Origin of the sequence: Treponema sp. OMZ 799, from assembly GCF_024181365.1 — a bacterium.
In the GTDB taxonomy this organism is placed as follows: Bacteria; Spirochaetota; Spirochaetia; order Treponematales; family Treponemataceae; genus Treponema_B.
In genome coordinates, this window is record NZ_CP051301.1 from 2,013,967 (window position 1) to 2,129,309 (window position 115,343).

Sequence of the window (115,343 nt, forward strand, 5' to 3'; positions counted from 1 at the left end):
TATTCCTATTTGGTCAGTTATTCCTTTAATTTCTGCAACTATCTCTGGAAACATATCATTTAGAATTATACCACTTTCCTTTCCAAATTTCTTTTGAAATGAATCGAGATTTATCGGAAATGAAACATTACTTTGCTTTAATATAGAACCTAGTTTTTGCCCCATTGCATAATGATTGCCTTTGAATCTTGGATGATACATATTTACTCCCTAATATATCCATAATTTTACAAAAACAAATTTTAATGTCAACTAACCAAATTTTTAATACGAATCGCGCCGACAGGCGTCAACCTAACATTCGCTTAACCTGCATTTGCGGCTCCGTCCGCAATGTCAGGTTGAAGCGGGTGTTAGGTTTATTTTTATAATTATCAAATAGTATAACTATATCTTTCAGCATATTTGCTTAATATTTCATTTATCATTGTTTGATATTTTACATTATTTTTCTTTGCTGAAGCTTTAAAAAATGCAATACTTTCACTATCCAGCGTTATCGTAATTTTTACTTTTTCAGATTTTCTTATTAATCTGTCCGGTGGTGGTAGAAAATCATCAATCCTTTCCGATAACGATATTGACTCAGCTACTTGTTTAGGAGCATCACTGTATTCTATTTTCTTCTTCATATCTTCTTTTTCCTTCTCGCCAATATCCGGCACCTATTATCCTAATATTCTCATTACGTAAGGTAAAACGCACCGTCAATATTTTGTCTTCAACTTTACCAAGACAAAAATATCTTTTCTCTTTATCCGAATGTCTTTCATCATATAATATAACTCTATTTTTATCAAAAAAAGCTTCCTGAGCTTCTTCAAATGAAACACCATGTTTTCTTATATTTATTTGATTTTTATTCTTATCCCATTCAAATGTCATAATATATTATACATACTTTTTGCAATATTTTCAATACATATATTTTTATTTTATATAAAAAAATATTTTATATAGTTATACTGCCACTTTTTGACTTTAATTTATCTTAAAATCAAAAAAGTGGCAGAAATAATTAAATTTTAAAAAATATTATAATCTTCTAAAATTAATCACGAAACTTAAAATAATTACTCAAATCTCTCCCATATTTTTCTCTAGTTGCTTTAGAAATATCAAAGACTGTTGGTCTTTGATCGCCACGGGTTGTAAATTCAATCTTTTCACCCTTATTCCGCCATTTTTTTCCATCATAAAAATCTTGATTTGCAAACATTTCCCAAAATGCCATACTTGGCCTCCTATAAATTTATTTTTAGATCGAAATAAATGTTATAGGCCGGTTCCGCACAAGTCTTTCCGCAAGCGGTTAGCTTGTCAACCTAACATCCGCTTAACCTGCATTTGCGGTTCCTCCGCAATGTCAGGTTGAAGCGGGTGTTAGACGTTCTTACTACAAAAAAATTCTCCATTTCCATTATATATTTTTTAAGCAATAACGTAACATACATTTTCTTTTTATTTTAGAAAAATTCATTTCATATTATTTTTAATAAATATAATTATATCTGCAATTGCATTATCATACATATTACTAATATCTACACCATAATTTTCTTTTGTTTTTTTAATTATAATTTCTTTAACATCTTCTGGAGTTTTTTTACACCATGGAAATAATATTAATTCTATTGTTACTTCATCAGCAAAAAATCCTTCGTAAAAATCTATCCCAAGAATCTTCTCAAAAAAATCAGCGGCGAATTCTTCATTTTCAAATAAAATATCATCACTTGCAAACTCAATCGGTTTTCTTTCCCAAGGTTTTGGTAAAATATTATTTTTTTTATAATCATAAAAAGTTTTTTCTATTTTGCTAAATGCCTCTGCAAAATTTGAACCGAATCCTACAAAACCGGCCCAATTTAATATTCTTACACAATATTTAAAATTTTCTTCTTGAGCATTTTTATTTATATAATAATAAAGTGGATAATCAATTACATTTAATTCTTTTCTTTTTAGGCGATTTAATATTGTAAAAGGAATAAATAAATTTTTATAATACATATTTTCTCCATTCAGTCATAATTATCATATATAATTTTATATATTAATAAACACTGAAGTTGCTTATTTTTTTCTAAAAATTTTCCAACGCTACGCGTTGTGCGTATAACATTCGCTTAACCTGCATTTGCGGCTACTCCGCAATGTCAGGTTGAAGCGGGTGTTAGAATATTTTTTAAGCTTTTTCTTCATTCAAAAAAAGTTCTATATCTTGTATATCATCTTTATCTTGCATTATTAGTATTTTTGGGCTGATAACTTCTTTTCGTATTTGGATATGAATTATTTTATTTTTATAAAGACTATATTCAATTGAATAATCTCCTGGTTTTGCATCAATTTTAATCGTGGAAATAATTGACCCAAGCTCAAAACCATTTTTGGTTTTTAACGGAACAATTATTTTTCGAATTATATCATTAATCTTTAAATTATCTTTTTCATTGATAAATATTTTAAACTCACCGTCTTCAATTGTATCAAATGAAACAGATCCTTTCCGGTATGCGAAACCTTGATTAAGGGATTTTGATGACCATTTATTATAAGGATTAGGCATATCGGCAACAAATATTGCAAGTTGCCTATAAAGTATATCCACTGTAACCATTTAACTATCTTAATCGCATGTTATAACGCTTTTTGTTTCAAGACAATCAAATAATATAACAACTGAAATAATTACATAGTCACCAATAATAAAATCATTATAAATACTATCTAATTGTCCATAGAATATCATTCTACTTTTACATATCATATAACGAAAAATCATTTTCTTATAAAATTGTCCATTTTGCCGCTAATTTTATCAGAAATTAAATATTTTCCCAGTCCATATGATTGTAATATTATTTTTTGCTCCGCGCGAAGCGTCATTCTAACATTCGCTTAACCTGCATTTGCGGTTCATCCGCAATGTCAGGTTGAAGCGGGTGTTAGATTAATTTATGTATAATTCTCGTAATTGATTAGATGACAGAGAAATACCTTCTTCAGCATATCCAAAAAAAACTATAATCCCCTTATTAAATTTCTCTGAATATCTACAGATAATTTCCAGATGCGCAAGTGTAACTGGAAATATTTTTTCATCCTTTTGCAAACATTTTGAGGCTTCCTTTTTTGAAAGAAAAAGCATAAAAGCATGTTTTTCTTGAGATTTTATCATTTTATAAGATCCTGTATTTTCACCATTTTTGATATACATTATTGTATAAAATGGTTTTGGTAAATCATATTCATCAGGTAATACAACTTTTAATGTCTGTTTTGATGATTCTATTATTATACTTAATTCACTAATAACTAATGTTGTTATCCCAAAATAATCAGCATATTCTTTAGCACCAGTTTGAAATCCCTTTGTTGTTACTATTATTCCAAATGAAGAATTAATATCATTTACTTTAGAATGTAGAATCATAATATCAGATTTTTCAACTTTTCTTTTTGAGAAATTTTTGCATTCAATTAACATTAATCTTTTTTTATTTAAGAGATCAAATGATATAACCACATCTATTTCATGCAATAAACCAGATTTGCCTTTAATTTTTTGATCTTTCTCTATTTTAAGGTTCGGATAACCTTTATTTATAAGTCTATTATAAAGAAAATAGATTCCAGATTCATATTCTTTCCAATTAATCATTTTTCCTCTTTGTGCCGCAAGGCATCAATCTAACATTCGCTTAACCTGCATTTGCGGCTACTCCGCAATGTCAGGTTGAAGCGAGTGTTAGGTTTATTTTTATAATTATCAAATAGTATAACTATATCTTTCAGCATATTTGCTTAATATTTCATTTATCATTGTTTGATATTTTACATTATTTTTCTTTGCTGAAGCTTTAAAAAATGCAATACTTTCACTATCCAGCGTTATCGTAATTTTTACTTTTTCAGATTTTCTTATTAATCTGTCCGGTGGTGGTAGAAAATCATCAATCCTTTCCGATAACGATATTGACTCAGCTACTTGTTTAGGAGCATCACTGTATTCTATTTTCTTCTTCATATCTTCTTTTTCCTTCTCGCCAATATCCGGCACCTATTATCCTAATATCCTCATTACGTAAGGTAAAACGCACCGTCAATATTTTGTCTCCAACTTTACCAAGACAAAAATATCTTTTCTCTTTATCCGAATGTCTTTCATCATATACTATAACTCTATTTTTATCAAAAAAAGCTTCCTGAGCTTCTTCAAATGAAACATTATGTTTCCTGATATTTATTTCATTTTTATTCTTATCCCATTCAAATGTCATAACATATTATACATACTTTTTGCAATATTTTCAATACATATATTTTTATTTTAGAGAAAAAACTGCCACTTTATAATTTTAATATATCTTAAAATCAAAAAAGTGGCAGAAATCATTAAATTTTAGAAAATATTATATCTTCTAAAATTAATCACGAAGTTTAAAATAACTACTCAAATCTCTCCCATATTTTTCTCTAGTTGCTTTAGAAATATCAAAGACTGTAGGTCTTTGATCGCCACGGGTTGTGAATTCAATCTTTTCACCCTTATTCCGCCATTTTTTTCCATCATAAAAATCTTGATTTGCAAACATTTCCCAAAATGCCATACTTGGCCTCCTATAAATTTATTTTTAGATCGAAATAAATGTTATAGGCCGGTTCCGCACAAGTCTTTCCGCAAGCGGTTAGCTTGTCAACCTAACATTCGCTTAACCTGCATTTGCGGCTTGTCCGCAATGTCAGGTTGAAGCGGGTGTTAGGATATCTTATGTTCTTAATAAAACTTCCTCTTTTACTTTTGAATTAGTTAATTTAGGATATATTTTTATTTCTAGCCCCATTCCAATACTATCAATATAGTCAATAAGTGTTGATAACTTTATATCCTTTCTTTTTTCTAATCTCGAAACAGATGACTGACTAAAATTTGCAATCTCGCTTTGACTCAGTTCCTGTAATTCTCTAATCCTAGCTAATTTGATTGAAAAATTTTCTCTTTCTGCTTTTAATTTTGCTTTCTTTACTTCTTCCTCACTCATATATCTTTCCATCATTTCAAACGCATCTTTCATATTAACCTCCTAAATATATCCATTTTTTTCAGCAATTTCCTCCGATCTTTTTATTAAATCTTTATAAAATTTCTTTTCATTTACACCTTTTTTATCCCCACCTATAAGCAAGATTGCTTTTCTCTCCCTATCAAAGAAAAAAGAAACTCTTAAAACTGTTTCAGAAGTTCGGCCTCTTAATTCTTTTAAATTTTTTATCTTCTTTGAACCATGGATAATATCCGCATATGGACGGCTTAACTCAGGGCCATTTAATCTCAAAAGCTCTGTCAAATAGTACAACTCTGACATACTATCCTTATCCAAAGATTTATACCATTCTTCGTATTCTTCTGTCACATTAACTTTCCACATGTTTATATTATATGCATTACAGTGCATATTTGTCAATAGATAAATAAAAATATTTTAATATATCAAATAATTGTCTTTTATTACCGAATACCCTCATATACCTAAATTTTTATAAATTAAAACTTATATTATTGCTATTGTTATAGAATCTGATAATTTATAAATAAATGTTAAGTTTATTTATTAGTAATATTATACTCCATTCTTTCCATTGCTTTTGCATGAATTCTATCATGCCAGATCAATCGCCTCAGCGCTTTTCTAATAGACCAATCTTCTTCATTCTTAAATACTCTATTTCCATCTTTTTTGTATTTTTTTATTAATTCATCAATACAATTTTTTCTTCCTCCTATGATATCAAGATCAATATCTGCTTCCAAATCTACTTGTCCTAAGTAATATTTTTGTACATTACATATATGTTTATATTGTTCAAATATTGTAGAATATACATTTCCATAAAATGTTTTTCTTACTTTACTATCATCGATTACATTTTTGTTCTTACATTTGTTATATACAGCATCAACTTTTTTTGCGGATAAAAATGCTAACTCACATTCATGATAAAAATCATTCTCATTCTCATACTCTTTCTTCTCTATCTCAAGAATAATATCACTATCAGCGTCTTCAATCATTAAATCACTATGTACAATTACTTCCTCAATTTTATCAATCTCACTAACTTCTATATCCAACCATTGTTCATATTCTTTAATTTCTCTTTTGTATTTATTTCGTGCTTCTTCTATTGTTTTTCCTCGAACATAGGCACCGGACAGATTTTCTATCCAACCAAGAAATCCTTTTCCATTAGTTTCATATACTACTTTCATATAAATATTCCTTTGCATTTAATATTTTTCTTTTTGCGCGCTTTAGCACGTCGTCCTAACATTCGCTTAACCTGCATTTGCGGTTCATCCGCAATGTCAGGTTGAAGCGAGTGTTAGATTTTATTTTTCCAACAAAAACTAACACATTTTTTCGATTTCCTTTATATACTTTGACTATATTAAACTTCCATTAAAAACAGTTTTGCATATTTTACGGAACTTTTTATATGCAAAACTGTAAAGTTATAACTATAACTTATATCCAACACTAAAACCAAGGTTAAACATAAAACCGCTCTCTTTCGTTGCTGCTGAACCCATATTTTTATTCATCTGAAATCCAAGTAATAAACTAGGCTTTAAAAATAATCTTTCTTTTACATAAACATCTGATCCAACACCAAATGCAACATAATGTCGATGAAAATTATAACTTGAATCAAGATTCTCTTTATAATTTTCTCCATCTTTTTTACAAGAAATATTAAAATTTAAATCAAATCCAAACAGGGGATAAATCTTTGCAATACCAACTGTAAATGGATATTTTCCAAAAAAAGCCATATTAAAGTAACTCATATTAATTCCAGATACCAAAGGAGTAACTTCACTACTACCAAAGCTAAAACCGAGAGTACCCAAAACATATTGTGCATCAAAAAAACATTTTACACCAAAAAAATTACCAGTTGCTTTAGGGCTAACCTTAAACCACCCTGTATCAATCTCTGCTTTTTTTGTGGCATGTGTAAAATCAATACCACCACCAACACTCAGATCAATTGCAAACAATGATGTAGTACATAATGCTGCAACTAATAACATTGAAACTAACCTCTTTTGTTTCATCTTTCAACCATCCTTTCGCAATGTTTTTTTTCATTGCAATTATTTTTATTTTTCGTCGAAAGAATGCTTTGATTGGTTCCGCACCTGCCTGCCGTAGGCAGGTCAATCTAACATTCGCTTGACCTGCATTGCGGCTCCTCCGCAATGTCAGGTTGAAGCGAGTGTTAGATGCTTTTATCTTACCTATCCCTCTTATATTAACAATTATCCTCTTAATCTTACACTATTTCGCTTTTTATTACTACACATTCAATAAAAAAAGCTTAAAATTTTACTGTAAGGCTAAAATTTTATTGTTACTTAACAAATAACTATAATAATTACCATGACCGTCCGAAGGACTTTTATTTTGTTGATTTCCTTAACGAGTTTTAAAATCCTTAGATAAAAGTTTCATTTTACTTAACAAGTTAATTATTATAATTACCGTGACCGTCCGAAGGACTTTTATTTGTCGATTTACTTAAAAAGTTTAAAAACACTCAGATAAAAGTTTTATTTTACTTATCCAAGTAAATATTATAATAAAACATAACCTTACTCAAAAAACCTAAGCTTTTAATTTGGGTTTTCAAGCTTTAAATTTACAAAAAATACACCCTACTTTTTCAAAGTTGCAGTTCATTGTGCCGTTAGGCATCCATCTAACATTCGCTTAACCTGCATTGCCGTGCCCGTGTAGGGCTTGGCGTGGAAATTGCATAAAAGAAGCGCAGCCGTGTAAGCGGCGGAGCGACATACGCAATTTCCATGACAAAGGCAATGTCAGGTTGAAGCGGGTGTTAGACGTTTTTATTTTAACTATACAACTTATATTAATAATTACGCTTTAAATATTACACTACTTTGCTTTTTAATACTATACATTCGATAAAAAAAAGCTTAAAATTTTAATAACTTGACCACTTTATCTATAAATAAACTTTATTTTAAAATTACATAATAATTAAAAAAAATAAAAACTAAAGTTCAAATTTTCTTAACAAGTTAATTATTATAATTACCATGACCGTCCGAAGGAGTTTAATCTCGTTGATATCCGTAATGAGTTTAAAAATCCTCAGATAAAAGTTTTGTTTTTTTAATATTTTCTTATCTCAAAAGTTTTATCAATTAGTTTTTAATTTTACCTTCAATTTCCCCATCAGTTGCCTATCATATTTTTCTATTCGCATATCATATTTAAACCATTTACACAATTTATTTCACAGGAGCATTCTTTCTTTTTCTTATCATTAAAATCCATCTTGAGTATCCATAGTCAACCAACGCACGTTAGAACACTCATTATATTCGGATAATAGCAATAAAGTTTGTTCTTTTAGCTCATGTAACTGAGACTCTAATTCATTAGGAAGCAGTGTTTCAAAATCTTCTATATAATGACACTCTATTAATAAATCATTTATTTTTTTATTAAATTTATATTTTCTACGCATACCAACCGGAAGGATAGAATTAATTTCATTCATGGTTATCTTTTTGTTAATAACAGCCTCAAGCGTTCCTAGTATAATAACTAAAAACATTTTCTCATCATACTTTTCATTAGTTATTTCTGTTATTTTCATTTTTATTATTTTCCTTAACAAGTTAATTATTATAATTACCAGACCGCCCGAAGGACTTTCACTCGTCAATTTCCTAAACGAGTTTTAAACCCTTAGATAAAAGTTTTATTCGTCATAATCAAGTAGATATTATAATAAAATAATGTTTTACTTAAAGAACCTAAGATTTGAATTTGGGGTTTACGCTTTAATTTACAAAAAAAATACACACTCAATTTTCAAAGTTGCAGTTTATCGTGCCGTAAGGCATCGGTCTAACATTCGCTTGACCTGCATTTGCGGCTCCGTCCGCAATGTCAGGTTGAAGCGGGTGTTATACGCTCTTATTTTAACTCAACCGCTTATATTAACAATTAAGCTTTTAATCTTGCCTTATTTTGCTTTTTATTACTACATTCAATAAATAAAAACTTAAAATTTTACTATAAAGCTTTATAATTTGCATATTCAACTTTTACATTACTTAAAGCATATATTATAAACTATATAATTTAACTATAATTCTATATTATTTACAAAACTAATCTTTTATAAATAGTATTTATCTTAAAATCATAAACTTATTCTTAACAATAAGACTTTATTTTTTTTACTACCCCGCTTTTAATTACTAAATTTAAAAAAATAAAAATTTAACTATAATACTAAAATTTTATACAACTTAACCGCTTTATATTATAAATAAACTTTATTTTTAATATTTTCATATAATTTTAAAATACAAAAAATAAAATTCTATTTTCCTCACTAAGTTAATTATTATAATTACCATGACCGTCCGAAGGACTTTTAACTCGTTGATTTTCTAAACAAGTTCTACAATCCTAAGATAAAAGCTCATTTTTCTTAGCAAGTTAATTATAATAATCACCATGACCGTCCGAAGGACTTTTATTTCGTTGATTTCCTTAATGAGGTTTAAATACTTAGATAAAAGCTTATTTTTACTTATCCAAGTAGATAATATAACAAAACAAAACTTTATTTAAAAGAACCTAAGCTTTTAATTTGGCTATTACGCTTTAATTTACAAAAAACACACACCATTTTTTCAAAGTTACAGTTTATAGTGCCGCAGGCATCCGTATAACATTCGCTTAACCTGCATTTGTGCCTTTGCCGACGCGAAGCGTTAAGGCAAAGTTGGCGCGAAAGTTGCAGTGCCGTATAGGCACTTTAAGCAACTTTCGTGACAAAACAAATGTCAGCGTTGAAGCGGGTGTTAGACGCTTTTACCTTTGTAATTATCAAAATCCAGCATTTCATTCCAAAGTATATTTTCTTTCCCGTTAAAATATGTTGCAACGCCAACTTCCAGTCTCTTACTGATTTCACTTTCAAAATAATGTTTTAGTATATATTCACATGTCATTGGCATTTCAAGAGTCATTACTTTACTTTTATCAATCCATTCCAGTTTACCTTCCGAGAATTCATAAAATAAAGGATTCTTGTCCGTTTTTCCAAAATAAACATACTGCTCTCTTAATATCTCATCTTTTACGTTCCGTATAATTAAGTATTTAAGGTCTATATATATTAAATCATTTACTATGAGACCGGTTTCTTCTTTCAATTCTCTTAGACATGCTTTCATTGGAGTTTTATATTCTTCTTTCTCAATATGTCCGCCAATTCCAGCCCACTTATTAGGGGCGATCTTCTTTGTTGGAGCCCGTTTCAACATCAAAATTTTATCCTCCTTTTCAATAAAAATGGTTACCATTGGAACAATATCAACTGTGTTGTTTAATGAATTATTGTTTTTATATATCATAAAATAGTATAGGAACCCTCCATTTTTCATAGTATACAATATTTTATAAAAAAAATCATCTATTAATAATTTAAACTAATTTTTTATAAATAAGATTTTATCTTTTCATATAGTTTTTGAGTTTAAGAGAATGAAAAAGTGTCATATTTTATTTTGTTGATTTCCTTAATAAGTTTTAAAATTATTAGATGAAAATTTATTTTTTTTCTCATCCTCAAATAGCCATTATAATAAAAGACACTCTTGCTCAAAGTAACCTAACCCATTAATTGGGGCTTTAAACTTTAATTTATAAAAATATATCCTATTTTTCAAAGTTACAGTTTATCGTGTCGTAAGGCATCCGTCTAACATTCCTTCGACCCTTCCTCACTATATCATAAAACCCAATAATTTTCAATCTAAACTGCCGCAAAACAAAAATAAGCTTTTTCTACCATAATAACCAAGCGTATAAAACTCCATCGGCAGATTAGGCCTATCCTCACTAAACAGAGCAAAAAAAATCACATCCTGTCTATAGGGCTTTGAATGCCTAGACCGCCTCGGTTTAGGACGTGAGTGTAAACCATAGTTGTTTTAACATCGCTGTGGCCGAGAAGCTCTTGGATTGTGCGGATGTCATAACCGGCTTCCAAAAGATGCGTTGCAAACGAGTGGCGGAAGGTGTGACAGCCGATTGGTTTCGGGATGCCTGACTTTAAAACAGCTTCATGCAGGGTTCGTTGAATAACGGAAGGGTCGATGTGATGCCTTCCCTGCTCGCCTGTTTCCTTATTCCGCCATCGGCGCGCTTGGGGAAACACCCACTGCCAGGCCCAATTTTTACCGGCATTGGGATATTTTTTTGCAAGAGAAAACGGAAGAGATACCGAACCGAAGCCTTCTTTGCAATCTGCCTCATGTATAAGTCGGACCTTTTCCAAATGTTTTTGAAGCGGAAATTTAAGGGAAACCGGCAGAACCGTTTTGCGGTCTTTCGCCCCCTTTCCGTCATGTACGGTAATTTCGTTTTTATCAAAATCAAGATCCTGAACCCTTAGCCGCAGGGCTTCCATAAGCCGCATTCCGGTTCCATAAAGCAGGCGGATACAAAGACTATAATCATTGTCAGGCAAAATAGAAAATATCTTTGCAGTTTCCTCCCGGCTCATCACAGTGGGAAGCTTTTTAGGCTTTTTTGCACGGACTATATTTTCAGGAGTATTTATAGTTAAGCCCAATATATTTTTGTATAGAAACAAAATAGCGGCAAGAGCCTGATTTTGGCTTGAAGCAGCGGTCTTTTCTTTTACTGCAAGACGGCTAACAAAAGAATTTATTTCATCATCGGAAAGAGCTTTAAGATTTTTATCCTTATTTTCGCTAATAAAGCGGCTTATCCAATAGCTATAAGCCTCTTCTGTGCGCTTGCTGTAATGTTTGGCAGCAATAACTTCATCCAGCTTTTGTAGAATAGATTTAAGATAAGTTGAGGCCGGACTATCATTTTCCCCAATAGTTTCAGTATTCAAAGCATCAGCATAGTTAGAAGTATGATTTTTACCGGTAAACCTTGAATCTGCCATACAGATTCCGTTATAATAAAGATTATTTAACAAAATGTCACAAGAATTACGATCGGCAGGGATAATCCAAAACCGTTGTTCCGGCAACCAAGCCCTTCCCGGCACTTTTTTTATTGCTTGGAGCACCTTAGAAAAATCCTCTCCTTGAGCTTTAAAATTTACCGACAAAGCCTTATTTTCATAAGGCCGTATTTCAACAAACATACACTCCTCCTTAAAACTGCACAATACACAGTTTTACCGCACACCTTTCCCATGGTATATTATGACGATTGATAAACCGCTAAATAACCCTAAGCAAAAAATTTATGCATGACTGTTCAATTTCTATAAGTTTAACAGCCTGAACATAAACCATTGTAAGAAAAAGCCTACATCATGCAGCCGAAACATACTATAAGCAGCTATTTTCTCATATGCGGGTTAATTATCGCACATTTCTATGGATTATGCAAGTATTTCGATGAAAAATGTGCATCCATGCATATTTTTCATCTCAGAGTTTGCGGCAAGCGCAAACTCTCGAAGTTTGGAACCTCCAGCCATCCATGGCGGATAATACACAGCCAAGCCGTAAATAGAGGGAGCAGATACTTGATGAACAATGTACATCCGTGTACATTGTTCATCTTAGAGTTTTAGACTTACGTCTAAAACTCTCAAAGCAAGGAACCACCCGCCATCCGTGGCGGTTGTTCGGCTTAATCCGGCAAGAGGCGAGTCGAGGACGCGAAGCGAATAAAAATTAACCGGAGGCGTATCTTTGATACGTCGAGGATTAATTTTTATGAAGCGACAAAGTCATCGGCCGCATATTGCCGGATTAGAAGGTGCCGCCGCCTAGGCGGAATGATAAGGTATACCCTATTCCACCCTTTGTCTTTGACTTAGAACTCAAGGGATAGCTAAAAGAAGGGCCTGTGCTCATACTTGCAAATTTATATATTTTCCAATTGAGAGTGAGCTTTGAAAAACCTTCAAGTTCGGACACGGCAAATTGCTGAAAAAGGTTTAGGCTCAACTTATCGGTACCGAGTTTATTTTGGTTTATGGTAAATGCAATGTAGTGTTGACCGATATTTCCCATAGCTAAAACATTTTGTACCTTTTCCCTAAATGCAGCATTAAACAGCAAAGCAGGATTTTTTGCTTGATCCAAAATATTTACAGCTGCATCCGTATTCCGATATCCGAAACCGTTATAAAAATATTGCAAGGCTATGCTTGTGTGTGTGTCATCATTTGAGTAAGAACCGCCGAGGGTAGCCTGAAAAAAGGGCTTACTTTTTTCAGGAGCAGGAGTCATATCTGTCTCATAATATGTATAGTCGCTTCCCCATGCAAAAACTCCCTCACCGAAGACAGCGACCTTGCCTGCTATGCTGCCTGAAAGGGTTGTAACAAGCCGGGGAGCTTTTTCGTATTTATACCAGCCGCCCAGGCCCAACTCCCAGTTTCCGATAACAAACTCGCCCTTTGCAGCTCCTGCCGTGTATTTGGGATCAAAACCGTTTTTGCCGTCTTCCTTTCCGGGAGGCAATAGGTAGAGCCAGATATTGTGCTGGGTTTTAGGAATTATTATGTGGGTTCTTAAAGAAAGCCCCCCTTCCCTATCCGCTGTAGGATCTTCAGGATCGATTCTTGAAATATTTATAACGTCGGCAGGGCTGTAAAAATAACCTGTTCCCCATTTTACTGCATGTTTTCCGAAACGGAAAAAGGCAATATCCTTGGCGGAAAAATCCGTGTAAAGCTCTTGGATTTTGATATTCGGCACTCCATTTACTTCAACAAATGCTGGCAACTCAATACCGTTTGGAGGAACAATCGACTTAGGTACAAAAGCAGCCCCTTGTCCCGATAAGCTCTTCTCAAAGGGAAAGCCGAAAATAAATTTTCCGTAAAGCTTTAAGTCTTCGACAGGGCGGGCATCAAAAAAGAGACTTCCGTTTAAGTTTGTATTAAAAGTACCTTTTCCGTCTTTAAAAGATTTCATGTAATCGTCTTTCTTTGAATAAGGATCTTCCCAAGCATAATTTATACCCATCGAAGAACCCAAACTTCCGCCTATTCTCAATTTTTTTGCTTCAAGAGTAAGGCTCGCTTTTTCAAGATCGGCCTTAAACTTTAAATTGCTCTTACTGTCGGAACGGGCTTCCTCAGCAGAAATAATCGTATCTTCCTCCCCTCCAAAAAGTTCATCTTCCAAATTGGAAGAGCTTTCTTGTGAAAATACAAAAAAAGGAAGAAAGGCAAAAATAAAAATCGCAAGCTTTTTCATATTAGTTTATCTTCTCCAAATATGCCTTTGTAAAAACAACATCCGGAATTTTTGAGGTATTAAAATCTTGGAATATCTGTGTTGTTTTTTCTCCCTTTATAAGCTCATTTATATATACCTGCTGCACGGGAAGAGGGAGACCTTCAACCGTTGCGTATTTAGCTATATACATAGTTCTCATGTGCTTTCCGCTTGCACCGTAACTTTCCGTTTTTAAAACAAGATGCTTATCTTTTCTTAAAAAGAATTTTTCTTGGGCATAAGTTGCATCTTTTTGCAAGGCCTTAGCCGTTACCGCATAAACTTCATACTTACCGACCTTTGCTTCTTCAATTTTAAGAATTTCCCAAGCCTGCCTAAACTCGGACTTTTTATTTACATCGGATAACTTTGTATCGCTGTTTGCCAAATTCTTTTTAAGCGAAGAGTGAGTAAACTGGTGAGCAATCGGGTCATAAAACCAAAGGTTATCTTTTTCTTGCAGATAACCGTTTCCCTTGTCGGCCTCAGGTGCAAGCTGAATAAGGGTTGTTTGGTCTTTCTTATCACGCCTGAAAAGTTTAAACTGAACAACCTCCTTAGGTTGATTAGGTTTTTCGACAATCAGCGTGAGAGTGCTGGTAAAATCTTTTTCAAAATTCCCCCTGTCGAAAACCTTGTCCATAATCTTATACATTTCCTCCGTCGAAGGAACCTCAGCAAATGCCGCCATGCTTACAAAAAAAGCAATGAGCACAATCAAAAATTTCTTGTTCATAAAAACTCCTTAAATTATTTTCCTGACCTAAGCGCTTCGGCAGGAATCATATTAGCGGCTCTTGAAGCTGAGCCCCTTACCGTGAGCAGGGTTAAGCCCAACATTATCGCAAACTTTAATAAAACCAAAAGTACCGATAAGTTCCATGTAAAGTATCCGTTTTTGGTGAAGACCGAAAAGGGAGAATCCGAGGCAATCGGAATAAAGGATATAACCTGCATTACGATAACCGCAAGGACAAAGCCGCATACGGCTCCAAACAAGGACAAAAATGAAGCTTCTGCAAGGAAAAGATGCCTTACATGTCTTCTCATAATACCGCAAGAGCGCATGGTTCCGACTTCACCCCTTCTTTCATGTACGATGATTTTAAAGGTGTTTGAAATACCTATCATCGTAATAACCAAAAGCACAACCAAAACTCCGAAGCTTATACCGTTTAAGGTATTCATCAGTGTAACCATCTGAGGAGCAAAATCATAAAAAGTCGCTACACCGAATTTTGTTCCTTTCCACTTTCCTTCTTCAAGCTGTTTAAGTACATTGCTTGCCGGCTGTGAAGGACTTATCTGTCTTGCAAGAGCTCTGCTTGCAGTCGGTCCTATTTCTCCGAACTTTTTTTCGAGCATCTGAGCATAAGCTTCCTGCATGTCGGAATTTTTTAAGAAAAGGGAATATACTTCTATGCTTCCTTTTTCAAGCTCCGTAACTTTTTGTAAATAATCAAAATTGATGTAATTTGTGATTCCGCCGAACGGAGAGCGGTTTACTGCAATTCCTTCTACTTGAAGTTCAATAACGGTAAGCTGTCCTTTCGAGGTCTTGGTTTCAAGTAAAACTATGTCGTGTAAACCTACATTTAAGCTTTGAGCTACCGATTCGGAAAGAAGAATCGCATTTTCTTTTTTCATGGCTTCCCAGCTTCCTTCTTTAAAAAGAATACTGTCATGTAAAATTTTTTCTTCATCAAATTTGCAGCCGTCAATTTTAGAGGTAACTTCTTTTCCTTCAAAGATGAGTTTACCCGATGAGCGGCTTCTTTTTATGATGTACACGGTATCGATACCCAATTCTTTTACGGTTTTTTCTACTAAAGCGATATCTTCGGCATTCATATAAACTTGAGCAGAGTCATCGGCATTTTTATCTGCAGCCTTTTTTGAACCGATTATATAGACATGACCGCCTACAATTTTTGAAATTTCGCCAGCCATGCTGTTTAAGGCCCCGGAAGTCATGCCGTCCATAAAGATAACGACAAAGAAAGCAAAGGCTATTGCAAAAACCAAAAGAATACTTCGCCTTTTTTGTCTGTTTAAATTCCTAAACGCTATTTTTAATATATTCATAATCTATTCTTCCTTAATTTAACGGTTGATTGCTTCAAGAGGGCTTATCTTTAAGGCAAGCCTTACAGGATACCAGTTTGCGGCAAGGCCTGCTAAAAGCATTGCAGCCATTGTCCAAAGAGCAGAAACGGCAGAAATACTTACCCTTATTTGCTTTCCGCCGAACATAGCCGCAAGGATCTCGCCGACTCTGATATTAAAAGCATTAACTACGGCAGCTCCGATAAGAGCAAGAATCAAGCCTATAAGCACTCCTACGCATGACATAAAAAACGATTCCGCAAAAAATATCTTTCTTACAAAGCCTTTTTTAGCACCTATAGCCCTCATTGTTCCGATTTCGGAACTTCTTTGCATAACGGCAACAACAAGTGTATTCATTATAACGATTAAAACTACCACGGAAAGAATAACAAGCATTGTGATAAAAAGAGTTCTTGTGCCTTCTATTGCTCCGTAATACATAGCCATTCCGAGCTTCCAGTCCAAGGCCTGAGCATTTATTCCTTCTTCCTTAAACCAATCATTTAATGTTTTAATTACACTCTGTGTCTTTGAAGAATCCTTAAGCTTTATTACTATGTGATGCCAAGCCTCATTATCTGCAAGGTTGAGTTGATCGCGCAGCTCGGTACTTCCCAAAAGATTTTCATAATCAATCTTTGTGTTTGAGCTCGCAGCGGTGTCTATAATATCCGAATCGAAATCATCCGAAAAAAGCTCATCTTCCGATTTTTCTGAAAGGCTTAGATCGACAGAATCGGGAATTGCCGCTGCAGTCCTCGCTCCCAGTGTCATATCTGCAAGAATGCGGGTTGTGTCTACATCAAAGTAAGCTATTCCGTCTATCGCCGTATCGGGATGAGCATAATCGAAAAAGCCTGTTATAATAACTTTTTGCTGCCTTGCCTTTCCTGCAAAGGCAGAAATCAATATTTCGTCTCCGAGCTTTAAAGTTCTGCCATAGTAATCTTCAAATCTCTTTTTTCTATCGCGGGGAAGCATGGCAAATTTTCCGTTTGAAGATTTGGGGAATTCGCCTTCATAAATTTTAATCGTATCGAAAAGATTTTTATAGCTTTTAGGCTCAATGCCCAGAATCTGTACATACGGAAAAGAGCTTCTATTCTTGTCCTCAGGCTCCCATGAATCGGGAAGATCAACAGGCTTAAGCATTCCGCTTGCAAAAACCGAATTGGTAAGGCCTTTTACTTCAGGAAGGCTTTCAACCTTGGACTTAACCTTTTCAAAAGGAACCAGATAAGGCATCTTAGGTCTATCCATGCTGACACTTACCGTCTGAAAAACACCTAAAAGCTGAACCATTATACTGTCTTTTTCAGGTTTACCGGTAATTAAAACATCGCCTGAAAAATCGCTTATACATACATCCTGAGTTTGCTGTAATGAAAAATTTAGGATACCGAAACCTAAGATAACCAAAAAGGTTCCTATTCCTATAAGCGATAAGGTAATAATCATCTTTGCCTTATTTGCAAAAAGATTTTTTACCGCCATTTTAAAAATCGTCTTATTCATAATACTTTCCTAAGTTTAAGCCGAAGCCTTTACATCTTCGAGAATTTGGCCGTCCAAAATCTTAATACGGTGGTCCGTCATATCTACAATCTTTGAATCATGTGTCGAAAAGATAAAAGTTGTTTTAAGTTCTCTGTTTACCTCTTTCATAAGTTCCAAAATTTGAATACCCGTTTTTGAATCAAGGTTTGCAGTAGGCTCATCTGCCAAAACGATTTGAGGTTTTGTAGCCAAGGCTCTTGCGATTGCAACCCTCTGTCTTTGACCTCCTGAAAGCTCGTTCGATTTATGGTGCTTCCATTCGCTTAAACCAACTTTGTCTATTAAATAGTTAATCCATTCTGTTTGCTTTGCTTTACTTTCTTTTGCTCTTCCAAACAAAAGCGGGAACTCTATATTTTCGTATACGTTTAAAACAGGTACAAGGTTAAATGATTGAAAGATAAAACCCAAATACTCGTGCCGGAGCACCGTCATCTTTTTATCCAATTTGTTAGGAACCTTAACTTTTTTATTTTGTTTTTTTAAAAGAGAAGCAAAATCCGATTCCTTATAAATACTTTCATTATTTATGATAAGCTCTCCGCCTGAGGGTGTATCTATCAAACCTATCATATTGAGAATAGTAGATTTCCCCGAACCGGAAGGCCCTGATATAGAAACGAATTCTCCTTGCTCAATAGCAAAATCTACGCCTTTTACGGCTTCAACTAAAACCTTCCCCAACGGATAAGTCTTTTTTAAGTTTTTAACTTGTACAATATTCATACAAACCTCCATTACAAGTTCTACATAATTATATTTATAAAAATTAAAACGAGCATTTACGGGAGCTTACATTTTAATTTTTTGCCTTACATTTTTGTAAGTTTACATATTTTACGGTCACTTTACCAGTGACAAAAGTCATTTTTTAAGTAAACAATCGTCATATCATTTACCTATTAAATTAACCTTTGCGTTCTTTGAGCCCTTTGCGGTTTATTTTCGGTAATTGACTTATCCGCAAAGGATATAATGAGTTATCTAGCTAGATAGTATACATAAATTTTAATTTTTGTCAATACAGTATAAATATTTATTCGACGGAATTTTACATCTTTACTCACATCAAGACAAAAAATTGTAAAAATTCTCTAATTTTTTTAAGTTTTTGCTTGACAAACACTACATATAGTGTTAGAATAGCCGATATAAGGGATAGAACGCTAAATAAGGGTTTATTCCGAAAACCGGGAGGAAACAAAAATGCGGAACATTGAAGAAATCAATGCAGAAATTGAAAATGTAAAAAAGGAACTTGAAAACGTTCACGGTACAGGAACTGAAGTTTATGCCAGAATCGTAGGCTATTACCGATCAGTCCGAAACTGGAACAAGGGAAAACGAGAAGAATATAATCACAGAATTATGTTCTCGTCCGAAAACGAAAGGATTGAAAAAACTCTGTCCGATTGTAACTGCGATTGCCCGCCCATCAGCGGTTCCTTAGACTTTTCAGTTTCTAACAATTTTTCAGAAAAAAAAGAACAAATAGCCTAATGCTTGCAGGTTTACAAAAAACCAGCTTAGTTAATTTTCCCCGCCGCGTCGCTGCGGCGGTTTTTTTGCCCGGCTGTAATATGCGCTGCCCTTACTGCCATAATGCCGAGTTAGCCCTAGCCTCTCCTTCTTCCTTTAGCGGAACTCCTGAAAGTCAAAACTATTATTATGAACTCTCGGAAATTTACGGCTTTTTGGAAAAAAGAAAAAAACTTATCTCAGGCCTTGTAATATCAGGAGGAGAACCTCTTATGTCCCCGGCCTTGGTTGAGCTAATTGAAAAAGCTAAAGCCTTAAATCTTGAAGTTAAAATAGATACAAACGGTCTTTTTCCGGAACGGCTGGAAGAGATTTTGAGCTCCCAAAATCTTAAACCCGACATGATAGCCCTAGATGTAAAAACCTCGCCCGAAAGATACGGAGAGCTTTTAGCCTCAAAAACGAGAGAAACTGCCGGAAAAGCAAAGGACTTACTCTTAGCAACTATTGATATTTTAAAATCACACAGCGAAAAAATTGAAACAGAATACAGAACAGTCTTGGCCCCGGCCCTGGTATCTGAAGACGAAATAAAAAAAATAGCCTCCCTCCTGCCTAAAAATGCAAGATGGAGGCTGACCCAATTTGTACCGGGCGTCTGCTTAAACCCTGAATGGAACTCGATAGAACCTTATCCGCTTTCTACCGCTAAAGGCCTTACAGCCCTTGCAAAAAGCATAATTAACGATACGGAACTGCGTTAGGATGCGGCCTAAATTTTACTCGGCAGCCATCTCCTTATCCTTATTTTCATCATCTATGACATTATTTTTAATAAGATCATCAGTTTCTTCTTTATCGGTTCTAAGCCAATACTGGCTGCGGCCTATGCCTAAACCGATTTCTCCGCGCATTTCAAGGGTGTCGGTCTTATATTTTTTTCCGTCAGCCTTGTGAAACCTTATTTTACAATAATAATACTTGCCGTCACCCGGATCGATGATATAACCCTTATGCCAAGAGCCTTCTTCTTTTTTTACAAGATTGTAAATAAAGGGAGTTCCTACAAGAGCCATCTTATTTACCTTACCCTTTTTTGGGAAATCCTTATAGGACTCTTTACAAGAACTTGCGGCTTCTTGCGGATGATGCCCTATGGTAACAAGCATCTCACCAAAAAGTTTCCCGTCTTTTTCATAGATTTTCCAGACTCCCGTAACCTTATTCGTTTTTTCATCCACGCTTTTCCATAAACCGATAACAGGGTCTTGAGAAAAACAAAAAGTTGCAACAAACATAAAAAAAATTGCCGTAAAAATAATTTTTTTCATTTTATAATCTCCCAAGCTAAGAATGATAACATAAAATCATAAACTTGTCAAATTTTTTTATAAAAATTTATAGGTATACTTGACATAATATTATATTTTATATAATATATAAATACAAATAATATGATAAAAGATATTATATAATATCAAATATACTAAGGAGGTTAATTGAATGATTTTTTCGATAAACACCGGCTTGCTTGAAGCCTGCGTTTTGGCTCTTTTAAAAGATTCGGATTCTTACGGCTACAAGTTGACACAGGACGTTAAAAGCCTTCTTCCCATATCGGAATCTACCTTATACCCGGTCTTAAAAAGGCTTCAAACAAGCGGGTATCTGGAAACCTATGACCGGCCGATTGACGGAAGAAACCGCAAATACTACAAAATAACGCCTGCGGGCTTAAGGCAGCATGAGCTTTACATTGAAGAATGGAAATCCTACAAGGATTTAATAGACAAAATTTTTAAGGGCACAGCCCTTTAGGAGGTAAAAGGATGACAAAGGATCAATTTTTAACGGAACTTAACTCTTATCTTTCGGTTTTAAAACCTGAGGACAGAAAAAATACAATAGAATTTTATGAAGAATATTTTGAAGATGCCGAAAACGAAGAAGCCGCAATTGAAGATCTCGGCTCTCCAAAAAAACTGGCTGAAGAAATAATAGATTTTCATAAGGCTTCATACAAGGGTGAAAATACCGAAATTTCAAAACAATTTTCTCGGGATGAAAACATTTCGGAAATTGTCTTAAACATAACGGCTGCAAAAGTTTTAATAAATACTTCACAAGGTGAAAAGCTTGAGTACACTACTCAAAATATTGCTGATGAGGATTTTTCGGCTAAAATTGAAAACGGAAAACTTATAATAAAGGAAAAACCGGTTTTCTTTTTCAGCAAAAAAGGTTTTGCCTCCTTTTTGGAAAACTTTAATATCAACACCTCTTTGAATGCAGCCAAAAGAGAAATCGCTATAAACATTCCCAAAGGTACAAAGCTTGTAAAACTCGAATTTAATTCCCAGATGGGTTCTTTAAAAATAGAAGATGTAAATATCGAAATTATTGAAGGTTATACAACTTGCGGGAATTTTTCGGTCAAGAGTGGACTCCACAAAAAAATAGATTTTAATACTTCTGCCGGAGCTATAAAGATGAGCGATTTGGATATTGAAAGCATGAAGCTTTCTTCTTCGGCAGGTTCCATTAAATTCGAAAACATAAAGTCTGACAATATCTCTGCTTCGACAGGAGCCGGAACAATCGATTTTACAAAAACCGAAAGCTCAACCATAAAAGCAAATTCGGGAGCCGGAAATATAACGGCGAACGAGTTAAAAGCAGATAAAGGAAACTTCAATACCGGAGCCGGAACAAATAAATTCCAAAAGTGTAATTTTAATGCAGAAACAATTTTGAACACGGGAGCAGGAAGCATAATTTTCCAAGGAAATTTACACGGCTATGCCAAAATAAATTCCGGCATAGGGCCGGTAGATCTTAATTTACCGAAAGAAATAGAAAATTACGATATAAGTATTTCTTCCAACCAAGGCAGCATAAAACTAAACGGAGAAAATGTAGAAAGAAGAGGCGACAGAATAAATCTTGGAAGTAAATCCGCAAACACAAATATAAAAATCAACACAAGTTTCGGAGCAATTAAACTAACAACCAAGGAAGGAGAGTAAAATGACAAGACGGGAATTTATAGAAGAACTTGAAGACAGGCTCAGACACCTGCCCTACAAGGACAGGAAAGAAGCCGTCAAATTCTATGAAGAATATTTTGATGAGGCCGGAATCGAAAATGAGCAAAGCGTAATCAACGAGCTTAGAAGCCCGGCCCACATTGCTTCAAAAATTCTTTCGGACTATGCCGTAAAAGAAGCCGAAGGAGCAAAAAAATCTGCACGAGGCGGCTTTAGAGCCCTTTGGTTTACAATCCTCGGAATCTTTGCAGCTCCCATCGCCATACCTCTGGCCGTCGGGCTAACAATAGTAATAGTCCTATTATGCGTAGGGCTTTGCGTTGCCTCTATTGCCCTTGTTTTCGGCGGCGGTATATTGGCAGTATTCGCTTTCGGTATGCTTTTTGTAGACTTCGGTACAGGCATTCTTTTAATAGGAGCTATTTTAATAGCCATAGGTTTTACCAGACTTTTATACCTTTTTGTTACTGCGATTATAAGAAAAATATCGCAGCTGGTAAAAAAAATTTAATTTATGGAGGGGCGATAAATAGCTCGGCAGAAATTCTGCCTCACTATTTATCTTCGAGTTTTGTGCTTCGCACAAAACATACTTTATGGAGGGAAAAATGTTAATTGCTTTTTTAATTATTGTTTTTGTTTTCGGAATTATTGCTGCAGTCTTCGGGATTGTAGGAGGAATTTTAGTTCTTGCATTTAAACTGGTATTTTGGCTGATACCGGTTTTATTTGCAGGTGCAATCGTTCTGGGTATTCCGGCTTTAATAATACTTGCTATTATTAAATTATTAAGATAATCGATAAACAGTTTAAACAAAACATCGTTAAGGGGATTTATATGAAAAAAATAGGAAAGACAATTTTAATTATTCTTTTGGGACTTATGCTTGTCGGCATAGGTTATAGTTTAGGCGGAAGATTTTTTTATAGATCTAAGCGTAGAATTCATGGACGGAATTTTGTTGACAGAACGTATAATAAAATTATGTCGACGGCCGAGAGTATGGAAAACGACCTAGAAGATATGAAAAACGATATAAAATCTTGGGGGGATGATATGGACGAGTATTTTGGAGATGAGTACAAAAAGGCTGGAACAATCAGTTTGGATGGAATTAAGAATTTTTTTCTTAAATCGGAAATTGCAGAAGTCATAATAGAAATAAACAATAAAGATGATGAACTCTATTATAACATTGAGCGCATTAATCCCAAGTATTTTGATGTAGAAAAAAAAAGGGACACAATCAGTTTTGAAGACAACATTCCTTCAAAGTTTTTTAATAATCTTGGTCTTAATTTTAAAAACAATTCTCCTAAAATATATATCAGTCTGCCTCGGAATATTGTATTTAATAATTTTGAAATAAAAAGCGGAGTCGGAGGATTCTATATCCGTGATATAAATGTAGAAAAATTTAACCTTGCAGCAGGAGTCGGGAAAGTAAATATTTATGATGTAAAGGTTTTAAAAGATGTCAATATCAGAGCCGGAGTCGGAGCAGTAAACCTTAAGGATTCAAAAGTAAACAATATGGATATAAAATCCGGTGTCGGCTCATTTAGCTTTTCAGGTACGGCCCTGGGTAAGACCTCAATCAAGGGAGGAATAGGTTCAGTAGATATTAAAATAGATGGAGCCGAAAAGGATTATGATTTTGATGTAAGCGCAGGTTTAGGAGAGGTAAGAATAAACGGTAAAAAATCAAAAACCTTTTTAGCCGACAGACAAAAGGAAACAGGCGCCGAAAATACAATCACCGTCAAAGGCGGAATAGGTTCGGTAAGAATCAGGTTTAAGGATTAAACAAAAATTGGAGAAAAAAGTGAAAAGATTTGAAGATTTAACATTTACGGACGATTTTATGTTTTGTAAAACTATGCAAAATCCGAAGCTATGTAAAAAACTTATTGAAATGATATTATTTGATACGATAGGCAAAATTGCATATACCTCTGTACAGCATAGTATTAACACCTATGAACAGGCAAAATCCATAAGGTTTGATGTTTTGGTGCAGACAGAAAACGGTAAATTTTATGATGTGGAAATGCAGATAAGCAACGAAAGGAATATCCCTAAAAGAATGAGATTTTACCAAGCGGCTCTTGATATTTCTTTTTTGGATAAGGGTAATTCCTATAATGCTTTAAACGACAGCTTTATAATTTTTATCTGTTTATTTGATGTTATAGGCAAAAACAGGCCTGTTTATACCTTTGAAAATCTTTGTATAGAAGACAAAAATACACCTTTACATGACGGCACACAAAAGGTTATAATAAATGCAGAGGCTTTTGAAAAAACTGAGGACAAAGAATTAAAGGAATTTTTAGAATATCTTAAAACAGGTAAGGTAAATAGTGAATTTACAAGGGAGATAGAAAAAATGATACAAACAGTAAAACAAAACGAACAGGCAAGACAAGAATACAGATTATTATCTACTTTTGAAATGGATATTAAAGACAATGCAAAGAGAGAAACAGCTAAAATTTTAAAACAGTTAGGGGATTCGATACAAAAAATTATGCAGGTTACGGGGCTTTCCGAAGCAGAAATTGAAAAACTATAATCATAATGGATCCGCCAAAACTATTTTCTCTTTCAGCTTAAAGCAACGATTGAACGCCTAAAAAGCTCTTCTTCGTTTTTAAGGGGATCGGAACCTGCGGTCTTCATTTCTTCGGCGATTTTTTCGACTTGGGCAATGACGGATTTTCTTTCAAAGCCCATATCGGTTAAGGCCCTTACAATGTCTTCGTATTCGGAAGAAACTAAAAGCAGCCCCTTTGAGGAAGTCTCGTTTAAATTGGTGAGTTTTCCTTTTAAGGCAAGAATCATTTTTTGAGCCGTCTTTTTACCTACGCCGGGGGCCTTTTGAAGGGTGTCAAGGTCTCCTTCTTCCAAGGCTTTTTCAAGAGAAGAAGCATTTAAGCCCGACATTATTTTTAAGGCTTGACGCGGTCCTACCCCCTCAACCTTTGTAAGATCCAAAAATAGAGAGCGCTCGGCCTGGTTGGGAAAACCGAAAAGCCTCATCTGATCTTCCCTGTGATAAAGCCATGTATAAACCTTCACTTCCCTTCCCACAGGTCCGAAAGCATCGAGGGCCAGGGCCGAAACAAAGATTTCCCACTCAATGCCCGAATTTTCAACATAGACCGAATCGGTAGTCTTACCGCTTAAAAGTCCCGAAATACTGTTAAACATAGGCTTGCACCTCCCCTACATCTCCCAAATTTATTTTTGTAATGGCTGCGGCCAAGGCATCGGCTGCATGGTCTGGCTTAGGAATTTCCTTTAAACCTAAAATCAATTTTACCGCTTCCTGTACCTGTTTTTTTTCGGCTTGAGCAATTCCCGTTACAGCCTTCTTTATCGAGTTGGGTGCATACTCTCCTACCCTCACCCCCCCCTTAGCCAGCGCCAAAAGAACCACACCGCGGGCCTCCGAAACGGACATAGCGCTCGTCGCATTTTTTGCAAAATAGAGGGTTTCAATCCCTGCCTCCTTAGGTCTGTATTTTGCAATGAGCTCGGAGACCTTATCGAAAATTTTTAAAAGCCTTTCGCCTTGAGGCAGATGAGAGTCTGTACATATAGCACCGTATTCTATACACTCAAAGCGGTTATTCGAAAAGCTTATAATTCCATAACCCGTATTTGCCAATCCAGGATCAATCCCTATCACGCAGGGTTTGAGAATTTTTTTATTTGAAGCTGCTTTTAAAATACCCATCTATTCTATAAAATTCCTTAAAGCCATTCCATACTTCTTAAACCTTCTCTGAAAGAATGGGAGAAGGATAAAATTCTTTGACAGCCTCTTTTTGAGAAAGAGCCGTATCCGAAGCCAAAACTACCGAAGAAAGCGAATCCCTTTGAGCCGATAGTTTTTTTGCACAAGACCTCAAGTCATCAGCCGTAGTCTCAAGCATCTTTTCAACCATTTCTTTTTTTTCGGAATAAGAAATCCCTGAAAGAAGATCTCTAAAGGCTGCAGCTCCTTTTGCCGCAGGCGTAAGCGGAACTATCTCCCTGCTGTATCTTCCCGTAATGAGCTTTTCGATTGTCTCTTCCGAAAAGTCTTCGCTCAATGTTTGGTCGATAGAGTTTAAGAATTCCAAAAGGGAGTTTATCGGGTTAGGATCCCTATAGGAGACAAAGGCTAAAAGCTCTTCCAAGGACATAGGAACGGTAAAAGCTCCGTAGGCCCCTCCTATGCTTCTTATCTTTTCCCACATCGGGCCGCTTGAAAGCCACTTACACAAGATAGACTCTGAAGCTTGCTCCTTTGAGCCGAACTGAGCCGATTTAAAAACCGAAACAGCAAAGCCTACTTGGAGGGAAGCCGGAATAAGCTCAAGCCTCGTTTTTTCGGTCCGCTTAAATTTAAAAGGATTTTCAAAGACAATCTTATCCGCCTCATCCGGAGCCTTAAAATCTTTTAAGTTTTTTTCAAGGGCGGTTTTTAAAGAGGCAAGATTTTCTTTTGTGCCCGTAAGCTCGATAATCAAACCCGAGCTCATAATCGATTTATATATTGAAGACAGTTTTTTTGACAGTTTATTCAGTTCGGAATTCCCCTTTTTGGATACAGCATTTTCGGAATTATCTCCCTTTACTTTTGCATATAGATTTCTTAAAAAGTTAAGCTGGGTTAATCCTGAAAGCATCTCCCTCCGTGCATTTTTTTCGGATAGAGGAGCATTAGCCCTAAGAAGGGCGAGGCTGTTTCCGTCAAGGGCAAGGAGGCTTTCAAAATCGTTTTTGCGCTGGGTTACTAAATCGTTTAATCGTTTTGTATCGTCAAAAGAAATTTCGTTTAAAAAGTGCAAAACAAAGGAGACAGCTTCTGGAATCAATTCGCCGAGAATCTTCCCCGAAAGAAAAAGCCAATCCCTTCCCGCTACATCGGAGAGCCTTAACTTATCCGTATTTTTAAGAAGAGAAAGATTTTTGTTCGCGGTAAAAACGGCTGCACTTGCCGAAAAGCCTCCCATTAAATTTGCAAGCGTAGAAGAAACCTCGCTCCATGAAAGGCTGTCAGTTCCCATCCCCGTGATGCAGCTTGAAAGAAGGGGCAGGTATTTATAATCTTCTTCGTTTAAAGTGTCTACGGGAAAGGCTAATTGAAAATAACCTATTCCGTTTGTAGGCTGCTCGTGCATAACAAGGGGAACCTTTCCTATAAGGGTAAGTTCTTCAGGGCTTGGAGGCGGAAGAGGGGGCAGATCTTTTTTTGACAAGTGGGGAATAAGGGCGAGCATTTCGGGAGAGTCGCTTTTTTGCTTAAACTCATTCATCTTCTCCTGCTCTTTGAGCATTGCCCTTCGATCCTCATCCGTTAAACCTGCATTAAAATTTTCGGCTCTTTTTTCGAGACTTTCGTCCAAGCGTTTACAAAAATCTGCATCAGGGTAAACTCTTACAAGGGCATGATGCTTATTCTTTATCAAATACTTTTCAATCAGCTTTTCGATATACCGCTTATCGGAGGCAAGATCTTTTTTTACCTTCTCGAATACAGGCGTGTATTGGAGAGTTTTTTCGGGACTTACACCGTAGGCCCAGCCGGCCATAGCCCGCTCCATAAGGTTGATACCGAAGGGGCCGTAGTTTCTTCTGATTTCCCTATTGCTAAAATCTATTGAGTGGACAGCCGTTTCAATTTCTTTAGGATCGATACCTTTTTTGACAAGATCTTCAAGGGCTTCAAAGACAAGCTTTTTAAAATCTTCATGCTTTCCCTTTTCAATCCCCTTCATTCCGATTGTGAGGGTTATGTTCCTAAGACTCTTTCCGATTCCGTTATACGGGTAAAGGTCTTCCCCTATTCCGGACTCAAGGAGAACCTTATTTAAGTATGCCCCGCTGTGCCCTATTAAAACCTCTCCTATAAGATAGGCCTGCATAAGTTTTTCGGTATCCGAAGTTTCGGGGAGGAGCCAGTTAAGCATTACGGAATCCTTAGTCATCTCCTCGGCGGAAGCCGGACCACCAGCTGGGGCCGGCACCGAAAAGAAGCGGGGTTCAGCATAAGGCTCGATCGGAGGTACAAAAGGAGGTTTTTCGGCAGCTTCAAATTTACAAAGGAATTTATCTTCTAAAAATTTCATCTGCTTTTCGGTCGGAATATTTCCCATCAAAAAAATTCGGCAGTTTACGGGATGATAGTATTTTTTGTGAAAGGCCTTATATTCTTCATAGGTTAAATCGGGAATCTCCAAGGGAGAGCCGCCCGAATCTTTAGCATAGATGCTGCCCTGACAAATGGAAGAAGCAGCCCAATCATACATCACTCCGTCAAAGTCGGAATAATTAGCCCTCATCTCGTTTAAGACAACTCCCTGTACGCTCATCTTTCCGTTTTCGTCAAGCTCGAAGCGGTGGCCTTCCTGTTTAAAGGCCCATTCGTCAAGATTGGGAAAAAAGACGGCATCCCCATAAACCGACATAAGGTTAAAATAATCGGCTTCAACCACGGAGCTTGCAGGATATACAGTCTTATCGGGATAGGTCATGGCATTTAAAAAGGTATTGACGCTCTGCTTTGCCAAAACCATAAAGGGGTCTTTAAGCGGATAGTTTTTAGAACCGCATAAAACCGTGTGCTCGATAATGTGGGCAACTCCCGTCGAATTGGGAGAGCTCGTCATAAAATTATATGAAAAAAGATTTTCATCGTCATCGTTTAAAACATGATAAAGTTCTAAGCCCGTCTTTTTATGCCTTGCATAAACGCCTACAGCATTAAATTCGGGTAAGGGATTTTTGCTTATAATTTCAAAGCCGTGAATAAGATTGCTCATAAGATCTTCCTAAAATTATATTAAGGTAAACCTTCCAAAAAGTTTTATTTTGTATAAGGTTTACCTTATTTTAAGGAAAAGAGGGAAAATTGTAAAGTATACCGGAATTTTATCCTTGTACTGCAACAGGATAACCGTTTTCATATGACGTTATTTCTGCAATGCGTTCAGCCGTCAATATTTTTTCTTTTTTCATAATACACCTCTTTTTGCTATTTTAAACACCCCGTCGGCTATGCTGTCATAGGATGAGCAGTGCGTTATCATTAAAATAAGTTTTTGCGTTTTCAGCTCGGATAAAAGAGAGTGTAATGCGAGGCTTGTTTCCGAATCGAGGGCATTTTCAACCTCATCGAATAAGATAACCTCGCCGGTTTGTAAGAGACAGCGGCTTAGGGCAAGACGCTGAATTTGCCCTTGCGAAAGTATATGTTCTTTTCCGCCCAATTGTGTATCAAGCCCCTTATCCAAAGAATCGATAACCTTATTTAATTTTGTTTTTGCCAACACATCGTTTATTGTAAGCGTATCGGCTTTTTTACCGAATAATAGATTTTCTTTTATGGTCCCTGAAAAAATAAAAGGATTTTGACTTATATACGAAAGCCTTGAAGCAAGATTACAAAAAATAATCTTACCTTCTAATACCGATTCATTTTTAAGACTAATATTTCCCGAAATAATATTAAAAAGGCTTGTTTTACCTGAACCGTTCTCTCCCTTAATAAGATAAAGACCGGGGAATTTAAACTCGGTATTTAGATTTTTAAAAAGGAATGTATGTTTTTTATACGCAAAATGTATATTTTCTATTTTAATTTTTTTTATGTTTGAAGTATCTTTTTCTTCTTTTATGAGCGAAAAAAAATTTTGTCTTTCATCAAAAATACTTTTTAAACGCTCTACCGAAACAAAGGAAACTATAATGCCCTTATAAGTTTCGGCACATGAAGAAACAAGGCTTCTAAATTTTTGAGAATACATAAGGGCTGCGGTAATAGTGCCGACGGTGTTTTTTCCTTCGAGAACGGTTAAACCGATGATGGCAAACAAAGAAATATTTATGGTAAAATTAGTAAAAAAAGAAGCAGAGGAAGACTGCATTCCGATAATCGTAGATTCTTTTACGTGAATAAAAATATATTTTAAAATATTTTTAAACTTATAAATAAAAAACTTTTGCGAAGAATGATTTTTTATTTCTTGTAAACCCCGTATTGTTTCGCTAATATAGGCAGTATACTCATCCTGCCGTGTGCGCTGCGCTTCATTTACGGCAGCCTGCTTTGTTCCAAAATATTTTGCCAAAAAAACAGGAATAACCGAAACTATGAGCGTAAGACAAAAAATAAAAATATCTATTTTAAAGAGCCTAAAACCTATTATACCCATCATAATAATGGATGTAATTATAGAAGGAATTTGAGAAGTATAGATACCCGTCATTATGCCTAAATCGGATAAAAAAAGATTTAAAAGTTTACCCGAATCCTGCTCGGAACTTCCCTTAGGCGGTAAATGTAAGAGGTTTAAATAAAGACGGCTTTCGGTATAAACGGTCATTTTACGCTGAAGCAAAAACCGGAACCAAGAACTTAAAAGTGAAAAGGCAAGACCTGCAATTTGAAAAATAATAATGATTTTTAAAAAAGCGAAAAAAGCATCCCTGTCCTTCAAGGTTAAAGCATCGATTATCTTCCCTGTAAAAAGAGGTTCAAAGGTGGATGCATAATTACCGATAAGAGAAAAACAAAGGAGAAAAAACAAGGCCGAAAAAAACGGCTTTATAAATGAGGCAGCCCAACGGTTTAAATTTTTTTTATTTAACATATGAACACTCCTTATGAATTTATGGAAAAGGAATATAGGTGCATCGTTTATCCAAAGTTTTACCTGTAACCGATTCTATAAAATCATAAGTTTTTTTATCAAAAGTCTTAGGTAAAAGAGATGGAAACCAATTTAAATCAAAAATTTTACACACCTTAATATTGTTTATTTTTGTTTCATTAAGAGGCAAAAAAGAGACAAGAGGATTCATTTTGTATTTTTGATTTAATAGTTTTACCTCATTATTTATAGAAATATATTGTTTCTCAGTGCGGTCAATATAATTGACGGCATTTTCATTTATAAACTCAAAAGCTTTTTTTATTCTTTCAGGTGCTATTGATAAATATGTTTCGGAATAATCCTTGGGTTTACTATCATCTATTTTTATACCGTTGAGGAGACTTAAGTACATTTGATGTAATTCATTTAAGGCTGAAATAATCGCCGTATTTATATTTTTACCTGAACCTAAAGAAACCGCTATTTTGTCTTTTAATTCTCCGATAAAAAAGACAACATAACAGGATTCAAGTAAACTTATTTCATAACATTCAAAATTGTTAAAATAAATATTATAGCTGTTATATTTGTGCAAAATATTTTTATCTATCTTATAACTTTTGCCCTTTGAAAGATACCAAAAAATAAAACTTTGACGCTCCAAAAACTCAAAAAAAGCATTTTCAATACAGTTATACGAACTTACATGGGCTGCACATCCGCAAGAATCAAAAAAAACATTCTTTTGTTTTAGCTCATCAAGTGAAAAAATATGAATAGTATTATCAAGCAAAGAAAAAGAATAAATATTCTTATTTGAAATATTATTATATTCTATTAGTCCGTTTCTTTCATAGGCTTCGCCGATTGCACAAAGAGCAGCTTCATACTTAGTATTTCTTACGGCACCGCCTACGGCAGCTGCATAATAAAGATTTTTATTACAAGCTATAGTTTTTAAATCATTTTTAAATGCTGTTGCACCTATATTAAATGAAAAGCCGTACATATTGAACTCCCTATATTACAGCACATTCTACGGCATTTTTTAACTCTTTTTCAATACCGTAAAGAACGGAAAAAACCCTTGTTTTATTTTTCCTTATATTTGAAATTGTAGGAATACAATTAAACATAGTTTTTGATATAGCTTTTATGGTAATTTCTCTTCTACAGCCTGCAATATTTAATAAACCTATTTCAATATCGTCAAAGGGTGTATTTATTACTATTTTTTGTACAGGTTTTAAATTCTCAATACTTATTTGTTTTACATTCCAAAGAGCAAAAAAATACTTATCAAATTTTTTATTGTTTTTAAGATACATAGGTTTAGGTGATAGCTCATCCATCCATTTTTGCATTAAAGCTTCTTCAATGGCAGAAACAAGGGTGTGCATAACGTCTTTATCGCCTGAAATACCCGAACCGATTATCTGTAAATTATCATTTAAAATAAAAACAATTATAGTATGAATATTGCTTATATTTTGAGCATAAAATATTTTTATATTTTTTTCATTGATTCCGTATTGCAGTAAAACGGCTTTTACGGCAGGAGTAATTTTTACAAGGCTGCATAATTTTTTATACCACATAAGCATGAGTTCATTTTTTTCTAAGAGTTCGCAAATTGCTTTTTCTATTAAAATAGCAGAGTTCAAACCCGATGCCGTTCCTGTGGTGTCCTTATGACCGTATTTTGAATCATAACCGTAAGTAAGCACATTGCGTTTTACAAGAGTTTTCTTTAATCCGTTAATTAAAATAATTTCAGTTTTTTTATTACTCCTATAATTATTTACCATTTTAAAGCGTTCTAAAAATTCATTATGCAGTTTTCCGAAAATTTCGATTTTATTTTTACCTGATGAGGTGTTAGAATATGGGAAAATTTTCTTTTTATTTTTTGTTTTTTCAACTTTAAAAACGCCTAAACCAATTATAGGATCATCATTAAAAACCGTTTTATTCATAAAAAAAGATTTTTGATAATAATCAAACATACGGCATACCCTTTATATTGATTGTAGTGATATAAAGCTGTTTTAATGAATCAATATTAAGATCAAAAGAAGTTTTATTAAAATTCTCTATATTCTCCGTGAATACAAAATCATATTTGCTGCAAAATGATTTTATCTTTCCGGCCGCTTCACCTATTGAAAGGATAGATTTTATAAAAGATGAAACTCCGTATTTATATAAGGAGTTATACAAAGAAGCAAAAAACGAAACGGATATTTGGTATTCGGCATTAAGATTTTTTATTTCGGAATATTTTATAAACTTTTTAAAACTACTGTCATAAGCATAATTTCCCGCTTCTACAAAATCGGTATTATAAAAAGAAACAACGGGGAAATATGAACAATCTTTATTTTGCATATTATTTATAAAGGAGTCTAATTCAATAATTAGTTTAGGTAATTTTTCAATGGAATACTCTTTTAAATTAATTTTAGAATAATTTTCGGAATTATTTTTTAATAAATTTATATCGATTTCCGTATCGTCTGATAAGGGGCTTAAAGGATTACTTAATTGATAAAATTTTAATATGGAATTTAATATAAAATTATTATTCATGGCAAGGACAAACCTCCCAAGGGATTGCAATATCATAATCGGTTTTGCCTGTTTTCATATTCAGTTGTTTTATAAGTTTTACGGTATAATCATTTAAATCCGTTATATCGTCGATAATCTCATTTATCAGCCGGATAATTTTAAAATTATCGAGAATGCTTTCGGTATTAAAATATACAGTTTTTGTGTATATGAGGTCGATAATTGTTTGAAATGAAACATTGCCCGTAAGTTTTGATTGGGAGCGTAAAGAGCCTTCCAAATGACTGAAATAACACAAGGGACAAGGGTTATGCCAATCGGCTTTATGATAATTTGTAAAATAAAAGCTATAATTATAATAAAAAGCTAATTTGTGGATAACATTATTTTCTTTTAAGCAGTTTGCAAGTTCTGTATATAGTTTATAATTAAAGGGATTTAAAACAATATAATATACGGCATCCTTATCAAGGTTTAAAAATAATTCGGCACTTACCAGATTTATATCGAAGGTGATAACATCATAGGGAATATTTAATCCCGATAAATTGAATTTTAATGAAGAAGCAATTTCTTTTGAATTGGTAAAAAAATAAAGCCGATTTATCGGATGAGACGTAAATTCATCTTTAATCGCCAATAAATTTTTTAATAAAAAATCCAAACAGAACTCACCTTCTTCGCCGTATCGTTCTTTAAGGTCTTCAAGGGTAAAGGTAAGATTATAATCATCGTCATTACTTGTAAAAAAATCAATTAAATTTGTATCGGTTATAATGCAGGTAGTTTTTTCATTTTGAATGACGGTAATCTCATCATTCTTGTACATGAGGTAAGGTATCAGTTTATACTTCACTTAAAATTTGTCTCCTTTTTAAGTATTTTTTTATTTCTTGTATAGCTATTATTATACCAATAATAAAAATTATAAAATAAATAATTATTAAAAAATAAAAATATACATAGTTAAATAAAAATATAAAAAAATTATTAATTGAATGAACAAGAATAGGAACATAAATATTATTAGTTTTTTCATAACAATAAGTCAATAAAATTCCATCAAGCACAAGAGAAAACATTTTTATATTAAATCCATAACCGGGAATATGTAAAAGAGCAAAAAGTATTGAAGAAATAAGTATAGCAATAAAGGCATTACTTATTTGTTTTAATTTATTATACATAAGCCCTCTATATAGTATTTCTTCAAAAATAGGGCCAATGATTACGGTACTTATAAGCATAAAAGGTTCAAAACGAGGTCTTTGTAATTTTTCTAAAACCAAAATATCATATACAGTAATATTTTTTTTACCCGTTAAAATATCATTAAAATATTTAAAAAAATTAAAAAGAAAAGAATTATCAAAAATAAATGATATTATATAATATATCATCGTGATTGATGACAGATAAATCATCCCTTTTATAATAACAGAGAAATTTAATTTTTTATAAGTAAATATTATCTTTAAATCTTTTGAATAAAATAAATAGAAAATAATTATAAACAGTAAAAATAATAAAATACCGAAAATTCCATTATATTTAACGAATAAGGTATAATAGTAATTATAAAAATTTTTGAAAAGAAATTTACTGGTGTAAGAAATTATCAAAAAAACAAGAATATACAATACAAAAAGAATGCACAGTTCTTTTATTACTTTTTTATTCATACATTTATACCCTATAATAAGAACATCGAAGGAAAAATATTATAGTTATAAAATAATTTCCTTAAGTTTATATTTTCCTTCGATGTCTAACTTAAGCCTATCATATAAAATTTCACCCGTCAAGCGTAAATTTACGAAATTTATAAAAATTTCAATTTTATTTAACAAATTTTAATGTTTTTTGAATTTAAACTTGCCGATTCCTAGGTTTCAGTCTCCAATCTTCGATTTTAACTTTTCAAGTTCTTTTTCTTTTATTTCAGTTTCTGCATCAAGGTTTTTATTACTGTCTTCAAGTCCCAAGCGTTTTGCTCTTATTTCTTTTAATTCACCTTCAATATAATCTTCCAACGACATAGTAAGTCCATCCAAGCCGGAATCAAATCTGATTTCTTTTTTTAGAGGGCTTAAAATAAGTTTTATAAAATTTTCGGCCAGCTTTGAAACGGCGGCATTCATAAAATTCGTTTCAAGGCCTTGACTTAAACGGGTTTGATACTCTTGTTCACATAGATCCGCATATTGATTTGCCCTTTTCACCTCGGCTTGTCCGTTTAGGATGCTATAGGTTTTAATATTATTTTTTATATCGACCCGCCTTATTTCGGCAACTTCTTTTATGTGCTTGTTTTTACTTGCACCCAAAAATTTAGGCTGAATGTCTTTTATCCAAAGAATATTCGGAAAATCTTTTGATACGGTAATTTTAATTTTTTTTAAATCCACACCGAATTTTGCGTCGATATCGTGGGTTAATACTACAAGGCCCTCATCATAATATTGATCGGCTTTTAAGCCCATTCCGGTTGTAATACCGCTTAACCGGTTTCGATATAAATTGGTTTGTTTTAAATTTGCTTCCAGTAATCCCAGCTCCAATATTTCCTTAAAACTCTGCATGTTCAGTTGAGTATTTTGTAAAACCCTCAAGCTGTCTTCTAAGCCGCTTATTTCGATGGATTGCTTTTGCATATTTATTTTATTGTCAAGGATTTCTTTTTCCTTTTCTTTTAACTCTTGATTTGCAGCAAGAAGTTTTATTTTAGCCTTGCGGGCTTCTATTTCTGCAAGCTGACTGTTAGTTACCTCATTGACTATTTTTTTGCTTACAAAAGAATTAAAAGCCGTCATTAAAGGAATCATTAAAATACAGGATATGACGGTTGATAATATTATTGCAAACACAGAGTTTATTTTTCTAACCTTTGTACTTGCAATAAATAGGACAAGAAAAATGCCGATTAGACATCCTGCAATCACAAAAAGGGACACAGTCATACTAACCTTATCCTGCATCTTATAAAAGAACATCGATACACTCATCAAAAAGTTTTCCATAAATTTACCTATTCATCTTTTCTAAACAACCTATAAAACAACAATAAAATATTGTACCAAAGATAGCCGAAAAAAGTAAAAATTCTAAAAGGATTTTTGATAACGGGAATTATAAAATCCCATCCTGAATCAAAAAGTTTTTCGGAAGGGCGTTTTTTAAATTTGGAAAAAATATCTATCAGGTTTGCATATCTTATAAAAAGTCCCGAATTAAAATGCTCCTTATTGCGGTAAATCCACTTTCTTCCTCCGGGAACACCCTTGCCTATAATTACTACAGAGGGGGCAGCCTTTGAAATAGCCGAAATAATATGGGGTTCCATCGACTTATGATAGAAGCCTGCAAAGCGGCCCACCAAGCGCAGACCGGGAAATGTGCTTCTTACATTTTTTTCGGCAATGACAAGGCTTTCCTGCCGTCCTCCGAAAAGATAGAGGCTCTTATAGTGAGAATCTATAACGTTTAGAAAATCTATAACTACAGAAAACTGCTGCCGTCTTACAGGCACATCTTTTTTTAAAAAACGGGCGCCTCTTATCAAGCTCTTTGAAACAGGCAAGCAAAGAGCGGCTTGTTCAACCATGTTTCTAAACTCTCCGTTACGGCGGGCTTTAAGTACATCCCAAATCGTCATAAATATAACCTGCTGAGGCCCTTCTTTATTTAAAAGACTCATCACGGTTTCTTCTATATCTTCTTCATGCAAAACATCAAGAGGAACATTTAAAAAATTAATTCTTTTTACAGCCACCTTTTTCCTCCATTACAACCTGAGCCGCCGCAATCGAATAAATTGCAGCCGTTTCGGCACGGAGCACATTTGTATTAAAATGCACATCTTTAAATTTATGTTCTTTTAAAAACTCAGCCTCTTTAGGACTTATGCCGCCCTCACAGCCTACAGCAAGAACTATTACCTCGGTATTTTCTGATAGGCAGTCAAAAAAACTCAAGGAGTCAGTCTTTTTTTCGCTCAGCATTATAAAGGCTGTTTCCTTGTTTGCCGTGTAGTCCAAAACCTCATCCAAGGCGGTTTTGAGCTCTTGCGCAGGAAGAATCTTGGTATTCACAAGGGAGCCTGACTGCTGCCTTGCCTCCCTGATAAGCCGCTCCCGTCTTTCGGTTTGATTTATATTTTCCTTTTTTATAAGAGAGAATTCTCCCAGCACAGGAACAATGAGAGCACAGCCCGCTTCCGAAGCCTGCCTTACAGCGATATCCATGTGATTCCCCTTTATAAGCCACTGCATTAAAATAATTTCTACACAGGATGTAAAAGGGGCGGACGCTAAGGCATCTTCTTCCTTTAAAAGTTTAAGCTCTATATATTTTTTTTCGATATTAATCTTTAAAATTTCGGCAAAGGCAGGTCTGATTCCGTTTAAAGAAATTTTTAAAACCTGCCCTTCTTTAATTCTCCGCACGGAAACAAGGTAGTTATAATCTTTTTTATCCAGCCGGATAAGATCCTTATCCGGCTCTGCGGAAACAATCAGCTGCTTCATTAGTTTTTATCTTCAGTTATAGCTTTATCTTTATTTTCAGCTTTTGCTTTTTCTTCTTCCTGCATCTCAAAAAGAGTCTTTGTGGTCTTACAAAGATCATTTACATCCTGTGTGTTTAATAGATTTACAGCGGCTTTAAGCTGTTCATCATCTTCATCTATAACAGGGCTTTCATGGGAGCGGTAATATTCAACCTTTATAAGGCGCAAAATAAGCTCATGTCTTACATTGTATTCTCTGCCAAGTTTTTTAGCAAAGTCTATCATTTCGGCTTTTGAAAGAGAGGCCTTGCTCCTGGTAAAATCTGCAATCTTAGAAGTCTTTAAAAGCTCAAGCACGTTTTTTTCTTCATCCGGTGTAAAATTAAGCCTTACAACCTCTAAGTCTGGAAGGATTCCGAGCTTATCTATGTTTGCCCCGCTTGGAGAATAGTAGCGGGCTATTGTTAACTTCACGAGTTCTTTTTCGCTAAGCTGAACTACACTTTGTACCAGTCCCTTGCCGTAGGAGCGGGTACCTACAAGATAGGCCCGTTTATGATCCTTTAAAGCTCCTGAAACAATTTCGGAAGCACTTGCAGAACCCTCATTTATAAGAACAACTATGGGCATTTCCTTAGGTATTTTTTTTGTAAACCTGCGGACCTTATGAGTTTCGCTGGTTCCTCTGGCTCTTCCCTTTGTAGAAACTACAACTCCGGAATCCAAAAAAATACTTGCAACATCTATAGAACTCGAAATCAAACCTCCCGGATTATTTTTTAAATCCAAGATGAGCTTTGTGCAGCCTTCTTCTTGAAGTTTTTCTATTGCCTCGGTTATTCTTTTTGCAGAATTCGGGTTAAATTCTATTAAGCGGATGTAAGCAATATCCTTTCCGATTTTTGTATATTTTATTGTAGGCACTTCGATTAAGGCCCTCGTTATGGTAAGGTCAAATTTTAGGTTTTTACCTCGAAGAATTTTTATCGTAACCTGAGTACCTTCTTTTCCCCTAAGCATATTCAAAACATCTTCTTGGGTAATATCTTCGGTTTTAACACCGTCTATTTCGATAATATAATCTCCGGGCTGTAAACCGGCTCTCCATCCGGGGGTGCCTTCAATCGGGCTTGCTATTTCTACATAGGCAGGTCTTTCAGGGGTGGATATATTCGACTTTGTAATGTGAACACCTATACCGCAAAAAACACCGGTTGTAGTATCCTCCAAATCATGGCCTACAGTTGTATCCTTAAAAATATATGAAGTATAGGGATCTTCAAGGGAATTAAGCATTCCCTCCATAGCTCCTTTGTATAAAACGGCAGGGTCTATCTCATCCACATAATTTTCTTGGAGCAGCTTGTAAACGGATTCAAGATATCGTAAATTAGTATCAACCTCTCCGGAACCAGAATTGTTATTAGATGTAGCCGGAGCCTTTTGCGGCATAAAAAAAATAGCCGCTAACAGAAGAGTTAAAAAGATAATAGTATTTATCCAAGTTATTCTTTTATTCATCTTTCTATTTTGAACTATATTGTGAATTTGTCAATAGGGTGCGGTACCAATTTGTAGAGCTTAAAATAACCCTTCCATTAAATGTATAAGCTCATTCCAATCGCTGACACTGGTAAATTCAAAATCGGGAGAAATATGGGTTTCGTTATCGTAAGGACAGGCCAAGCTGCTTGTAAACAAAACAGGCTTTATGCCCAGAGCGGCCGGCCCTATAATATCGGCCCGAGGATTATCCCCGCAATACCAAACCTCATCTGCGGAAAGATTAGCCTTTTTTAAGGCTGCTTCAAAAAGGAGGGAATCGGGCTTTCTAAAGCCGTACTCGCTTGAAGCTATTATAAATTCGAATTTGTTGTAAGGGAGATATTTATTGATTCTGGCAGTGAGAGCTTCTCCTGAAAAGGCAATATTGCTTATGACGGCAGTCCTTATATTTTTGCTTTCCAAAAAGGATAAAAAACTTTCGATATTGGGCATTGCCATGCAGGGAGCCAGAGCTTCCCAAAAAAGAAGCTCCAGTTCCGTGTAAGAAAGTTTAAATTCTATATTAAGACTTTGAAAAAGACAGTTATAAAAACTATGGGTGTGTATTTCCAAATCGTTTTGCAAAGCCCTGGATCTTACCTTTTCAAAAATAGCCATACCTTTTTCGTAAAAAGAGGTAAAGCTTATTTTATTGGGATTTTTATGAATTTGAGCATAGAGGGCCTTATAAGCCCTGTGTAAATCAAGCTCTCTTTCATAAATAAGGGTATTTCCGTAATCGAAGATAATCATCTTAGGGCTTTTCATAATCTACCTTTCAAGTTTTCTGTAAACGCCCCTGTGAGGGGTATCGGCATCCTTACCGTATTTTTCGCGTCTCCATTCGGCGTATTCGGTCCAGTTACCGTCAAACCATACGACTTCGCCGTCAGCCTCGAAGGCGAGAATATGAGAGCAAACCCTGTCCAAGAACCAGCGGTCGTGGCTTATGACGAGGACTGAGCCAGCAAAGCTTTCTAAGGCCTCTTCCAAGGCTCTAAGGGTGGTAACGTCCAAATCGTTTGTAGGCTCGTCGAGCATTAAAACGTTTCCGCCCTCTTTTAGCATCATAGCCAAATTAAGCCTGTTCCTCTCCCCGCCAGAAAGTACGCCTACCTTGCGGGACTGATCCTGCCCCGAAAAGTTAAACCAAGAGCAATAGGCCCTTGAATTTACCTCGCGTACACCTGAAGAACCGTCTGCGGCTCCGAGCTTTATGATATCGAGCCCGTCTGAAAGCTGTTCCCAAACGGTTTTATTGGGATCAAGCTTTTCCCTTGTCTGGTCTACATAGCAAAGTTTTACGGACTCCCCTATCTTGATTTCACCCTCATCGGGTTTTACAATCTGCTTTTTTTGATCAGTGCCTTCAGGAGTTTCAAAACCGGCAGCCCCGACTATCATCTTAAAGAGGGTCGTCTTACCTGCACCGTTAGGTCCTATGATGCCGACTATGGCTCCCGCAGGAACCGAAAAATTAAGCTTATCGAAGAGGATTCTGTCGCCGTAATGCTTTGCCGCATTTTTAACGTCTATAACCAAATTACCCAGTCTCGGCCCCGGCGGAATGGTAATTTGAGAATCCTTTATTTTTTCCTTTGAGCCTTGGGCTAAAAGTTTTTCGTACTCGTTGATACGGGCCTTGCTCTTGGCATGTCTTCCCTTGGGGCTCATGCCTATCCATTCCAGCTCCCGTTTTAAAGCCTTTTGGCGTTCGGTTTCTCCCTTTTCTTCAAGGGCAAGCCTTTTTTGCTTTTGGTCGAGCCAGCTCGAATAGTTTCCCTTCCACGGGATACCCTCTCCGCGGTCAAGCTCCAAGATCCAGCCTGCAACATTATCCAAAAAGTAGCGGTCGTGGGTTACACAGATAATTGTTCCTGCATATTGATGAAGATGGCGCTCAAGCCAGGCTACCGTTTCGGCATCCAGATGGTTGGTCGGTTCGTCCAATAAAAGAATATCGGGCTTTTGAAGAAGGAGCCTGCAAAGGGCAACGCGTCTTTTTTCTCCACCGGAAAGAACATCTATTACCTGATCGGCGGGCGGGCAGCGCAGGGCTTCCATTGCAAGGTCGAGGCGGCTGTCCAAATTCCATGCATCGGTCGCATCGAGCTTTTCCTGCACCTTTGCCTGTTTTTCCATGAGCTTATCCATATCGGCATCGGGGTCTCCGAAGGCCTCGTTTATCTTGTCGAATTCCGCAAGGAGGTCTACCAATTCCTGAACACCCTCGGAAACAACCTCTCGCACCGTCTTACCGCTTTGAAGCTGGGGCTCCTGTTCAAGATAGCCTATTGTATAGCCGGGGGCCGAAGAAACCTCGCCCGTATAATCCCCGTCAATCCCTGCCATAATGCGCAAGAGGCTTGACTTACCTGAGCCGTTAGAACCTATAACGCCTATTTTTGCACCGTAAAAATAAGAAAGGCTTATGTCCTTTAAAACCTGTTTTGTTCCATGGGTTCTTGAAACCCTGTCCATCGTGTAAATAATCTTTTTATCGTCTACTGTCTTTGCCATGAGCTTAAGTCTATCAAAGAATGCCTAAAAAAGCAAGGGGAAGGGGAAAGTGAGAAGGACGAAGTGAGAAGGGCGAATGACAAAGTTCGAAATGCGAAGTACGAAGGACGAAGTGGGAATTAGTGAATAGGCGGGAGAAAAAACAGGCTGTTTACAGGATGATTTATCAAAAATACTATTGTTTTTTATCAAAAAATGTGTATAATTATATTAAAACATACACATAGGAGTTGTTATGAGAACAAATATTGTTATTGATGATAAATTAATGATTGAGGCTTTACATGTTTCCGGTTATAAAACAAAAAAAGAAACAGTTGAAGAAGCTTTAAAACTTTTAATAACATTAAAAAAACAAGCAAGCATAAGAAATTTCCGCGGGAAACTATTTTGGGATGGTGATTTGGAAAAAATGAGGCTTGATAAATGATTGTTGCAGATACATCGGTTTGGATTGATTATGTAAATGGGATTGATGCACCTCATACCAATATGTTAGATAACGAATTAATCTGTAACAGAGTCGTAACCGGTGATATAATAATAACCGAATTTTTACAAGGATTTAAAAACGATAGAGAATACCTCATCGCAAAACAAATTATGGATAGTCTGGAATACAGAGATTTTCTAGGAAAAGAAATTGCAATACAAGCTGCAAACAATTATAGAAAATTGAGAAAGCATGGCATCACAGTAAGAAAAACAATAGATGTTATAATCGCAACATTTTGTATAGAAAACGGATTTCCATTAATACACAATGATAGAGATTTTGATCCAATGGAAGAAATTTTAGGATTGATTGTTAAGTAGAAAGTGCGAAGTTATGAAGGACGAATGACGAAGGACAAAGTTCGAAATACGAATGTTGAAGTGGAAAGTGCAGAATCACAGTTTTTCAAAACTTACTATCCGTTACAAAAAAACTATATAATAATTATGAAGGGGAAACTATTTTCTCTTTTTAAATAATTTGTAATGGAGATTGATATGAACCAATCATTTAAAATTACCCTCCGCAACGATTACGCCTTTAAACGAGTGTTCGGAATAGAGGATGGTTCAATACAAGCTCCTAAAATGAGCGTCGCTTGTATTGAACTTAAAGTTTTGCGGAGGCAAAACTTTTGATATTTTAGGCACTTTTTCATTTCATTACAAAAGTGCCTAAAAAATAAAGATGTCCTACAGGACTTACTTGAATGTATCTTAGACATTCCCTCTGAAAATATTACAGGATTGGAACTTTTGGATAAGGAGTTTATGTAAGAATTTTTAAGTATTGAAAAATGTTTAACCAAATGTTATTATTATACAAAGGATAATACACTTTAATATATCAAAAATAAGAAGGGGTTTCCAAAGGGAGCGCCCTTTGGCAGACGGAAAAGATAGGAGGGGTTATAGGGGAGGTACGAAAGATGTTAGCAGAAACTTCTAAAGTAATGGCAAAAGCAAATGATAAAATTATAGTAATGGAAATGAGTCCTAGAGATAAATGGCTGTATGAATCCCGCATGAAATATGAACATGACAGGGCTTCTTGTATAAGTGAGGGTTATCGAGAAGGGTTTGAACAAGGTATTGATGAAGGCGCCCACCAAAAAGCTATTGAAACGGCAAAGCTTATGAAACAAGCCAAGTGCGAACTTGACTTTATTATGCATATGACAGGGCTTTCAAAAACAGAAGTAGAAAATTTATAAACTCAACATGAAGATATTCATAATTACGAATTAAATTAAAGCCATTTTTTTATCTTCCGAAAATAAAATAGAACCGAAGTTTTTTAATCTTATAGAGAACCTCTAAAAACTTCAGTTTTTTAGAGGTTTTCCTTAGATTTGATTTGCGATGTTTTTTATAAGTCCTTCATAACTAAAGACTTATAAAAAACTCGACGGTCATCTCTAAAAATCCAACAAGGTTTTAGAGATGACCTATATTTAAGAGGGGAAAAAAGATGCTTCATAAGATTGTTTTTCAGGATAATTTATTTCAAATAACCAGAATGTTGGACGTAATAAAGGACGGCCTTAGCTTAGACCTTTCCGAAAGTATTTTTGCAGATAAGATGATGAGGGATATTTTATTTTTTGATGCAGCCCTGCAAAAACTTTTTACCCAGATAGAACCTCAATCCCACCTGCCCGATTATATAGATACTATGAACTGTCTTTACTTTTGTATAAAAAAATATATGGGTGTTTTAAAACTCATCCTCACGGAAAAGCTGGAAAGCGAATCTATTTTTAGCACGGAAAAAGTCCGTATTGAAGGTATTTATAAAAAGCATCAGGACTTTCTCGGTAAAATAAATATAGATATTTCAGACACGAATGTTGAAAACGAAACATACAACATAGTTTCTCAAAATGAACTTTCAGAGTTATTGAACTTAGGATAGGTCTATGTTATAATTATTCCTATGAGAATAACCGGAGGCAGTTTAAAAAACAGGCAGGTCGAATGCCCTAAGGGAATAATCCGTCCTGCAATGGACAGAATGAGGGAGTCTATTTTTTCAATACTTGGAGATCTTTCAGGTCTTTCTTTTTTAGATCTTTTTACGGGCTCAGGGATCTGCGGCCTGGAAGCCTACTCGCGCGGGGCCTACCCCGTCTACCTTGTTGAAAAAGATGCAGATAAATTTCCGGTCTTATTAAAAAACGTTTCAATGGCCGATAAAAAACTGGAATGTAAGAGGATGCCTGCAGAAACCTTTATAAAACGTGCAAAGGAATCCTTTGACATTATCTACCTTGATCCGCCCTTCCCTTATAAATTTCACATAGAACTTCTCGAAAAAATAGAAGAATCAAAAATATTAAAAGAAGGAGGCCTTGTGATGATGCATAGGCCATCCGAAAAGGCAATGCCTGAAAAAATAGGCTCTTTGATAAAGAGAGATGAAAGGATATACGGAAGGTCCATTGTGGACTTTTATCGTAAAGAAGTTCTAGATTTATAATCCTTACAAAAAGTTTTTATGGAGGAAATATGTTTAAGTTAAAAGAAAAGTTTTTACTTGGAGTTGCTACGGCTTCTACACAGATTGAGGGAGGAAGGGTAAATTCCAACTGGAACGATTTTTGTGACCGCAAGATGACCAATGACGGCTCAGATGTTGCCCGTGCAAATATGCACTACGAAAAGTTTGAAGAAGACACCAAGCTTTTAAAAAAGATGGGTGTTCAAACTTACCGAATGTCCCTTGAATGGGCCCGCATTGAACCTGAAAAGGGTAAATTCGATATGGAAGCCCTTGAACACTATAAGGAAGAATTAAGTCTTTTACAAAAAGCAGGTATCAAGCCTCTTATAAGCTTATATCACTTCAGCCATCCGATGTGGTTTGAAAATTCGGGAGGCTTTACAAAAAAAGAAAACGTTGAAGTGTTCTTAAACTATGTAGAAATCTGCATAAGAGAACTCGCCGGCCTTTGCAGAGATTATGTTACAATAAACGAACCCAATGTCTATGCCGTGCAGTCCTTTTTTTTAGGCCTTTGGCCGCCCGAAAAAAAATCGATTGCCAAAACACTAAAGGTAATGAACGTCTTAATAGCCGCACACTGCAAGGCCTATGATTTAATCCATGCAATACGCAAAGAAAGAGGCCTTACGGACACAAGGGTAAGCTTTGCCCACCACATGCAGGCCTTCCATCCCAAGGATAAAAATAAAAAAGCCGACCAAAGGGCGGCTAAAAGAATAAGCAAAATTTTCCAAGACGGAATCATGGAAGCATGTTTTAAGGGCGAGTTTTCATTCCCCTTTAAAAATCTTTTAAATATAAAAAAGAAAAACTATGTTGACTTTATAGCCATCAACTATTATTCGAGGCAGGCTGTAAGAGGCTTTTCTTACAAGGCCTTTGAAAACACTCCTAAAAACGATCTGGGCTGGGATATTTATCCCTTGGGTCTAATCGAGTGCGCTCAAACCTGTTATAACTGTCTCTCACTTCCGATAGTAATAAGCGAAAACGGAACCTGCGACAACAACGACGAGTTTAGAAGCCGTTATATTTACGATCACCTGAAACTAATAAGCGAATCTCCCCTCCCCTTTGAGGCCTATTACCATTGGTGCTTTATTGACAACTTCGAATGGAAGGAAGGAGAATCGGCCCGTTTCGGCCTTGTCCACTGCAATTACGAAACTCAAGAGCGTACCATCAAAAAAAGCGGGCACTTTTACAGCGAACTGATCAAAAAGAGAGCTGTCGATAAATCCATGATGGAAAAATATGTCGAACCTTGTAAGTATAATGTCAAGTAATAAGTCGATTTCTCCTCAAAAACGCAAGCTTTGTTTCGGAGATTATAATTGCAATAAAGATGCAGGAACAGCCCAGGGCTAAGGCCGGCGTGAATTTTTCGCCGGTGAGCATTATCGAAAGGAAGATGCTGAATACCGATTCAAGAGAAAAAATAAGGGCAGCAGTCGTCGGAGGCGTGTTCTTTTGTCCCACGGCTTGAAGCAAAACGCAGAGGGCCGTACAAAGAACAGTCAGATAAACCAGAGTGAAGACGGATTGATAGTTCCAAATTGTGCCGGAATTATCTTCAAACAAAAGAGAAAAAATAAGAGCATAACTTCCTGCAAAGGCAAATTGAGCTATCGTAATAAGGGGTGCATCAAGTTCTTCCATAAATTTAGGAAGGAGAACTATGTAGACTGCAAAAATAAAGCTGCTTATAAGTGAAAGAACATCTCCCCAGTTTACGCCCTTTTGACTTTCGGAAATCAAATCGGGCATTGAAATTGCAAGGATGCCTGCAAAGCAAAGAAAGGCTGCAAAAACATTGAACTTATCGGGCATCTTTTTTAAAACCACGGCATTTACAAAGGGAACAAGAACACAATAGGTAGCCACCAAAAAAGAACTTCGGCCGGGAAGACCTCCTGCTGTAGTAATTGCAATAGCCTGCAAAGAATAACCTACAAACATAATAAGCCCCAAAAACATTCCGGCTCTTAAATAGCGCTTGTCAAGCTGTTTTAAGCGTTTAAAAAACACGGCACAAAGAATCAGACAGGCAGGCAAAAAGCGGCAAGCCAATAAGAAGTTGGGTTTAAAAAAATCGTTTGTGCTGCTTACTGCAACAAAGGTACTTCCCCATAAGAGGGTTGCTGAAAGAAGGGCAAGCCGTGAAAGAATTTTAGTACGGCTCCCTGATTTTAATTCAAAAGACATAAGGATTCCTAAAAAATAAATTACGTTAAAATCAATATTCAAATGATAGAGCAAAATCCAAACCCATTTTTTGTTTTTCCCAGGGTTTATTACCAAGCTCCTTTAAAAATGCAGAGAAATCCAGTTGAAAATAGGTAAAATCAAGGCCGCATCCAAAATGAGGGTAAAGCTCATTCATACCTAATCTGAAGCTCAAAACCTTGTGAAAAACTATTTCGGTTCCAAAGGCGAGGTTCAGCAAGGGGTTTCTTTTTTTGTTAAAAATCGGCTCGAGGATATTTTGATAGTCAAGATAAAAGGACCATGAAGAAACGGTAGTCCACATATAGTCAAAAACAGGTATTGAACCTATTCCCGCACTCAAATTAGGCAAAAGAGTTTTATATTGTGTTTTACCTGCTGTGACTGCTTTTTTATAATCGGAAAAATTATTATAGGGGGTCAAAAAGACGGGAGTATAAGCATCCCTGCATGTAAGTCCTAAAAAAAAGTAGTTATCATACTTATATAAAAAACCGGCATCCAAACCGATACCGCTTGCTAAAACAATATTTAAGTCCTTTAATCCGGAATTTACAACTGAAGCCATGTCTGCCTGAGTCTTATTCAAAGCATAAGAAAAGGTTTGAAAAAAGCCCTTCATCTGAAAACCTAGGGAGACCTTATTCACCTCATCGTCATAAACACAGATACCGTAACCGCCCGTGACCAAAAGCTCTTCTCCTATTAAAAGTTTTTTCATGACGGTATTTTGTACATCAGCATGCAGAACAGTTCTATTAAAAAGGCCTACCGCAAAATTCCTATCGGCTAAGCTGAGAGCTAAAGGGCCTGTGGAGGAAAGGTCAAGATATTTGCTATCGCCTGAGTAAAGATATTCTGCAAGAGATTTTAATTTTTCAGGGGCAAAGATGGAGCTCAAACCTCCAAAACTATCTTCATTTGCATGGAGAGCAAGTTTTCCGGCCGACCAGCGTTTGGTCAAAAAAGGAAATATAGCCGGGTTTGTAAACAAGGTATCCGTCCCTGCCTGATATGTCGTAAAAGGAACGCCCAATCCGCTTATGCGGGGAGAAACATATGAGGGCACTACAGGCTCCGGCATGGAAATCTGTGCAAAACAAAAAAAAGCTGCCGCATTACACAAGAACAAAAACACAATTATTTTCTTCATTTTTACCTCCGCTCAAGCTCCATACATTAGGCTTCAAATAATTTTACCATAAAAAATACTAATCCGCAAGATATGCAATTCCATCCTTTATGATAACAAAAAGCCCCTCACCGCCCTTATAGTTTTCGGTCTTATTGTTCATTTTTAAAGGAAGAGTTAAATAATTTTCGGTTACAATTCTCAAATCTTCATTTTTTTGAGGTTTTTCGGTAACTCCAAAAAAAACTTTCCCGTTACAGGAAGCCAAATAGCTTTGATAATTTTTTTCACTCAAGGCCGAAAGAAGACCGGCCCTTCTTCCGGCTTCCCTTTCAGGAACCTTAGGTTTCATCAAAAAAGCCCTTGTTCCCGGGCGGGCCGAAAAAGGAAAAACATGAATGCCGGGAATCTGTAAATCCTCGCACATCTTAAAGGTTTGCAAAAAATCTTCTTCCGTCTCGGATGGAAAACCCGTAATAATATCGCAGCCTATAAAAGGATTATCCTTTACCTTGCGTAAATTATCTACGGCCCTTCTTATATCGATCTCCCTATAGGGTCTATTCATAGCCTTTAAAATTTTATCGCTTCCCGACTGAACCGAAAGATGAAAATGAGGACAAATCCTTTTATCCTCTACAATTTTTAAGATATCTTCATCGATACATTCGGGATACATGCTCGAAATACGGAGTCTTATTTTTTTTGTATTTTCTAAAAGCATGGCCAAGAGGTTTGCAAAGCCCCCATAGGCTTCGTCCCTATATTGGGAGAGATTTACACCCGACAAAACAACCTCTGAAGCTCCGTTTTTTTCTATTTTGATTATCCTCCGCACGGCTTCCTCTGCAGGCAGGGAAACGGAAGTGCCGCGGGCAAGCCTTATTCTGCAATAGGCACAAGCATTATTGCATCCGTCTTGAACCTTTAAACTGGCCCTGGAATGAAAAAAGAAAACGGGAGAGCTCAGCTTAAACATTGCCTTTCTTCTTTCCGTTTCCTTTATCAAAAAAGATTTATCCGATTTGACTTCTTTTGAATATATTTTATTTCTAAAGATAAGAAGATTTTCTTTAAGCTCAAAGGTCCCTTCTTTTAGATTTTTATTTTTAAGACAGATCTCTTTTAAAAATTGAGGTAAACTGTCCAGCTCATCTTTTTTTTTGCCCGAAAAGGCTATAATTCTTTCATTTATTTTTTCGATGGAATCGGCTTCAAGCTCTGCATAGCAGCCTGTAACAAGGATGACAGCCTCGCCGTGCTCCTTTAATAAAAGACGGATAAGGCGCCTCGCTTTTTGCTCAGCCTTTCCCGTAACCGTACATGTATTTACTATACAAAGCCTTACGGGCAAAACCGAAAGATCCGTTTCTTTTGAAAACACATCAAAACCGAACTCGGCAAAGCGGACGGCAAGGGCTTCCGATTCTACCTGATTTAAGCGGCAGCCCAGCGTTTCGATTCTAACCGAAAAAAAATTACTCATAGATTAAAAACGCTGCAACACCCTTTCACGCCCTTTTTGAGCGTCAACGAGGTTTTTGTTTAAACTCAAGGCCTTGTTGTAGGCTTCAAGCGAATATCGGTATTCTTTTATCTGCTCTCGGGCATAGCCTAAACGAACCCACCAAAGGCTGTTAAAGGAATCAAGGGTAACGGCTACGGAAAAAGAAATATCGGCATGTCTGTACTTTGCCATCCGTAAATATATTTCTCCCATAAAGTAATAGGAAGAAGAAATGTGAACCCCGTTTGGAGCATAAGAAATATAATCTTGAAAAAGTTTAAGGGCTTCGGAATTTTTACCCAAATGATAACAGGCCTCGGCTTGAGTAGCTATAAGGCGGGGATCGGTTTGTGCAATTTTACGTCCGGCTAAGGCCATATCATAGGTTTTTTGATATTTACCGTCTGCCAATAGAGCCCATGTCATTACAATATAGCTGTCCAAATTATTGGGAGTCTGCTTAATTTCGGCCTCACATACGGCGACAGCCTCGGCATAGCGGCCGTTTTTATACAAAACAAGAGCATCCGGCTTATTTTGAGAAAAAACGGGTGCCGCAAAAATCAGAAAAAAAATCAGAGTAAATTTAAAGATAAAATTAATTTTTGTTTTTTTATCTTCCAAATTGATTATCCTTTGTCATGGTACAAATACCGTTAAATACACAGCCGCTTTCAAGAACGACTTCGGGAGCCGTAACGTCGCCTATAAGTTTTCCGCAAGAAAAAACATGAACCATAGTATCGGCTAGAACATTGCCTTCAACAGCCCCCTTGATTACAACCCTGTCGGCCCTGATATTGGCCTTTACAGTAGAATTTTCATCAACAGTTACATCGCTTGTAGAAACCAAAAAGCCTTCCACATGTCCCTTAATCATAAACGGTTTTTTACATTCTATCTTACCGCTAAACCGGATATCCGGAGCTAAAACCGTATCGTAATCTTCTTCATCCAAATCCAATAAATTAACTTTTTCTATATCAGCCATTACTCATCCTTTTTTTGAGAGTCTCCCTTCATTGAAGGAGCTTTTTCGGTTTTTTGCATGATAATATAACCGAAGCCTAATAAAAGAGAAAAACCTAGAGCCGGAAGAAGCCACGGGAATCCTATGCCCTCAAAGGGAAGAGTCTTTAGCACGTTAATTGTAGTATTAAAACTCATCCCTACTTGATCCATTGCAGGGAAGGCTTCAAGTTTAATAAGCAAATTATTGATAAGATCTTGAGCTGCGACCCAGCCTTGGAGAACACTTATCGAAAGAGTTCCTATTACTGCTCCATGAAAAAAATACTTGTTCGGTATAAATTCTGCAAAGAGATTTAAGACTATCAAAACAATTGCTACAGGATAAATAACTTCAAGAATCGGGCCTGCAATAGAGATAATATTATCGACGCCGAAGTTTGAAAGGAAAAAGCTTACAACACAGATAATAATAACCGTAGCACGGTAGCTTATATCGTCCTTAAATCTTTTAGAAAAGTAATCTCCCGCAGTTGCAGTAAGACCGATTGAGGTTGTCAAACAGGCCAGGCCTATTGCCAAGCCTAGTACTATTCGGCCTCCCCTTCCCCATAAAAGCTCGCTGGACCGGACTACAATTTCGGTTCGTGAAAGATTATCCGGTAAGACGGTACTTCCGGTTGCACCTACATATACGAGACCCCCATAAACAAGTCCCAAACCTATACAGGCAATAAGCCCCGTCCATATAGTCATCCTTAAAAGGGATTTTTTATCCGTGTAGCCTTTTGAACTGATACTCGAAATAACTATGGTGGCCAATATCATGGAACCCAAAGCGTCCATAGTTTGATATCCTTCTTTAAAACCTCTTAAAAATATCTTATCGACTGAAGGATCGGATGGTTTACCTATGGGAGTAACAAAGCCCTTTATAACCAAAAGACCTAATACGGCTATCAATGCAGGCGTTAAAAACTTTCCTACCCTATCGATAACATCATTAGGTGTTAGAACAAAGAAAAGGGTTATTGCAAAGAATATAAACGAAGATAAAACTGAGCTTATCCCGAAGTTGGGCCTAATCGCTATTTCATAAGTAGTAGCAGCAGTTCTCGGAATAGCAAAAAGAGGTCCTATTATGAGCATAACAAAGATTATAAAAAAAGTTCCGAATAATTGATTTATGTTTTTGGTAAAATTCGAAAGATGCCCGTCACATTTTCCCATAGATATGATACCCAAAACAGGCATACCTACTCCCGTTACCAAAAAACCTAAAAGAGAAAAGAACCAATCTTTTCCCGATAAGTGACCCAAGGTAGGCGGAAATATCAGGTTTCCGGCTCCTAAAAACATAGCAAATAAAGCAAAACCTATAACAATAATATCGTTGGTCTTTTTGCTCATAAATTAATCCCATCCTTATAAAATTATTTATTAAAACAATGGGCGATTATATCATTCTTTGAAGAAAAGAAAAAGGGGGTCCGCTGAAAATCGGACATCCTTGTCCGATTTTCAGCTTAGAGTTTTAGACTTGCGTCTAAAACTCTCGAAGCGTGGAACCACCGCCATCCGTGGCGGAACTTTTAATAATGTCTTCACTTTCCTCAACCTTAGCCAACCATTAAATTTGCTCAAATCCTTTGTTTTAATCTTCACAAAAAATAAACTAAAAACTTTGTAATCATGCGGGTTCTTAGGGGTGCACCCCTAAGCGGTTCTTTTGAAGATTGGAGGGGTTATAGGGGAGGTACAACCAACGAAGTTTCGAGGTGAAGAAACTTTTATCCGAAAAAAAGTAACATTTCTCGACCCTATACCGATAGTGTAATTATTGTCCATTTTAATAAAACAACACTATGATAAAAAACAGCCTGAAAGGATTTTTCAACCCTTTTTACAACTCTTTAGCTAATACTAAAACATAATATTTTTTTTGTCAAGACCTAAATTGTTTTTTTTTTCTAAAAAATTGCAAAGAATATTTGACATATCCTGCTTTTTAGTTTCTTGCACTTTTGTTTTATGATTAGCATAAAAATTGACCATATCCGGAGTCTTATGACCTGTTAAAAGCATAATTTCACGTGGACTATAATTGTTATCGGCTAAAATAACGACTCCAAGATGCCTATAGCTATGAAATGTAATTCCATCTCGTAAAAAACCTAAAGTTTGTAACGCTTTTTTAAATTCACGAGTAATAACCGAGTAAGTAATAGGAATTTCTTTTTTTTCCGGATGATAAAATAAAAAAGCGTTTTTGTCGTTTTTAAACGGATTTTGCTCAATAAGTTTTTCTAAGTAAAGATACATTTCATTTGAAATTTTAACTGTTTTAGATGTTTTATTTTTTGTTTTTTTTAATTTATGTGTAGTCTTATCCCATGTTTTACTAATAGTAATCCAGCAATCAATAATTCCTTTATTATTCTTTGTAATAGAAATATCTTTTAGTTGAATAGCCTGTAATTCACCTATCCTACTTACCGATTCAATTGCCAACCTGTTTATACAATAATGTTCTAAATTTTTAAAATTATTAACTGATGAAAAAAGAGTTTCAGCCTCTTCTTTTTCCAAAATATTTTTTCTATATTTTTCAATGGAATATTGTTTTATGTCTTTAACAATATGATTTTTAATCAAATTTTCATCTTCGGCAAATTTACAAGCCTGTTTTATTGCACTTGAAAAAATTGAAAGAGAGGATACTGTCATTGTATCCAGTGAGATAATATAAGCAAAAAAAGCATTTATGTCATTAGCTGTAATGTCCGATAAATAAAATTCTTTATCATCAAAATATGATATATACTTTTTTAGCCATGAGTGAATACAATTAAATCTTTTTCTTTGAGGTAATTCATCACTTGGAGTACCTGTATTTATTAGTTTTAGAATATATGGGGATGAATCGTAGTTCCAAAAACCAAGAAGATAATCAACAAATTTAACTTCTATCGAATCTTTTTTTGTATTTTCAGAAGGATTTAATTGAATATCTAAAATAGTAGCTGCGGTTTGCAAAAAAGAAGAGGCTTGTTTTGAAGAAAATTTTTCCTTGTATGAATTTAAAAAAACAAAAAAAGCATTTAGACCGTCTTCAACATCTATTTTATTATCATAAATAAGAGAAGTAAGATTTTTAAAAACATCAACAGTTTGAACAGTTTTTTTCTTATTTTTTTCAGGAAACCCTAAAACAAGCCATTCGTTTATAATTCTCATAGCTTCATCATAATCTTTTGTTCCCGTTGACCTTGTAAAAAGCTTTTTACCTGTTGTAGGAGAAATAGGTTGACAATAGTAAATTCCGGATGGCTTTTGATAATAGTAAAATTGACAGCGGTTTTTCATAGATAATACCTCGTAATAAAATATTATCCCACCCATTAATAAATATACTACAGTAGAATATTTTAGTCAATATATAAAAAGAAACTTTTAAAATAAATTAGCCTCACTTGAGGCTAATTTTAGCTATTTTTTTTCTCTTTTTTTAAATTTATCAAAAATAAATTTAATTTTATATTCTTTATCTAAAGCAAATAAAGCAAATCTACATTTAAAAGATTTACCGTCTTTATTTTTACAAGTTTTAATATCAGTATTTTTCCCTGTAAGTAAGATTCTTACATCTTTTTCTGAAAGGTTTGCTCCTGCAATATCCTTCCAAAGAACAAATTTACAACCTTCTTTATATCCTGAGCAATAATAATTTTTCTTTCCCGGTAAAATATCTTTACCGCAATAAGGGCATTTTCCTATCATATTTTTTTGTTTTTCAAAGGAATCGATATTTTTTTTATTTTTACATACATTAAATACAAAATCTTTAATTGACTTCAAGAAAACTCCCGGATTATCCATCATTTTTTCTTCCCATTGAGTAGTCTGCGATATATCTATGAGCGGCAAAAGATCGGCATTTTTATTTATTTGAGTTATCAAAAAAACGCCTTTTTCTTGAACAGTGAGATTTTTTTTAACTTCTTTGATATAGCCCCTGTCAATAAGGCTTTTAATTATTTCACCCCTAGTTGCTTCCGTTCCAAGACCTACAAGTTTTTTATTTTCACTTTCATTTTTAGGATTTTCCATAAAGGCAAGCAGAGAGTCAAATTTATAAGGAGCTTTAGGCTTTGTAAGTTTTTTTACTTTTTGTACATCTTTACATATAAGATTTTCAAAATTTACATTTTCAAAAGAGTTTTCATCTTCTTCTAAATTAGCCTCACTTGAGGCTAATTCTTTCCAACCTTTCTGAATAATCTTTTTTCCTCGTGCTATAAAATCATGACCTTCGATATTAAAGTATACAGTCTTACTTTCATAAATGTAAGGCTTTGAAAAAGCGGCAAAAAACTGTTTAACGACAAGCTCAAAGACTCCTTTTTCTATTTCTGATGCTGAATGAGGTATATCGGTAAGCGGGACTAAAGCGTGATGATCTTCAAGTTTTGAATCATCAAATACATGTGTGTTAGATTTTTCAAATAAAGATAGATCAATATTTTTAGTATAGTCAGGCCTTACCGGTTTTAGTTTTTCGTAAATTTCTTTTGCAAAATCAACATTTGATTCGCTTAATACACGGCTTGGTGTTCTAGGATATGACAAGCATTTATATTCTTCATAAAGCTTTTGAGCAATGCTTAAAGTTTTATCGGGAGATATACCGAAACTTTTAAACGCTTCTTTTTGAAGTGCTGTAAGGTTAAAAAGCTTTTCCGGATTTTCCTTTTTTTGATTGCTTTCGATATTTTTAATTTGAGCTTTTTTACCGATACAACTCGATAAATCAATATCGTTTTTAAAAAAATGAGTAGAAAGCTTTTCATTTTGTATAACATATTTTTTTGCTTTTAAATTAGCCTCACTTGAGGCTAATTCTGCTACATATTCAAAAAACTCTTTAGGAATGAAATTTTTAATTTCAAGTTCTCGTTTATAAATCTCATTTAAAACGGCAGTCTGAACCCGGCCTACTGGAAGAAGAGTATTTGAAAGAACAGATATAAGTCTTGAAAAATTGATACCTATAAGCCAGTCAGCTTGCTGCCTTGCATAGCCTTGATTGCCTAAAACATTATAATCTTTAAGAGGTTTTGCATTTTTTAAGCCAATAGCGATGACTTCAGGAGTCAATGCCGCAGACTCCCAAAATCGATATATATTATCGATCGAGGTAAATCCAGCCTGTAAAAGAGTAATGCGGGCTATAAGTTCTCCTTCACGGCCGGCATCAGTTGCTATAATTATTTTAGCCGTTTTATTTTCTTGTAGTAGTTTTAAAACAAGATTTGCCTGATCTTTGGTGCTGTTATTTTTTTTATATTTAAAAGAGTCAGGGATTATTGGAAGAGTTTCAAGTGTCCATTTTTTTAAATTTTCACTGTAATCTTCTGGCATAAAAAGTTCAAATAGATGCCCTACGCAATTAGTAATGATATACTCATGGTTGGCATAAAAGCCGTTATTCCACGGAACCGATAAAGCTAAAGCAAAAGATTTTGCGACTGATGGTTTTTCACAAAGTATTAAAGAAGTCATAAAATTATTCTAACAATAAATAATTATAATGTCAATAATTGACAATAAGACTATATAATGTTATTATATACCTATGTCCGAAAGGCAAGATAAAGAAAAGTCGGACATTATGGCGAAACATACCAAGATATTGGTATGTTTTTTGTCGGACATAGGAAATAATTGTATGACAAGAAAACTGAAAGTATCCAAGATGTTGCAATGTTTTATGTAAGACAAATACATTTTATTTAAGGCTTAAGGAACATTAGAATGATTTCTTATAAAAATAATATTTTTAATGATAAACACAATAAAAAAAACGAAGATCCTTTTAAAATCAAATTTGTAAAAAAATCAAAAAATGATATGAAGCTCCTTCTTAGAGCTTTAAAAAAAACGACTTACAGAAAAAATAAATTAGCCTCAAGTGAGGCTAATTATTTAAGAGGAGGCTTTTCAAGCAAGAGAAAATCAGAGGGAACAAATCCATATCAACAACTTTGTGTGATAAAATTTAGGCATGGTACAAAAAAAACAAATCACAGAGAATTTTTAAAAACTTATATGCCTCAAAAAAACAAAGAAGATGTAAAAGAAAAGCCTATTTTTTTTGGAGATGACATTGAAGATTATGAAAAAAATATGACGGATAAACACTTTAAATTTATAATTTCCCCCGATAATCAAAATGTAGATTTAAAGGTTCTAACCGAGACTTTGGTTAAACAAATGAATAGCATTATGGATAGTGATCTATTTTGGGTTGCTGTTCAACATAATGATACAGCTCATAAACATGTGCATTTATTGATTAACGGTAAAGATAAAAATGGTAGATACATAAATAAGATTGATAAAGCTTTAATTAAAGGTACTTTAAGAGAGATGGCTCAAAATTTATGTACCAAAATGGTTGGAGAGCGAACAGAAGAAGAAATAATAAATTACCGAAATAAAGAATATACAAAAAACAGAATTACTAGATTAGATAAGGTTATCAATGGGCAAGTAAATAAAAATTATACTGATGTTATTTTTACAAAAAAAATAAAAACTTTTGATGAAAATGTCAGAAAAAGACTTGATTATTTAATCTCTTTAGGACTTGCAAAGAAGAGTAAAAAAGATTATTTACTCCAAGAAGATTGGTTTGAAAGTCTTGAGACTGTAGGTAGGTTTAATACATTTTTAGAAGCAAAAAATATTTACTCTTTTAAAAATAAAAAATTTAAATTATATAAAGAGACCGATAAAAATATTCAAAATGGAACGGTTCTTAAAATTTATAATATGAATGACGAAAACGTTTGGAATAATGCAGCGGTTATTGAAACCGATAATGAAATACTATATTTACCTATGTATAAAAAAATAGATACAAATTTATTAAACAAAAAAGTGGATATTGTTGATAGCAAGGATAAAACATCAAATGTATCTTTAAAAAATGTAGAGCTGAAAATACGAGAATAATCAAAATATATTATACACAATATTGACAATAAGATTAAACTTGAGTATACTCTTTTTAGAAAGCAACGATAAATCTAAAAGGAGAAGTTTTTGAAAAAGAATGAATTTTTACGAGGCAAACCTAACCGCATATCCCAACATTATATTTTAGACCTTTTCAATTGGCTTTTTCCTATTTTTTCATTATTTATAGGTTTTTGGCTATCGGCGCAACTTTTTGCACGTCTTATGAATTTTGATCCACGTATTGTAGGATATCCTATTTTAATTTTAAAAAGCTTTAATAATTACCGTATTTATCATCCCGGTTTATATATTCTATCATTTCTAAAATATGCGTTTAAGCCCGGATTTGGTCCTTACTTTTATGCTTCATTAAAGCCGGGGCTTATTGGTGTTATATTAGCCTTGTCTTCATTATTATTTTTTAGTCTTTTACGTAATTACTTACAAAGACTTCAAAAATTGTATGGAACTGCAAGATGGGCAAACAAAAAGGATTTAAAAAAATTCGGTCTTTTACAAGCTAAAGGAATGATTTTAGGACAGCTTGCAGAAGCTGATGTAAGAGCTGATGTTACAGGGGATGGTTCAATAAAATTAACTACTCAAAATAAATTGGGTTCAAAAAATCAAAATACAAGAGAGTTTGTATGTCATTCAGGTAAAACAAATACTCTTCTTATAGCTCCTACACGTTCAGGTAAAGGAGTATCAGTCATTATTCCATCTTTATTAAGTTATCCCGGTTCCGCAATTATTTTTGATCCAAAGGGCGAAAACTGGAGTATTACGGCTGGTTTTAGAAAGAAGTTTTCGCATGTATTAAAGTTTTCTCCTCTTTCAAGGGATACAATAAAGATTAATCCTATGGATGAAATCAGAGAGGGGGATTTTGCTTATGCCGATGCAAATCAGATAGCCGATATTCTTTATACATCCGAAGCCAAGGCAGATCAAGCATCGGAATTTTTTAATAATACTGCAAAAGACATCACTACAGCCGTTATTCTTCATATTAAATTTTCTCCTCAATATAAAGAAAAAAATCTTACTAGAGTGTTAAGGGTAATGAGTATTGCAGCTACTTCATCAGAGCAAGATGATGAAGGTGGTGAAGGTCTTGCTTTGATTAAAGAAATGATCAGTACCGATCACGGCGATGAAGATATGAATGAAAGAATTACTGCAATGGCTTCAAGGTTGACTACTAACCCTAAAGAAAGAGCAAGTGTTCTTTCGACAGTTTTTTCAAAGCTGCAACTCTTTGAAGATCCTTTAATTGCAAATGCTACAAGTTCATCGGATTTTAAAATTAAAGATTTTATAGATTCAAAATATCCTATTTCTTTATATCTAACAGTTCCTTTTGCTCATATTGACCGAGTTTCTCCTGTTTTTAGGCTTGTGATAAACTTTATGCTTAGAAAATTTTCAGAAGGAGAAACTCAATTCGGAGAAATAAAATTAAAGAATCACTTGGTATTTTTCCTTGACGAATTCCCAATTTTGGGACACTTCCCATTTATCGCAAAAGTTATGGGAATATTAGCGGGATATGGAGTTACATTCTTAATAGTATGTCAAGCTTTAAATCAAATTATAGATATATATGGTCAAAATCATCCCTTCCTTGACCATTGTAAAAATCTTGTTATATTTCAGCCTTCAAAAATTGAGGATGCAAAAATGTTTTCTGAGTCTATAGGAAAAGAATCGGTAATACATGATAACGTATCCACAAGTGGAAGAAAATTTAGTATCAGCTTAGATAACTTAAACCTATCAAGTCAGGAAATAGCAAGGGATTTAATAAATCCTGATGAGCTTAAAAAACTACCCTTCAATCAATGCTTAATTATGAATCACGGTATGCCGCCTTATATAGCATCTAAGGTCTGTTATTATGATGATGAGCGTTTTAAAGGTAAGGTAAGTCTTCCCGTTCCAATAAAACGAGAAGAACTATTACTTGAATGTCAAGCTCTTCCTTCTAATAAGACAATAGACTTAATAAACAAAGAAAAAAAATATATTGATAACTTAAAAAAACAAAGAATACAAAAGCAGGAAGAAAAAAGAATTTTAGAAGAAAAAAAAGAAAGAGCCGAGTTTTTAAATTATTTGGAGCCTCAGCCTGATGAGGATGAAGTTCATTTTTCGGATCCGCCTGATCCTGATTTTACCGTACTATTGCAACGATTACAAGAAATAGAGACTGAAGAAGAAATAAGTCTTGAATTTCAAAATGAAATAGATATTAAAAACAAACTGGAGGAAGTAACAGATGCACAAGTCTTCTAAGCAATATGATGGCATAAAATCAGAAAAGGTTTCTTTTAGGACTTCAAAGGAAATAGTTTCTTTGCTTGAAGAAGCTTTAAAATCGGGAAATAAAACAAAGTCGGAAGTCATAAATGACGCCCTTCTTCTTTATTTAACGCAAGGAATAAATGATAAGGAGTTGGTTTATGCTTCATTAAATGATAGCAAAAGAAGAATAGGATATTTAGATAAAAAGATTGAAGCTTTTTTTAACTATTTTCACTTTGCTCTTGTAAGTATTTTTGCAGGTATTCCCGATATTTCTATTCATTCCAAAGAAGAGCAAGCTGTCATAACTAAAAATGCCGTACGGAGACGTAATGCTATGTTTGAAGCATATAAAAAAAATATGAAAGATACACCTTCTTTTTTACAGATGCTTCTATCCGATTTTATTGAACAAGAAAATACTTTAAAGGATAAAAAATAATGGATACAGAAAAGCAAAGAGAGGAAAGGTATCAAAAAAATCTCTTAAACGATTTAAAACCTCTCATTCCTTATATAGAGCAAAAAGATGTAACAAATATTTTTGTTTTAAGTTCAGGAGAAGTAAAAGTATCAGCTTTAGGAAAGGGGTCAAAATATGTAGATGTTAATATTTCGGTAGAACAGCGAATGAGAATTATTTTTGCTATAGCTGCAATGTCAGGGGTTGAAATAAATCAAAGGGAATTACCTAAGCTTGAAGGAGTGATCCCTCTATACAATGCCCGCTTTACAGCTATTTTACCCCCGTGGGTTCAACGGCCCGAATTTACAATAAGGCGGTTACCGGAACAAATATATTCTCTTGAAAGTTATGTAGAAAGTGGGAGGATGAATGAAGAACAATATAAAAAAATATGTCAGTCTATAAAAAACCGACAAAATGTGATTATAGGAGGTGCGACGGGTTCAGGAAAAACAACATTTTTAAATGCTATTTTAAAAAAAATGGCAGAATACACTCCGGAGGAAAGATTTTTAATAATCGAAGATACTCCCGAGTTATCATGTCCTTATGCCAAGGATGTAACTTATGCTTGCGGAAAATCCAGTGAAGTAATCGAAATAGTTCGATTAGCTATGCGATGGTCAATGGATAGGATTATTTTCGGTGAGCTTAGATACGGAGATGTAGCTAATGAGCTTATCAAAATATGGGCTACGGGGCATACGGGAAATGCAACTACTATACATGCAGGAAGTGCTATAGAGGTATTTACCCGATTAAACGGTCTACTGAGAGAAGTTATTCTTGGGGAGCTCCCTCAGTTGTCATTATCGATTCAACTTTGTGTTCATTTAATTAAGGGAGAATCAGGTCCAAAGGTAAATGAAGTTTTGGATACAGGTTCCTCAGGAATAGATGAATACACAAAATTGTTAAAACCTTAAAAATTTTTAAAAGCTTTGAAAACCGGTCAAAAATATTTTTAAGGAGCATTTTATGCAAAAGAAAAAAATCGTTTTGATTTTATGTATGATCTTTTTTGTATGTGTTTCTGCCTTTGCACAAAAACAAGGCAGTATAGGTAAATTAGATGAGTGGGCCCAAACGCTCGTCAATCTTCTCACAGCCACATGGCTTAAGGCAATTTGTATAATTGCTTTGGTTGGAATCTGTATAGGTATGATTGTTGCAGGCCGTAATGAACCAGGATTGATAAAAAAATTTATTCCTTGGCTCATTGGAACAATTGTTCTTTTAAGTGCTGCGGATATTGTTAAATATTTTTTCACGGGCGCAGAGTTTAACATTAGCCTTTTAACAAATCAATTAAAACTATTCTTAGGGTAGGGAGAAAGAATATGAATACTAATAAAAAGAAAGTATATGATCTTTGTGTAGTTTTGGATCAATATCGCCAAGGAAATGAAATAAAACAGCGTTTTCAAAAGATCGGTACTGAAATTACTCAGATTAAAGATGGAAAAGAAAAAACAATAAGGCTTCTTGACCGTTTTATTAACCTTGCCGGTTTTCCTAATTTTTCGGATAAGAATTATGCTACAAGTATTTTAGTGTATAAATTCTTAAATAAAGATTTCTCCGAAGGATTGGATGAAGATGAAAAAAATCTGGAAGATGAATCATATCAGGAAATGGAAGCAAAAATTTTTTAATTTCAAAAAAATGGTGCTTCACTTTTTGTGGAGCACCTCCCATTTTAACTTTTTAAAGGAGTTTTTAATGAATGATAATTTAAGCAGTATTACGGATTTTAAAATATCGGTTCACAGAAGTTTATTACAGCCGGACATGTTGATGGGAATAGGTACTAATGCTGCCACAATGCTTCTTGTAGTAACTATACTATGTATGCAGATTGTAGGATTGTGGTTTATTTTTATTTCTGTAGGTATATATTTTGTTTTGCGTATTTTATGTAAAAGCGATCCTTATCTTTTGGAACAGTTATTGGACAATATTTTAGAACAGGATATGTATCATGGCTAGTAAAAATAAAACTGATGTAATCACAAACATTTCAGAGGCAACAGGCCTATCATGTAAACAAATAAGCGAAGTTTTAGCCTCTTTTTTTGAATATATTGTTAAAAACAATATACAGGGTAATGCAGTCAAAATAAATAAATTCGGTACTTTTTATATACAAAACTTTAAATATAATAAAAATCAATATGATTTTACGAGTAAAAAAAATAAAAAGCTCATAGCGACAAAAAAAAGTATTCAATTTAAAATGTCAAAACATTTAAAATATATTCTTAATAACAATATTGACAATGAGATTATATTGATGTAAAATATTGATGAGGAATAATATGTTAAAGAAAATTAAAGATTTTTTTAAATCGGAAAAATATGTCGAAGGTCTTGATTTGACTCCTTATAAAAATACAAAAAATCTTTTATCCGGTTATTGTCCTTGGAGCTGTATGGTAGCGGAGGGAGTAGTTTTGTTAAAAACGGGAGCCATTATGCGCTCCTTTATCTTCTCTTGTCCTGATTTAGGCTCTTCTTCTGCAGAGTCCATTAATTCGGTGTCATGGAATTTTAATAACGCACTTAAAAGTTTAGGCACGGGGTGGGCAGTTCAATTTGAAGTGCAGCGGTATAAAACAAAAGAATATCCGGGAGCAATTTTTGATAATGAAGCGGCTTATATAGTAGATAAATGCCGCGAAGCTAATTTTAAAAATTATGGAGAACACTTTGCTTCATCTTATTATATGACTTTCACCAAAGAACTTCCTTCAGAACTAAAACAGAAGTCATCATCTTTTTTCTTTAAAAGAGAAGGAGAAGATGAGAATATAAATACAGGTGCTATAAGAAAAGAAATAGATAATTTTATAACTGTAACAACAAAAATTATAGGAAGTTTATCATCTTCATTAAAAGTAAAATCTTTAAACTCGGCAGAAACCGTATCATATCTTCATACATCTGTTTCTTTAAAATGGTACGGAATGAATTTCCCAAATCATTTTATTTTTATTGACAAAATGATAACAGATGAAGATATAGAAAATTCCATTCCTTTAAAACTAGGAAAAAATTATATACCTATAATAACAGTCAAAGACTTTCCTATGGAAACATATCCTGCCATTTTTGATAGCCTTAATGCTGCAGAAATAGAATATAGATGGTCAACAAGATTTATTTCTTTAGATAAGGTTGATGCTCAAAAATATATAGAGAAAACAGTAAAACGGTTTTATGGATCAAGAAAAAGTGCGAAGCAGCTTGTAATGGAAGAGACAATGCAGGTTCAATCTAATCTTGAAAATCAGGGAGCTGCAGCGTTCCAACAAGATGCTCAAAACGCTCAAGAAGAGTCTCTTACAGATATTTTCGGATTTGGTTTTTATGCTTCTTCCTTAATGGTTTGGGATCAAGATGTTGATACGGCAATGGATAAAGCTCGCTATCTTGAAAGTATTATATCTTCTTGCGGTTTTGCTTCTAAAATAGAAACTCAAAATTCGTTAAAGGCTTATCTTTCAATGCAGCCGGGAAACTTGGCAGCAAATACAAGAACTTTTTTTGTATCTACCGGCAATGTATCTCATATTATTCCACTATCTTCAATATGGGAAGGGATGATAAATAATAATCACACAAAAGAGGTTACAGGAGTCAATGTTCCTCTTCTAACATGTTCTACAAGATATGGGACACCTTTTTTCTTAAATTTGAATGTAAATGATGTAGGGCACACTATTGTGTTAGGTCCTACAGGAGCCGGAAAATCAACTTTAATGAACTTACTTGAAATTCAAATGTTAAAGTATCCTAAAAGCAATGTAATAATATTCGATGTAGATAAGTCAGCACGAGGCCTTACAATGGCTGCAGGAGGTATTTATGTTGAACCGGGAGGTGAAAACAATATTGCATTCCAACCTTTAGCTGAGCTGGAAACAAATATAGATATACTATGGGCAGCAGAATTTATTGAATGTCTTTTAACAGTACAAAATATAACAGTAACTCCTGAAATGAAACTTTCAATAAATGAAGCTTTAAAACTTATGAAATCTTTAAGTGTTCATGAAAGAACTTTAACAAGTTTTAACCAATATGTAAATTACGTTAATCCTGAAACAGAAACCAATGATATACGAGTCGGAATAAGCCCTTATGTTTTAGGCGGCCAGTACGGAAACATTTTTGATGCAGATTCAACTTCAATGCCTCTTTCAAAATGGACTATGATTGAAATGGGCTCTTTAATGAAATTAAACGATCAGGCAATAACACCTGCTCTTATGTTTTTATTTAAGTATGTTGAAAAAGTATGGGAAGGTAAAAAAGATGAAATTACTCTTTTAGTTATGGATGAGTTCCATGTGTTCTTAAAAAATCCAATCTTTGTGAATCAAATCGGTAATTGGCTAATGAGATTAAGAAAGAAAAACGTGTGGTGCCTTTTTGCAACTCAAAATATTGCAAGTGCAAGAAAAACCGAAATTGCTGAAATTCTTATTCAGCAATGCTTAACCAAAATATATTTAGCCGATGAAACGGCTTTAACGGCAGGCCAAAAAGAAGGCTATAGATACTTCGGCTTAAGTGATCCTGAAATTGCTGCAATAAGACATGCAAGGATGAAACATGACTATTTTTATAAAAGTCCTTTAGGGGCAAGAATGTTTCAATTGGACTTGGATAAAACACAGTTATCTATTCTTACTTCAAATCATGAATTTCTAGATTTACTTGAACAAAAGTACGGTAAAAATTGCGGGAAACCTCTTGTAAAAGAGATTTTAGAACATAATAACATAAACTATGAAAAGTTTATAAATAAACATTTATAAAATAAATAAGGAGTTTTTTATGAAAAAAATTATTGCTATTTTTTTAATTTTTTCAATTTTGTCTGTAAATGCTTTTACTGTTGGCCCTAATCTTGTTTTTGATCCAAAAAATTGGCTTGTAGCAATAGATAATTTATATGCCATTTATGATCAGATTAAAACTAATGTTGAACAATTAAAATTGCAGTATGAAAGAATGCAACATGCCGTACAAACTGTAAAGGGGTGGGAGTTTGATGAAATTAAATGGGATGGAGACTTTGATTTTAGAAATGAAATTTCGGATTTTACCCGATCCATTGATAGACAATTATCGAATATTCGAAATCTGCAGAATAGCTTAACAGCTCAAAATATATCCATCGGAGGGCAAAATTTTTCAATAGCTGACTTGGTAGGAGCCGGTGAAAAAGGAAAAACAATAGCAGGTTTTGCTGAAACAGCATATAAATGGGGAAAAGAAGAGAAGATGGAAAAAATAAAAAAAGCCTTTGAAGAAGGATTAACTGATGCCGAATATATGGCTATTTTTAATAGATATGGATTAAGGCCTGCAAATTATATGATGGTAAAACAAGCAGAAGCACAGGTTAAAAGCCAGATAGGACGAGTAATAGCTGCGAACTCTGAAATAGGCTCTGAAAAATGGGTAAAGGCTCAAGAGATGATGTACGGTCCCATTTTTACGGCCGCTTTGGGAAAAGATGCAACTCCTCAACAAGTAACTCAGGCCGTTTTAATGCATGAAAAAATGATAAATGAAAACATAAACCTATTAAGAACTAACCTTTTGGAAGTAGGAGAGATGATTGCTTGGAATATTCAAAAACAGGAAAAACAAAAAGAAGCGGAAGAAGCTCAACGGTTTATGATTCAAAGTGCAAAAGAGTCGCGAGTCGGTGTTTCTTCAATGTTTTTAGGCGGTAATTCGTTGAGAAAAAACAAACATAATAAATAAAAGGTAAAAATATGGGCGGATTTACAAGTTATACATGGGTAGATAATGCATTACTCGACGGAATGGATTATTTTTCAGGAGTATTCTTTTACTTTTTAAATATAGCAAATAAACTTGCCGTTATTGTTGCTTTGGTCGGTATAGTAATCAACTGTATTAAACTCTGGTTTGGAGCTATTGCAGTTAGAAAAATGGCTATTTCAACAATTTTAAATTTTATGCTTTTTTTGGGTGCCATAGGTCTTTATAATATTGCAGTAGGAACTATTGCAAAAACTGCAACTATATGGGGTTCTGAGGCCGGAGGCGGTAAAGCTGTGGTTCAACAAAACTTAGTCGCCTTAATGGAACAATGTGAACATGATTTAAAGGTTGCAAAAACTATCGAAAATATGAGTCCTGAACAGGCTCAAAGCTACATAGCTCAAAGAAAACTTAATATAACTCAAAAAGGTTTGGGTTCAGGAAGATCCGAAAAGAAAAACTCTCCTTTTGCTGATGGTGTTGTAGATAAAAACGGGCCTGAAGAATATATGAATAGCGTAAATTTGTATAGAACAACCGAGCAAAATATTGCTGCGGCTCAAGCTAATATAGATGCTTTAAAAGCTGTTTTATCTCCTACAAAAATTAAGGACAAAAACGGAAATCTAATAGATACATATTTTCTCGATGTTATGATTCACGATACAAAAGGAGGCGGCTCAAATTTTATAAGCCCCGCTTCTTTTTTTAAAGTTTCTATTTTACTTGCAAAATTACTTATGCAAAGAGAATTTAACTATTTAACAGTTAAGATTGGAAAAGCTCAAGATGAAGCCGATCAATCATGGAATCCAATTAAACCACCGCGTGCCATAGTAGTTCTTAGTGCTATGAGTTTTTCTGATTATGGAAATATTATCTTAACCTTTATATGCGGCATCGCAATAGTTTTTGCTGCAATTTTTGTTCTAATGCAGTATTGTATGGCTATTTTTGAATATGCAATCGTAACAAGTATTTGTATTGCTTTTATCCCTTTTATTTTGGCAAATGAAACAAAAGCTATTGCAAAAAAAATATTACCTTCCTTTTGGGGACAGGCAATAAAACTATTAATTTTAACAATTTGTATGTGGTTTGCCATGTATCAATATATTTACCTTGCTGCAGGACAAATGGGAGAAGATTCTGCCGTAGATTTAGGTGTCTTTGCTTATATTATGTTTACTATAATCCTTTCATTTGTCGTTACACAAAACGGGCCTCAAATTGCAAGGACAATTTTAACAGGAGAACCTCAACTATCTATGGGAGAATTAGTTGCTGCAGGTGCGACTGTTGCAGGAGGTGCCGCTGCCATAGCTTCAGCTCCTGGACGTATAAAACAGGGAGTACAAAAAACCGCCAGTGCTGTAGGAGGAGCTATAGGGAAAGGGGCAAATATGATAGGTACCGGTGCAGGTATGATAAAGGAAGCTAGAAGTGCAGGAGCTGCTGCACGGATGGAAGCTTCAGAAAAAGGTTATTCCTTACAAGAACAAGGTACCTATGGAAGAAAAGCAATGGGAGCCGCCATAGGCGGACACATGAAAAATGCAGGTAAAAACTTTTTACATAATCTTTCTCATGCTTCAGCTACCAAAGATAACAGAAACGGTGGTAGCTATAGAGGTTCAACATTTAATAACCGCTTTGACGGTCATGAAGGAAAAGTTCCTCATACTTCATTTGTTCAGGCAAAAAATGCAGACGGAACAAGTCAGACATTAAATGAATACATATCAAGTATGGGTAAGGCAGGAGAATCTATAGGAAGGGGTATAGTTCCTGATAATAAAAATGTCGATCCGTCCCCGGGTTTTGAAAGGCCCGGATTACCGCCTCCTAAGCCGGGGTTACCTACTCCAAAACCGGAACTTCCGACGCCTAAAGAATAAGCAAAATTTTAAAAAATAGGAGATAAAAAAATATATGATGACATATTATAAAGAAGAACCACCAAAAGAACTCAATCCTCAATTTAAGGAGTATGATAGGATTATTGGCTTACAAAACAAGGAAAATAGAACTTGGAGGATAATCGCTGTAGCCTCTTTATCTTTTCTTTTCCTTTCACTTCTTTTATTGCTTTATGCAATTAAATTACCTAAGACTATCCCTATGGTAATTACGGTTTCAGAGTATGGTGAAGCTAAGTATGTAGGAAATGTTTCAAAACTTTCATACTCGAATATGAAGGTTCCCGATATTGCAATTCAATATCAGATTAAAAGGTTTGTAACAAATATGAATACCATTACAAGCGATGCTCAAGTTATGAAGCAAAATATTCGCGATTGTTACAATATGCTTTCAGGAGACGCAGGCTTAAAATTAAGTAATATTTTAAAAAATGATAATCCTTTTGATAAATTCGGAGATATAAAGCAAAGTATTTTGCTTGAATCCATTTTACAGTTATCTCCTCAAAGTTATCAGGTAGACTATATTCAGTCAAAAATAACAATGACAGGAGTAGTTACGGATAGAACCAGATACCGAGGTATTATTTCTATAGCATTACTTGAGCCGCCTGAAGACAAAAAGATAGAAAACCCACTAGGGATTTATATAAGCGATTTTGATTTTACAAAAGTAAATACTTTAACACAAGGAGATAAATAAAATGAAAAAGATTTTTAGAGTAGTTGCAATTTTATTAATTGCCGTAAGTTTTTCAGGTTGTACTACAACCAAGGATATGGAACCTTTTAATGAGCTTAAAACGGAAGCTTTAGACGGTGCTGTTTCCTTACAAGAAGAAGAAAAAAAGATTGAAAAAGAAGATGAAGCTTTGATGGTGGAAGCTCTTCAAAAACAGGTAGATATAGAAAAAACTATAGTCTATATTGAAAAGCCTGTTTACCGTCCTATTGAAGATAAGACAAATGAATTAGCTCGAAAAAAACTTGACGGCCAAGAAACCGTAAAAGAAGCTATGAGATCGGCTTTAAAAACACCTGAAAGGTATTCATCAGGAAAAATGTTTTATGATTTTGATGAAAATTTTGTGTACGAAATATACTGTGCTCCATATCGTATAACCGACATCGAACTTGAGCCCGGAGAAGAAATCTTGGAAACTCCTTTTGTATCGGAGCCGGAAGTATGGCAGGTTGGAGCCGGAGTTTCTAAATATAAAGGTCTTGATGTGCAGCACTTTTTTGTAAAGCCTTCATATTCTAAACTTACCACGACTATGATTATCATAACAAATAGAAGAATATATCATATTCTTTTAAAAAGCTTTAAAGATGATTATATGGCTATGGTTAAGTGGAATTATCCGATTCAAATGCCTTACACAATTAAAAGTGAAATGGCTCATCCCGACTCAAAAATAAAAACCGTACTTGAAGGAATATCTCCCGAATTTCTTTCTTTCGATTATAAGATGAAATACTCGCCTTTTAAAAAACCTATATGGCTTCCTACCCGTGTTTATGATGATGGAAGAAAAACATATATAGAGCTTGACGAGAAGGTTTTAAATGCGGAGCTTCCAGCACTTTTTGATCAGAAGAATAATATCATCAATTACAGAGTAAGAAAAAACATTCTTATAGTTGACTCTTTAATTACTAAGGTTACTTTGAAATTAAATAAGTCAAAAGTGATTATTGAAAAAAAGAAATCAAAGTCTGAAGTAACGAAATGAGGTAAATTATGAGCGATGAAAATAATATTTTTGACTTGGATCTAATGAGTCAAAGTCAAAATGAAAACATTGAAGAAAATGATTATTCTCCTATTGATAATGAGCCTTCGGCGAGTCCTGATTCTATATTAAGCAGTGAGGATACGCATACAGGCCCAAATGATGATATTTTAGAAAGTAAAGATAATGAAAAGCAGAGTGAAGCTCAACAAATACCTTCAGAAGAAACTAAAAATGAAGAAAGCAAGAAAAGTCCTGATGATGTTATAAAACAAAAGAAAAAAGGTGCTTTAAAATTAAATAGACAGCTTATTTTAACCATTGTCGTTTCTTTGTTTCTTGCTCTTATGCTGATTACTTTTTTAAGTACTGGTAAAAAAGAAAGTAAAAAAGATGATGAAAAAATAAAATCGGCAGGTGAGGCTTATATGCCTGACTTTGAAGCTATGGCCGCTTCGTCATATAATTCTGCCGTTTCAAATGATACGGCACCTGATGTAAATGCTCCTTCAAAATTTTTTGAAAGTAATGAAGATGCTTTGATTGCCAGTGCCAATTCAAAAATGCCTGACATAAATGAGGTAGGTAAAGCTCCTGTTTCAGAAAATCAAAGAGGCGGTAGCGCTCAAGGTTATTCACGGCCTGATACAAGAAATAATCCTATCCAAAAACAAATTCAAGGTATTAAAGGTTTAACTCCAACCGGAAGGCAAACCCAAGGGTATGAGGGACAGATAAATCAATCATACGGTAATCAGGAACAAGGCTCCAACAATCCGTATTCACAGTTTAATTTACCTTCCAAAGAGGATTTTATAAAACAAATGCTCGCCTCCCAAGGTATACAAGGGGGATATTTAGAAGGATATGGTAATAATAATAACAATGCAGGAAAAGAAAATTTCTATAGTAAAAATATAGGCTCAACTTCACAAGGCGAATTCTTAAACTCATTATCTTTATGGCAGGGCACTATTATTCCTGCGGTTTTAGTTACGAGTATAAATACGGACTTACCCGGTAATATTATCGCTCGTGTTACAAAAAATATTTACTCTTCTCTTGACGGCCGATTTTTACTTGTTCCTCAAGGAACCCTGCTTTTTGCAGATTATAACTCTTCGATTTCTTATGCACAAAACAGAATTCAAGTTGCTTGGACCTACATGATTCGTCCGGACGGTTTTGCAATTCAACTCGGGAATATGGGAGGCGTCGATAATCAAGGTTTTGCAGGTTATAAAGGACGAGTTAATAATCACCCATGGGCTTTTTTAAAGGGTATGCTTTTGGTGTCGGCTATTTCAATTGCAGATACGGATTTAAATGCTGCTGCAAAAGAATTTCAAACCGATCCTTATGCAAAAAATATAACGGAAAGATTACAAGACCCTTATAAAAAAATAACCAATAAAATAATTGATAGAGCTTTGGATATCCAGCCTACAATTACTATAAAGTCGGGTATTGGTATCAATATATTGACCAATACAAACCTATTTCTTCCGCCTGTCGAAATACCGGAAGTTACACAAAAATATATTAGACATTAAGGAGGTCTAAAATGAAAAAGATTAATTTTAAGCTAATCGTGTTTTTTACAGTATTATTTATTGTAAATATTTCAAGCTGCAGAATGGCTATTCAAAGTCTTCTCGGTAAAAAAAACGGTGAAGAAGAAACATCATCAGTACAGCTTGATCAGTTAAGCTGGAGTAAAAGTTCTATAGAACTTAAAATCGGCGGAATGGATCATATTCTTTTAACAGCCAAACCTGAAAGTAAAAGAAATGAAGCAAATATAGTATATGAATATAACTCAGCTATAATCAATTTGATTACCGATTCTAGAGGTGTTATTGTAGAAGGATTAAAAAAAGGCAAAACTACTTTGTCGGCCATAAACGGCAGAATTAGAACAACATGTATAATTAATGTTTCAGGCTACGATGAAAATTACGAAAAAGAGCCTTATATTTATTCTACAAGCAATATAATTCAGTTAAGGCCGGGTACTCAAGAGCGTGTTGCAGTATCTCTTTATGGAGGTTCTGCAGAAGACAGTCAAAAATTTACATGGAAAAACGAAAAAAATGAAGTTGTAGAGATTGCTCCAAACGGACAGTTCTGTCTTATCAATGCAAAAAGTGAAGGAAACTCTAAGATTACAATTACTCATCCTAAAGCAGCATATCCTTATACAATACTGGTTTATAATTTGCCTGATACTCAAAATGCAACCTATATAAGCACAAATGAGAATGTTATTACGCTACAAAAAACTAAAGGCGAAAAAGAAATTACGGTTGTTATGGAAAATCCTCCTAACAATTTTAATCCTGCTTTATTTAAATGGGAACTTATACAGAATCAAGGAGAGGTATGCTCAATAGATTTTAATAGAGAAAAATGTGTCATTACTCCCTTAAATGCAGGAACGGCAATGATTAAAATTTCTCATCCTGCAGCTCCATATCCATTAGAAATTTTAGCTAGAGTTGTAGAGCTTGTAAAAAATGTCTATATCACCCCCTCCGATACATTTGTTGAAATTTCAGGGGATGAAACTAAAACAGTTTCTTTAAAACTTGAAGGAACTTCTGAAAATTATGATGTAAATGAATTTCAGTGGGATATACCGGATAATGAAGTTATAACTTGCAATCATTATGGAAACGAAATTCTTCTTTCAGGAAAGAAGAATGGAATGGTTAAAATAACGGTATCTCATCCTATGGCAGCATATTCTCGCGATATTATGGTTAATGTAAAAAATCAAACCTCAGATGCCGTAGATTCATCTCATTATATCACTACTTCTCAAAACTATATACGGACTAAAGTCGGGGCAGAAGCAATACCTTTAAATATCCTTCTTGTAGGAGGAGAGGTCGGTGATCAAAAGAAATTTAAATGGACTATAAAAAACACTCCAAAAATCACAGGGCAGAAAGTTATTGATTTTGAAACAACACACGGTGAAGTTTTTACCCGTTCCGCTGTTTCTTCATATGAAGACGGTACAGGATATATTACTCCTATTTCAGAAGGCACGGCCGTTATAGAGATTACTCATCCTAAAATCCTTTATTCTACTGAAGTATTAGTAAAAGTTTTATCTTCTTCTGCCATATTAGAGGAGCCTTTTTATTTTACAGGAATTCCTATTGTAAGGCTTTTAAATGGAGCTGAACAAGAAGTTAATATAAATCTTCACGGTAAAAATAAAACCGATAGCGATAATGCAAATATTATCTGGAATACTGAAAGTTCTCATATAACCGTTACCGGTAATGGAGAAAAAGCCGTTATAAGGGCTACCGGGCAAGGCTCCCATGTATCTCATGTTACGGTTTCTCATCCTCGCTCAGATGTTGATAAAAAGATTGTAGTATTAACTGCCGATACTCAAGAAGAGCTTGATAAAATGAAGGCTCTTTATGCTTATAAACAGTCTTATAAGATGAAAGTTGACGATATTTTAATTATTCAGGCAGAACAAACAGGTTTTAATGATGAAGAAATTAAAAATTTCACATGGACTTCTTTAAATCCGGACATTTTAAATTGTGAACCTTATATTGATGAATCAGGTAAAACATTTTATACACTCACAAAAGTTAACGGATTAAAATCAGGTGAAGCAAAAATACTTTTAAAATCAAATTTACCTGATATTCCTAATCTCACTTTTGATATTACTGTTTTACCCAAAAATGCAATTATTGAAGCAGAACCTGATGAAGCTTATTTGACTACATTTCAAAATGTTGTTTCATTAAAAGAAAAAAATGAATCGGCTAATGTCGAGGTGTCTGCCATAGGTTTATCTTCCGATAAATTATCAGGAATTTCTTGGACTCCGGAGAAAAATGGTATTGTTTCTATTAACTCACAAGGCAGCTCGGCCGTTTTTACGGCTCTAAAGGAAGGAGAAACAAAAGTTTTCGTTTCTCATCCTGAGTGCCAAAATAAACTTACTATTCATGTTAAGGTAGGAAAAGAATACATTTTTAATAACAACGATAAAACTATCTATATTTCAACAGATATAGATACTATTCTTGCAATTAAAGATGAACCGGCAAAAAAAATTACGGCAAGACTGGTAAATTATTCGGATTTTACAAATGAAAAGTTTAAATTTGAAATCGATAAGCCGGATATTGCTTCCATATCCCAAAGTGATGACTCTTGTCTTGTTAAGCCTATTAAGGCAGGTCAAGCCCTAATTACCGTCTCTCATCCTAAAAGCAATTTTACTAAGTCGGTTTTGGTTGTAGTCGGAAACAGTAAAGAGGAGTTGGAAGGATTTTCTTATCTAACTACGGCAAATAACGTTATTACTGTTACAAAAGGTCAATCCAAAAATATTTCCGTTGCAGTTATGAACTCTCCCGATGTTATAATTGATGGTTATTCATGGGAATCAAAAAATCCTGAGATAGCAACAGCTCAAGGAGTTGGGGCTAATGCTATTATTCACGGAAATGAAGTAGGAACTGCAAGAATTAAGGTTTCAAACACTAAATGTACATATCCTCTTGAACTTATTGTTATTTGTGTTGACTCTTCATCTGCCGTTTTAAATCCTTTCATAAGCACTGCAACTAATATTCTAACTTTAAAAGCTCAAGAAGGTTCATCTCCTTGGACTACATTTGCTGCAACTCTTGAAGGCGGTTCCGAATTTGATCAGCAAAATTTTAGCTGGCAGATAGAAGATTCAAGCATAGTACAGATGTTCGGACAAGGTTCTTCTTGCAAAATGAGAGCAATTAAGGCAGGTACTACTCGTCTTATTATAAGTCATCCAAAATCAGAACATCGCTGCTATGTATTACTAATTTGTGATGAGGCAAAGCCCAATAAGTATTTTATAAGTGTTCCTGAAAATATTATTTCAATGAAACCTAATCAAAGTGAAATGGCTATTACAGCTTCTTTGGTCAACGGTGATATTGAAGATAAATATGCTTTTAACTTTTATGCCGATACTTATGATGTTATTGAGCTTAATTACTCTGCTAATGTTGCAAGCATAAGGCCTATAGGTCAAGGACAAACAACAATCCATGTAACACACCCGAAAGCCGCTTATGAACAGCAAATCATTGTAAAGGTTTCTGAATATACCCAATTCGAATTCGGTATGGAGTATTATAAGCTTACAAAAGGAAAAACGGGATATGTTTCTATGCGTGTTCCTGTTACTTCCGTTCCATGCCATGTAGAATATGAATCCTTAAATACAAATATTTGCATGATTGAAGGAACCAATAAAACTGCACAGATTACAGGCCTTGCTCCGGGAAATACTAAAGTAAAGGCAAAGCTTGTCGCTACAAAAACGAATATTGTTCAAGCAACAGCGGAAATGCTTATAAATATTGAAGAATCGACGGAAGACTTAATTTATATCACTACAACAAAAACCGTTTATTCGATTGAAAAAGGAACTACGACTACGATAACCGCTAATATCACAGGTCAAGGAATAGGTACGGTCGATCAGCAAAATCTAAAATGGAAGTCAAGCGATCCGTCAGTTATTAAGCTGGTCGGAGCTTCTACAACAGGTATTGCTGCAGGCCCGCAATGTATGCTCCAAGCTTTAAAAGCCGGTGAATGTACCGTTACAATCTCTCACGATAAATGCAATACAGATTTGATAATAAAAATAATTGTTCCCGGAACCGATGATGTCGATATTTCTTTAAATAAAACCTATATACGTCTTGAAACAGGAGGCAGAACTGAAGTTAAGGCAAAATTAACTAATGCAAAGCCCGAAGATTATAAAACTATAGAATGGTCTATCGAAAAGCAAAACGGAAACGTAATAGCTGATGTTTTAGGAAAAGGTGAAACCGTTGCGGTTTTTGCAAGAAATGTAGGTAAAACGGTTCTTCACGCTCGTCTTCCTAACGGTAAAGCTGCCGAATGCGAAATTATAGTTGAAGCTTCAAGGAATATAAGTTTTGCAAGTCAGGAAATATTTGTAGAACCGGGACAAACTAAAACCGTTAAATATACTGTTGCTCCTGAAGATGCCGGTATTACTTGGACTACAGATTCCGATAAATATTTTGATTATTCCGTCGATGAACATACAAAGACGGTTACAATTACAGGCAAAATCGAAGGTTATGGAAGACTTACAGCTGTAACTCAATACGGAAATAGAGCAACTCTCGCAGTAAAATGTTCTTGGAATTACAAATTCTCGATAGATAAGTCGATTATAAAAGCAGAGCCTAAGGGTGAGTTTGTTATAAATTATCAAGTAACGCCTGAAGATGCAAACATAGAAGTTGTTTTATTAAACAATAATACCGACTTTATAAAATGGACAGTTGATGAACTTCAAAAAAAGATTACTATCACTCCCATTAAAGAAGGTGAAGGTAACTTATCTATTACTGCAAAAAATCCGAGAGATGGAGATAAGTTGATTGGAACAAGAACTTGTAACCTTGAGCTATTATACAAGCAAGTAAATATTTTACCAAAAATTATAAGTCAAAAAGGTATTTTTAGTAAAATAAATGATAACTTAATCGTATTAGGGGACGGAGAAGACATTGATATTAAATTCGATTTCGATAAGGAAAATGCTGATGTAAGTATCTCAACCGTATCTTTTGAAAAGACTCCTAATGGCGAAGCTCAAAAAATTGTATTCAAACCCAATGAAGATTACAATAAATTTAATTTAAAGCACACCCATGATAATACGGTAAAGGTTTATAAAATTACTCATAAGCCATACCTTCTTTATGAAGGCAGAAAGTCGTATTTTAACTGGATAAAAAATGGGGATAAATACTTTATAAATGTTGACTTGAATGATTATAAGGACTTAAATACGGTTATACCTGCACAAACAGTACAAACAACAGAGCGGGCGCCTGTATTGAGACATAAAGATGAAACTGGGAATCCTTATGTTGATTATATTGCTGCAACTTATTATAAAGACTATTCTTCATATATTCTGAAATTTAAAGGTTTTTTTGTTAAAAATGGCAATATTTATTCTTTGTTCCAATCTCATTCATCTTTTACTGTTGTTAAAAGAAAACCTAAATTACATTTGCATCAAGAAACATATTATTATACAGACCAAAACGGAACAGAGCATGAAGCTGAATTTAAAGCATATGTATGGGATGAAAGTAGTTATGAAACATCTCTCCCTGAAACTATTACGCAAGCTGCTTCTCAAGAAAATATCGTATCAGATAAAGTTCGTTATGAAAAACTGGATAAGCCTGTATATATCGATAAAAACAAGAAAAAAGAATATCCACAGTATTTTTTACCACAAAATGACGATTTTTGTCAGCTTTGTACTCTCAACGGAGGTGAGGAGTATAATAAAGAAGTGATTACTCCTGATAAAGTGATAACAGATGATGTACAGGCAGGGTTTATTATTGTAAATTACTTACATAATAATAGACAGTATACAAAAAAGATACCTGTAAAAGTCGAGGTAAGAAAATGTAATATTAATTGTACTGAAAATTAAGTTCTTTAAATAAAAATGCTGCCCCTTAAAGGCAGCATTTTTTTATGATTAAAAAATTTTATTAAGGGGCAATTCCGATTTCAACTCGTCCTTCTTGTTTTGCATAAGGATGAGTTACTTTGATAATAGGCGAAGTACTACCGTCTCTGCCAATTGCCGTAATTTTTATGTAATTTTTATTAGGTTCGATTTTAATAAAATCTTTTCCTTCAATTATAGTCCACTCAAATTTAGAATTATCTACTTCTAAGGAAGGAGATGTTTTTGTTTTTTTTATTTCAACCCGTAAGTCAAGACTATCGCCGTTGTTTATTGAATACCAAAAAGGACTTGCTTCAAAAGTATCATCTCCCACTATTACGAAAAAAATATCACCTTTTTCTTCTTCCGGAATAGTACCTGAATTTTCTTCTTTTGTAATATGTACTACTCTTTGTATATATGAAAGGGCTTCGGGATGATTTATTTTAATCATAGCATTTCCGATAAATGTCTTTTTTGCCGTAATTTTTACGGTATTTCCATTGGGTACAATATCAATAGCATCGGCACCTGTTACAATTGACCATTCAAATTTAGAGTTATCCACTGTTACGGGTTGATCATTCCCATCTGTTATTTTAGCCTTAACTTCTACAGTCTCTCCGACTTTTACGTTTATTATATCGGGATCAAGAGAAATATGCTTCGCTTTTGATGCCAAAGCTGATGCCAGATTTTTATCACAGCCCACAAATACAGTACTTATCAAAAGTACAGCCAATAATAATAAAATTACCTTTTTCATTCTTTATTCTCCTTGTTCAATATTTTTATTCTCAATATTTTTATTCTTTTTCTTAAATAATCCAATTATAAACTTCACAAGACTAATAATTGCATATCCTATAAGCCCTAAAAACATGCCTAATATATAGGGTATTGCAGTTATGCCCTTTTTAATAATTTCAATTATTAGTGCGATGGCAAGACATACTATAAATCCAATTAAAAGAACATCACCAAACCAATTGTCGTTTATTTTTAAAACTATGATTGCAATAATCCATATAATTCCTAAAAAACCACCAAACGAGATTCGTTTTTCATTTTCTTTTTTCGATACAAAAATTCTCTTAAAAAGCTTCTTTCTTTCCGCTTCTTTCTTTTTCTTTTCTTCTTCCAACCTATTATATTCTTGTTGCCGTTTGGCCTCTTCAAACGCATCATCACTCATTTTTTTCTCCTCTTATGATATTATACTTTAATCCTCAAAAATAAACCAGTCAGTTGGATTGATTTTTGGTGAAAATTCTATCATCCTTTTAAATGTTAAAATTTTTGTCTTACCTGTTTTTAGTTTATATATGGCTTGTTTGTCAATTTTTAAGTCTAAAAACTCATCTTTACTCAATTTTTCAAGCTTCTTAAAGCCGAGTGTGTTTTTTAGTTCTGCCTTTTCAATCGTTATTGTCTTTATTTTCTTTGTCTTAGGTTTTGCCTCATCGATGCTTGTAAACCATAATATAGGGTGCATTACCTCACAAAGTGCAAGGATTATATAATATCCGGGGGCTCTTTCTCCGGTTGCCATTCGGTAAACATCGCTATTCGGAATATTATGCTCTATACAGAAAGAACGTAAGGTTCTCGCCTTTATTCTATCAATCATAATTTGCTGTGCATAAGAGATGTTTTCTAAACCTTCCGACGGTACTATTTTTATAAGCTTTTCTATGTAATACTCATTTGCCATCTTTTCTAGGCCTTCCTTTACCACGGCGATTAAAGAATTTTTCAATATCGGATTCTGTATAAAGGTAGATTTTTCTTCTTCCATCTCCAATATATTTTACTCCGTTCTTTTCAGCCCAATTTGTAACATTACGCCTGTTTTCAGGCGGATTTTTCCTGTTACAAACTTCTTCTGTCGTATAATATCCGTCAATCATAGATATAATATACCACAGTAGAGCATTTTTGTCAATAACTTTTATCGGCTTTTTATGCTTCTGTGGTAAAAATATCGTGTTTTTGTCGAAAAAAGTGAAATTTTATTAAAAATTTGTAAAAAAAAGTATTGACACATAAGCAAAAAATCGGTAAACTTCAATTACAATATATTTTTGTTAAGTATTTTTTTTTATTTATAGCTTTGATGTAGGCTTGGATACATCATAAATAATATGATTTCATAATATAAGCCAGCCTTTTAGGCTGGCTTTTTTTTTGGAGTAAAAATATGTTTGAGTTATTTGATTTAACCAATTTGCATGTTTTAATACAGGTCTTGTAACATCAAATTATGAAAGAATTTTTGCTGTATTTGAAAAAAATAAATATCCCCGTGAAGATAAACTCAATCAACTTTTCTTTAAGAGCTTCAATAAGCAAAGTGATTATTCTTTATTAGGAGTTTTTGCTAATAATTTACCGGAAGCTGCAAACTATTTTAGCGACCCAAAAAATCTTATTTTTGATACTAAAATTCCCATTATAGCTGACATAGATCATATAATTGACGATAATTCTGATAGATTCCCTAAATATTTGGATAATATTGATTTAAGAAGACGACAACTTGAAGGTGCTGTTGAAGAAGTAAAAAAAAGAATTATAACAAACTATACTATAGCAATTCCGCAATATTATGATGGAAAAATTCAGCTGTTACTTCCGTTATGCTTAACTCCGGGCTCCCCCAATGCGGATTTAGCCCTTGTTCTTGATAGAATGGGGGAAGTATATAGAGCAAATACATGTTTAACAATACAGATGGCATATAATAATGCTAGGCTTATTGTAAAACCTTACAGTTCATGGTTACGCCCATAATTTAAAAACTTAAAAATCTCTTTAAAGTGTATGTAATGCTTGATATAAAATAAGGTAATCTATGATATAAAAATAAACAGGCTAAAAATAATAGTACAATTTTTATAATCTTGAAAGCAGGGCCTATAATACTGCCGGTTTTTCGACGTGAGCGGCTTGAGCTTGAATCCATGAAAGATATGATTATTCTGTTATCTTCACTGTCGTTCCTGTTGAAAAACATACCCTTTCTCCATTTTTTTCTCAAATTCCGATACTTTATTTATGAACCCTATGTTTACCGGCTCTTTTATTTTGCAGCCGATTATAAGTTTTCCGGTTTCTTTATCGGCAGAATGAACTCTTATAGGCTCCGTAATTAAAAAAAGACAAAGTACAGGATTGATAAACATAAGTTTTATTCCTAAAACGGATGATATAAGAGTTAAACTTTCAACTTCTCCGGTTTGAAATTTCGGATAATAAAAACTTATTCTTATACCGTGCATTGATACATCTTCAATTATACAATCATATTCAAATCCAGATATAACAACCTTCTGTTTTATATTATCCAATCCGAAAAGTCTATAATTTTCCCTGCTTACTTTTAACCGTAGACCTTGCCGTTTTTCTGCAGAACCGTACTTTTCCTTTAGTACATTAATTTTATATGAGATACTTAAAGGTAAAGGTTTTATAAAAAAGATTATATATTGCTTATATTTTTGATCAATTTTTTTTATTTTGCATGGTACTTTTATAAATTCATTATCTGTTTTTAATATTTCAAGATACGCCGATTTACTTGTAAAATTATTATCAAGCCCTATATATATTCTCCAACAATCATCATAAAATTGTACAGGTAAACAAACTACTTTTTTGTCAGTCGTTATGCTTATATATACCGCTTTTATCTCTATATATTCCAATATTTCTTTTGTAATAGTCAACATCTTTTACTCCTACAATAATCCATATTTTTTCATCAATAAGTTTAATTTAAATCGATTTAGCTTTTTTGAATCGGCTAAAATTCCCATTTCATAATAAAATTCTTTCGGAAAAAATAAATAATCTTCATTTGTAGTTTTTCTCAAATAATAAAAAGCATTTTTTGTAACATCAAAAACCTTTCCCATACCTCGAAAAATTATGCAGGCCGGCGTATCTGTACAAGGAAGTTGAATTTTATCGCCCACGCCCTTGGTATGTAAAATATAAAGCCTTCGATGGTTGGGATATGTGTAATATAAGACTAAAATGGCAGAGTCAGAAAAGCTTAAATATAAGTCTCCCCGGCTTGTGTTTTCCATATCAATCAAAGCCCCTTCTGCAAAAACTGAAAATCCGTCTCTCTCTTTAACCGGAATAAAAACTTTCATGATTTATATTGTATCATTTATTATATCATATTGTCAATATTGATAATATGATATAATTCGGATAAGATATATAATGCAAAAACAATGTAAATATTGACAATATAATAAAATTAAGGTAAGATACCTATGTGCAAAAACAATTCCTCTTTTTTTGCAAAAACACTATAAAGATGAGGTTCTGTTATGGGAAAATACGGTAGGGAAAATTATAGTTTTTATTCAAATCTGCTCGATGAAACCAAAGAAAATTTTAATCTTGACAATGAAGTAAAGCCGAATAAATGCTATATAAGCGTGCCTGAAAATATTATTTTGATGAAGCCTAATCAGGGGGAGATGGCTATTACAGCTTCTTTAGTAAACGGAGAAACTGAAGATAAGTATTCTTTTAATTTTTACGCAGATACTTACGATGTTGTTGAGCTTAATTTTTCTGCAAATGTCGCAAGTATTAAGCCTATTGGTCAAGGTCAAACTACAATCTATGTAACGCACCCTAAAGCAGCTTTTGAGCAGCAAATTATTGTAGAGGTTTCAGAATATACCCAATTCGAATTCGGAATAAAGTATTATAAATTAACCGAAGGAGATACAGGCTATGTTTCAATGAGAGTGCCGGTTACTTCCATTCCCTGCCATGTGGAATACGAATCTTTAAATACCAATCTCTGTACGATTGAAGGAACAAATACCACGGCGCAACTTACAGCTCTTGCTCCAGGGAACACCAAGATTAAGGCAAAGCTTGTTGCAACAAAATCAAATGTTGTTCAGGCAACCGCAGAAATGCTTATTAACATTGAAAAAGCAGCAAAATTGATGGAATGATTGAAATAGAATATGTACATGGTAATACAACAAAAAAATTAAAATTCCTGTAAAGTAATTTTTAATATTTAATAATATGACATCTGATCAAATATTTTAAGATCAGAGGTCATTGATTTAATGTTATTTTTTCTTATATATTTGTTTTGAAGGATTAGCATTTAGACTTCCTTAACCAAGTAAAACAGAAAATTTATATATAAAAATTGTATTATTTGAGTTTTTTTCTATTTTGACATCTAATATAATCGAAGCAGTCTTATCGGTACAAAGAAGCCGGACTTTATCTCCTACACCCTTGTTATGCAATATATAAAACCTTCTATGGTTGGGGTAGTTTATATTGAATTATATCATATTGTCAATATTGACAATATGATATAATTCAAGTAAGATATATATGCAAAAACAATTCTCCTTTTTTGCAAAAACACTATAAAGATGAGGTATTAGTATGGGAAAATACGATAGGGAAAATGATAATTTTTATTCAACTCTTTTGGACGAAATAAAAGAAAACTTTAATCTTGACAATGAAGGGGCTGAGACTGCCTTGCTTTTAATAAAGGAAAGAGCCTTATCTCTTGAACTGTCTTTACCTGAATATATGAGAACCTACCATCCTAACGGTTTTTCCGAGAAGGATAATTCTTTAAATGATGAGTATAAGGGGTATATCAGATTTATAGGGGAAGAGGCTTCTTCTATCATTAAAACAGGCAAAAATGCAGACTTTTCTACCTTTACACATGAAGTAGCCCACGGATTTAGGCGGCAGTTATCGGGAGAATTAAAAGAAATAGCAGAAAGGGCTTTTAAAGTAGAAAACGGTAATTGGTCTGAAATTCAAGAAGAATCCTTTGCCGTAGGCTTTGAAGAATATATAAGGCTTCGTTTAACCGAAAATGAAGAACTTGAAAAGGTTTTTGAAAAAGGAAGCCTTTATATGCAGAGAGTCTATAACGGCCTTGACCGTATAATAGAGCTTAATCCTGAAATCATTAAAGTATATGATCAAATGTTCACACACGGCCGATTCCAGTTTAATCAAGAGGAATTTGATAAAACTATTGATAAGATTGCAAATTTTAAAGATGAAACATCAAAATTTTCCTCTTCTCATGTATACCTTGGAATGACTCCGCCGATCTATCAGGAATTGGGTTTTGAGCGGCTGCCTGTGATGGCTACTGCATTTCACTTAAAAACGGCTATGATGAAAAGAGGGAATGATCCAAATATAAACTATCACGGTATTCCAGCTGAAATGATTAAACAAATACCCGAAGCCATCAAAAAACCTTTGATAATTATGCAATCTCAAAAAGAAAGTAAGAAAGAAGATATAATTGCAGTCATCGAATTAAAAGATAGAAAAGGCAGGCAAATCATTGTTCCTTTTTCTCCCAACAAAAAAGGTAACTTTAATGATATTGAAATAGATATAAATCTCGCGAAAAGTATCTACGGTAGAAATAATTTTAATAAGTTTGTACAAAATGCTTTTAAAGAAAATAGAATTTTATACTTAAACAAAAAAAGCCAAGATATTGTCCCCCCGCAGGTACAATACCCACGCAATTACAAATCTCAGCTTCTATATAATAATATAGCAGAATATCATAAAGCTGTCAAGGAAAAAAATCCCGATTTTAACATTTTATATCAAAAACAAGCTTATTATTCAGGCGGACAATTTGAATTTGACTTTTTAAATGATCCTGAAAAAAAGAAAGAACAGAAAGCGCAAGAAAAGCCTATTCAAGCTCAAAATAATGATAAGCTTTCTGTAAATACGGAGAATAAGCAAAACACCGGTATTCTTGTACAAACCGATAAAATAAAAATTTTAAACAATACCGAAATGGAACGGGTTCAAATCTTTTTTCCGGGTGCACCGAATGAAGAAATTAGGAACGATTTAAAATCACACGGTTGGAGGTGGTCGCCTCGTAATTTTTGCTGGCAGAGGCTTAATACCGAAAATGGTTTAAACGATGCAATGCGTGTCTTTGATAAATGGTATAAAGAAAAACCTTTACAAGAAGAATATGATACTTTGGTTAAACAGGTAGAAAAACAACATGAAGAGCTTATTAAGGATGCCGATTATTGGTTTCCGATCAATACAGATGATTACTTAAAAGAAGAAAACGAATGGAAGACTGTGTTTAAAAATACACCCCTTCAAATTGACCATTTACCATATAACACCTCCCGCACTCCCGAAGAATTCCTTAATGAAATTGCAAAATCCGGAAAATATACAGAGGAACAAATACAAAAAACAGAAGAGATTATCAAAGGGAATTCTATAACAGTAAGAATACTTGAACATAGAATTAAAGCCTCTCAAAATTTAAAAGAAAAACTTCCTAAATGGATTGAGGCTGCACAAAAAAGTATTCAAACAGGACAGCTATGGGAACATTACGGTGATGAGATAAAAAAAGTAAGAGATACTATAAATAATGAAAATATTAAAAATTTACAAGATCGTATTATATTAAACAAAATACGAATCATCAAAATGGATGATGTTATTTCTACTTTTGAAAATCAATTAAAAGAATATAATAAAATTATAGCAGAAAAAAACAATCAAAATGAAAAAGATTATAATGAAACTGAACAAAATAAGGAGAAGCAAAATGGAAAAAATAATCAGGGAGTACAAGACAGAGAAGGGAACCGTAATACGGGAAACGGAGGAGAACGGAATAAGGACGAGGGAAGAAATACCGGCTTGGATGATAGCGGACTTAAGCAGGGAAGAACAGAAGCTATTGGAAGAAGCGGCAATGAGTCTTCAAGAGGCGAAATTCCCGAAAGTTTGCAAGATGGGCAAACAGAACGCAGTCAAGTGGGCAATAGCCATGAACCGCAAAATGGGCAGGGAAATAACGAAACAGAATATCAAGTTCAGCCTAATCAACCTCGAAATGGACTTATAGATGATGATAAAAAAACTTTAAAAGAAGTAAAATCAATCCGTGAAATTTGCCTTAATCTTCTTAATTCTAAAGAGGATCATGAGTTTACACAGGAAGATAAAAAGCTCCTATCACAATATGAAGGCGGAGGAGGAACAGGAGAAGAAAATAGAAGTACATCAGGAGTGCTTTATGAGTTTTACACTCCCAATTCTGTCGTAAATAAGGTATGGGAACTTGTAGATAGTTATGCTCCAAATGCAAAAACAGTATTGGAACCATCCGGAGGCACCGGCCGCTTTATTCACGGAAGAGATAAAAATGAATGTACCTTAATCGAGCTTGATAAAACCTCATCACGTATTGCTTCTATATTGCATCCTAATGCAGAAGTTAAAAATCAAGCCTTTCAGGAGCTCTTTTTTAAAGACGGAGTTATCCATAAAGAAAATTATGAAGGTAAAAAATACGATCTTGTTATTGGTAATCCTCCTTACGGAGACTATACTGGTGTTTATAAGGGAAAAGGTGAAGGAAAAAAACACTCAAGATATGAGCAGTATTTTATAGAAAGAGGTCTTGATACCTTAAAAGAAAACGGTGTTTTAGCCTTTGTTCTTCCATCTTCTTTTTTAAGTAACGGAGAAAACGAAGGAAAGCGTCTTATCGCTTCAAAAGGCGAATTGATAGATGCTTGGAGGCTTCCTTCAGGAGTTTTTAATACTACGGATGTAGGTACCGATATTGTAATCATCAAAAAGGGACAGGGGAATATAAAGGACTTTTGCAGCGATACCTTCTTTTCCTTAAATCCTGATCATGTTTTAGGAGAAGAAAAGGAAGTATCGGACCGATTCGGAAAACCGGAAAAAAGGATAATTCCCTTTAACGAATATTCTACACAAGAAGCTCTTAATCTTATTGTACCTAAAAACATTTCTTTTACCGCAATAGAAAATATTAATGTTTCTAAAGCTAAAGAAAAAAACGAAAATCCAATAAAAAAAGAAAAGAATAATGAAGTTGAAGAAGTTGAAGAAGTTGAAAATAATGTATCTCAATCTTCCTTACTATCTGCCGATGAATTTGGTTTAAAATATGGAAAAGAAATAGATAAAAGAGAACTGCCTATCTGGAAACTTACCGATTATGAAGGAAAAATCAATGAATCGGCAATGACTAAAGAAGATATTGATTTTATCCGTAAAAATCCCAATTATGTAAAGATAGACTCATCTTCGTGGATGCATATAGTAAACTATACAAAAGGTAATATTTATGAGAAGCTGGATGAACTTGAAAAGGAAGCCCATAAGATAGATTTTCAAGTTTATTTAAAACGGAAGAAAATTCTTCAAAATGCAATTCCTGAAAAAATATCTTATGAAAAAATAAATATTCCTGTTCATTCTTCGATTGCTCAAGAGTTTATAGTCGAACGAAATCCTGATGGTACTTATGTAAACTTACAGGAAGGTTTTATTAAGTGGGCAACAGGAGAAAAAGAGCAGGCGCAAGCTCAAGCAAATAATCTTAAAAATTATACAACTACTTATTATATCGATTATGAATACTCTCCATTAAATAAAAATGATATGCCTGAAAATATAGGCTGGTATGATATTATAAGTTTTATTAACAAGGAGCCTGTAAGGGCTAGGGCCGCGGATGGGATAGAAGAAAAAAAAGCGGCTCAAATAGAAGCTCAAAAAAAGAGAAACACACGCCGTGATACGGCAGAACGCCTTTTTAACAGATATATTCAAGAAGGTGTACCTCCACATTTAAAAGATGAGCTTTGCGATATGTGGAATAGAAGGTTTAACGGGTATGTTAATCCGGATTATACTAAATTCCCTTTATTTGTTGAAGGTATGAATCGGTTTAAAAATGGTGAAGAATTTACTCTTTACGATCAGCAAATAAAAGGCGTTTCTTTTTTATCAAATAAAGGTAACGGTCTTTTGGCATATGATGTCGGAGTCGGAAAAACCGCTTGCGGTATAGTCTTTAATGCAAATCAAATACAGTCAGAAAGAGCAAAAAGGCCTTTAATATGTGTGCCTAAGTCGGTTTATTCAAAATGGGTAAAAGATATAAAAGAGTTGTTTCCGAATATAAAGGTAAACGAGCTAGGAAATTTCAGTAAAGATGTTTTAAAACCTTTTGCTGCCGATGATCATGGTCTTAATATCCCCGAAAAAAGTATTTCTGTTTGTACAATTGAAGCCTTGCAAAAAATTACTTTTATGCAAGAAACTATTGATAATGAAATAGCAGCAGACTTACTTGATGCCCGTTTAAACTTAACCGGAAACGCTCGAACCGACGCTCAAGACAAAGAAAGGGTATATGAAATATTGGGAGGGGCAACACAGGCAAAGGATGATGATTATGTCTTTTGGGAAAAAACCGGTTTTGATTCTATAACTGTGGATGAAGCTCATCGATTTAAGAATTTATTTACAGTTCCTAGAGCAGTTAAAGAAGATGAAAAGCAGACAGCAAATGAATTTGAAGGAATAGGTAGCGGTGTTCCTTCTAAAAGAGCGCAAAAGTTATTTGCAATCACTCAGCTCATTCAAAAAGAAAATGATGGAAGAAATGTATGTCTTCTTACAGCAACTCCCTTTACTAATTCACCTACGGAAGTTTATTCAATGCTTTCATATGTTGCCCGTCAAAAATTAAAAGATATGCATATTTATAATTTAAGTGCTTTTTTAACCGAATTTGCAGAAACTAAAACCGAATGGGTTGTAAAGCCTAAAGGAGATATTCAACCTAAACAGGTTATGAAAAACTTTAAGAATTTAAAGAGTTTGCAAAATCTTTTAACCGAGTATATAGATAAAGTAGATGCTGAAGAAGCTGGAGTTATAAGACCTAAAAAGATACCTCATGTTGTAGAGCTTAAGATGAATGATATTCAAAAGAAAATTATAGAGGCTGAAACGCAAAGAATCCAAAATGCTTCTAAAGATGATCCCGGAGCCGTTCTTGTTGCAATGAATAATATGCGTATGGCTCTTTTATCGCCGGCTTTGGTTAATCCGGTATATGATTTTGAGCTTCCTCCTCCTTCAAAAATTGTTGAAAGCTCTCCTAAACTTACCTTTGTATGTGATTCTATAATTGCTTCTTATAAAAAAGAACCTCAAGGAGGGCAGGTTATGTATATGCCTAGAGGTGTCACGGAATTTTCTCATGTGAAAAACTATCTCGTTTCTCATGGAATACCAAAAGATGCTATAGCTTTGGTAAGTTCTTCTACAACTAATGCTCAAAAAGATAAAATAACCGAAGATTTTAACGATAAAAATAAAAAGCTTAAAATAATAATCGGCAGTGAAACTATAAGCGAAGGGATTGACTTAAACGGAAATTCCTTTGCTCTTTATAATACTATGTTAGGTTGGAATCCCACGGAAAGTATTCAGGTTGAAGGCCGTATTTGGAGGCAGGGTAACGAACAAGGACATGTTCATATAGTATATCCTGTAATGTATGATTCTATTGATTCTCTTATGCTTCAAAAACATGATGAAAAGTCTTCCCGAATAAAGGATTTATGGAGTTACAAAGGAGATAAACTCAATGTTGAGCATATTCATCCTGAAGAATTAAAGTTTGATCTAATTAAGGATCCTATAAAAAAGGCTGATTTTCTAATCGAACAAAGAGTAAGTAGTTTTAAAAGGGATATATCAATTATAAATATGAAAATAAAATCTATAGATGAGATTATTGAAAAAAGAAAGGAATATAAAGAAGAGGCAGCTTATTATGAAGTGAGAAATGATAAGAAAAAATTAACCTTTTTTAAAAATAGATTAGCTTCTCTAGATAAAAAGTGTAAATCTTTTGGAATTACATCTGAAGCTGAGCAATATACAGTAATTGCAAAGCTAAATAAAGAAAAACAAGAATTGGATGTAAAAATTGATGTTATGAAAAATGAAAAAGACAACTTTATTAAAAAATTCATTGCTGAAGCTGAAAAAAGCCAAAAAACATTGCTGCCTATACCGGAAATAGTAAAGGATAATTGCAATAAAATTCTTAACGATTTATGCCCGATGGAAAAACTAAAAAAGCAATATAAAATAAAAAACAATCAATCCAATAAAGTTAAGAAAGTTCCGAATATAGGTCATTCTGTATTTAGGACAGATAAGGTTAGAACTGAAGCCGTGCCGCTTAAAACATATAAACAAGCTCCTTTTGAATTTATGGTTGCAGAAAAAAAATCTGATTTTTTTGGTGTAAAGTCATCTTCAAACACTAAAAAAGAGACCTTATTCTTAAACACAAAGGCTCCCGGTCATAAAAAAATAGAAAATTCAATAGAAAGGTAAAAAAAATCTGCAAGAAAGAGATTTAAGGAGTTTTCTTGCAGATAATTCAGATAATTTTTTTTATGTGTAGTAACATACTTAGTATAACAATTTATAAAAAATTTGTCAATATCTTATATACAATATTGACAAAAAGAAATAAAGAGCGTATACTAATTATAGTGATTGATAAAAATTCCTTTTATCAAAATATATCGCTTTAAGGAGAAAATTATGAGTGATTTAAATGAAAAAGTAGAAAGCAATTCTACACAAGTATTGGGAAAATCGGATCGTATTCCTGTAGAAAGGATTACAACCGATAAGTTTAAGCAGTTATTGGCTACCGATAACCTTCCTTTCTTACCAAACGAAAATGGATTTTGCAATGTAAAATCTGTTAAGACTACCGCAGGTTATGAGCTTCAAGGGGCAAATCAGCTTATTGCAAAAATGTATTTGCATGAAAGAGGTGTAGATAATGATAATATCTTAACCTTTAGACAAGCTCAAAAGGCAAAAACTTCTATTCGGGCCGGAGAAAAAGGTTTTTACCTTTCTTTCTATGATAAGGAGAAAAATAGTAACACGGTAACCCGTTATTTTGCTGAAAGTCAAACTTCCAATCCTGATGTTCTTCCCTATCAGTCGGTAAAGGCCGAGTCAAAAAAAGAAAAACATGTTCAACTCTCATCTGATGCACAAGATTATATCACTAATTATCTCAAATGTGTCAACGAAAACAGAGCTTTTACCGCCTCTCCCGAAGTTGCTGCTGAGTTTAAAGAAAACTTTGCAAAAGAACTTGAAAAATCTCCTATGCAGATTTTCAAAATGGGCGACAGAGCTGCAAAAGAAATCTTTATCGAAACAGACAAAGGTAAAGAATGGCTTAAAACCGAAAAAGGCCAGCAATGGCTTAATACTGAAAACGGTAAAGACTTCTTAAAAGCAAACCCTGATAAGGACATTAATAAGGGAAAAGAAGTGCAAAAATCGGTAAAACCTATCGAGCGCGCTATTGCAGTTGAAAGGTAAGGTTTATTTTTAAGGATGGACTTCATATTTTAATATGAGTCCATCCTTTTTATTACTTTATAAGGAGTAAGTTATGCCTAGTTTAATGGATGGATCAATTAAAACTGTATGGGAGCCTTATAAATATGGTTCTCCTGAAGATTATTATATTACTCAATTCAACTCTCTTTTACAGGAATGTTCAAGTAAGGATATTCTTCCTTTTTTTGACCATACAAAAAAAGATATTCCTGAAAATATGCTTAACCGAAGTATTATGAAAGATATAAATAAAGTTGCCGCCGAATTGCATTCTGCCTCTACAGGAGCAGGAGGGAATACTTATATATTCGGAAAGGATGCTTTAGAACTTAACTTGAGTCTTGATACAACAAAAAATATAAGACCGTTACTTGTATGCGCTGATGGTAAATATTCAAGTATTCAACCGATTTTGCATGAAATGAAAGTTGCAGAATCGGGTGCAAAAACAAAGTATCAATTCATGTATAATCTTGAACAATTTGATGAGCGAAGTCAAAAAATATTAAAAAAAGTAGCTAAAGAATATAATCAGGAAAAAGAAACAAATAAAATTAAAAATGAAATTCAAAAAGATGCTAAAGAATTTTATAAGGATAATTGTAAAAATCCTGATAATCGAAAGAAAATGACCAATCTTTTACAGCAAAATAGAGAAGAAAATAAAAATTTACTTTCTTCGTTTGAAGCTGTCATGATTCATAATTTGGCTCAAAAACATGGCGGGTTTGAACTAATAGGCGATAAATATATTAAGCCGGAAAATGAAATAGTCGCTAAAATGAAAATGCGTGAAGAAATTGACTCCAGTCTTAAGGCTATCGCCGATAATAAATTGAAACCGGATGCCTTAATGCGTTCTGTATTTAAAGGTCAGGAGACAGCTAACTTAATAATGAGTAAAGATGTTTCTTATGACCGTAGCCATGAAAAACACGAAACCATTAAGGCTAAAACTAATACTCATAAACTGGAGTATGGATATGGAAGATAAAAAACCTCGTTTCCAACATGTTTTTTCGGCAAAAATAAGAGAACCGCCTCCTTCGGTTGAAGAAGTTATAGGAGTAAAACTTGTCAATAATGATAATTGTTTTGATTCAGAATCTATAAAAAAATTAGGAGATGTTTTATCTATCTATCGTAATAAAAAAGAAGAGACATTTAGATACTTATTTTTAGATAAAGATTATAAAATAGTCGAACATATAGGAATTTGTTCCCATAGTCTAAATAGCTGTAAAGCTGCTCTTCAGCCAAATAAAAACTTTAAAAGGTTTCCATCAGAAGACCCTTTTTTAGATTTAATTTGTGAACATGTTAAAAAAAATGATTTGAAGATTATTTTAGCACATAATCATCCTTCCGGCAATGTCCAAGAAAGTTCAGAAGATATTTTTCTTACTTCAAAAATCGAGTTAAAAATAAATCAGCTTGGTGGTAAAAATAAGTTTTTAGGTCATATTATTTTAGATCATGGGAAATTTAATTTTTATACACCAAATAAAGGGTGGAATAATGAATATATTATTTTAACCAATAATATGAATATTAATGATAAAGATCCTTTAATAAAGAAAAATATAAAACCTTATTTTAATTATACTTTTAGTTCTCCGTATGAAATTACAATATTACATGATATTGCAAAAAAATTAGATGCCAAAGAAAATTGGAATTTTAAATCTTTTACTCCTTTTTTTTGTGTAAATAATGATAATAAACCTATTGCAGTAAAATTTATTGATAATGAAACAATATTTAATGCTTCACAAGATAAGAAAGCTTTTTTTGATCTAAGAAATTCTCTTACACAAACTGCAAAAAACTTTGGTATTAAAGGATTTATTCCTGTGGTGGTAAATGAAAAGACAACTATACCTATTGATAAAATTGCAAGAAAAGACATTTTTATGGATGTTGTAATTTTAAAAGATAATAATCCTGTTGCATGGAGTATTTCTGCTCAAAATACTGAAACTCATTATCCTCATTTTTTCTCTTTTCCGAGTATTGCAGATGTCGGTTTTGAACAATCTAAAAACTTTAAAAAAACTAATGCTTCTAAAGAAATAAAAAAGAATTTTTTCTATGTTGAAAGATAATTTTTTACATTTTAAAATTAACCACAAGCTACACAAGCTCCACAATCAGTACGGAGTTTTAGGCTCCTCCCTTTCATGTGGATTTGTGCATTTGTGGATAATTTTTTAAAAATATTTACACATCCTCGCTTCGGATTAGAACTCCGTCTTTCCAGAACTCTCGATGTTTAAATCCGTTACTTACTCTTGCAGGACGATTTTCATCGTCTCTTGTAATAACTCCATCGGTTCTGTACTCTATAAAGCCGGGACCTTCTACTGCGGGGTCAGGACTTTCATCTTCAAGGATAAAATTTGTAATCTTACCATCATAGAATCGAATTACATGGTTTTCTATTATCCTTACTCCATATATCAATTTACCGTCTTCGGTAAACTCATCCTTTATAATAGGATTTTTTAACATTTCAATATTAAAATCTTTTAATTCCATTCTCTTTATCTCCTTATGTTGTTATTTTATCATTAAAACGATATAAATTACAAGGTATTTATTTTAACTTTTCGCAAGAAATAAATACTCCATTTTGCCAATGTTCACGAATATTAAGATCGCCGCTTACTACGGCAGGATTTCCATGAAGACGCCCGTGTACCCAATATTCTAACTGTCCATCGTCACATTCAATTGTTCCATGCAAATAACCTTTATTATCAAACTGTAAAATACTTCCGTCTTTTAAAACTACATCATCAGTTAATATAAGGTTATGTTCATCCGTAAGTTGTGTGTTTTGTAAATGCAAAAATCTTGATATGGTATTCATTATTTTCCTCCATTACTTATATAAGTAAGATTTATTTCATCGAATTCTTCAATTTCATCCCTAAGAGAAAGACATTTTCTGTTTACTATGTTTAAAGTATTCTTCAAAAATGCTTCCGTTTCAGGTAAAAAATTAATTTCCTTATTGTTTAAATCGCAGGCTATCTGTCTTGCTGTTTCAGGGGTTATTTTTAATTTTATATCCATCTTTCTTACACTCCCTTTATAAGATGTGATAATAAAATAAATGCCAGTAAGCATCCTAATGCCGATTCAATGATTCTAATTAAAAAAATCAATAAAAGATTTGAAAGTTTTTTAAAAAACTTATCTGTCGATTTTATAATATTCATCATGTCATACTTCATTTTTCTCTCTCCTTATTTTATCAACTGTGTTACATGTCCGCGTAAAAGTCGACGATCATTTTTTTCAGCTCTGCAGACACCGGCACTTTTTTGTGTGATAGCTTTACATAAGCTATCTTTTTGCCTAGGTCTTTCATCTTCATTTTTCATTTATTCACTCCTTAAATTTGGTCTATAGCTATCCCAGTCAAATTCAAAACTTTGACCGGCACATTGCCACCTGTTTATTATTGATCCGTCAAACGTCTCCTTAAGCCAGCTCCATGTAAAATTCCCTGCCAACGCTAAGGGTTTATGACGCTCATATCTTTCTCTGATAATAAAAGATAGATGTTCTATTCTGTCTTTATCAGGCCCTTTTTCTATTTCATCAATGGCTAAAAAAGGAATTGTACATAGTTCTTTAAATATTTCTTCTTCGGAATATTTAGCTTTTGGAGAATAACTTGACTTTATTCTTAAATTAAGCCATTCGTAAGTTGTATACTTACCGCCTAATTCTTTTACCAAGGCACTTAAAAGCTTCGATTTTCCCGTGCCGCTGTTGCCGTAAAATACCAAGCATTTTCTTCCCGGTTTTTTTGCAAATCCTTTAATAGCTTCAAGATGAGCTTTTGCTTTATTTGTAGGAGGAAAAAAGTTATCAAGAGTAGCTTCATAGTGTTCTTCGTATAACCCCATTACTTCTAACTTTCTCATCTTTTCGATAGCAGCTGTCCGACTGGCTTCATTTATCCTTTCACAATAAGGACAAACGGCTTTATCATCAGCTTCTCCCTTAAAAACATCAACTTCTACATTCCCATGACTAGGACAATAAATAATTTTTTTTACCGTCATTTTACTCATAATTTTTTTAGCTAACATTTCTCCTGTCATTTACCCCTCCTAAAACGGTATTGTTTCAAAGCTTTTTACCCAGCTGTTATTATAATCTTTAGTTTTTTTAGACCTTTCTTTTTCCGAAATAAAATCTTCAAGATTAAAATTTTCAGGTAAAAACTTTGATATTATTTTATTTTGGCAGAATCTGTCAAAAGGTAAGACGGCCTTCCACCAAGTCGCTCCTTCACGCTTTAAAGCCAGAACTTTTGCATAGTTTTCACAAGAACTTAATAGAGTTTCTAAACTCACATAAATTTTTTGATCATAAAGCATTGTAATACCTGTAATAAAATCCGATTCTAAAAAGTCTTTAAACTTTGTATTCGGTTTGATATTGCAAGACAAAAAGACTTCATGAATTTTTTTTGTAATAATTAAAAACTCCTTCTCTCTCTCATTTTTTCCTGAAATTAATTCTTGAACTGTAAATTCAAGTTTTTCGGGTAGAGAGAGTAGTTTATGTATGTAATTTATGATGTAGTTTATGTTACTAATAGAAAGTGGGTTTTGACCACTTTCTTGGAAAGTGGGAATTTCCCACTTTGGAAAGTGGGTTTTCCCCACTTTCGGAATTTCCGACTTTCTGAAATTACCACTTTTGCCATTGGTTTTTTCTTCTATTTCGTCCTGATTATAAGAAGTATCATCAGAAGGTTCTTTATCAGATTTAGGCTTTTCTTCATTATCAGAAGGTGTATCAATCTCTTTATCTTCGGGTTTGTCATCTCCTTCTTTTTCGCAAGTCTCAAGCAAGAACTCTATTAAAGTTTCCTGATTGACTTTATAATGCAATATTGGCGTATTTCCTATTTTTTTTACCATAGTAGTAATCAAATTAAGTTCTTCAAGCTTCTTTTTAATGGCCATAGCCTTATCTTTTTTTATAAAAAGTTCTTCTTCCCATTCCTGATAGGTTTTATAAATCCATCCATCAGGATTAGCTCCTTTCCCTGTCCAATATATGAGTTGACCTAAAAAAAGAGCGGCACAATGGTCTCCTTTTAGCTTTTTAACAAGAAGAGTCGGTACGGTAAGGAGATTGTTTTGTCCGAAGGTGTTTTTTAATAGATTAAAAATAGCTTGCTGTTTCATTTATTCATTCCTCACTTTATGAAGCAAAGAGACCCAGCCTCTTTTTATACAGAGGGGCGTATTCTTCATTTATGTCTATTCCTATCCAGTTCCTGTTAAATAAAGCCGCTACTTCTGCCACAGTACCTGAACCAAAAAACGGATCAAGGATTATATATCCTTCATGGCTTCCAGCTAAAATACAAGGTTGTATCAAAGCCGGAGGGAAAGCCGCAAAATGAGCTTCTGTATATGGTCTAGTGTTGACAGTCCATACATCTCTTTTATTGCGTTTTGTTATATCATAACTGCTGTCCTTTCGATTAAGTCTTTTTTGAGGATGAGAGGATTTTATAGCATCCCTTTTATCATCACGTCTCATATTATATTTAGGATTCATAGCGTTTAATTTACTGTCGTACTCATATATTCTGTTCCGTACAATTCCATGCGGCCGATTTTCAAAAGTACTAGCTTCTTCTTTAATGGCTTCATTATCAAAATAATAGTTTTTGTTTTTTGATAAAAGAAAAATATACTCATGACTTTTTGTGCATCTGTCTTTTACTGCTTCCGGCATGACATTAGGTTTATTCCAAATAATATCCTGTCTTAAATACCGGCCGTCATCCTGCAGAGCAAAGGCAACTCTCCAAGGGACTCCTATCAAATCTTTAGGTTTGAGTTTCCCGGAAAGAGGTGTTTTTTTAATTAGGCCTTGTCGTCTTCCTTTATGGTGTGCATCTTCATATTCTTCTTTAAGTCCATAGTCTATGCCTTTTGCGTTCCTATTCTTGCCGCTTCCTGCATAACTATCTCCGAGATTAAGCCATAAGGTACCGTCATCTTTTAATATCCGCTTTACTTCACGGAATACATTGACTAAGGAATTAACATAATCCTCTACTGAGTCCTCTAATCCTATTTGACCTTCTACTCCATAATCCCGTAAGTTAAAATAAGGAGGGCTTGTAACTACGCATTGAACGAGCTTATCAGGAAGAGAGGGAAGTATATTTCTACAATCGCCTATTAAAAGATTGTTAATCATAATTCATTCCTTTATTATCCTTTTCAGGAATAGGTTTAAACTCTACATGTTCAGCAATTATTTTTACCTTGCTGCATTTTTTACCCTCTAAATCAGTCCATCTATCTTGTTTAAGTCTACCTACAACACGCACACATCTACCCTTGGCTCCGTTTTCATCACATAACTTTGCAAGATGTGCCCATGTTTCTACATCAAAATAGGATGTTTCTTGCATAAACTCATCACCTTTTTTGTAACTCCTATTTGCAGCTATGGAAAAATTACATGTAGCCGTTCCATTTGATGTAATTTTAAAAACAGGTTCCCTAACCATGTTTCCTTCAATGATTACCGAATTTAATGTTTTCATTTTTCTCTCCTTAATTTTATTCTGTCATTTCTTCAAGTTTTGCCTTAAAACGTTTAACTGTTTCATGGCAAGTAGAGTCTGCTTCAATTAGATACTCTTTGATCGAATATGCAAGACTTACTGCTTTATCTGTTTCTCCTGCTATCAGAAAGTCACAGAGATTTTCAAACTCGTCTATAAGGCTTACTCTTGCGGCCCTATACCATGTTGCCTGTTCGGTAGGACTATCAGCATTTAATATTGTTTCTCCTACAATATATTCTGTACTGTCTCCTCCGACTCCAATGTACATTTTGTTTTTTAATTCTTTTAATGTTTTTTCATTAAAAACTACCGGAAATGTTTGTTTCATTTTGTTCACTCCTTATCTTTTATATTTATTGAATTTCTCCTTCGATAAGTTTATCAAAACTATTAAAACGGAATATCCATAGGATCGCCCGTTTTACCGTCAAAGAATTCTTTGACTTGGGTTTTTGCTTTAACAGTTCACACGGGAACGGTTCTATTTCTGCAAAACCTACAGGCTTAAAGCCTAACGGCTTCCATGCAACTGTTGCAGCTTCTATACCGCTGCATACAGATAAGTAGGTCATTACAATTCCCCGCAAGGGCTACCGTCGTCGGCAAAGACATATCTGTTATAAAGATCTTCCGTATTTAATCCGCCAGTCAGTCCACTAATGTAAGTGCGAATTGATTTTTCATCATACGCAACTATAAAAAAAGCAAGAGAGCTTTTTCTACATTTTATCCACCCGCCGTGTTTTTTAATTGCTTCCGTCGCTTTTTCACGCTTTCAAACGGCTTGTACTTCGGTTCGTTGGGCGATTCGATGAGATAGGCGTAACAATACGCATAATTATTACCTACGAACAAGTTATCAGCACCGGTGTTATGTAGTCTGTAAAATGTTTCAACACAATCAGCGTCTTCTTCTACTTTTCTTCGCAAGCCTTTTACCGTATCTGCAAAAATGCACTTACTCCCAATCTTCAACTCATCGGCATTTACCGCCGTATATACTCTTGACTTATCAAATTCCATAAACTATATCTCCTTTTATTTATCCCAATCAGGATGTCTTTTAATCCATAGTTTGATATTCACTTCTTTTGTACAAGCAAGCTCGCAATTAGAAACTTCATAATCTTTTAATACTTCCCTTACAAACTTTTCTGCTGCCTTTTTCATTCTTTCTGTGGGTTCTGTAGCAACGTCATCGAAATAATTAAAATTACAATCCAAAGATTGTAGAAAATCATCTAAAATACAAGTTGCCTCACCTTTTACATCAGGCTCCATTTTTGCAAAACCTGTTAATGTTAAGACTTTCGGTATTTCTCTTTCTTCTTTTTGGATTTTTTTTAAAATTCCCTCAACTGCTTCATTTACGCTTGTATAATATAAACGCTCACTGTCGGCTAAATCCCAATAATCAATCTTTTTCATTTTTCATCTTCTCCTTTTGTTCAAAATCAAGTAATAATTTTTCATCAATAAAATTAAGTTCTATTTCTCCAATGATTCCGATATTATTTTCTTTCCACAAAATAGATTCTATAATCAAAAATATTTTTTTTGTTTTTTATATATTTTTTGTAGATAAAATTATCTATCGTAGATATTATCAAATAATCATTATTATTTAATTTATTCATTAGATGACTAAAAAAAGATTCTTGAAATTTCTTTTGTATATTGGAATCAATTGACTCAATAATATATTGATAATATTCTGTGTAATAGCCTTCAAATATCTTTCGTATTTTATAATCTAAATTTATATTTTCAGTTATATTTTTTGAAGGAGTTTTATGTATTATTTTATTTTCAAATAAAAATTTTTTTAATCCATTCGATAGTAATTTTGAAGAATTTATATATTTTTCAATCTCTTGTTTAGTAAAATTTTCTTTTGCTAAAAAATTTAAAAATTTATTATTTATTTTATTTTTAAAATCCATTGAAGATAAGTTATCTCTTGAACTTATTTTTCCGGATGCTTCAAAAAACATGATAATAAGAACTATAGATTTTATCCCATCTTCAAAATAATCAAGACTTTGTCCTGATGGATAATCTTTTGTCTTTACATTAATTTTTAATATTTCTTCTAAATCTTTAAGATAAACATTGAATACATCATCATTTAATGTAAAACACATATTTGTGTTTTTAAGAGTTCTATATACTTCAATTGCAGAAGAATAAAATTCATATAATACCGATTGAATTCCTCTAACTTTATGCAATTGCAATATGTAGTATACAAATTCTCTTCCTTCAGGAATATGATGGATTTTAGGCCTTAAATATATTTTAGGTGAGTTTTTTACTTTTTTTATATTACAATTATTTCCATAAAGAGTAAAAATAGTAAAATCTGTTTTATACACAATTTTAGTTTTTGTTGAAATAAAATTATGAATATTTTGAAAACTCAAAACATCTTGGATATTTTTCGAAAATATATTTTCTTTTGTTTTTTTATTAAAAAATTCAGATAATTCCAAATTTATCATAAACATATTTTTTTCAATCCACTCTAAAGCTGCAATGAGACGTAAAATTTCTCTTGAGCCATAACCTTGAAAGATTGTAAGATGTGATATTTCAAATTTGTTTTTTTTAATACCTGCAAAATTATTGACTATAAGTTCTTTCATTTTTATTTTCCCCTAATATATTTTAAACTTTCTTTTCTAAAGAATATTTTATGTTTTCTTGTTTGAAACCCTATTTTAGCGTTATTATGATTGTCAAAGTAACAAAAAAAAGAATTACATATAAAACAATCAAATAATCCTGACGAGATCGTCCAAAATATTCTCCTATTTTAAAAATCTTTAAAATAATAGATAACGTCAGTAAAATAATAGAAATAAATAAAAAAATAAAAAACATATCTTCCTCCAGTCGCTAATATATTTTAAAGCTTCTTTACTAAAAAATATTTTATATTTTCTTTTTTGAAAAAAGCTTCAAGCCGTTTGACTTGTTTTTTACTCACTTCCAATTCACAAGTATAGGACTCCACGATTATAGAAACTTCATTTTCTTTTGATGTATTTTGAACGGCATTATAAGCTGCATTGATAGACATCTCTCCATCTTCAACAGCCTTTTTAATTTCTTCCGAAGCTTTATTTTGAATTGTTCTAACCTTTTCAACTTTAGATCTTGAAACTCCTATTTTTTTAGCTGTGATTTCGGCGGATTTACCGGAAGCCTTTTCGTTGGAATCTAAGGCTATCCTTCCTGCCTGTTTTATTTGATCAAGAGTCTGTAATATTTTTAAAAGCTCTCCATCCGATAGATTTCTTCTATCGGTTTGAAGTTTAATAGCATAGGCTAGAGCTTCTTCCAAATCTTTAAAATAATGATAGAATACGGGTATTTCTTTTAATCCTGCCTTTTTTGCAGCAGCAAGTCTATGATGACCATCGACTAAAACCATCCCTTCTTTCCATACATGAATAGGTTGGCTTTTATCGTAAGTATCGGATAATATATTTTCTGTAATTGTATCTACCATATTTCCATTTAACGGAAACAGATTTTTAAATTCGTCTTTTAAATTTATGGTATCTATTGGAACCATAACAGATAGTTCACTTGCTCCTGAATTAGCTATAGAGGCTTTGCCCATGTTGCTTAATGCCGTTAATTTTGCCATTTTTTTATTCTCCTATATTTTTATTTTGAACTTTATATGCCGCCGATAAAGTTTTTCTATAATGTTTCTTTACCGTATACCCATTTTTTAATATATAAATTTGATATTTATACGAAAGTTCCGGTGTATTTACTATTGCAGATTCAATAAAATCTCTTTCAATCATCTTATGCCTATGATTATGCTGTATTGATGTATAGTTTTTCATTGAGAGTTCTCCTTATCTTTTAAGGATTTAATAAGTTTAGCAAACTCTTTTTCATCAAGTTTTATTGATTTTGTTTCTGTGTTATACAAACAAGGAAGAATGTCTCCCTCTTTCAATAAATCATACTCTTCTTTTGTGATATAAATAGTATGATTTTTAATATCTGCAGAACTCTTTATTTCAAAATTAAGATTGTATGTTATTTTATCTTTTTCTCTAACTATTTCTTTTGAAGATATGGAATATGATATTTTTTGTACATATTGACTATCTTCTTTATTTTTTAATATTCCGTCGTTATAAATATGAATAATCTTTATTAGCAAAAGAACAATTACTATACTTACTGCAGCCCCTTTAATAATATAATCTCCAATAGAATGCTCGGCTTCTTTAAACGTGTCACGGATAATGTTAAAAGAGACAAAAGATATAGTTGACAGACCTATAATTTCAATAATATCTATGGCAGTAAATTTCATTTTCTTTCTCCTTTAATTAGCCTCACTTGAGGCTAATTTTTTTCTATTGATATGTTCAATCATCAGTCGGCAGTGTGCGGTACTCTGTTTTTGCTTTTTGCTGCCCATGATAAAACTATATCCGATCGGTACCAGCTCAACGTTTCCGATAATTCCTTGGTCATTAAAATAAATCTCTTGAATAGGATAATATTCTTTACCATATGAAAATTCTTTTACAAGGAGAACAAACTCAGGGAAGCTTGAAGGCATGCTACTATCATACCGAATAGTCATTGTGTTTTTAGCTTTGTTTATCTTCACTGCAACCGGGTACAATTCTTGATTTGCTATAATTTTTTCAAGCAGCTTTTTTGCCTGTTTAGAAATCGGTTTAAGTGAATCTTTTGCAAACTCTTCTTTTAAGGATTTGTATAGTTTTTCATATAGTGTCATAATTTACCCCTAAAATTTTTCAGGACGAATTTCTTCGTCCATAATGACGGAACATAAATCACATACGGATTTATGAAGTTTTAGAGTCTGTCCTTTGTTTTGAATTATTTCGCCGGCATCGGCGAATTTCCTTATGTTTCTAGTGAATGGGAATGTAATATCTAATACTTTTGTTCCGAAAGTTTCATTTTGTTTAAAAAGTTCTTTATACTGGTTTTGTAAACTTTCAGGATTTTCATCATAACGGCTTTCATGGCCGTTAAAAAACAAGAACCATTTATCAAAATGGTCCGTTTCCATTCTGAGCTTTTGCCCTAAAAAAATTGAAGAGTTAAAATCAAACTGAGAGTAATTTATCGGTGTTATAACATAATCGGAAGCGTTCACAGCATTCAGTACGATGTTGTCGTAAGTTGGTGCCGTGTCAATAGTTACTACATCATAGGAATTTTCAAGGCTTGGGATAAGTCTTTTCAAGACATTTACAGACATAGCTCTCAAGTCTACAAGTCTAAGACTGGAGGGGATTATATCAACACCTTTGTTTGTATGGATGGTAAAATCAAGAAGAGATTCACCTTGCAAAGCATAGGCGATGTTTTTTCTTTCACTTTCATTACCATCTTCTAAAAAATAGAATGACATTGAATTATTAATGTCCATGTCTATTGTCAATACTCGCTTTCCAGCTGCTTTTAAAGCCATCGATACTATAATTGCAACCGATGACTTCCCTGTTCCGCCTTTAAGGCTGGAAAATGTTACTACTACCACAAAAAAACTCCATAAATAAAGAAAGGGCACGCAGAACGTCTCTTGGGTTGTCCTACGTGCCGCTTCAGCCGAAAACCGGCCAAAAAAGTAACCCAAGAACCTTTTTTGGATGGTTTTTCTAATGAGAGTTTTTTTCAACTGTTTTTTCTACTTTTGTGGAGTTTTTATTTTGATGGTTTTATAATTTTATATCTGATATAGAGTTAGGGGAAAGGAAAACTTTTATCCGAAAAAAGTGTCTTTCCTCCCCTAATAAGCTTAATCTTCCTTTGTCTTCAATACAGCCAGGAAGGCGGACTGCGGAAGTTCGACGTCGCCTATCATCTTCATGCGCTTTTTTCCTTCCTTTTGCTTTTCGAGGAGTTTTCGCTTTCGGGTAATATCGCCTCCGTAGCATTTGGCTAAAACGTCTTTTCGCAGGGCTGAAATTGTTTCCCTCGCTATTATCTGGCTGCCGATAGCGCCCTGAATCGGGATCTTAAACTGCTGGCGCGGTATTTCGTCTTTAAGCTTTTCACAGACAAGACGAGCCTTGTCGTAGGCACTAGGCTTATAGGCAAGCTGGGCTAGAGCGTCAACAGGTTTTCCGTTGATCAAAATATCTATCTTAGCCAAATCTGTCGGCCTAGTTCCTATAACCTCGTAGTCAAAGGAGGCATAGCCACGGCTTATGCTTTTAAGCCTGTCATAAAAATCGAATAAGACCTCGGCCAAGGGCATCTCATAGGTCATCTCAACCCGTTTTTCATCCAAGTAGGTCATATTGGTCTGCACTCCCCTCTTTTCCATACAAAGCGACATAACGTTTCCAAGATAGGTGGAAGGAGTTATAACCGTTGCTTTTATATAGGGCTCTTCAGCCGAAGCGATAAGCCCCTCATCGGGATAATCGGCAGGGTTGTCGCAAATAATTTCTTCTCCCGTGCGCATCGTCAGTTTATACCGTACCGAGGGGGCCGTAAAAATAACGGCTTGATCGAATTCTCTTTCCAACCTCTCCTGTACGATTTCAAGATGGAGGAGGCCCAAAAAACCGCACCTAAAGCCGTGACCGAGGGCAAGGGATGAATCCTTTTCCCAGGTTAAGCTTGCATCGTTCAGTTTTAATTTTTCAAAGGACTCGCGGAGCTCCTCGTAGTCGTTTGTATCCGTGGGATAAACTGAAGAAAAAACTACAGGCTTTACCTCTTTAAAGCCGGATAAGGGAGTTTTACAGGGAGCGGCAGCATCGGTAATGGTGTCTCCTACTCCTACATCGGAAACGGTTTTAATACCTGCAATTATATAGCCTACCTCTCCTGCCTGCAAGGAATCCTGTTTGACAAGGTCGAGGACAAAGGTTCCTGTTTCTTCTACCTTGTACTCGCCTCCCGTATTCATAAAGCGGATGGTCATTCCCGGTTTTATCATTCCTTCAAAAACACGCACGTGGACTACAACACCCCGATAAGGGTCATAGTGACAATCGAAGATAAGGGCTTGCAAGGGATTTTCCTTTGAACCCTTGGGAGGCGGAAAGGTCGTTACTATAGACTCAAAAAGAGCATCGATATTTTCGCCAGTTTTTGCAGAAACGGCCACAGCCACATCGGAATCAAGCCCAAGATCGTGGTCTATCTGATGCTTTGCGGCGTCCACATCGGCTGCAGGCAGATCTATCTTGTTTATGACGGGGAGAATTTCCAAGTCGTGTTCAAGGGCAAGATACATATTGGAAAGAGTTTGGGACTCAACGCCCTGAGTGGCATCCACTATTAAGATAGCCCCCTCGCAAGAGGCAATTGCACGCGAAACCTCATATGAAAAGTCTACGTGACCGGGAGTATCTACAAAGTTTAAAACATAGTTTTTACCGTCCTTAGCCGTGTAAGGAATGCGGACTGCGTGGCTTTTTATGGTAATACCCCGCTCTCTTTCTATGTCCATATCGTCGGTCATCTGATTGCGATGATAACGCTCATCTATTATTTTAGTCTTTTCAATGAGCCTATCTGACAGGGTCGACTTACCGTGGTCTATGTGAGCTACAATACAAAAATTGCGTATATTTTCAGGATTTAACATAAGGTGTATTATAATGAAAAAAAGCGATTGTGTCAATTTTCGAATTTCACTTGTGTCAATACACCATAGAAATGTTACTTGTCAATTACCCAATCCTTGATTGTCCTTTTTTCTTCATCAAAACTTGAGCCGATTGCTATTATTTTTTTACCGCTTCCGGAGTACTTGCCGGAATAGTTTTTCTCTTTTATTTGCTTTAAAGCATCTTCCGGCGTTCCGTTTGAGGTGAGCTTAAACTCGAAGATATAAACCTTATCTTTGAATTCTACAACGCAGTCGGCCCTTCCTGTTGCACAATGAACCTCAGTTTGCACAAATTGGTTCATAAGAGCAAATACAAGATAAACCGCTGTCTGATAGTTTTGCTCACGCAGGGCTAAATCCTTTTCGGTTAGGTTATCGTAGGGAATGCCTGAAATTATTCCCTTCATATTTTGCATAAAACCGTCTACATCCCCCGCCTCGATTTGTTCGTAAAATTCCCAAATCGATAATCCCGTTTTGTCGGTTCTTATCGGGGTGTAGGCCGGCAGAAGATTATCTAAAAAGCCGTAACGCACCTCGTCATTCGGAAAGCCTAAACGGTAAAGGCGGGAAAAATCGTTATAGTCCTTAATGGTCAAATATCCCGATTGAAACAAAATAGGTAAGGGATTTAAGGTCTCTGCCCTATAGGTCTCTAAACCGGCTTCGTTCATTTTTACGTTTCCGTCAAGGTCGGGAATATTGTAATAAGCTTTTTTTAAGTAGTCGACCAAGAAGGTCGGAGTTCCTGTTGCAAACCAATAGTCCCGCATTTTTCCGTCGGCAAAAACATTTAACAAGCTAAAAGGATTGTACATATTTTTTCCGTCTTCGGAAAATTTATAGCCGTCATATCTTTGTTTTAATTTTCTAAGAGCTTCATCATAGCTCAAGCCGTTTTTTTCGGCAAGGGCTTTAATCTCAGGACGGAAACCGGCTTCAAGCTCCTCTTGCGAAATTCCACAGATTGAAGAATAATCGTGCAAAAGGCTCAAATCACGCAGATTGTTTAAATCGCTAAAGATGCTTACCTTGCTGAACTTTGTAACGCCTGTCAAAAAAGCAAAGCGGATATATTGATCCGCACTTTTGATAACGCCGTAAAAGCCTTTAAGTATTGTGCGGTAGATTTCGTTTAAGGACTCATCCTTCCACATAGTTTGAAGGAGGGGCTTATCGTATTCATCGATGAGAATAACAGCCTGCCTGCCCGTTTTTTCATAGGCAGTCCTTATCAAGTTTTGAAAACGGTCAGGGAAGTCAAGCCCCGTACTTCCGTATATTTTTTCATACTCTTGCAAAAAAGAGCTGAGTCTGTTTAAAAGGCCTTCTTTTGTATCGTAAATACCTATGTTAAAATCCAAGTAAAGTACGGGATACTCCTGCCAGACTTCCCTTTTCTCTTTTTCTTCCTCCTCAAGTTTTTCGATAGCTAAGCCCTTAAAAAGATCTTTTTGACCTAGGAAGTAGGCTTTTAATGTTGAAAGCAAAAGACTTTTCCCGAAACGGCGGGGACGGCTTAAAAAGTGAACACGGCTCTCACTTACCAGTTTCCAAATGAGTTCAGTCTTATCGATATAAACAAAACCTTCTTTTCGTATAACATCAAAGCTTTGAACGCCTATGGGCATTTTTCTTGTATTCATAGAAACAGTATAACATAAAAAAATAAAATTAACAATTAAGGATATATTTTCTTTTAGGATTTTTAAAACCCATTACTTGCACAAAAACTGAAAATATGGCATTATACAAGAGAAATAAAGTTTTATTGGAGTATGCATGAATATTATTTTATTGACCTTGGCCGTATCGCTGGTGTTGTCTCTTTTGTTGGGCCTTTTACTTGGCTTTTTTAAGAAAATATTTTATGTGGAACCGGATAAGACGGCTGCAGCCGTAAGAGAAGCTCTTCCGGGAGCAAACTGCGGTGCCTGCGGTTACCCCGGCTGTGACGGATTTGCTGCAGCAGTTGCGGCAGGCGATGCACCGGTAAACGGATGCCCTGTAGGAGCCGCTCCTGTAGCTCAAGCTATCGGAAAGATAATGGGTGTCGATGCTTCGGCTTCGGCCATGGTAGCGGTTTTAACCTGTCAAGGTTCTCATGATGTATGCAAAAACAAGTGTGACTACATAGGAGTCAAAACCTGTAAGGCTGCAAAGATTTCGATTAACGGAACAAAGGAATGTGATTGGGGATGCATAGGCCTTGGCGACTGCGAACATGCCTGCCCCTTTGATGCCATCCATGTCAAAGAAAACGGACTTCCTGAAGTAGATTACGATAAGTGTACAGGCTGTGCAGTTTGTGTTGCCCAATGTCCGCAGCACATTTTAACCACTGTTCCTATAGATCAAAAGGGAGCCATAGCCCTCTGTTCATGCAAAAACCCGCGTAAGCCCCAGATTATGAAAAACTGTAAGCGAGGCTGCATAAAGTGTATGAAGTGCGAAAAGAACTGTCCTACCGGAGCCATAAAGGTAATAGACGGAATACCCAAGGTAGATTATGCTCTTTGCGATTCATGCAATAAGTGCGTTGAAGGATGCCCGACAAAAGTTCTCATGCTTACAGAAAACAAGATAAAGTTTAACTCTTGCACATCTTGCGAAGGCTGCCAAAGCGCATAAAATGAAAAGCGGAATTGTAACGATAATAGGACGCCCCTCAGCCGGTAAGTCAACTTTCTTAAATACGGCTTCGGGCGAAAAAGTTTCGATTGTATCTTCAATTCCGCAAACCACCCGAAATGCAATCAGGGGTATCGTAAACACCACCAAGGGACAGATAGTTTTTATCGATACCCCCGGCTACCACAAATCCGAAAAAAAACTAAACCTAAAACTTCAAGAAATTGCAAAAACCCGTCTGGAAGAAGGGGATGCCGTCCTATACCTCATAGACCTTTCGAGGGAATTCGGAGAAGAAGAAAAAAACATCTGCTCTCTTTTAAGCTCCTTACAAGAAAAAACAGTAATAGGACTCAACAAGGCCGATCTTGCCGCCTCAAAGGGAGACGGCGCACCAAAAGCTCCGGCATCCTCAAAAATTGACTTTGCAAGAAAGGAAATATCAAAGCTTCTTCCCGATATTCCGCAAGAAAGAATCGTTGAAATTTCGGCCCTAAAGGATGAGGGCATAAACGAAATTCTATTCCTCCTCATAGAACTCCTTCCCGAAGGAGAAGCTCTCTACCCGAAAGACATCTACACCGATCAGGATGTGGTCTTTAGGATTACCGAAATTATAAGGGAACAGGCCATAGCCCACACCAGAGAAGAAATTCCCCACGCCCTCTATGCAGGGGTAGAAGATGCAGAAATGCGTAAAAACGGCAAAGAGCTTTGGGTACGGGCCTTTCTCTATGTCGAAAAAGAGAGCCAGAAGGCCATGCTCATAGGCAAGGGAGCGGCCGTCATCAAAAGCATAAGAGTAAAATCCATGGCCGAAATGCGTAAAATCTTTCCTTATAAGGTTCAGCTGGATCTTCAAGTCCGTGTCAACAAAAACTGGCGCCAAAAAGATAGTATTATACAGAAGATTTCGTATTAGAATTTCCTAATGCTTAAAGTGCCTTACTCCCGTTACCAGCATAGCCATTCCGTGTTTGTTACATTCTTCAATGCTTAAATCGTCTCGGATTGAACCGCCGGGCTGGATTACGGCCTTTATGCCTGCCTTACCGGCTTCTTCGATTGTGTCGGGAAAGGGGAAAAAGGCATCTGAGGCAAGGACAGCATCCTTTACCCGCTCTCCGGCTCTTTCGATGGCTTGGCGGGCGGCATCCACGCGGTTGGGCTGGCCGCAGCCTATGCCGACGGAGCAAAAGCCTTTTTGAGGATTTGAAGCATCTATCGGGGCTGCAAGGAGGATGGCATTGGACTTAACCATGGTGCAGGCCTTCATGGCAAATTGTAAAAGAGACCTTTCAAGGGGTGTTGCCTTCCTTGAAGCTGCGTCCTTATATTCGGTGCTTTCAGGGTCGCCTAAATCTTTTTCCTGCTTTAAAAAGCCTCCCAAGACCGACTTATATTCATAAAGCTCTTTTTCTTGAGGGAAGGGAGCCTCGATGAGGCGTAAGTTTTTTTTGCCAGACAAAAGCTCTTTTGCTTCTTCGGTAAAAAGAGGGGCTATAATACACTCGACAAACAAGGAGCCGAGAGTTTCAAACGAAGCCTTATCGAAGGGGCGGTTTAAGGCGATTATACTTCCAAAGGCTGAAACAGGGTCGCAGTCGATGGCGGCCCTTAGGGCTAAAGAAACTTCCGAATGGGGAGAAGAATATGCGGATTCCTTTGCATCCTCTTTATTTATTTCGGCAAGGCCGCAGGGGGTGAGGTGTTTTACCACAACGGCTGCAGGTTTTGTAAACATAGAAACAGCCCTCCATGCAGCATCGGCATCTAGGATGTTGTTATAGGAAAGCTCCTTTCCCTGTAAGACCCTGCCTCCTAAGGGGCCTGTCTTAGGCTCGTTTGTGTAAAGCCATGCCCTTTGATGAGGGTTTTCCCCGTAACGCAAATCCTGTCCCGGATGGGCACAAAGGGTAAGGGAGGTTTTTTCTTCCATACCGTGGCTAAGCCGGTTTAGCCTGCTAAGCCAAGAAGTTATTGCCGCATCATAGCGGGTACAAAGGTCAAAGGCCTTTATTGCCAATCTTTTGCGTAAAGAAAGAGAAATCTCTCCCGCCTTCTCGATTTCGGAAGAAATTTCGTCATAGTCGGCCGGGTCGCATATAATTGCAACTCGGGAATAGTTTTTTGCGGCCGCCCTTAAAAGAGCGACTCCTCCTATGTCGATGTTTTCGATGCAATCGCTTTCAGTCGAATTTGGGGAGCTTATAGTTTTTTCAAAGGGGTATAGGTTGGCTATCACAATGTCGATTTCGCTAAAGCCCAGGGCCTTGAGCTCTGCCCTATCCTCCTCGGTATCGCGGGCTAAAATGCCGCCGTGAATCATGGGATGAAGGGTCTTAACCCTTCCGCCTAAAATTTCAGGCGAAGAGGTATATTCGGAAACCTCTTTTACCTTAATGCCTGCCTCTTCCAAGGTCTTTGCAGTTCCTCCTGAGGCAATAAAATCATAACCGGCCGCTTTTAAACAAGCCGCAAAATCCTTTAACCCAGTCTTATCCGAAACCGATGCCAATACCAATCCCATAACTTCTTTCCTTTAATGTAAAGTTTTTAATGTTTTTATTACAAGGGCGTGTTCCGCCTCATGTACTCTTTTTTCAAAATCTTCTAATCCCTCATTTTCAAAAATCGAAACTTCTTCGGCAAAAATTACAGGCCCCGAATCGACTCCCTCATCGGGAACAAAGTGGGTCATAATTCCGCACCGCGAAATTTCTCCCTTCATAAAAGCCGCGTACTGCCGCTCTATAGCCTCCGTTCCCGGAAAGGTCCCGGGCAGGGCCGGATGAAGATTTATAAGCCTATCCTTAAATGAAGTTATAAAGCTATCCGTTAAAATTCTCATCCAGCCCAAAAGCAAAACATAGTCCGGTTTAAATTCCTTAACCTTTTCTGCAAGAAGGGCATCATATTCGTTCCGGGATGATCCTTTTTTAAAGGGAAGATAAAGGGGTTTAATTCCTTCCCTTTCGGCACGGGTCAGAGCAAAGGCATCTTTTTTGTTTGATACAACAGCCTCAATCGTATAATCAATGGTACCCTTTTTTATTCCGTCGATTACGGCTTGAAGATTAGACCCATTCCCCGAAACCAGCACCACAAGTTTTTTCTTCATTCCTAATTCCTAATTATTAATTTGCTCCGCAGCAGTGCTTGTATTTTTTTCCGCTGCCGCAAGGACAGGGATCGTTTCTTCCGACCTTGGGAACGGTACGCACAACTTGAGCATTTTCGGGACGGCTACTTGCAGAAAGGGCTGTCTGCCCTCCGCCAGAAAAACTACCCATCGAGTTGTGTTGAGCATTTCCCTGAATGGAACGCATTTGCCGTGAAGCATGGGCTTCTTCTTCCGTGCTGATTTGAACACGGACAAGACGGGAGGCGATTTCGATTCTTATATCGTCAAGCATGGAATAAAAAATATCGAAGCCTTCAAGCTTGTACTCTGTCAAAGGATTTTTTTGGCCGTAGGAGCGAAGATAAACAGCCTCGCGTAAGGATTCCAAATTTTCAAGATGGTCGAGCCATTTTTTGTCGATAGCCTGCAAGTATTGATAGCGGATAAACATGTTTAAGTTTTCCTTACCGGCAAGAGCTTCTTTTTCTTTTAGTTCCTTTGTAAAATGCTCGACAAATTCGTTTATCTCTTCTTCATGATTCTTTTTATCGATGTTTGCAAAATCTTCTTCGGTCAGGGTATAGGCAAACTTTTCCCTAAAGATGTCCTTTATAAGACGGGCTCTCTCTTCCTTTTCGGTCTTTGAGCTTGAACTATACTCATCGAATTTTTCGCTTATAAATTCTTCTAACGTGGCATAAATACGCTCGATGAGGTTTTCGTCTGCAAGGATTGCATTGCGCTGCTCATAGATAAAGGAGCGCTGTTCGTTTAATACGTCGTCATATTCCAGCAAATGTTTTCGAATATCGAAGTTACGGTTTTCCACCTTTGTCTGAGCCTTTTCGATACTCTTATTTATCCAAGGATGCTCTATTGGGTCTCCGGCCTGCATTCCGACCTTGGACATAACATTCTTTAAATTTTCGCCTCCGAAAAGCCTCATGAGGTCGTCATCGAGAGAAAGGAAGAATTTGGAGCGGCCCGGATCTCCCTGACGGCCTGAACGACCTCGAAGCTGGTTATCGATTCGGCGGCTTTCATGACGCTCCGTACCTATTACATAAAGGCCTCCAAGAGATTTTACCTCGTTATAGTCAGCCTGCCATTTTGCATATTCTTCTGCAAGAACCTTTTCGTAATAATCGGGATTGGGATTTGTTCCCGTGCGTTTTTTGGCGCGCATTTCGGGGCTTCCTCCCAGCTTAATGTCGGTACCTCGTCCTGCCATGTTGGTGGCTATGGTAACAGAGCCCTTTGCTCCGGCTTCTGCAATGATGAGGGCTTCTCTCTCGTGATTCTTGGCATTTAAAACCTCGTGCCTTACACCCCTCTTTGTCAAGAGTTTTGAAATAAGCTCGGACTTTTCGATAGAAACAGTACCTACAAGGACGGGCTGCCCCCTCTTATATGCCTCGCTTATTTCGGTACAAAGAGCTTCAAATTTGTCGTTCTCGTTTAAATAGATTACGTCATGCTCGTCCTTTCGGGCAACGGGAAGGTTGGTCGGAATAACTACAACATCGAGGTTATAAATCTTTGTAAACTCTACGGCTTCCGTATCGGCCGTACCGGTCATGCCGGAAAGCTTGTCATACATTCTAAAAAAGTTTTGGAAGGTAATGGTAGCAAGGGTTCTATTCCTTTGAGCTATTTTAATATGCTCCTTAGCTTCGATAGCCTGATGGAGCCCGTCAGAATAACGGCGTCCCTCCAAAACACGGCCCGTAAACTCGTCTACTATCTGTACCTGCCCGTCCTGAACAACATAGTCTACATCTATATGGAAAAGAATATGGGCCCTCACCGACTGGGTAAAATAGTGAATGTACTCAAAGTTTTCTTCATCAAAGAGGTTTCCGCTTTTGATAAGCCCCTGTCTTTGGAGGATGTCCTGAATATGGAGCATACCCGAATCGGTAAAGGAAATGCGCTTACTTTTTTCGTCTACCGTATAGTCCCCGATAACTTCTTCGCCTTCAAGCTCATTAGGATACTCTCCCGTTTCGGGATTTTTTTCGACCTCTTTTAATTGGCCGATAAGGCGGTCAACTTCAAAAAAACGCTGAGTGTCGTCTTCGGCAGCTCCCGAAATAATCAAGGGAGTTCTTGCCTCGTCTATCAAGATAGAGTCGATTTCGTCTACGATTGCAAAGGAAAATTCCCTTTGGGTCTTATCCTTCAGCCTCATCTGCATATTGTCGCGTAGGTAGTCAAAACCGAACTCGTTATTGGTGCCATAGGTTATATCGCAGTTATATTCTATACGGCGGGCATCGTTTTCCATATTGGAAAGGATAACTCCGACACTTACTCCAAGATAAGAATAAACAGGCCTCATCCAGTCGGCATCGCGCTCTGCAAGGTAATCGTTTACCGTTACAATGTGAACGCCCTTTCCGGTCAAGCTGTTTAGGTAGGCAGCGGCAACGCTCATAAGGGTCTTGCCCTCACCCGTCTTCATTTCAACAATCTTTCCCGAATGGAGAACAAGGGAGCCTAAAATCTGAACATCGTAGGGACGCTCGCCCAAGATACGCCTAGCTGCCTCACGCGCAAGGGCAAAGGCTTCAGGTATAAAGGAATTCAAGGATTCGCCTTTTTGATAGCGTTCTCTAAACTCATTCGTTTTTGCCTTAAACTCCTCCTCGGAGAGGGAGAGAGCCCAAGCCTCTTTTTCGTTTATCTTGTGTAAAATCGGAAGCATGGCCTTAATATCCCGCTCATGCTTCGAGCCGAAAAGAATTTTAATTATAGAATCTAACATATTATGTATAATGTATCAAAATTTAAGGAAAAAGAGAAGAGGGAAACGGCTTAAGTTCTTTTGAGATTAAAAATTTTTATAAAATTTCTTTTTTAGATCTTGACAAGTGTTTATATACAGTATATACTGTATATACATTAGGTACCGCTATTTTTTAAAAAGGAGGTAAAGGAAATTCTAAAAATAATTATATCCAATTCATCCCAAGATCCTATATACGAACAAGTATATTCGGCAATAAAAAAGGCAATCCTAAACGGAGAAATAGAAGAAGGAGCCCCCCTCCCCTCCATAAGGACCTTGGCAAAGGACTTGCAAATTTCGGTTATCACAACCAAGAGGGCCTACGATGAATTGGAAAGGGACGGCTTTATAGACTCGGTTCAAGGAAAGGGCTCCTTTGTAGCCTACCAAAATCCTGAAAGGCTTAAAGAAGCCGGAAGGAGCATAGTTGAAGAAAAGATAGCCGAGGCTATAGATGAGGCAAAGAGGCTGAAGATAACGGAAAAAGAATTTGTACAGATAGTAAAGCTTCTTTTTGATGAAGAGTTATAAACAGGAAAAATTTATGGATTATATTTTAAACATAAAAGACTTAAACAAGGATTATAAAACTTTTAGTCTTAAAAACATAAACTTGCAAATCCCCCAAGGGACGGTGATGGGGTTTATAGGAGCAAACGGAGCCGGAAAAACCACAACGATTAAGCTCATCATGCAGCTAATCAAAAAAGATTCGGGGCAAATAGAAATTTTCGGGCAACCGGCCGAAAAAAACTTTAATTCCCTAAAACAAGATATAGGCTTTGTGTATGATGAACCTTGTTTTTATGAGCAATTAAAGATAAGGGATATGACAAAGATTATAGCTTCATTTTACGGCTCTTGGGATTGGGAGGCTTACAAAAATTATCTTTCGCAATTTAAGCTGGATAAAAATCAAAAAATAATGCAGCTTTCAAAGGGAATGAAAACCAAGTACTCCCTTGCCGTCGCCCTATCCCATCATGCGAGACTTATAATTATGGATGAGCCTTCAAGCGGATTAGATCCGATTATAAGGCGGGAACTTTTGGATATTTTTTATGACGTAATAAGCGACGGAAAATCGAGCATCTTTTTTTCGACCCATATTACAAGCGACTTGGAGCGCATTGCAGACTATATCACCTTTATCAAAAACGGAGAAATAGTTTTTTCAAAGAGAAAGGACGATATTTTTTCGGAATACTCTCTGGTAAAAGGAGGTCTTGATGAGCTAAA

Annotated in this window: 114 protein-coding genes and 2 pseudogenes (2 of these 116 only partly in view); 40 read left to right on the top strand and 76 right to left on the bottom strand. The window is 34.8% G+C overall.

The window, feature by feature from the left end; genetic code table 11:
* The 22 genes from E4O04_RS09325 to E4O04_RS09430 form a co-directional block, all read right to left on the bottom strand.
* A protein-coding gene (locus E4O04_RS09325; protein ID WP_253678037.1) for a C45 family autoproteolytic acyltransferase/hydrolase crosses the window boundary here: on the bottom strand, positions 1-201 show its beginning. 840 nt of this gene lie to the left of the window's left edge; only the first 201 of its 1,041 coding nucleotides appear in the window; its start codon is at positions 199-201; its stop codon lies beyond the left edge, outside the window.
* Between the two features lie 173 nt (positions 202-374).
* Positions 375-665 (bottom strand): BrnA antitoxin family protein, encoded by a 291-nt coding sequence (locus E4O04_RS09330; RefSeq protein WP_371922245.1) that lies wholly within the window; start codon positions 663-665, stop codon positions 375-377.
* On the bottom strand, positions 607-885 hold the full coding sequence (locus E4O04_RS09335) for a BrnT family toxin (protein WP_253679545.1): 279 nt from the start codon (positions 883-885) through the stop codon (positions 607-609). Before E4O04_RS09335 ends, E4O04_RS09330 begins: the two co-directional genes overlap by 59 nt.
* A 166-nt stretch (positions 886-1,051) precedes the next feature.
* On the bottom strand, positions 1,052-1,234 hold the full coding sequence (locus tag E4O04_RS09340) for a hypothetical protein (protein WP_253687630.1): 183 nt from the start codon (positions 1,232-1,234) through the stop codon (positions 1,052-1,054).
* 242 nt (positions 1,235-1,476) lie between these two features.
* Positions 1,477-2,013, bottom strand: coding sequence for a hypothetical protein (locus tag E4O04_RS09345; protein ID WP_253687613.1), 537 nt, complete (start codon positions 2,011-2,013; stop codon positions 1,477-1,479).
* Positions 2,014-2,188: 175 nt separating this feature from the next.
* On the bottom strand, positions 2,189-2,623 hold the full coding sequence (gene comJ / locus E4O04_RS09350; protein ID WP_253687609.1) for a competence protein ComJ: 435 nt from the start codon (positions 2,621-2,623) through the stop codon (positions 2,189-2,191).
* Positions 2,624-2,956: 333 nt separating this feature from the next.
* Positions 2,957-3,667 carry a restriction endonuclease gene (locus E4O04_RS09355; protein ID WP_253707553.1) on the bottom strand — a complete coding sequence of 237 codons (711 nt, stop codon included), beginning with the start codon at positions 3,665-3,667 and terminating at the stop codon, positions 2,957-2,959.
* 108 nt (positions 3,668-3,775) lie between these two features.
* Positions 3,776-4,066 carry a BrnA antitoxin family protein gene (locus E4O04_RS09360; protein ID WP_371922245.1) on the bottom strand — a complete coding sequence of 97 codons (291 nt, stop codon included), beginning with the start codon at positions 4,064-4,066 and terminating at the stop codon, positions 3,776-3,778.
* The gene (locus E4O04_RS09365) at positions 4,008-4,286 is read right to left on the bottom strand and encodes a BrnT family toxin (protein WP_253707555.1); all 279 of its coding nucleotides are present in this window, start codon (positions 4,284-4,286) and stop codon (positions 4,008-4,010) included. Before E4O04_RS09365 ends, E4O04_RS09360 begins: the two co-directional genes overlap by 59 nt.
* A 147-nt stretch (positions 4,287-4,433) precedes the next feature.
* On the bottom strand, positions 4,434-4,616 hold the full coding sequence (locus E4O04_RS09370) for a hypothetical protein (protein ID WP_253707557.1): 183 nt from the start codon (positions 4,614-4,616) through the stop codon (positions 4,434-4,436).
* Between the two features lie 159 nt (positions 4,617-4,775).
* Positions 4,776-5,081 carry a helix-turn-helix domain-containing protein gene (locus E4O04_RS09375; protein WP_253707559.1) on the bottom strand — a complete coding sequence of 102 codons (306 nt, stop codon included), beginning with the start codon at positions 5,079-5,081 and terminating at the stop codon, positions 4,776-4,778.
* A gap of 9 nt (positions 5,082-5,090) precedes the next feature.
* Positions 5,091-5,435, bottom strand: coding sequence for a type II toxin-antitoxin system RelE/ParE family toxin (locus tag E4O04_RS09380; RefSeq protein WP_253707561.1), 345 nt, complete (start codon positions 5,433-5,435; stop codon positions 5,091-5,093).
* Positions 5,436-5,611: 176 nt separating this feature from the next.
* Complete coding sequence (locus tag E4O04_RS09385; RefSeq protein WP_253707563.1) at positions 5,612-6,277, bottom strand: hypothetical protein; 666 nt, start codon at positions 6,275-6,277, stop codon at positions 5,612-5,614.
* Between the two features lie 249 nt (positions 6,278-6,526).
* A complete protein-coding gene (locus E4O04_RS09390; RefSeq protein WP_253679541.1) occupies positions 6,527-7,126 on the bottom strand; it encodes a hypothetical protein in 600 nt (199 codons plus the stop codon).
* Between the two features lie 1,235 nt (positions 7,127-8,361).
* A complete protein-coding gene (locus tag E4O04_RS09395; RefSeq protein ID WP_253707565.1) occupies positions 8,362-8,697 on the bottom strand; it encodes a DUF3969 family protein in 336 nt (111 codons plus the stop codon).
* Positions 8,698-9,919: 1,222 nt separating this feature from the next.
* Positions 9,920-10,474 carry an NUDIX domain-containing protein gene (locus tag E4O04_RS09400; RefSeq protein ID WP_253707567.1) on the bottom strand — a complete coding sequence of 185 codons (555 nt, stop codon included), beginning with the start codon at positions 10,472-10,474 and terminating at the stop codon, positions 9,920-9,922.
* A 506-nt stretch (positions 10,475-10,980) separates the two neighbouring features.
* Positions 10,981-12,246: an integron integrase gene (locus E4O04_RS09405; protein WP_253707569.1), complete on the bottom strand. Its 1,266-nt coding sequence runs from the start codon at positions 12,244-12,246 to the stop codon at positions 10,981-10,983.
* Positions 12,247-12,865: 619 nt separating this feature from the next.
* On the bottom strand, positions 12,866-14,323 hold the full coding sequence (locus E4O04_RS09410; RefSeq protein ID WP_253707570.1) for a hypothetical protein: 1,458 nt from the start codon (positions 14,321-14,323) through the stop codon (positions 12,866-12,868).
* Between the two features lies 1 nt (position 14,324).
* Positions 14,325-15,035 (bottom strand): outer membrane lipoprotein-sorting protein, encoded by a 711-nt coding sequence (locus tag E4O04_RS09415; protein WP_371922292.1) that lies wholly within the window; start codon positions 15,033-15,035, stop codon positions 14,325-14,327.
* 59 nt (positions 15,036-15,094) lie between these two features.
* Complete coding sequence (locus tag E4O04_RS09420; RefSeq protein ID WP_253707574.1) at positions 15,095-16,429, bottom strand: ABC transporter permease; 1,335 nt, start codon at positions 16,427-16,429, stop codon at positions 15,095-15,097.
* An 18-nt stretch (positions 16,430-16,447) separates the two neighbouring features.
* Complete coding sequence (locus tag E4O04_RS09425) at positions 16,448-17,968, bottom strand: ABC transporter permease (RefSeq protein WP_253707576.1); 1,521 nt, start codon at positions 17,966-17,968, stop codon at positions 16,448-16,450.
* A gap of 15 nt (positions 17,969-17,983) precedes the next feature.
* A complete protein-coding gene (locus E4O04_RS09430; RefSeq protein ID WP_253707578.1) occupies positions 17,984-18,736 on the bottom strand; it encodes an ABC transporter ATP-binding protein in 753 nt (250 codons plus the stop codon).
* A gap of 480 nt (positions 18,737-19,216) precedes the next feature.
* Between E4O04_RS09430 and nrdD the strand changes: the two genes are divergently transcribed.
* Both nrdD and E4O04_RS09440 read left to right on the top strand, forming a co-directional pair.
* A complete protein-coding gene (gene nrdD, locus E4O04_RS09435; protein ID WP_253687582.1) occupies positions 19,217-19,510 on the top strand; it encodes an anaerobic ribonucleoside-triphosphate reductase in 294 nt (97 codons plus the stop codon).
* A complete protein-coding gene (locus tag E4O04_RS09440) occupies positions 19,510-20,253 on the top strand; it encodes an anaerobic ribonucleoside-triphosphate reductase activating protein (protein WP_253687581.1) in 744 nt (247 codons plus the stop codon). The genes nrdD and E4O04_RS09440 overlap by 1 nt, the downstream gene beginning before the upstream one ends.
* A gap of 15 nt (positions 20,254-20,268) precedes the next feature.
* Here the strand turns inward: E4O04_RS09440 and E4O04_RS09445 are convergent, their stop codons facing one another.
* Positions 20,269-20,820, bottom strand: coding sequence for a DUF2147 domain-containing protein (locus tag E4O04_RS09445; protein ID WP_253707580.1), 552 nt, complete (start codon positions 20,818-20,820; stop codon positions 20,269-20,271).
* A gap of 172 nt (positions 20,821-20,992) precedes the next feature.
* Here E4O04_RS09445 and E4O04_RS09450 point away from each other — a divergent pair, with 172 nt between their 5' ends.
* From E4O04_RS09450 to E4O04_RS09475, 6 genes are all read left to right on the top strand, one after another.
* A complete protein-coding gene (locus tag E4O04_RS09450) occupies positions 20,993-21,307 on the top strand; it encodes a PadR family transcriptional regulator (protein ID WP_253687579.1) in 315 nt (104 codons plus the stop codon).
* 11 nt (positions 21,308-21,318) lie between these two features.
* Positions 21,319-22,515 (top strand): DUF4097 family beta strand repeat-containing protein, encoded by a 1,197-nt coding sequence (locus E4O04_RS09455; protein WP_253707581.1) that lies wholly within the window; start codon positions 21,319-21,321, stop codon positions 22,513-22,515.
* Position 22,516: 1 nt separating this feature from the next.
* A complete protein-coding gene (locus E4O04_RS09460; RefSeq protein ID WP_253687577.1) occupies positions 22,517-23,047 on the top strand; it encodes a DUF1700 domain-containing protein in 531 nt (176 codons plus the stop codon).
* A gap of 97 nt (positions 23,048-23,144) precedes the next feature.
* Complete coding sequence (locus E4O04_RS09465) at positions 23,145-23,333, top strand: hypothetical protein (protein WP_002669623.1); 189 nt, start codon at positions 23,145-23,147, stop codon at positions 23,331-23,333.
* A gap of 41 nt (positions 23,334-23,374) precedes the next feature.
* Positions 23,375-24,343: a DUF4097 family beta strand repeat-containing protein gene (locus tag E4O04_RS09470; RefSeq protein WP_253707583.1), complete on the top strand. Its 969-nt coding sequence runs from the start codon at positions 23,375-23,377 to the stop codon at positions 24,341-24,343.
* Between the two features lie 58 nt (positions 24,344-24,401).
* Positions 24,402-25,112 (top strand): Rpn family recombination-promoting nuclease/putative transposase, encoded by a 711-nt coding sequence (locus E4O04_RS09475; protein WP_253688118.1) that lies wholly within the window; start codon positions 24,402-24,404, stop codon positions 25,110-25,112.
* Between the two features lie 32 nt (positions 25,113-25,144).
* On the opposite strand, the gene ruvA is transcribed toward E4O04_RS09475, so the two are convergent.
* The 15 genes from ruvA to ettA form a co-directional block, all read right to left on the bottom strand.
* Entirely contained in the window at positions 25,145-25,750 is a 606-nt protein-coding gene (gene ruvA, locus E4O04_RS09480; protein WP_253707585.1) for a Holliday junction branch migration protein RuvA, read from the bottom strand.
* Entirely contained in the window at positions 25,743-26,279 is a 537-nt protein-coding gene (gene ruvC, locus E4O04_RS09485) for a crossover junction endodeoxyribonuclease RuvC (protein ID WP_253707587.1), read from the bottom strand. Before ruvC ends, ruvA begins: the two co-directional genes overlap by 8 nt.
* A 37-nt stretch (positions 26,280-26,316) precedes the next feature.
* Positions 26,317-29,352 (bottom strand): insulinase family protein, encoded by a 3,036-nt coding sequence (locus E4O04_RS09490; protein WP_253707589.1) that lies wholly within the window; start codon positions 29,350-29,352, stop codon positions 26,317-26,319.
* Positions 29,353-29,544: 192 nt separating this feature from the next.
* Positions 29,545-31,182, bottom strand: a complete 1,638-nt coding sequence (locus E4O04_RS09495) for an ABC transporter transmembrane domain-containing protein (protein WP_253707591.1) — start codon at positions 31,180-31,182, stop codon at positions 29,545-29,547.
* A 19-nt stretch (positions 31,183-31,201) separates the two neighbouring features.
* Positions 31,202-32,194: a YcaO-like family protein gene (locus E4O04_RS09500; protein WP_253707593.1), complete on the bottom strand. Its 993-nt coding sequence runs from the start codon at positions 32,192-32,194 to the stop codon at positions 31,202-31,204.
* A 10-nt stretch (positions 32,195-32,204) separates the two neighbouring features.
* Positions 32,205-33,191, bottom strand: a complete 987-nt coding sequence (locus E4O04_RS09505) for a YcaO-like family protein (RefSeq protein ID WP_253707594.1) — start codon at positions 33,189-33,191, stop codon at positions 32,205-32,207.
* Positions 33,184-33,774 carry a hypothetical protein gene (locus tag E4O04_RS09510; protein ID WP_253707596.1) on the bottom strand — a complete coding sequence of 197 codons (591 nt, stop codon included), beginning with the start codon at positions 33,772-33,774 and terminating at the stop codon, positions 33,184-33,186. Before E4O04_RS09510 ends, E4O04_RS09505 begins: the two co-directional genes overlap by 8 nt.
* Positions 33,767-34,612, bottom strand: coding sequence for an McbB family protein (locus E4O04_RS09515; protein ID WP_002675246.1), 846 nt, complete (start codon positions 34,610-34,612; stop codon positions 33,767-33,769). The genes E4O04_RS09510 and E4O04_RS09515 overlap by 8 nt, the downstream gene beginning before the upstream one ends.
* Positions 34,602-35,438, bottom strand: coding sequence for a CPBP family intramembrane glutamic endopeptidase (locus E4O04_RS09520; protein WP_253707598.1), 837 nt, complete (start codon positions 35,436-35,438; stop codon positions 34,602-34,604). The genes E4O04_RS09515 and E4O04_RS09520 overlap by 11 nt, the downstream gene beginning before the upstream one ends.
* Before the next feature lie 210 nt (positions 35,439-35,648).
* Entirely contained in the window at positions 35,649-36,776 is a 1,128-nt protein-coding gene (locus E4O04_RS09525; protein WP_253687570.1) for a hypothetical protein, read from the bottom strand.
* A gap of 8 nt (positions 36,777-36,784) precedes the next feature.
* The gene (locus E4O04_RS09530; RefSeq protein WP_253687569.1) at positions 36,785-37,528 is read right to left on the bottom strand and encodes a WecB/TagA/CpsF family glycosyltransferase; all 744 of its coding nucleotides are present in this window, start codon (positions 37,526-37,528) and stop codon (positions 36,785-36,787) included.
* A complete protein-coding gene (locus E4O04_RS09535; RefSeq protein WP_253707599.1) occupies positions 37,509-38,282 on the bottom strand; it encodes an RsmE family RNA methyltransferase in 774 nt (257 codons plus the stop codon). The genes E4O04_RS09530 and E4O04_RS09535 overlap by 20 nt, the downstream gene beginning before the upstream one ends.
* Positions 38,282-39,784 carry a S41 family peptidase gene (locus E4O04_RS09540; protein ID WP_253687567.1) on the bottom strand — a complete coding sequence of 501 codons (1,503 nt, stop codon included), beginning with the start codon at positions 39,782-39,784 and terminating at the stop codon, positions 38,282-38,284. Before E4O04_RS09540 ends, E4O04_RS09535 begins: the two co-directional genes overlap by 1 nt.
* Before the next feature lie 60 nt (positions 39,785-39,844).
* Positions 39,845-40,576, bottom strand: a complete 732-nt coding sequence (locus E4O04_RS09545) for an HAD family hydrolase (RefSeq protein WP_253687566.1) — start codon at positions 40,574-40,576, stop codon at positions 39,845-39,847.
* A 3-nt stretch (positions 40,577-40,579) separates the two neighbouring features.
* Positions 40,580-42,328, bottom strand: coding sequence for an energy-dependent translational throttle protein EttA (gene ettA / locus E4O04_RS09550; RefSeq protein WP_253707601.1), 1,749 nt, complete (start codon positions 42,326-42,328; stop codon positions 40,580-40,582).
* Between the two features lie 235 nt (positions 42,329-42,563).
* On the opposite strand from ettA, the gene E4O04_RS09555 reads away from it, so the two are divergent.
* The 7 genes and pseudogenes from E4O04_RS09555 to E4O04_RS09585 all read left to right on the top strand — a co-directional run bounded on the left by E4O04_RS09555 (position 42,564) and on the right by E4O04_RS09585 (position 46,615).
* Positions 42,564-42,758, top strand: a complete 195-nt coding sequence (locus E4O04_RS09555) for a type II toxin-antitoxin system VapB family antitoxin (protein WP_253707602.1) — start codon at positions 42,564-42,566, stop codon at positions 42,756-42,758.
* Positions 42,755-43,144 (top strand): type II toxin-antitoxin system VapC family toxin, encoded by a 390-nt coding sequence (locus tag E4O04_RS09560; protein WP_253707604.1) that lies wholly within the window; start codon positions 42,755-42,757, stop codon positions 43,142-43,144. The genes E4O04_RS09555 and E4O04_RS09560 overlap by 4 nt, the downstream gene beginning before the upstream one ends.
* 177 nt (positions 43,145-43,321) lie before the next feature.
* Positions 43,322-43,462: a hypothetical protein gene (locus tag E4O04_RS09565; RefSeq protein WP_253707606.1), complete on the top strand. Its 141-nt coding sequence runs from the start codon at positions 43,322-43,324 to the stop codon at positions 43,460-43,462.
* Between the two features lie 42 nt (positions 43,463-43,504).
* Positions 43,505-44,037, top strand: a pseudogene (locus E4O04_RS14180) (PD-(D/E)XK nuclease family transposase); the annotation flags it as partial.
* Positions 44,038-44,294: 257 nt separating this feature from the next.
* Complete coding sequence (locus E4O04_RS09575) at positions 44,295-44,738, top strand: hypothetical protein (RefSeq protein WP_253687563.1); 444 nt, start codon at positions 44,295-44,297, stop codon at positions 44,736-44,738.
* 21 nt (positions 44,739-44,759) lie between these two features.
* Positions 44,760-45,302 carry a 16S rRNA (guanine(966)-N(2))-methyltransferase RsmD gene (rsmD, locus tag E4O04_RS09580; RefSeq protein WP_253687562.1) on the top strand — a complete coding sequence of 181 codons (543 nt, stop codon included), beginning with the start codon at positions 44,760-44,762 and terminating at the stop codon, positions 45,300-45,302.
* A 29-nt stretch (positions 45,303-45,331) separates the two neighbouring features.
* Positions 45,332-46,615, top strand: coding sequence for a glycoside hydrolase family 1 protein (locus E4O04_RS09585; protein ID WP_253687561.1), 1,284 nt, complete (start codon positions 45,332-45,334; stop codon positions 46,613-46,615).
* Here the strand turns inward: E4O04_RS09585 and E4O04_RS09590 are convergent.
* From E4O04_RS09590 to E4O04_RS09625, 8 genes are all read right to left on the bottom strand, one after another.
* On the bottom strand, positions 46,608-47,534 hold the full coding sequence (locus tag E4O04_RS09590) for a DMT family transporter (RefSeq protein WP_253707610.1): 927 nt from the start codon (positions 47,532-47,534) through the stop codon (positions 46,608-46,610). The genes E4O04_RS09585 and E4O04_RS09590 overlap by 8 nt on opposite strands.
* 31 nt (positions 47,535-47,565) lie before the next feature.
* Entirely contained in the window at positions 47,566-48,708 is a 1,143-nt protein-coding gene (locus tag E4O04_RS09595; protein ID WP_253707612.1) for a hypothetical protein, read from the bottom strand.
* A 58-nt stretch (positions 48,709-48,766) separates the two neighbouring features.
* Positions 48,767-50,173 carry a tRNA (N(6)-L-threonylcarbamoyladenosine(37)-C(2))-methylthiotransferase MtaB gene (gene mtaB, locus E4O04_RS09600; RefSeq protein ID WP_253707614.1) on the bottom strand — a complete coding sequence of 469 codons (1,407 nt, stop codon included), beginning with the start codon at positions 50,171-50,173 and terminating at the stop codon, positions 48,767-48,769.
* Positions 50,174-50,176: 3 nt separating this feature from the next.
* A complete protein-coding gene (locus tag E4O04_RS09605) occupies positions 50,177-50,818 on the bottom strand; it encodes a tetratricopeptide repeat protein (RefSeq protein WP_253687557.1) in 642 nt (213 codons plus the stop codon).
* Positions 50,808-51,185, bottom strand: a complete 378-nt coding sequence (locus E4O04_RS09610; RefSeq protein ID WP_253687556.1) for a bactofilin family protein — start codon at positions 51,183-51,185, stop codon at positions 50,808-50,810. The genes E4O04_RS09605 and E4O04_RS09610 overlap by 11 nt, the downstream gene beginning before the upstream one ends.
* Positions 51,185-52,573, bottom strand: coding sequence for a branched-chain amino acid transport system II carrier protein (brnQ, locus tag E4O04_RS09615; protein WP_253707616.1), 1,389 nt, complete (start codon positions 52,571-52,573; stop codon positions 51,185-51,187). The genes E4O04_RS09610 and brnQ overlap by 1 nt, the downstream gene beginning before the upstream one ends.
* A 513-nt stretch (positions 52,574-53,086) precedes the next feature.
* Positions 53,087-54,529 (bottom strand): tyrosine-type recombinase/integrase, encoded by a 1,443-nt coding sequence (locus E4O04_RS09620; RefSeq protein WP_253707618.1) that lies wholly within the window; start codon positions 54,527-54,529, stop codon positions 53,087-53,089.
* A gap of 123 nt (positions 54,530-54,652) precedes the next feature.
* Positions 54,653-56,725, bottom strand: a complete 2,073-nt coding sequence (locus E4O04_RS09625) for a type IA DNA topoisomerase (protein ID WP_253707620.1) — start codon at positions 56,723-56,725, stop codon at positions 54,653-54,655.
* Between the two features lie 252 nt (positions 56,726-56,977).
* On the opposite strand from E4O04_RS09625, the gene E4O04_RS09630 reads away from it, so the two are divergent.
* The 15 genes from E4O04_RS09630 (at position 56,978) to E4O04_RS09700 (ending at position 77,956) form a co-directional block, all read left to right on the top strand.
* A complete protein-coding gene (locus E4O04_RS09630; protein ID WP_253707622.1) occupies positions 56,978-58,180 on the top strand; it encodes a relaxase/mobilization nuclease domain-containing protein in 1,203 nt (400 codons plus the stop codon).
* Positions 58,181-58,270: 90 nt separating this feature from the next.
* A complete protein-coding gene (locus E4O04_RS09635; protein ID WP_253707624.1) occupies positions 58,271-60,484 on the top strand; it encodes a type IV secretory system conjugative DNA transfer family protein in 2,214 nt (737 codons plus the stop codon).
* On the top strand, positions 60,468-60,935 hold the full coding sequence (locus E4O04_RS09640; RefSeq protein WP_253707625.1) for a hypothetical protein: 468 nt from the start codon (positions 60,468-60,470) through the stop codon (positions 60,933-60,935). Before E4O04_RS09635 ends, E4O04_RS09640 begins: the two co-directional genes overlap by 17 nt.
* Positions 60,935-61,885, top strand: coding sequence for an ATPase, T2SS/T4P/T4SS family (locus E4O04_RS09645; protein WP_253707627.1), 951 nt, complete (start codon positions 60,935-60,937; stop codon positions 61,883-61,885). The genes E4O04_RS09640 and E4O04_RS09645 overlap by 1 nt, the downstream gene beginning before the upstream one ends.
* 52 nt (positions 61,886-61,937) lie before the next feature.
* Positions 61,938-62,288: a TrbC/VirB2 family protein gene (locus E4O04_RS09650; protein ID WP_002686850.1), complete on the top strand. Its 351-nt coding sequence runs from the start codon at positions 61,938-61,940 to the stop codon at positions 62,286-62,288.
* An 11-nt stretch (positions 62,289-62,299) separates the two neighbouring features.
* Positions 62,300-62,614 (top strand): hypothetical protein, encoded by a 315-nt coding sequence (locus E4O04_RS09655; RefSeq protein ID WP_253707629.1) that lies wholly within the window; start codon positions 62,300-62,302, stop codon positions 62,612-62,614.
* A 67-nt stretch (positions 62,615-62,681) separates the two neighbouring features.
* Complete coding sequence (locus tag E4O04_RS09660) at positions 62,682-62,948, top strand: VirB3 family type IV secretion system protein (RefSeq protein ID WP_253707631.1); 267 nt, start codon at positions 62,682-62,684, stop codon at positions 62,946-62,948.
* Positions 62,941-63,258 (top strand): HU family DNA-binding protein, encoded by a 318-nt coding sequence (locus E4O04_RS09665; protein WP_253707632.1) that lies wholly within the window; start codon positions 62,941-62,943, stop codon positions 63,256-63,258. The genes E4O04_RS09660 and E4O04_RS09665 overlap by 8 nt, the downstream gene beginning before the upstream one ends.
* 19 nt (positions 63,259-63,277) lie before the next feature.
* Positions 63,278-65,782 (top strand): VirB4 family type IV secretion/conjugal transfer ATPase, encoded by a 2,505-nt coding sequence (locus tag E4O04_RS09670; protein WP_253707633.1) that lies wholly within the window; start codon positions 63,278-63,280, stop codon positions 65,780-65,782.
* A 19-nt stretch (positions 65,783-65,801) separates the two neighbouring features.
* Positions 65,802-66,740, top strand: a complete 939-nt coding sequence (locus E4O04_RS09675; protein WP_253707634.1) for a hypothetical protein — start codon at positions 65,802-65,804, stop codon at positions 66,738-66,740.
* A gap of 11 nt (positions 66,741-66,751) precedes the next feature.
* Positions 66,752-68,662, top strand: coding sequence for a TrbL/VirB6 family protein (locus tag E4O04_RS09680; RefSeq protein ID WP_253707635.1), 1,911 nt, complete (start codon positions 66,752-66,754; stop codon positions 68,660-68,662).
* Between the two features lie 34 nt (positions 68,663-68,696).
* Positions 68,697-69,389: a VirB8 family type IV secretion system protein gene (locus E4O04_RS09685; protein WP_253707636.1), complete on the top strand. Its 693-nt coding sequence runs from the start codon at positions 68,697-68,699 to the stop codon at positions 69,387-69,389.
* A gap of 1 nt (position 69,390) precedes the next feature.
* A complete protein-coding gene (locus tag E4O04_RS09690; protein WP_253707637.1) occupies positions 69,391-70,422 on the top strand; it encodes a TrbG/VirB9 family P-type conjugative transfer protein in 1,032 nt (343 codons plus the stop codon).
* Between the two features lie 8 nt (positions 70,423-70,430).
* Positions 70,431-71,975 carry a TraB/TrbI/VirB10 family type IV secretion system protein gene (locus E4O04_RS09695; RefSeq protein WP_253707638.1) on the top strand — a complete coding sequence of 515 codons (1,545 nt, stop codon included), beginning with the start codon at positions 70,431-70,433 and terminating at the stop codon, positions 71,973-71,975.
* 11 nt (positions 71,976-71,986) lie between these two features.
* Complete coding sequence (locus E4O04_RS09700; RefSeq protein WP_253707639.1) at positions 71,987-77,956, top strand: hypothetical protein; 5,970 nt, start codon at positions 71,987-71,989, stop codon at positions 77,954-77,956.
* Between the two features lie 61 nt (positions 77,957-78,017).
* Here the strand turns inward: E4O04_RS09700 and E4O04_RS09705 are convergent, their stop codons facing one another.
* Genes E4O04_RS09705 through E4O04_RS09720 form a run of 4 tightly spaced genes read right to left on the bottom strand, consistent with a single transcriptional unit; the run spans position 78,018 to position 79,887 of the window.
* Complete coding sequence (locus E4O04_RS09705) at positions 78,018-78,743, bottom strand: hypothetical protein (RefSeq protein ID WP_253707641.1); 726 nt, start codon at positions 78,741-78,743, stop codon at positions 78,018-78,020.
* A gap of 3 nt (positions 78,744-78,746) precedes the next feature.
* Entirely contained in the window at positions 78,747-79,172 is a 426-nt protein-coding gene (locus E4O04_RS09710) for a hypothetical protein (protein ID WP_253707643.1), read from the bottom strand.
* Between the two features lie 27 nt (positions 79,173-79,199).
* Positions 79,200-79,691, bottom strand: coding sequence for a hypothetical protein (locus E4O04_RS09715; protein ID WP_253707645.1), 492 nt, complete (start codon positions 79,689-79,691; stop codon positions 79,200-79,202).
* Positions 79,681-79,887 (bottom strand): hypothetical protein, encoded by a 207-nt coding sequence (locus tag E4O04_RS09720; protein WP_253707647.1) that lies wholly within the window; start codon positions 79,885-79,887, stop codon positions 79,681-79,683. Before E4O04_RS09720 ends, E4O04_RS09715 begins: the two co-directional genes overlap by 11 nt.
* A gap of 325 nt (positions 79,888-80,212) precedes the next feature.
* Between E4O04_RS09720 and E4O04_RS09725 the strand changes: the two are divergent.
* Positions 80,213-80,770: pseudogene (locus E4O04_RS09725) on the top strand (DUF3825 domain-containing protein); the annotation flags it as partial.
* Between the two features lie 197 nt (positions 80,771-80,967).
* Here the strand turns inward: E4O04_RS09725 and E4O04_RS09730 are convergent.
* Together E4O04_RS09730 and E4O04_RS09735 are read right to left on the bottom strand one after the other, a co-directional pair.
* On the bottom strand, positions 80,968-81,708 hold the full coding sequence (locus E4O04_RS09730; RefSeq protein ID WP_253707649.1) for a PilZ domain-containing protein: 741 nt from the start codon (positions 81,706-81,708) through the stop codon (positions 80,968-80,970).
* A gap of 9 nt (positions 81,709-81,717) precedes the next feature.
* Positions 81,718-82,137 carry a hypothetical protein gene (locus E4O04_RS09735; protein WP_253707651.1) on the bottom strand — a complete coding sequence of 140 codons (420 nt, stop codon included), beginning with the start codon at positions 82,135-82,137 and terminating at the stop codon, positions 81,718-81,720.
* A 183-nt stretch (positions 82,138-82,320) separates the two neighbouring features.
* On the opposite strand from E4O04_RS09735, the gene E4O04_RS09740 reads away from it, so the two are divergent.
* The 5 genes from E4O04_RS09740 to E4O04_RS09760 all read left to right on the top strand — a co-directional run bounded on the left by E4O04_RS09740 (position 82,321) and on the right by E4O04_RS09760 (position 93,399).
* Positions 82,321-82,965, top strand: coding sequence for a hypothetical protein (locus tag E4O04_RS09740; RefSeq protein WP_253707653.1), 645 nt, complete (start codon positions 82,321-82,323; stop codon positions 82,963-82,965).
* Between the two features lie 454 nt (positions 82,966-83,419).
* A complete protein-coding gene (locus E4O04_RS09745; protein WP_253707655.1) occupies positions 83,420-90,256 on the top strand; it encodes a MuF-C-terminal domain-containing protein in 6,837 nt (2,278 codons plus the stop codon).
* Positions 90,257-90,469: 213 nt separating this feature from the next.
* Positions 90,470-91,273, top strand: a complete 804-nt coding sequence (locus E4O04_RS09750) for an ArdC-like ssDNA-binding domain-containing protein (protein ID WP_253707657.1) — start codon at positions 90,470-90,472, stop codon at positions 91,271-91,273.
* A gap of 73 nt (positions 91,274-91,346) precedes the next feature.
* Positions 91,347-92,288, top strand: coding sequence for a hypothetical protein (locus tag E4O04_RS09755; protein ID WP_253707659.1), 942 nt, complete (start codon positions 91,347-91,349; stop codon positions 92,286-92,288).
* Complete coding sequence (locus E4O04_RS09760; protein WP_253707661.1) at positions 92,278-93,399, top strand: JAB domain-containing protein; 1,122 nt, start codon at positions 92,278-92,280, stop codon at positions 93,397-93,399. The genes E4O04_RS09755 and E4O04_RS09760 overlap by 11 nt, the downstream gene beginning before the upstream one ends.
* Before the next feature lie 115 nt (positions 93,400-93,514).
* Here E4O04_RS09760 and E4O04_RS09765 read toward each other — a convergent pair whose 3' ends face one another.
* From E4O04_RS09765 to E4O04_RS09865, 21 genes are all read right to left on the bottom strand, one after another.
* On the bottom strand, positions 93,515-93,832 hold the full coding sequence (locus E4O04_RS09765; protein ID WP_002686806.1) for a hypothetical protein: 318 nt from the start codon (positions 93,830-93,832) through the stop codon (positions 93,515-93,517).
* Positions 93,833-93,890: 58 nt separating this feature from the next.
* Positions 93,891-94,166 (bottom strand): hypothetical protein, encoded by a 276-nt coding sequence (locus tag E4O04_RS09770; protein ID WP_253704242.1) that lies wholly within the window; start codon positions 94,164-94,166, stop codon positions 93,891-93,893.
* Positions 94,166-94,372, bottom strand: a complete 207-nt coding sequence (locus tag E4O04_RS09775) for a hypothetical protein (RefSeq protein WP_253707663.1) — start codon at positions 94,370-94,372, stop codon at positions 94,166-94,168. The genes E4O04_RS09770 and E4O04_RS09775 overlap by 1 nt, the downstream gene beginning before the upstream one ends.
* 5 nt (positions 94,373-94,377) lie before the next feature.
* A complete protein-coding gene (locus E4O04_RS09780; RefSeq protein WP_010691766.1) occupies positions 94,378-94,533 on the bottom strand; it encodes a hypothetical protein in 156 nt (51 codons plus the stop codon).
* Between the two features lie 12 nt (positions 94,534-94,545).
* The gene (locus tag E4O04_RS09785) at positions 94,546-94,683 is read right to left on the bottom strand and encodes a hypothetical protein (protein WP_253707665.1); all 138 of its coding nucleotides are present in this window, start codon (positions 94,681-94,683) and stop codon (positions 94,546-94,548) included.
* Positions 94,684-95,412, bottom strand: a complete 729-nt coding sequence (locus E4O04_RS09790; protein WP_253707667.1) for an AAA family ATPase — start codon at positions 95,410-95,412, stop codon at positions 94,684-94,686.
* 9 nt (positions 95,413-95,421) lie between these two features.
* Entirely contained in the window at positions 95,422-96,510 is a 1,089-nt protein-coding gene (locus E4O04_RS09795; protein WP_253707669.1) for a hypothetical protein, read from the bottom strand.
* Positions 96,511-96,526: 16 nt separating this feature from the next.
* Complete coding sequence (locus E4O04_RS09800) at positions 96,527-97,540, bottom strand: DNA-methyltransferase (RefSeq protein WP_253707671.1); 1,014 nt, start codon at positions 97,538-97,540, stop codon at positions 96,527-96,529.
* Positions 97,533-97,892, bottom strand: coding sequence for a single-stranded DNA-binding protein (locus tag E4O04_RS09805; RefSeq protein WP_253707672.1), 360 nt, complete (start codon positions 97,890-97,892; stop codon positions 97,533-97,535). The genes E4O04_RS09800 and E4O04_RS09805 overlap by 8 nt, the downstream gene beginning before the upstream one ends.
* A gap of 16 nt (positions 97,893-97,908) precedes the next feature.
* Positions 97,909-98,244: a hypothetical protein gene (locus E4O04_RS09810; RefSeq protein WP_253707674.1), complete on the bottom strand. Its 336-nt coding sequence runs from the start codon at positions 98,242-98,244 to the stop codon at positions 97,909-97,911.
* Between the two features lie 25 nt (positions 98,245-98,269).
* On the bottom strand, positions 98,270-98,488 hold the full coding sequence (locus tag E4O04_RS09815) for a hypothetical protein (RefSeq protein WP_253707676.1): 219 nt from the start codon (positions 98,486-98,488) through the stop codon (positions 98,270-98,272).
* Between the two features lie 154 nt (positions 98,489-98,642).
* Entirely contained in the window at positions 98,643-98,939 is a 297-nt protein-coding gene (locus tag E4O04_RS09820; protein WP_253707677.1) for a hypothetical protein, read from the bottom strand.
* A gap of 15 nt (positions 98,940-98,954) precedes the next feature.
* Positions 98,955-99,344, bottom strand: coding sequence for a hypothetical protein (locus E4O04_RS09825; RefSeq protein ID WP_253707679.1), 390 nt, complete (start codon positions 99,342-99,344; stop codon positions 98,955-98,957).
* 83 nt (positions 99,345-99,427) lie between these two features.
* Positions 99,428-100,561 carry a hypothetical protein gene (locus E4O04_RS09830; protein WP_253707681.1) on the bottom strand — a complete coding sequence of 378 codons (1,134 nt, stop codon included), beginning with the start codon at positions 100,559-100,561 and terminating at the stop codon, positions 99,428-99,430.
* 263 nt (positions 100,562-100,824) lie between these two features.
* Positions 100,825-101,571, bottom strand: coding sequence for a ParB/RepB/Spo0J family partition protein (locus E4O04_RS09835; RefSeq protein ID WP_253707683.1), 747 nt, complete (start codon positions 101,569-101,571; stop codon positions 100,825-100,827).
* Between the two features lie 4 nt (positions 101,572-101,575).
* Positions 101,576-101,779 carry a hypothetical protein gene (locus tag E4O04_RS09840; RefSeq protein ID WP_253707684.1) on the bottom strand — a complete coding sequence of 68 codons (204 nt, stop codon included), beginning with the start codon at positions 101,777-101,779 and terminating at the stop codon, positions 101,576-101,578.
* Positions 101,776-102,261 (bottom strand): hypothetical protein, encoded by a 486-nt coding sequence (locus E4O04_RS09845; RefSeq protein WP_253707686.1) that lies wholly within the window; start codon positions 102,259-102,261, stop codon positions 101,776-101,778. The genes E4O04_RS09840 and E4O04_RS09845 overlap by 4 nt, the downstream gene beginning before the upstream one ends.
* A gap of 12 nt (positions 102,262-102,273) precedes the next feature.
* Positions 102,274-102,696 carry a hypothetical protein gene (locus tag E4O04_RS09850; RefSeq protein WP_253707688.1) on the bottom strand — a complete coding sequence of 141 codons (423 nt, stop codon included), beginning with the start codon at positions 102,694-102,696 and terminating at the stop codon, positions 102,274-102,276.
* Between the two features lie 9 nt (positions 102,697-102,705).
* Positions 102,706-103,470, bottom strand: a complete 765-nt coding sequence (locus tag E4O04_RS09855) for a ParA family protein (RefSeq protein ID WP_253707689.1) — start codon at positions 103,468-103,470, stop codon at positions 102,706-102,708.
* Between the two features lie 258 nt (positions 103,471-103,728).
* Positions 103,729-105,534: a translation elongation factor 4 gene (gene lepA / locus E4O04_RS09860; protein WP_253707691.1), complete on the bottom strand. Its 1,806-nt coding sequence runs from the start codon at positions 105,532-105,534 to the stop codon at positions 103,729-103,731.
* A 74-nt stretch (positions 105,535-105,608) separates the two neighbouring features.
* Positions 105,609-107,204, bottom strand: a complete 1,596-nt coding sequence (locus E4O04_RS09865; RefSeq protein ID WP_253707693.1) for an ATP-binding protein — start codon at positions 107,202-107,204, stop codon at positions 105,609-105,611.
* 136 nt (positions 107,205-107,340) lie between these two features.
* Here E4O04_RS09865 and E4O04_RS09870 point away from each other — a divergent pair, with 136 nt between their 5' ends.
* Together E4O04_RS09870 and era are read left to right on the top strand one after the other, a co-directional pair.
* The gene (locus E4O04_RS09870) at positions 107,341-108,189 is read left to right on the top strand and encodes an RnfABCDGE type electron transport complex subunit B (protein ID WP_253707695.1); all 849 of its coding nucleotides are present in this window, start codon (positions 107,341-107,343) and stop codon (positions 108,187-108,189) included.
* Between the two features lies 1 nt (position 108,190).
* Positions 108,191-109,111, top strand: a complete 921-nt coding sequence (gene era, locus E4O04_RS09875; RefSeq protein WP_253707697.1) for a GTPase Era — start codon at positions 108,191-108,193, stop codon at positions 109,109-109,111.
* A gap of 6 nt (positions 109,112-109,117) precedes the next feature.
* On the opposite strand, the gene purH is transcribed toward era, so the two are convergent.
* Genes purH through secA form a run of 3 tightly spaced genes read right to left on the bottom strand, consistent with a single transcriptional unit; the run spans position 109,118 to position 114,080 of the window.
* On the bottom strand, positions 109,118-110,719 hold the full coding sequence (gene purH / locus E4O04_RS09880) for a bifunctional phosphoribosylaminoimidazolecarboxamide formyltransferase/IMP cyclohydrolase (protein ID WP_253707699.1): 1,602 nt from the start codon (positions 110,717-110,719) through the stop codon (positions 109,118-109,120).
* Between the two features lie 12 nt (positions 110,720-110,731).
* Complete coding sequence (purN, locus tag E4O04_RS09885) at positions 110,732-111,310, bottom strand: phosphoribosylglycinamide formyltransferase (RefSeq protein ID WP_253707701.1); 579 nt, start codon at positions 111,308-111,310, stop codon at positions 110,732-110,734.
* 16 nt (positions 111,311-111,326) lie between these two features.
* Entirely contained in the window at positions 111,327-114,080 is a 2,754-nt protein-coding gene (secA, locus tag E4O04_RS09890) for a preprotein translocase subunit SecA (protein ID WP_253707703.1), read from the bottom strand.
* A gap of 213 nt (positions 114,081-114,293) precedes the next feature.
* Between secA and E4O04_RS09895 the strand changes: the two genes are divergently transcribed.
* Both E4O04_RS09895 and E4O04_RS09900 read left to right on the top strand, forming a co-directional pair.
* Positions 114,294-114,635, top strand: a complete 342-nt coding sequence (locus E4O04_RS09895) for a GntR family transcriptional regulator (protein ID WP_256488899.1) — start codon at positions 114,294-114,296, stop codon at positions 114,633-114,635.
* A 13-nt stretch (positions 114,636-114,648) separates the two neighbouring features.
* Positions 114,649-115,343, top strand: partial view of an ABC transporter ATP-binding protein gene (locus E4O04_RS09900; protein WP_253707705.1) — the 5' portion only. Its footprint extends 154 nt past the window's final position; the window shows 695 of its 849 coding nt (coding positions 1-695); its start codon is at positions 114,649-114,651; the stop codon falls past the right edge of the window.

Excerpts from the sequence above, each read along its gene's own strand:
- E4O04_RS09720 (WP_253707647.1), bottom strand. The coding sequence starts at position 79,887 with ATGATTGACGGATATTATACGACAGAAGAAGTTTGTAACAGGAAAAAT.
- E4O04_RS09675 (WP_253707634.1), top strand. The coding sequence starts at position 65,802 with ATGAAAAAAATTATTGCTATTTTTTTAATTTTTTCAATTTTGTCTGTA.
- E4O04_RS09445 (WP_253707580.1), bottom strand. The coding sequence starts at position 20,820 with ATGAAAAAAATTATTTTTACGGCAATTTTTTTTATGTTTGTTGCAACT.
- E4O04_RS09565 (WP_253707606.1), top strand. The coding sequence starts at position 43,322 with ATGAACCAATCATTTAAAATTACCCTCCGCAACGATTACGCCTTTAAA.
- E4O04_RS09450 (WP_253687579.1), top strand. The coding sequence starts at position 20,993 with ATGATTTTTTCGATAAACACCGGCTTGCTTGAAGCCTGCGTTTTGGCT.
- E4O04_RS09685 (WP_253707636.1), top strand. The coding sequence starts at position 68,697 with ATGATGACATATTATAAAGAAGAACCACCAAAAGAACTCAATCCTCAA.
- E4O04_RS09775 (WP_253707663.1), bottom strand. The coding sequence starts at position 94,372 with ATGGATATAAAATTAAAAATAACCCCTGAAACAGCAAGACAGATAGCC.
- E4O04_RS09690 (WP_253707637.1), top strand. The coding sequence starts at position 69,391 with ATGAAAAAGATTTTTAGAGTAGTTGCAATTTTATTAATTGCCGTAAGT.
- E4O04_RS09845 (WP_253707686.1), bottom strand. The coding sequence starts at position 102,261 with ATGAAATTTACTGCCATAGATATTATTGAAATTATAGGTCTGTCAACT.
- E4O04_RS09665 (WP_253707632.1), top strand. The coding sequence starts at position 62,941 with ATGGCTAGTAAAAATAAAACTGATGTAATCACAAACATTTCAGAGGCA.
- E4O04_RS09745 (WP_253707655.1), top strand. The coding sequence starts at position 83,420 with ATGGGAAAATACGATAGGGAAAATGATAATTTTTATTCAACTCTTTTG.
- E4O04_RS09645 (WP_253707627.1), top strand. The coding sequence starts at position 60,935 with ATGGATACAGAAAAGCAAAGAGAGGAAAGGTATCAAAAAAATCTCTTA.
- E4O04_RS09730 (WP_253707649.1), bottom strand. The coding sequence starts at position 81,708 with ATGTTGACTATTACAAAAGAAATATTGGAATATATAGAGATAAAAGCG.
- E4O04_RS09715 (WP_253707645.1), bottom strand. The coding sequence starts at position 79,691 with ATGGCAAATGAGTATTACATAGAAAAGCTTATAAAAATAGTACCGTCG.
- E4O04_RS09595 (WP_253707612.1), bottom strand. The coding sequence starts at position 48,708 with ATGAAGAAAATAATTGTGTTTTTGTTCTTGTGTAATGCGGCAGCTTTT.
- E4O04_RS09790 (WP_253707667.1), bottom strand. The coding sequence starts at position 95,412 with ATGACAGGAGAAATGTTAGCTAAAAAAATTATGAGTAAAATGACGGTA.
- E4O04_RS09670 (WP_253707633.1), top strand. The coding sequence starts at position 63,278 with ATGTTAAAGAAAATTAAAGATTTTTTTAAATCGGAAAAATATGTCGAA.
- E4O04_RS09490 (WP_253707589.1), bottom strand. The coding sequence starts at position 29,352 with ATGAGCAATCTTATTCACGGCTTTGAAATTATAAGCAAAAATCCCTTA.
- nrdD (WP_253687582.1), top strand. The coding sequence starts at position 19,217 with ATGCGGAACATTGAAGAAATCAATGCAGAAATTGAAAATGTAAAAAAG.
- E4O04_RS09710 (WP_253707643.1), bottom strand. The coding sequence starts at position 79,172 with ATGAGTGATGATGCGTTTGAAGAGGCCAAACGGCAACAAGAATATAAT.
- mtaB (WP_253707614.1), bottom strand. The coding sequence starts at position 50,173 with ATGAGTAATTTTTTTTCGGTTAGAATCGAAACGCTGGGCTGCCGCTTA.
- E4O04_RS09410 (WP_253707570.1), bottom strand. The coding sequence starts at position 14,323 with ATGAAAAAGCTTGCGATTTTTATTTTTGCCTTTCTTCCTTTTTTTGTA.
- E4O04_RS09655 (WP_253707629.1), top strand. The coding sequence starts at position 62,300 with ATGAATACTAATAAAAAGAAAGTATATGATCTTTGTGTAGTTTTGGAT.
- E4O04_RS09785 (WP_253707665.1), bottom strand. The coding sequence starts at position 94,683 with ATGAAAAATGAAGATGAAAGACCTAGGCAAAAAGATAGCTTATGTAAA.
- E4O04_RS09830 (WP_253707681.1), bottom strand. The coding sequence starts at position 100,561 with ATGAAAGAACTTATAGTCAATAATTTTGCAGGTATTAAAAAAAACAAA.
- E4O04_RS09560 (WP_253707604.1), top strand. The coding sequence starts at position 42,755 with ATGATTGTTGCAGATACATCGGTTTGGATTGATTATGTAAATGGGATT.
- E4O04_RS09335 (WP_253679545.1), bottom strand. The coding sequence starts at position 885 with ATGACATTTGAATGGGATAAGAATAAAAATCAAATAAATATAAGAAAA.
- E4O04_RS09695 (WP_253707638.1), top strand. The coding sequence starts at position 70,431 with ATGAGCGATGAAAATAATATTTTTGACTTGGATCTAATGAGTCAAAGT.
- ruvC (WP_253707587.1), bottom strand. The coding sequence starts at position 26,279 with ATGGGTATTTTAAAAGCAGCTTCAAATAAAAAAATTCTCAAACCCTGC.
- E4O04_RS09795 (WP_253707669.1), bottom strand. The coding sequence starts at position 96,510 with ATGAAACAGCAAGCTATTTTTAATCTATTAAAAAACACCTTCGGACAA.
- E4O04_RS09405 (WP_253707569.1), bottom strand. The coding sequence starts at position 12,246 with ATGTTTGTTGAAATACGGCCTTATGAAAATAAGGCTTTGTCGGTAAAT.
- E4O04_RS09500 (WP_253707593.1), bottom strand. The coding sequence starts at position 32,194 with ATGTACGGCTTTTCATTTAATATAGGTGCAACAGCATTTAAAAATGAT.
- E4O04_RS09810 (WP_253707674.1), bottom strand. The coding sequence starts at position 98,244 with ATGAAACAAACATTTCCGGTAGTTTTTAATGAAAAAACATTAAAAGAA.
- E4O04_RS09800 (WP_253707671.1), bottom strand. The coding sequence starts at position 97,540 with ATGATTAACAATCTTTTAATAGGCGATTGTAGAAATATACTTCCCTCT.
- E4O04_RS09415 (WP_371922292.1), bottom strand. The coding sequence starts at position 15,035 with ATGGCGGCATTTGCTGAGGTTCCTTCGACGGAGGAAATGTATAAGATT.
- lepA (WP_253707691.1), bottom strand. The coding sequence starts at position 105,534 with ATGTTAAATCCTGAAAATATACGCAATTTTTGTATTGTAGCTCACATA.
- E4O04_RS09640 (WP_253707625.1), top strand. The coding sequence starts at position 60,468 with ATGCACAAGTCTTCTAAGCAATATGATGGCATAAAATCAGAAAAGGTT.
- E4O04_RS09345 (WP_253687613.1), bottom strand. The coding sequence starts at position 2,013 with ATGTATTATAAAAATTTATTTATTCCTTTTACAATATTAAATCGCCTA.
- E4O04_RS09610 (WP_253687556.1), bottom strand. The coding sequence starts at position 51,185 with ATGGCTGATATAGAAAAAGTTAATTTATTGGATTTGGATGAAGAAGAT.
- E4O04_RS09700 (WP_253707639.1), top strand. The coding sequence starts at position 71,987 with ATGAAAAAGATTAATTTTAAGCTAATCGTGTTTTTTACAGTATTATTT.
- E4O04_RS09805 (WP_253707672.1), bottom strand. The coding sequence starts at position 97,892 with ATGAAAACATTAAATTCGGTAATCATTGAAGGAAACATGGTTAGGGAA.
- E4O04_RS09850 (WP_253707688.1), bottom strand. The coding sequence starts at position 102,696 with ATGACACTATATGAAAAACTATACAAATCCTTAAAAGAAGAGTTTGCA.
- E4O04_RS09385 (WP_253707563.1), bottom strand. The coding sequence starts at position 6,277 with ATGAAAGTAGTATATGAAACTAATGGAAAAGGATTTCTTGGTTGGATA.
- E4O04_RS09680 (WP_253707635.1), top strand. The coding sequence starts at position 66,752 with ATGGGCGGATTTACAAGTTATACATGGGTAGATAATGCATTACTCGAC.
- E4O04_RS09780 (WP_010691766.1), bottom strand. The coding sequence starts at position 94,533 with ATGAAGTATGACATGATGAATATTATAAAATCGACAGATAAGTTTTTT.
- E4O04_RS09840 (WP_253707684.1), bottom strand. The coding sequence starts at position 101,779 with ATGAAAAACTATACATCAATACAGCATAATCATAGGCATAAGATGATT.
- E4O04_RS09545 (WP_253687566.1), bottom strand. The coding sequence starts at position 40,576 with ATGAAAAGCCCTAAGATGATTATCTTCGATTACGGAAATACCCTTATT.
- E4O04_RS09815 (WP_253707676.1), bottom strand. The coding sequence starts at position 98,488 with ATGACCTACTTATCTGTATGCAGCGGTATAGAAGCTGCAACAGTTGCA.
- ruvA (WP_253707585.1), bottom strand. The coding sequence starts at position 25,750 with ATGTTTAACAGTATTTCGGGACTTTTAAGCGGTAAGACTACCGATTCG.
- E4O04_RS09765 (WP_002686806.1), bottom strand. The coding sequence starts at position 93,832 with ATGGAATTAAAAGATTTTAATATTGAAATGTTAAAAAATCCTATTATA.
- E4O04_RS09400 (WP_253707567.1), bottom strand. The coding sequence starts at position 10,474 with ATGATATATAAAAACAATAATTCATTAAACAACACAGTTGATATTGTT.
- secA (WP_253707703.1), bottom strand. The coding sequence starts at position 114,080 with ATGTTAGATTCTATAATTAAAATTCTTTTCGGCTCGAAGCATGAGCGG.
- E4O04_RS09585 (WP_253687561.1), top strand. The coding sequence starts at position 45,332 with ATGTTTAAGTTAAAAGAAAAGTTTTTACTTGGAGTTGCTACGGCTTCT.
- E4O04_RS09525 (WP_253687570.1), bottom strand. The coding sequence starts at position 36,776 with ATGGAAAACTTTTTGATGAGTGTATCGATGTTCTTTTATAAGATGCAG.
- E4O04_RS09590 (WP_253707610.1), bottom strand. The coding sequence starts at position 47,534 with ATGTCTTTTGAATTAAAATCAGGGAGCCGTACTAAAATTCTTTCACGG.
- E4O04_RS09365 (WP_253707555.1), bottom strand. The coding sequence starts at position 4,286 with ATGACATTTGAATGGGATAAGAATAAAAATGAAATAAATATCAGGAAA.
- purH (WP_253707699.1), bottom strand. The coding sequence starts at position 110,719 with ATGGGATTGGTATTGGCATCGGTTTCGGATAAGACTGGGTTAAAGGAT.
- E4O04_RS09430 (WP_253707578.1), bottom strand. The coding sequence starts at position 18,736 with ATGAATATTGTACAAGTTAAAAACTTAAAAAAGACTTATCCGTTGGGG.
- E4O04_RS09475 (WP_253688118.1), top strand. The coding sequence starts at position 24,402 with ATGTTTTGTAAAACTATGCAAAATCCGAAGCTATGTAAAAAACTTATT.
- rsmD (WP_253687562.1), top strand. The coding sequence starts at position 44,760 with ATGAGAATAACCGGAGGCAGTTTAAAAAACAGGCAGGTCGAATGCCCT.
- E4O04_RS09390 (WP_253679541.1), bottom strand. The coding sequence starts at position 7,126 with ATGAAACAAAAGAGGTTAGTTTCAATGTTATTAGTTGCAGCATTATGT.
- E4O04_RS09355 (WP_253707553.1), bottom strand. The coding sequence starts at position 3,667 with ATGATTAATTGGAAAGAATATGAATCTGGAATCTATTTTCTTTATAAT.
- E4O04_RS09620 (WP_253707618.1), bottom strand. The coding sequence starts at position 54,529 with ATGAAAAACCGCTGTCAATTTTACTATTATCAAAAGCCATCCGGAATT.
- E4O04_RS09455 (WP_253707581.1), top strand. The coding sequence starts at position 21,319 with ATGACAAAGGATCAATTTTTAACGGAACTTAACTCTTATCTTTCGGTT.
- E4O04_RS09740 (WP_253707653.1), top strand. The coding sequence starts at position 82,321 with ATGGGAAAATACGGTAGGGAAAATTATAGTTTTTATTCAAATCTGCTC.
- E4O04_RS09540 (WP_253687567.1), bottom strand. The coding sequence starts at position 39,784 with ATGAATAAAAGAATAACTTGGATAAATACTATTATCTTTTTAACTCTT.
- E4O04_RS09870 (WP_253707695.1), top strand. The coding sequence starts at position 107,341 with ATGAATATTATTTTATTGACCTTGGCCGTATCGCTGGTGTTGTCTCTT.
- E4O04_RS09705 (WP_253707641.1), bottom strand. The coding sequence starts at position 78,743 with ATGAAAAAGGTAATTTTATTATTATTGGCTGTACTTTTGATAAGTACT.
- E4O04_RS09465 (WP_002669623.1), top strand. The coding sequence starts at position 23,145 with ATGTTAATTGCTTTTTTAATTATTGTTTTTGTTTTCGGAATTATTGCT.
- E4O04_RS09380 (WP_253707561.1), bottom strand. The coding sequence starts at position 5,435 with ATGTGGAAAGTTAATGTGACAGAAGAATACGAAGAATGGTATAAATCT.
- E4O04_RS09750 (WP_253707657.1), top strand. The coding sequence starts at position 90,470 with ATGAGTGATTTAAATGAAAAAGTAGAAAGCAATTCTACACAAGTATTG.
- E4O04_RS09755 (WP_253707659.1), top strand. The coding sequence starts at position 91,347 with ATGCCTAGTTTAATGGATGGATCAATTAAAACTGTATGGGAGCCTTAT.
- E4O04_RS09505 (WP_253707594.1), bottom strand. The coding sequence starts at position 33,191 with ATGTTTGATTATTATCAAAAATCTTTTTTTATGAATAAAACGGTTTTT.
- ettA (WP_253707601.1), bottom strand. The coding sequence starts at position 42,328 with ATGGCAAAGACAGTAGACGATAAAAAGATTATTTACACGATGGACAGG.
- E4O04_RS09420 (WP_253707574.1), bottom strand. The coding sequence starts at position 16,429 with ATGAATATATTAAAAATAGCGTTTAGGAATTTAAACAGACAAAAAAGG.
- E4O04_RS09825 (WP_253707679.1), bottom strand. The coding sequence starts at position 99,344 with ATGAAAAAGATTGATTATTGGGATTTAGCCGACAGTGAGCGTTTATAT.
- E4O04_RS09575 (WP_253687563.1), top strand. The coding sequence starts at position 44,295 with ATGCTTCATAAGATTGTTTTTCAGGATAATTTATTTCAAATAACCAGA.
- comJ (WP_253687609.1), bottom strand. The coding sequence starts at position 2,623 with ATGGTTACAGTGGATATACTTTATAGGCAACTTGCAATATTTGTTGCC.
- E4O04_RS09510 (WP_253707596.1), bottom strand. The coding sequence starts at position 33,774 with ATGAATAATAATTTTATATTAAATTCCATATTAAAATTTTATCAATTA.
- E4O04_RS09555 (WP_253707602.1), top strand. The coding sequence starts at position 42,564 with ATGAGAACAAATATTGTTATTGATGATAAATTAATGATTGAGGCTTTA.
- E4O04_RS09820 (WP_253707677.1), bottom strand. The coding sequence starts at position 98,939 with ATGGAATTTGATAAGTCAAGAGTATATACGGCGGTAAATGCCGATGAG.
- E4O04_RS09535 (WP_253707599.1), bottom strand. The coding sequence starts at position 38,282 with ATGAAGCAGCTGATTGTTTCCGCAGAGCCGGATAAGGATCTTATCCGG.
- E4O04_RS09370 (WP_253707557.1), bottom strand. The coding sequence starts at position 4,616 with ATGGCATTTTGGGAAATGTTTGCAAATCAAGATTTTTATGATGGAAAA.
- E4O04_RS09865 (WP_253707693.1), bottom strand. The coding sequence starts at position 107,204 with ATGAATACAAGAAAAATGCCCATAGGCGTTCAAAGCTTTGATGTTATA.
- E4O04_RS09735 (WP_253707651.1), bottom strand. The coding sequence starts at position 82,137 with ATGAAAGTTTTTATTCCGGTTAAAGAGAGAGACGGATTTTCAGTTTTT.
- E4O04_RS09760 (WP_253707661.1), top strand. The coding sequence starts at position 92,278 with ATGGAAGATAAAAAACCTCGTTTCCAACATGTTTTTTCGGCAAAAATA.
- E4O04_RS09660 (WP_253707631.1), top strand. The coding sequence starts at position 62,682 with ATGAATGATAATTTAAGCAGTATTACGGATTTTAAAATATCGGTTCAC.
- E4O04_RS09835 (WP_253707683.1), bottom strand. The coding sequence starts at position 101,571 with ATGGCAAAATTAACGGCATTAAGCAACATGGGCAAAGCCTCTATAGCT.
- E4O04_RS09340 (WP_253687630.1), bottom strand. The coding sequence starts at position 1,234 with ATGGCATTTTGGGAAATGTTTGCAAATCAAGATTTTTATGATGGAAAA.
- E4O04_RS09470 (WP_253707583.1), top strand. The coding sequence starts at position 23,375 with ATGAAAAAAATAGGAAAGACAATTTTAATTATTCTTTTGGGACTTATG.
- E4O04_RS09625 (WP_253707620.1), bottom strand. The coding sequence starts at position 56,725 with ATGACTTCTTTAATACTTTGTGAAAAACCATCAGTCGCAAAATCTTTT.
- E4O04_RS09395 (WP_253707565.1), bottom strand. The coding sequence starts at position 8,697 with ATGAAAATAACAGAAATAACTAATGAAAAGTATGATGAGAAAATGTTT.
- E4O04_RS09495 (WP_253707591.1), bottom strand. The coding sequence starts at position 31,182 with ATGTTAAATAAAAAAAATTTAAACCGTTGGGCTGCCTCATTTATAAAG.
- E4O04_RS09770 (WP_253704242.1), bottom strand. The coding sequence starts at position 94,166 with ATGAATACCATATCAAGATTTTTGCATTTACAAAACACACAACTTACG.
- E4O04_RS09630 (WP_253707622.1), top strand. The coding sequence starts at position 56,978 with ATGATTTCTTATAAAAATAATATTTTTAATGATAAACACAATAAAAAA.
- brnQ (WP_253707616.1), bottom strand. The coding sequence starts at position 52,573 with ATGAGCAAAAAGACCAACGATATTATTGTTATAGGTTTTGCTTTATTT.
- E4O04_RS09440 (WP_253687581.1), top strand. The coding sequence starts at position 19,510 with ATGCTTGCAGGTTTACAAAAAACCAGCTTAGTTAATTTTCCCCGCCGC.
- E4O04_RS09520 (WP_253707598.1), bottom strand. The coding sequence starts at position 35,438 with ATGAATAAAAAAGTAATAAAAGAACTGTGCATTCTTTTTGTATTGTAT.
- E4O04_RS09650 (WP_002686850.1), top strand. The coding sequence starts at position 61,938 with ATGCAAAAGAAAAAAATCGTTTTGATTTTATGTATGATCTTTTTTGTA.
- E4O04_RS09460 (WP_253687577.1), top strand. The coding sequence starts at position 22,517 with ATGACAAGACGGGAATTTATAGAAGAACTTGAAGACAGGCTCAGACAC.
- E4O04_RS09375 (WP_253707559.1), bottom strand. The coding sequence starts at position 5,081 with ATGAAAGATGCGTTTGAAATGATGGAAAGATATATGAGTGAGGAAGAA.
- era (WP_253707697.1), top strand. The coding sequence starts at position 108,191 with ATGAAAAGCGGAATTGTAACGATAATAGGACGCCCCTCAGCCGGTAAG.
- E4O04_RS09425 (WP_253707576.1), bottom strand. The coding sequence starts at position 17,968 with ATGAATAAGACGATTTTTAAAATGGCGGTAAAAAATCTTTTTGCAAAT.
- purN (WP_253707701.1), bottom strand. The coding sequence starts at position 111,310 with ATGAAGAAAAAACTTGTGGTGCTGGTTTCGGGGAATGGGTCTAATCTT.